Source organism: Geomesophilobacter sediminis, assembly GCF_016458275.1.
Classification (GTDB): domain Bacteria; phylum Desulfobacterota; class Desulfuromonadia; order Geobacterales; family Geobacteraceae; genus Geomesophilobacter; species Geomesophilobacter sediminis.
In genome coordinates this window covers 57,672-173,014 of sequence record NZ_JAEMHM010000009.1, presented here as the reverse complement: position 1 = coordinate 173,014, position 115,343 = coordinate 57,672, and the positions used below count along the sequence as shown (strand labels likewise).

The window sequence follows — 115,343 nt, the reverse complement described above, 5'->3', positions numbered from 1 at the left end:
GAAGTTCGTACGCGCCGTTTCTTTTCAGGGCGGGATTCCAGAACAAAAGTTCGCTCATCTTGTTGACCGTGAGCCGCCCGAAACGGTTCTGCGATTCCGCCCCGGCGAGTTCTTCGAGGAGGCCGTCGTCGAGGGTTCTCCAGCGGCCGAAGCCGGCGCCCAGCTGACGCATCCGGTCAAAAAGCCTCCGGGTCATGAAGGAAGGCTGCACCCGGATCCCTTCCACGCCCCCCTTCCTGATGGTCCCGCGGTAGTCGCACCCCAGCCGGCGGCTGAGCTTTTCGAGGTACGGCACCAGGTTCCGGGTATGGGACCCCTCCGGGAAGCCCGACTGCACCAGGAAGATCAGGATCGGGTGGTTGCCGGCTCCCCGGTACCTGCCCCAGCGCTCGATGAGTTCCTTCACGATGCCGGGCATGGCGTCGGCGTAGAGCGGGAAGCCGAGCAGGACGACATCGGACCCGTCGAAACAGTCGGCAGCCAGGTCCGCTCCCCCCTCGGTTTTGAGGTGGATCAGACGATGGCTGTGGCCGTTGCTCCCGGCAAAGCCGGCCAGGAAGTGCTGCAGCAGGATGGCGGTGTTGCTTTTGGCCCCGCGGGGGGAACCGTTAATCGCGGTCAAGTTCATTCCACACCTCCTCCAGGGGTTGCTCGAGGGAGCGGAAGCAGGCAATCCGGCTGCCGGCGTTACGGGCCAGGCGTTGCCACAGGTTGGCGGCTATCTCGACGTCTTCGGGGTCGGTGTCCGGTTCGGGGGCATAAACGACGGCCAAAAGCGGGGCCTTGCCGTAGCGCAGGAAATGCCGGCATTCGCCGGTCGAGGTGTCGATGAAGGGGAGAAGTACCGGGATGATCCGGTCGGTGCAGCGCTTGAGCAGGGCCGAGGTGAATCCCATGATCAGGGGGGAGGCCATGACCACGAGGTCGGCGGCGACGTAGCCCCGCAGGATGTTCTCCTGGTCGTCCCGGAAGACGCAGATCCCCGGCGTCTTCACCCAGCAGCCGAAGCAGCCGACGCATTGGGCGATGCTGAGCTCCCTCAAGGTGAATTCCTGCACCCGGTCCCCCCGGGCGCGCGCCGACTCGGCCAGCCGGGAAAGCCGCGCGTCGAAGCCCGAATCGGGATCCGGGTTCCCGTTGACGATCATGACGTTCATGTCGTTTTCCCTCCTCCCATCTCCTCCCCGGCGCAGTCCGGCCCGCCGCAGGCCCATCCGGTATCGCCCCCGAAGGCGGCGGTGATGACGGCAAAGCCGATCCTTCCCATCCGGCGGTTGATCGCTGCCTCGCTCACGTCGGCAACCATTCCGGTGACCACGAACATGGCCAGCCCATGGGAGTAGGTCCACATCTCCTCAAGCAGCTCCTGCCGGGCCGCGGCGCCGAGCGGGGCGAAGGTGGGATCTTCGGCTACCGTCGCCGCCATCGCCGCGCAAAACTCCTGGATCACCCCTTTGAAGTGGTGCCGCTCGCCGAACAGGGCGAGGTACAGGTTGGGCTCGTCGCGGGCGAAAAGGACCATCCCGACGCCGGCGTTTCGGAAGGGCATCGCGGTATAGCTGCGGGCGGTGTATCCCGCCAGGAGCTGGCGGATCTTTTCCAGTACTTCGGTGGCGAGCTGCTCCATCGATCCGCAGACGCGGTAGATCGGGGCGACGGAACAGCCGAGCCGGGCGGCGACGGCGCGCGCGGTGAGGGCGGCGTACCCGGCCTCCCGCACGATCTGCAGGGCGGCGTCGAGCACCTTTTCTTTGGTAACGGTGACGGGAGGAGGAGACATGGCGTGAACTCCGAGTCCGCGAGAGACGGCGGATAGAATAAAAGACAGATGTTGTATAACATGTGTTACCTAATCAGTCAACCGACGAGCGTTGGCTTGAGATCCGGGAGAGCGAGCAGGGAACAGCGGAACTTCGAGTCTTTGAGGAAGGAGACGGCAGTCCCTGAAAGGGAAGAGGGGAATGGCGATGCCAAGGAAACGGCAATACCTGTGGGAGCGCCATTCCTGGCGCGAACGGCCGCGGTTGATATTCGCGCCTGGAAAGGCGCTCCCACCGGGTAGGCTGCCAGCGTGCTTATTTATAGGCCGACTCGGGGAAAAGAACTCGATCTGACAGGAATGTCGCTACAGCTGCGGGAAGACGATGCCGCTCGTGTCGATCGCGGCGGTTGCCGAGCGCTCCGTCAGAAAGCGCTCGACCTCGGCAGCCGGCATCGGTTTGGCGTAGAAGTAGCCTTGGGCGTCGTCGCAGCGGTGCCGGACCAGCACCTCTTCCTCGTGGGCGGTCTCGATCCCTTCGGCGATCACCCTGAGCCCCAGCGAATGGCCGATGGCGATGATCGCCTTGATGATCGCGGCGGCGTCGCTGCGGGAGGTGATTTCCCGCACGAAGGAGCGGTCGATCTTGAGCCGGTCCACGGCGAAATCCTTGAGGTAGCTCAGCGAGGAATAGCCGGTGCCGAAATCGTCGATGGCGATCTTTACCCCGAGCGACTTCAGCTCTTTCAGGACCGCGGCAGAGTCGGTGGTGTTCCCCATCAGGCAGCTCTCGGTGAGTTCCAGCTCCAGGTACGCCGGGTCGAGTCCGGCCTCCGCCAGCGTCTTTGCCACCAAGGTGGGAAAGGACGGATCGGCGAGCTGGATGATGGAGACGTTGACGCCGATGGTGATCCGGTGTCCCAGCCGATGCCACTTGATGCATTGGAGGCAGGCGGTCCGCAGCACCCACGCCCCGAGTTCGCGGATCAGGCCGCTTTGCTCGGCTACCGGAATGAACCGGTCCGGTCCGATGTTTCCCCGCTCGGCATGGAACCAGCGCGCCAGCGCCTCGACGCCTACCACTTCCCCGGACTCCAGGGAGACCTGCGGCTGGTAATGGAGGGAGAGTTCCTGCTGGCTGAGCGCCTGGCGCAGCCCTTCTTCCAGGAAGATCCGGTCCTGCGCCTTCTGCTTGAGCTGCCGGGAGAAGAACTCGAAGGCGTTTCTCCCCTTCTCCTTGGCGGCGTACATCGCCATGTCGGCATGCTTGAGAAGCGTCTCGGTATCGGTGCCGTCCTGGGGGTAGATGGCGATCCCGATGCTGGCACTGGTGAACACCTCGCGGTTCTCGATGATGAAGGGGCGCTCCAGGCACTCGATCACCCGGCGGGCGACAATGGCGGCGCCTTCGGCATCGCCGAGGGAGGTGCAGAGGAAGACGAATTCGTCCCCTCCGAAACGGGCCAGGGTGTCGCTGGCACGGACCATCTCGCCCAGGCGCTCCGCGACCTTTTGGAGCAGCTGATCGCCGGCGTGGTGCCCCACGGAATCGTTGAGGTCCTTGAAGTGGTCCAGGTCAAAGAAAAGGAGGGCCAGTTCCCTCGGTTCGCAGCGAGCGGCGCGGGCCAGGGCCTGGTTGCACCGGTCCAGAAACAGGGTCCGGTTCGGCAGACCGGTGAGCGCGTCGAAATAGGCGAGCTGGTGGATCTCTCGCGCGGAGTTCTTGCGCTGGGTAATGTCGTGGCAGATGCAAAGGAAGGTGCCGTCTTCCTGGCCGCAGTAAAGTGCCGATGCCGAGAGCGACACGGCGAGTTCGGCGCCGTCGCTGCCGAGAAACACGGTCTCCGTTTCCACGACCTGCCCGGCCCGGTCCACGCTGAGGATGAATTCGCGGCCGACGCTGCGGTCGGCAAAGAGACGGAGAAAGGGACGGCCGAGCAGTTCTTCCCGTGGATACCCGAGCGTCGCCTGCGCCGCCGGGTTCACGTCGAGGACGGTCCCCTTCGCCGAGATGACGATCAGCGCGTCAGGCATGGTGGCGATGACGCTTTGCAGGTAGCGGTTGGTGGAGGCGAGCTGCTGTTTCGAAGTCCGCAGCGCCTGAACCATGCTGTTGAAGCCGGCAAAGAGCTCGCCGATTTCGTCGGAGGAGGTGATCGGAAGGGTGACGTCGAGTCTCCCCGCGGCAACGGCCTGTGCCCCCTTGCGCAGCTCGGACAGCCGGTTCGAGAGCGAGAAGGAAATGAACCCGGCCACCGCGAGGGAAACCGCAAAGGCGAAGCCGGCGAGGGAGCCGGTGGTGGTGACCGCCCGCCCTACCACCGCAAAGGCGCTCTCTTCCTGCTGGTCCAGTTCGCTGCGCTCGAACTGGATGGCGGTGTTTACCGCATCGAGAAAGGCGCGCTCCGCCGCTTCGAACTGTTCCTTGGCCTCGATAAGCCGCTGTGCCGGGGCGTGCAGGTCGCGCAGGAGGATGAAGTTCTTGCCGACCGCAAGCAGCCGGGTCCCGGCGGCCTCCATCCTGGCGTACAGGACCTTTTCCTGGGGGACCGGGAGCATGTAGCGGCCGCAGGCGGAAAGCTCGCGGCGGTACTCGGAGAAACCTTCGCGCAAAAGCTGCCGCTCTCCCTCCCTTTCGCGCTTCAGGGCGACCGGTTCGGCACCGCCCAGGCTGCTCAGAAAGGAATATTCCATGGTCGAGGAGACGATGCGCAGCCCGGCCGCGCGAAGGTCCTTCAGGTGCAAAAGCAGGGGGACCGACTCCTGGTTGACCTCGTGGAAATGGTCCCTGACCCCCTGGGCGCTCCGGATCCCGAGCACGCAGATCAGCAGCATCCCGCCGATCAAAACGAGATAGCTCACCAGCAATTTCAACCAAACCCGCATTGCATCTCCCCGCGGTCCGCATGAAAAGAAAAAGGAGCCCGCCTGGGTACGTATCGGCGGGCTCCGGAATTTCTTGAGTGATCTTGGAATGTTAAGCTTTGACCAGGGTTAGTAGCTCTCGAAGCCGTCGTCCGGGTCGTGAAGGTTCAGTGCCGTTCCACGCGGTCCGGCATGGTTCACGGCGATCTTGGCCCCGGAAAGCCGCGCCGTCTTTTTCGGGGCCGACCGGGTGAGTTTCGGGGCGGTGGCCGCCGGCACGTGCGACGGGGCCGCCGCTCGGTTTCCGGCGTTCAGCAGGCTGATCGACGTCTGGAGCTGGTCGGCCTGGGTGGAAAGCTCCTCTGCGGTGGTGGACATCTCCTCGGCGGCCGAGGCGTTTTGCTGGATGACCTGGTCCAGCTGCTGGATCGCCTTGTTGATCTGCTCGGCTCCGGCGTCCTGCTCCTTGCAGGCGGCGGTGATCTCCTGCACCAGTTCGGCGGTCTTCTGGATGTTGGGGAGCATCTCGGTCAGCATCCGGCCCGCCTGTTCGGCGACCTCCACGCTGGTGGAGGAGAGCTCCGATATCTCCCCGGCGGCCTTTTGAGAGCGCTCGGCGAGCTTGCGGACCTCGCTGGCAACCACGGCGAAGCCCTTGCCATGCTCGCCGGCCCGGGCGGCCTCGATCGCCGCGTTGAGCGCAAGGAGGTTGGTCTGCCGGGCGATCTCCTCGATGATGGAAATCTTGCCGGCAATCTCGCGCATCGCCAGTACCGTCTGGTTGACCGCCTTGCCGCTCTCATGGGCGTCGGCGGCCGACTTCAGGGCGATCTTCTCGGTCTGCAGGGCGTTGTCCGCATTCTGCCGGATGTTGGACGACATCTCCTCCATCGACGAGGACGCCTCCTCGGCGGCCGCCGCCTGCTCCGTTGCCCCCTGCGAGAGCTCCTCGGCCCCCGAGGCCATCTGCTGGCTCCCGGCGGCGACGTTGTCGGACGCCCTCATGACGTCGGTGACCACGGCGCGGATGGAGCGGATGATGAAGATGGCGACCGCGATCACCGTTGCTATTGCCAGCAGGCTGAAGATGCTCGCCAGGATGAGGGAGTTCCGCTTGGTGGCCGCGGCTTCCTTGCTTCCCTTCTCGGAGAGTTCGATGTTGAACTTCAGGTGGAGGTCGATCGCCTCGTTGACCTTGTGGATGGTGGGGCGGTTGGAGACCAGGAGGGTGTGCGCCTCGCCCGCCTTGCCGCCCCGCACCAGGGCAACGACCCGGTCGAAGAGGGAATCAACCGCAGCCAGGGCGGAGCGGTCGTCGACAAGAAGCTGCTTGTCGCGGTCGTTGGAGATGAGCGCCTCGTAGTCTTTCAGCAATTTGCTCGCCGCTGCCCGATCTTCCTGCATCTGCTTTTCCAGCTCGGCCCGCTTGACCGCGTCGTCATTGAGCAGCAGCAGGTAGGCATGGTTTTCCAGGCTGTGCATCGACTCGGAGGCGTTGCCCAGCACGGTGATGCTCGGCACGCTGTTCGCGTTCCCGAAGTTTGCCGCATCGTACATCCGTTCCATCTGGATTACGTTGAACGCCTCCAAGGCGACCAGCGCCACTACGCACACCGCCAACAAAAGGAACAACCGTTTCGAAATAGACACGACGACACCTCGTTTTAGGATCCGTTTTCGCGAAGGCCGCCTTGGCCCCCGACACTACTCGAGGTATCGGCAGGCCGCGCGATTGCTTTACTGGAAAAGTGATTATATTTGAGTAGTTAGAGGATACTTTTCAAGTTTTCCCTACAGAAAGCCGATACGTTTTCCCAGGTGGAAATGCCACCACGGATGGTTCATTTGTCCCGGGCCGTTGGCCGAAACGGTGGAAACCAATCCACCCGTTTCACCCGGATCGTTTCTCCAAAGGCGCGGGACCAGACGCGTCCCTCCGGACGCTCCTTCAAGGATGGAGGAGGCAGGTATGGTCATAACGGAATCGAGTGTGAGTTTGGCGAGCAGTCACCTTTCCCTGGAAAGTTACCAACGGAAGGAGTCCCTCAAGGCGTGGGTGGGAGACCGTCGTCCCGATTTTGAAGGGGAAACGGCGGGGAAAACGGGCACCGGAGACCGGGTGACCCTCTCCAAAGGACAGCTGGAGAAGGCGGCCGGCTCGGCGGCCCATGACAAAGGGGCCCAGGCAAGCCAGGGAAAAGAGTCCGACGACGGCACCGCCGGTCTGGAAACCAAGTACCGGCTCTTAAAGGAGTTGATCGAGCGCTGGCTGCACGTGAAGATCAAGGGGGTCCAGGCCCCCGAGACGGCGGATCAGAAAGGGGCGGCCCAGCCGCCGACGGCGGGAGCCCAGGGACAGCAGCCCCAGCGGGCCGGTTTCGGGGTCGAATACGACCTGAGCGAGTCGAGCTACCAGATGGAAAGCACCGCGTTTTCGGCCAGCGGGGTGATCAAGACCGCCGACGGCCAGGAGATCAATTTCAACCTCAACGTGAACATGACCCGCGAGTTCGCCAGCCAGACCAGCGTATCGGTGCGCGCCGGCGATGCGGTGATGAAGGACCCGCTGGTCATCAACTTCGGCGGCAGCGCCGCGGAGCTCTCCAGCGTGCGTTTTTCCTTCGACCTCGACAGCGACGGCAGCGCGGAGCAGGTGGCGGGGCTCTCCGGAAACAGTGCCTACCTGGCCCTGGATAAAAACGGCAACGGAACGATCGACAACGGCAGCGAGCTTTTCGGCGCCAAGACCGGCAACGGCTTCGGCGAGCTTTCCGGCTACGATACCGACCACAACGGGTGGATCGACGAAAACGACGCGGTCTACCACGATCTCAAGACCTGGACCGGGGGGGCCGACGGCGCAGCCGGTTTGACGAGCCTGAAGGAGGCCGGGGTGGGGGCCATCTACCTCGGCAGCCAGCATACCGCCTTCCAGCTGAAAGGCGCCGACAACGCGTCCCTCGGGGCGGTCCGCTCCAGCGGGATCTTCGTCGCGGAAAACGGGAGTGTCGGCTCGGTGCAGCAGGTCGATCTCGCGGTATAGGGGGGCGTAGGTCGCGGCGAGGAACCAAACGCGACCCACCACCATCCACTCCTTGGGGCTCCCCCCTTTGGCAAAGGGGGACTTAAAAACCTGGCTTAGAAAAGCGAAGGGGCGCAGCCGTATGCTGCGCCCCTTCTTTGTTGCCGGTCCAAAAGATGTCCTACTCCGGGATCTCCTTGAGGAGCAGCAGCGCCTCGTCGTAGCGGTAGTCGTTGATCATCCGGTCCAGCCGGGTGATCAGCTCGGCGGAACCGGGTTCCCAAAGCCGCGCGGTGAGGAGACGGAGCTCCAGGACCGATGCTTTGGGGTCGCAGCGCCGCAACGCCTGCTCCACCCGTTCCACATCGCCATGACGCAACACCTCGGTCCCCGGGGGAGGCACCGGCCGGGGGCCGGCCGGCTCGGCCACGAGGGCCTCGGCCTCCCGGAGCACCGCAGCCACCTCGCGCGCAAACGGGGCAAGGTCAGAAACCTCCCTCCCTTCCTTCAGCGCGGCTTCCAACGTCTCCGCGGCCCGGCGCAGCGGCTCGGCAGCCAGCACCCCCGCCACCCCCTTCACCGAGTGGGCGAACAGGAGCGCGCCCTTGGTATCGCTGCAGGCGATAAGCCTGCGCATCTTCGCTTCGCTTTCCCGGTAGTCGCGCAAGAAACGCCGCACCAGGTCCCGGTACAAATCCTCGTTGCCGGCCAGCTGCCGGATCCCCTTTTCCGGGGCGAGGGCCGCGGTCTCTATTTCCGGCGCCGGTTCGGTCGGCCCAGCGGCGGAAACCAGCCCGGTCGGAGTCCGGCCCTGCATGGCATGGCCGATGGCGGCGTACAGCTTCTGCGGAGTGAACGGTTTCGGCAGATGCCCGGTCATCCCGGCCTCCTGGCATTCCCGGACTTCATGCTCCATCGCGTCGGCAGTCATGGCGAGGATCGGGAGCTCCGCGATGCCCGGTTTGGGCAGCGCCCGGATCGCGCGGGTGGCGCTGAGACCATCGAGCACCGGCATCTGCACGTCCATAAGGACGAGGTCGAAATCCTGCTCCCGCAGCAGATCGACGGCAATTTGCCCGTTTTCGGCCACCACCGCCTCGACGCCCGCTTTTTTCAGCAGTTCCCGGGCGACCATCTGGTTGATCTCGTTGTCTTCGACCACCAGGACCCGGGTCCCGGCGATGGAGATGAGGTCGCCGCCGGTGCTGCCGACGCTTTCGGCAGCCCCCTGCACCGGGGTGAAAGGAAGCTTGAAGAAGAAGGTGCTTCCTGTACCGGGGGTGCTTTCGCATCCGATGGTCCCCCCCATGAGGGTCGCCAGCTGGCGGCAGATGGCCAGGCCGAGTCCGGTTCCTCCGAAGGTGCGGGTGACCGAACTGTCCAGCTGGTGGAACGGTTGGAAAAGCAGGGCCTGATCGTGCTGGGCGATGCCGGGGCCGGTGTCGACGACCCGGAACAGCAGCTCGACCTCCTCTTCGCACCGGGCGAGGGTACGGACCTCGAGGGTCACCGAGCCGGCGGCGGTGAATTTAACCGCATTGCTGAGCACGTTGTTGAGGATCTGGGAAAGGCGCAGCGGGTCCCCGACCAGAAGTCGGGGAAGCTCCGGGTCCAGAGCCAGGCGCAGGTCGAGCGATTTCTCCAGCGCCTGGCTCTTAAACGGCGCCAGCACCTCGCGCACCAGCTCCTCCGGAGCGAAGTTGAGCTTCTCGATCTCCAGCTTCCCGGCCTCGATCTTGGAAAAGTCGAGGATGTCGTTCACGATCGCCAAAAGGGACTCGGCCGATTTGCCGACGGTCCGGAGGTATTCCGCTTGGCGCTGGGAAAGCGGGGTGTCGAGGAGGAGGTGGTTCATCCCGATGATCGCGTGCAGCGGGGTGCGGACTTCGTGGCTCATGTTGGCCAAAAAGCGGCTCTTCGCCGCGTTGGCGCGCTCCGCCCGGTCCGCGAGCTCACCGGCCCGCTCCATCGCCTGCACCAGCTTGCGGTTGGCCTCCTGCAGAGCATCCGCCCCCTCGCGCAGTTTCGCTTCCGCCTCCTTGCGTTGGGTGATGTCCTGCATGATGCCGACGAAATTGGTGATCTCCCCCTGGTCGTTGCGGACCGGGGTGATGGTGACCTCCTCCGGATAGTGGGTGCCGTCCCGGCGCCGGGTCCGCAGTTCCCCGTGCCAGGGCTCCTGCCGGGCGAGCGTTGCGCCCAGGTCGGCCAGAACCGCCTCCTCCTGTTCGGCCGAAAGAAGCTCCACCGGATCCCAGCCGAGCGCCTCCTCCTTGGAATAGCCGGTGCAGTTGCTGAACGCGTCGTTGACCCAGAGGATCCGGCTTTGGGCGTCGGTGATGAGGATGCTGTTCGCCGCCGCCTCCAGCGCGGCACCCTGCAGGCGCAGCCGGGCTTCCGCCTCGCGGCGTCGGGTGACGTCCCGGAAGGTGACCACCGCGCCGTGCAGCGCGTCGCCGACCCGCACCGCGGTGCAGCTGAAGTCGGCGCGCAACTCGGAGCCGTCCTTGCGCAGCAGGATCTCGTTTTCGCAGCGACGTTCGGTCCCGTCGGTAAGGACCGGGGTGATCAGGCACATCTCCCGGGGACAGTCCGGGCACTTGCCGGCGCGGTGGTGCAGGATCTGGTGCACCTCCTGCCCCAGAAGTTCCTGCGTTTCATAGCCGAGCAGGGCTCCCGCGGCCGGGTTGGCAAATTCGATCATCCCGGACTGGTTGACTCCGATCACCCCTTCGCCGACCGACCCCAACAGCAGTTCGGCGCTCGCCTCGGCCTCGGCCCGCTGGCGCACTTCACGCTTCATCCTCACCCCGATCAAAAGCAGGGCGACCACCGAGCCGACCAGGGTGAAGCCCAAGGCGAGGAAGAGGTTGTTGCGTGCCTGCCGCAGGGGGGCATACGCCTCGGCGACCGGGAAGTTTGCGGCGAGGATCCAGGGGACCGTGCTGAGATGCTGGCAGGAGGAGACTGAGGGGATGCCGCGCGAGTTGATCGTCTCGGCGCTGCCGTCGAAACCGTTGATAGCGCTGTCGAAAAGACCGTTCTTGCCGACGGGGACGTCCCGCTGCAGGATCCGGGACTTCTCCGGGTGGACGATGATGGTGCGGTCGGTGCCGAAGAGGTAGAGGTAGCCGCTTTTGCCGATGCGGGCCTGGGCGATGTTGCTCAAGAAGTTGCCGTGGAGCAGGCTGATGGCGCCGCCGATTACCCCGCGCAGCTCGCCGTTTGCGGTGATCGGGGCACAGAACATCACCACCGGCTCCCCGTCGAAGGGGGAGGGGAGCGGCGGTGAAACGCGGGGGAGACGGGAAGCGGTCACCTCCTGGATGACGGCACGGTAGGCGAGCCATACCCGCTGCGCGGTGGCGGGATCCAGCCGGTGGTCGGTGACCACCTCCCCTTTGGCGCCGAAGAGGAAAAAACCGTGGTCGAAGGTGACCGTGGTCTCCTCGTGCTGTTCCAGGAAACTGCGCCCCTGCTGCGGGTCGGAGAGCCCCCCTTCCGGGACCAGGGAGGCGAAGTGCGCCATCTGCCGCAGGTGGGTCCGGATCTTCTCATCCGTTTCCCGGGCCAGGGTCTGGACCATGCCGAACTGCTGCTTGTCCACGTTCTCCCGGATGGCGGCGCGGAAGTTCCCGATGATGCTGTAGGAAAGCACCCCCTGCAGGATGAGCAGCGTCGCGCTGATGACGAGGGTCGCTTTCAGACTGCGGCTGAGAGAGTGGGACATGGCGTTATCTCATCGTTTCCCGCCGGCATGGGGGCCGGCGCAACCGTTTCGGCGTTTTGCGTCATCTCCGTCAGGATCCCGGGGAGAGCCCGCAAAAAGGCCTGCACCAGGAACGGGTCGAAATGGGTGCCGGAGCCGCGGATGATCTCCGCCACCGCCGCATCGGCGGGCCAGGCATCCTTGTAGGGGCGTTTGCAGGTGAGGGCATCGAAGACATCGGCGATCGCCACCACCCGGGCTACCATCGGGATCTCTACTCCCGCCAGTCCGCGGGGATAACCGGTACCGTTCCAGCGTTCGTGGTGGCTGTAGGCGCAAAGCGCCGCCTCCTGTAAGAGCCGGTCGCCGTGCTCCCCGATGATCTGGCGTCCGATTTCGCAGTGGGCCCGGACCATTTTCCATTCATCGTCGTCAAGAGCCCCCGGCTTGAGCAGAATATGCTCCGGGACCCCGATCTTGCCGACGTCGTGCAGCGGTGCCACGTCGCGGATCAGCCGTGCCTCTTCCTCGGCAAGTCCGGCCGCTTTGGAGATCAGGTAGGCGTAGTTGCTCACCCGGACCACGTGCAGCCCGGTGTCGTTGTCGGAGAACTCCGCGGCCCGTCCCAGCCGGCGGATGATCTCGAACCGGCTCTCTTCCAGTTGCCTTGTCCGTACCCGGATCGAGCGCTCGAGGTGGCGCTGCTGGTTCGCCAGCGCCAGGTGGCTGCGCACCCGCGCCTGGACGATGGCGGGGGAGAACGGTTTGGCTATGTAGTCGACCGCGCCGAGGCCGAGACCGAAAGCCTCGTCCTCGACGTTGATCAGCGCGGAGACGAAGATGACCGGGATGGCGGAGGTCCTGGGATCGGCTTTGAGACGGCTGCAGACCTCGAACCCGTTCAGCTCGGGCATCATCACGTCCAAGAGGATCAGGTCCACCGGCTCCTGTTGCGCCACCTCCAGGGCCCTTGGGCCGTTCAGCGCCACCCGCAGCGAGTACTGCGGCTGAAGGATCTGCACCAGGATGTCGATGTTGGCGGGAAGGTCGTCCACGATCAGTATGGTTTCGGTCTTAAGTTCCGTTTTCATGGCCTAGCCTCCTTCTCGCGGGCCCTCAGGAAAGCCGGAAGCGGCCGACCAGGCTTTGCAGGTCGTCGGCCTGCCGGGCGAGCTGGCCGGCGGCCTCGGCGGTTTCTTCCGCACCCTTCGCGGTGTCGTGCACCACCTCGGTGATCTGCTGGATATTGGTGGTCACCTCGCCGGTGGCTGCGGTCTGCTGCTCCGCCGCGGTGGCGATCTGGCTTACCTGGAGCGATACCTCCTGGATCCGGCCCAGGATTTCTTCGAGCGCCTCGCCCGATTTCTGGGCCGACACCGCACCCTTCTCGACTTCGTTTACCCCTTCTTCCATGGCACGTACCGCGTGCCGGGTTTCCTGCTGGATCCCCTTGATCATCTCGCCGATTTCCTTGGTGGCACGGGTGGTACGTTCGGCCAGCGCGCGGACCTCGTCCGCGACCACGGCAAAACCGCGTCCCTGTTCGCCGGCGCGGGCCGCTTCGATGGCCGCGTTGAGGGCGAGGAGGTTGGTCTGGTCGGCGATGTCCTCGATGGTCCCGACGATGTCGCCGATCTGCTCGGAACGCGCGCCCAGCGCCTCGACCGTCTTCGAGCTCTGGCGCACCCGGTCGGCAATGGCGCCCATGCCGGTGATGGTCTGCTGGACCACGTCGGCCCCGGCGTTGGCCGAGTGAGTGGAGCTTTGCGAGGCCTCGGCGGCGACGGTGCAGTTCTGGGCGATGGAGCTGCTGGTGGCCGCCATCTCTTCGCTGGCGGTGGCGACGGTCCGGGCCTGAGAGGCGACTTCTTCCGCCCCGGTGGCGATCTGCTCCGAGGTTGCCTGGAGCTGGGTCGAGGCCGAGGCGATGGATGCGGAGATGGAAACGGTCTGGGAGACGAGGTCGCGCAGTCCCGCGACCATGTGCTGCATGGAGGCGAGCAGCTGCCCCGGCTCGTCGGTGGTGGTTGCCTCGATTTCCACGGTCAGGTCGCCGGTGGCCAGGCGATCGGCGGCGGAGACCGCCTTGTTTAGCGGAGCCACGATGACGCGGGAGATAAGGATGCCGAGCCCGACGGCAAGGAGGGTGCCGACTACCGCGAGGACGGTCATCAGCCAGGTCGCCGCGTGGGCGATGGCGCTGTTGTTCTCAGAGGTGAGTTTCCCCTGGTGCTCCTTGGCCGCGACCAGTTTCTCGATGAGGGCCTGTTCGGTCATGGCGGCCTTCTTGGCCGGTCCATGCAGGATGGCCAGCGCCTCGCTGCTTCGGTGCGCCTTTTTCAGTTCAACCATCTGGTTCACATACCCGACGTAGGCTTCGCGGGCTTGGGAAAACTCGGCAAAAAGCCGGCGCCCCTCCTCGGTGATGAGGCTCTTCTCGAAGAGCGCCATGTTCTTGGTCATCGAGTCGCGCAGCTCAAGGACATTGGCCAGGCGCGCCTGTTCCTCGGTCGGGTCCGTCGCCTCCAGAGCGTCGCGGACGTTAATCCGGATCCGCTGGAAGGCAACGGCGATGTCCCCGATGGTCCCCAGCGGGACGGTGATTTTCTCATAAAGCCTGGTGTCGGCCGCATCGATCTGCCGGATCTTCAGCACTCCGACGGCGCCGATGACGCCGGCGATCACCGCAACGGAAAGAAATCCGGCGAGAAGTTTCGTTGCTACTTTGAGATTGGCGAACCATTTCATGACATGCCTCCTGGGTCTGTATCGTCCTAACACCGTCTGCGGCCGGTGTTGTCTGCCGGGTTGAGAGGAGTGGCCTCTCGGATCGGGGCCGCGGAAGGTGTTCCTTCCGGATACAGCCGATGCCCCTTTGCCCTATTAGGTAGCAGGGGGGATGCCAAAACGATAATAGACGTAATTACGACTAGTTAGCAAACGGGAAACGAGGAGGAGTGTACCCGATGGGTACAGTTTGGGCGCTGCGGGAACAGAGGGGCTGCGGATGGAGGTGGGGCGTTGCTTTAGAGGGGGCGGCCATAGCCGAGGTGCCGGCCCACCCGGGGAGGGGAGGCGGTTTCGCCGAGGCCCCGTAATGGCGAGTTGATCTCGGAGGAGCGGTTGTCGTTGCCGGTTGGCCGGCCCACCTGGTAGGAGCGCCCTTCCTGCCGCGATTGATCGCGCCCGGAAGGGCGCTCCCACAGAAAAGGGACGGAAGGGAAAGCCGCCGTTACTTGTAGAAGGCTTTGCGACCGATCTTCAGCAGTTGCGCCGCCTTGGACTTGTTGCCGCCGCAGCGCTGCAGGGTCATTTCCAGGATCTGCTGGTCCAGGGCCTCCAGCGAAACCTGGTCCAGCGGCAGCCTGAGATGGTACTCGATCATACCTTCCGCCACGGGAAGGGGGGGCGCGCCCGGATCGGTGCCGGGGCCGGTCGCGATGGCCAGGTGGCGCGGCATGATCATCCCGGCATCGGAGAGGATGGCGGCGCGCTCCAGGCAGTTGCGCAGCTCCCGGACGTTGCCGGGCCAAGGGTAGCGCAGCATCACCTCCATCGCCTCGCGGGAGATGCCGGGGAGCGACTTGCCCAGGTGCTGGCGCAGCTGTTCCAGGGTGTGATCGCAGAGGATCGGGATGTCGTCGCGCCGCTCCCTTAAAGGGGGGATCGCCAGGGGAAAGACGTTGATCCGGTGGTAGAGATCCTCCCGGAAACGCCCCTTCGCCACCTCTTCGGCGAGGTTGCGGTTGGTGGCGACGATCACCCGGCACTCCGCCGGGATCGGAGTGTTGCTGCCGATCTTCTCGAAAACGCGTTCCTGGAGGACCCGCAAAAGTTTTGCCTGCAGAGGGACCGGCATGTCGCCGATCTCATCGAGCAGGATGGTCCCTTTGCGCGCCAGGCTGAATTTCCCCTCGCGGTCGCGGTCGGCGCCGGTGAAAGCGCCCCGGACGTGACCGAAGAGCTCGCTTTCCAAAAGCTGCTCCGGAATGGCGGCGCAGTTCACCGCGACGAAGCTGGAAGGGAGCCCCTTCCCCGCAAAATGGATGGCCCGGGCGAGCACCTCCTTGCCGGCGCCGCTCTCCCCGAAGATGGCGACCGTCGTGCGGGGGACGGCGGCGACCCGCGCCGCCATTTCCAGGACCTGCTTCATCGCGGCATTGGCGGTGACGATGCTTTGGAAGGTAAAGCGCTCCCGGAGGAGTTCCCCGATCTGCTCGTTTTCCTGCCGCATGTGGTGATAATCCAGGGCACGCTGGATCGTCATCCGTAGATCGTCCGGATTGTAAGGTTTCTCCAGGTAGTCGAAGGCGCCGCGCCGCATGGCGTCGACCGCGCTCTCCACGCTGCCGTGGGCGGTGATGACGATGGCGGGGAGGTTCGGGTGGAGCTTGCGGATCCGGTCCAGAAATTCCAGGCCGTCCATCTCCGGCATGATCAGGTCCGAGATCACCAGGTCGACGGGACGCTGCTCCAGGATCTTCAGGGCCTCGGCGCCGCTGGACGCGGTGATGGGGGTGAAGCCCCCTTCCTTGAGGTGGGTCTCCACTAGGAACAAAACGATGGAATCGTCGTCGACGACGAGGATCGTGGGTATCGGCATGCGTCATTGCCTCGCGCTTCGGGGTGGGGATCTGCGCATCGTATCGGCAAAGCGGCCGGAAAAATTGAGGGAAATCGTGAGCGAAAGCAAGGGAGGACGTGGCCGGGAAGGAGAAGGCGGCACGGAATCGGTCTGGGTTCCCAAGGTGGACCTTGGGAACCAGAAGAAAAAAGTCGAAGTGATGTGAGAGCGGCTAAGGGGGAAAGTACCAACTCTGTGGGAGCGCCATTCCTGGCGCGAATGATCGGCAGAAGCTTCACGCCAGGAATGGCCCCCACAGCGGTAAGTTCGGATAGTTACCTTGGAGGGGCACCAGATGTTACTGGTAAGGATCCGCCCCCGGAGCCGCCCCGCTGCCTGGTGATTGGGTGAGTGCCGCGGCTGCCAGCGGCTTTCTCTCCTTCACGGCGAAAACCTCGATCCCCGCCTTTCCTTCCAAGGGGCAGACGTTCTCGCAGATGCCGCAGCCGTTGCAAAGCTCGTCGACCACGTACGGCTTCTGGAGCTCGATCCGCTTCCCCGACGGGTCGATCTCGACCACTTTCTCGGAGCGGATCGCCTTCTGCTGCATCGGGCAATGCTCTTCGCAGACGATGCAGTTGGTCTTCCTGGCGAAAGGAAGGCAGTGGTTCTTGTCGAACACCGCCTTTCCGATCACGGCGCGCTTTTTCTGCGCGACCGGGAGCGCCGGTATGGCCCCGGTCGGACAGACCTGGCCGCAAAGGGTGCAGTTGTATTCGCAGTAGCCCAGGCGCGGCACCACCACCGGGGTGAAGATCCCTTCCAGCCCGGCCTGGGCTACCGCCGGATAGAGGGCTCCCTTGAGGCAGACCTTCATGCATTCGCCGCAGCGGACGCATTTCTTGAGGAAGTCGTCCTCCCCCAGGACGCCGGGGGGGCGGAGCAGGCGGGGTTGCGACTCGGGAGAACGGTAGCGGAACGAGCCGGCGAGGAAAAAGCCTCCCACCACCCCGCCCAAAAGCACGCGCCGTTCCGGAAGATACGGCGTGGGGCCGCGGGAGATCCCGGCCAGCGGGAAGCGGACCCGGTCGAAGCGGCACCCCTTTTGGCATTCCATGCAGAGGATGCATTCCTCCTGCTTGAGCACCCCCTCGTCGAAGGAAGTGGGGCAAAGCGCCCGGCAGGCCTTGCAGTCGCTGCAGAGTGCCGCCGGGGTCCTCTTGAACGGGGTGTAGCGGCTCAAAAGTCCCAGGAGCGTCCCCAAGGGGCAGAGGTTGCGGCACCAGTTGCGGCTCTCGTAGCGTTCCAGGAAGATGATCAGCCCGAACAGGGCGACCGAGATGAAGGCAAGGGGGTAGAAGGTCTCCCGGAACGGGAGGAGGTTGTCCCGCAAAAGTTCGTAGGCCGGGGCGAGGTGATCGCGCCGCTCGCCGAGCAGCCGATAGAGGGAAACCCAACCGCTGCGCGCCGCGTCGCCGATGATCGGATGGACGAAGAAGGTGAGGGCCCGGACCAGGATGCCGAAAGGATCGAGCACCCCGGCGAGGTTGATCCGCACCAGCGCGGCAACGAGCACCGGGAGGAGAAGCCAGTACTTGAGGTTTCCTTTCAGGGCGCGGATCGGAGCGGTCTTGGCGATCTTGCCGGTGACGAGGTCGAGGACGGTCCCCAAGGGGCAGATCCAGCCGCAGAAAAAACGCCCCAAAAGGAGCGTAGCGACTACGGTGACCAGCGCGGGGACGAGCAGCCAGGTAAAGCTCCGGGTGGCGGCGAGGTAGCTTGCCGCCACCAGCGGATCCATCCGGAAGAGGCTGTTCACCGCGGCGGAGATGGTATCGCTGCCGCGGTACTCGGTCCGGACGAACAGGACCAGGAAGGCGAGCAGGAACAGGAGCTGGAACAGCCGGGCGACGGTGATCTTCTTCATGGCATCAGGCCTTCACGATCCGCACCTTTTTCAGGTTCATCTCGCCCAGCCCCCGGCGGTGCGCGGCGACGGTCACCGAGATATCCTCGGGCTTGTGGCCGAAGAGGGTGGTGGCGTAGGCGTCCGCGGCGACGATGTCGGTGGAGGCGATCACCTTGTGCAGGTGCTTCACGTCGGCGAGGTTCCCCCCCTGCGGGCCGTGGGCGGTCAGGACGCGGGTGGCATCGATCACCACCAGGTGGCTCTTCAGCGCCTGGTTCACGTCGGCGAGCGCCTCGTCGATGTTCTTGTGGATGGCGCCGCGGTTGCCCCCCATCATCCCCATCACGTTCTTGAGACCGAGGGTGAGCTTGGTGAGCTGGTGGTGCTTGGCGACCGGGACGTTGATGAAGACGTCGGCGTGCAGCGCCTCGTCGTAGAGCTCCCACTCGCTGAGTGCCTTGCCGCGCAGCGCCACCTTCTTGAATCGCTCGTTCTCGACGAACTTGAGCTCGACGTTCTTCATCCCCTTGAGGGCCGCGGTCATGCCGCTGTTCACGTAGCAGCGCCGCTCGTCGTTGCAGGAGCGGTCGAAGACCTTCACCTTCTTGGCTCCGGCGGCGAGCGCCTCCTCGACGATGGCGCGCACGACGACGGGATTGGTATTGGCCGCCTGGTCCGGGTTGCGGTCCCAGCCGATGTTCGGCTTGACCACCACCACGTCCCCTTTCTTCACGAAGCGGTGCATCCCGCCCAACGCGGCGATGGCGGCGCGGGTCGCCCGGGCGTGGTCTTTGGCTTCGGCGACCGCTACCACCGGCCCTTGGGCGGCGGAAAGGTCCCGCAGCAGCCACTGGTGAAAAAAAGCCGAGAGACCGACCAGTTTCAGAAACGACCTTCTCTGCATGACATTCCCCCCTTAACCTGTAGAACTGCCCACGGCGCCGTACTATGCCACTTGTGCATAGGCAATACAACCCCTTTGGGGCTCGCTGCCGTGCCGCGATGCCGGGCGATCACGAGTATCATCCGATGCAGCCACCGTTTTCAGCCAATGAGGAATAAAAAGGGAAAGGGGGGGCGCCGAGTGGTACCGGCAGGTCGCGTTGAGGTACCAAACGCGGCATTCAAACCGGTTTTCTCAGAGAGAGGGGGACGTCGCATTTCAGGCCTCAACGCGACCTGCGACAAAAAAAGGGCTGCGACGTAACATCACAGCCCTGGGTCCTGCAGGAAAACCCCGAGGCTACCGCCCCAATAGCGCGCGCACTTTCTTCAGGGTGTCCAGATTCTTCTGCAAACCGTTCACGTTTTTCTCCATGTCGCTGATGGTCGAGCCGAGCTGGGCCACGCCCCCCATCGTCCCGCCCCCCTGTTCCGCCCGCTTCAACAGGTCCCCCCCGACGTTCCCCAACTGCGCCTGGGCATCCTGCCTGCTGAGCGACCCGCAAAAGAAACCAAACGAAAAGATTGCCGCCACCGCTGCAACTCTGAGGTACCTCGCTGCGATCAGACGCTCCATAGGTCCTCCCCTGCTACGTTTTGGGTTGGGTACTGCGTTAAATGAAACGATTCTAAGGATAGTCTTCCTGCTGTCAAGAATGAGCATCCAGAAGGTACGGGGGGCAGGGGGCTTTCCTACGCTTTCTTTCGACGCGAGGTGCCGACGTCGACCGCGCCCGGAAGGGCGCTCCCACCGGGTCGGCACCTTCTAATGCGAGGTTATCTGCGGTTTTGGGGCCGGAACTTGAAGTAAACGACCGCGAAGATGATCCCGAACAGGATCAGGAAGAACCCCACCTTGATGCCCAATATGGTGAACCAGACGGCAAGCCGGGTGATGCCGATGAGGATCTTGAACGCCACCCACCCCAGAACAAGGGCGACGATCACCGAGATGATTTTCCATCTGTTTGAGTTTTCCATTGTGCCTCCGATAAGAGAAGAATGTGGCGGCAGTAAGTGGCGCATCGCAAACCGCTGTGCTCGGATGTGCAGCTTTGACATCCTCCCCTTTTGTAGAGCAAGACGCCCCTCAACGCAAGTAGCCATGACTTCAGAAGACAATTCCCCGCGAAACGAACTGAGGAAATCCTCGTTCGTTTTGACGTAATGCTTGACTTAAGACTGTTAAACGGCATGATAACAGAGTGCTCATACACAAAAATTACTGGTGTCACTGACACACCGATCTTGGCGGAGGAGATATGTCGTTAATTGCCTGGGATGACGGATTCTTGCTGGGAGTACCCGAGTTCGATGAGCATCATCGTCACTTGGTGGGCTTGCTGAATCGTACTTATGACTGTTTTATCGAACGGCAAAGTCCGGACAAGGCGGAGACGATCGTCAATGAGCTGATCGACTATGCCACCTATCACTTCAACTGTGAGGAGCGGTGGATGGTGAAGATCGGGTATCCGGGCCGCCTGGACCATGCCAAGGAACATCAGAGGTATATCCGGCGGATCGCCGAGATCCAGCAGGACGTCCTGAGCGGCAAAAAGAGCGTTACTCTGGAGATGCTCGTCTTTCTGAAGAACTGGCTCACCGATCACATTCTTAAAACCGACGTCGACTACCGCGATTTCTATCGGAAAAACGGCGAAGGGAAGGGGATCGATATCGACCTTGGCGAGTAGTCACCCATAGATCCCATGCTGAGGGGGCCGGCAACCTGCCGCGCCCCCTTTTTTATGTCGGTAAGCGGGAAAAAGCAGCCGTGGGGCATATCTCCCCCCAGGATCGGGTCATATCACCCAATCCCATCCGGGCGTATCATCGCGGGCTGCTGCGGGATCGCCGCCGCCGGGCGCTAACTACCCGGTGCTGCCCCTTTTTTTCCAAAGGGCGCGCCGGCCACCCCCATTGGCCCGGCTTTTGCTCCTCAGGAGCGTGATGCCGGGCGGTGGTTGCCGCGGCGCCGACATTTTGGAAGCACCTTCATCGCTGGTGGGTGGCCCGGTCTTCAAAACCGGTGAGGGGGATGAGAAATCTCCCTGGTGGGTTCGATTCCCATGTGCTTCCGCCAAACCTAATCAGGGACCCCTGGTCCCGTTTTCGAACCCGCCGCTCTGGCGGGTTTTTTTTTGTGAAATCCCGCCTTGCCTGCGCCCACCGTCGGGTGGGTTCCCTCACTCAATCCCCTCTGCCATGGGGGCAATTCACCCATCATCTACGGCACCGCCTCCCACCGCAACTTTCCAAAGTCGCAGTAAATCAGCATGGTTATGACGCCAGCGGCCCGCTGGCATCAAGCTTGCTCAGTGCCAGTCGAACCTTGACACCCCTTAATGTTTTGAGCTGCCGCCGGTGCGCCAAGGAAACCAGCTCCACTATCTTCCGCTCTTGCCGCATGGAGTGAGCCAACCGCAGGAGGGGAGTCCCTCCGCGGAGCGACGGGAGCATCCCGCTCCGCCGGGAACGGGGAGGATGGGGTTGATCATGAGTTTGGGAAAGAAATCAACGAAAGGAGGAGCAGAAGTCCCAGCAGTATGCAGTGCCAACTTGCCATCGAGTTGACCGTAAGACATGTGGTGCAATTGCAACTACCAAAAAGGAGAAGAAAACATGAAGCAGCTGACCTTAGCTCTCGCGGTAGCCGGCCTCGCCGCTACCGCCACGGTTGCCTTCGCGGGTCCCCAGGCCGCAACCGGTATCAACGGTTCCTGGCATGACCTCAACGCCGCCGCCGGCTATACCGGGGACTCCCTCGGCCGTACCTGCGTCTTTTGCCACACCCCGCACAACGCCCGTACCACCGATGCTCTCGTTCCGCTGTGGAACCATGCCGACAACGTGCTGAAAAACCTTGCTCCCTACAGCTGGGTCGCCCCGACCAACCAGAAGATCGCAATCAACAGCGACCCGCTGATCGGACCGAGCCGCCTCTGCATGGCTTGCCACGACGGTTCCACCGCCGTTGACTCCCACGGCTCCGCTGGTTCCTTCCCGGCCGGCAACACCAAGATGACTGCCTCTTACACCGACGCCCTCGGCGCAACCGCCAAGCGTTACATCACCGACCTCACCGTGACCCACCCGATCGGGTTCCAGTACGACGAAGCTGCCGCCAAGCGGAACAACATCGCCTCCGCAGGGCAGGCGGTCGCCGAGATCGTAGAAAGCAGCCACGGCTTCATCCTCGGGGACCTTCCGGACGCCGCGGTCTGGAACACCCAGAACCGTACCGGCAATTCCGCGGTTGCCGAAACCGGCAAGAAGATCAAGGACACCCTCTACGGCGGGTTCATGACCTGCGCGACCTGCCACGACGTTCACAACTCCGTCAACCAGGGACCGACCGCCGCCAGCGGCCACAGCTACAACTACTTCCTCTATGCCAAGGAAGAAGGTTCTGCTATCTGCCTCTCCTGCCACATCAAGTAGGACGCACCGGGAGAGCCCGCTTGCCGAGCGGAATGTGATTTCATCCTTTCGACTATCTAATCAAGGAGTTAGGGCATGTTCAAAAAAAGCTTAGCATCTGCCTTGCTGGTATGTACCGTCCCAGCAATGGCAAGTGGCGCGTGGTTTCTAACCACGAAAGTCACTAGTGTCGGCGGTACACTCCGATACGACTATCAAGGCGCGAGCGCCTTCCAGAGCTACAGCTCCGGGGCGAAAACCAAGAGCTTCGACGCCTACAATGCCGCCACCGTGAGCGTCGCCGCCGATACCCACAACACCATCAAGTCGGTCACCATCACCAAGGTGGACAAGGACGGCACCCAGACCGTCAACACCCAGACCGGCAGCAGCGTGAGCATCAACCCGGCCGATGGCGACAACTTCACCGTTTGGGCGAACTTCCAGGTCGATCCCGTGACCGCACGCGCCAGCGTGACCAACGGTTCGGTTTCCCCGAGCTCCATCGGGAACCTCTACTACGGCTACAAGGTCATGAGCGACCTGACCTTCAGCTTCACGCCGAAGGTCGGGTACACCATGGGGGCGATCAGCGGCGCTCCCACCGACTCGCTGGTGGTCGTCTCCAATGCCAGCAAAGCGGACCAGCGCGCCACGGTGACCTTCAAGAAAGGGTATGTCTTCACCGGCCCGGTCGCCCTTTCCGCCGCCGCGGCGGCTCCTGCCAACCGGCCGTCCCTGTCCACCGGCGCGCCGCAGAACGTTGCCGCCGGCAACAGCCAGGGGGTCAGCCTGACCGCGACCACCGCGAACGTCGGTGCCGTCACCTGGTACTACGTCTCCGGCCCGCAAAATGCCGTCGCTTACAATACGGTCGCCGGCAAGGTCATCGCAACGGTGACCCCCGCGCCTTCCGTGAGCGGGTTCACCGACCAGAACGACACCAACAACACCGGCGTTGCGGGTGGAAACATCCAGAAGGTGTTCACCGGCCCGACCGCTTCCTCGGTCACGGTGAGCTTCCCCGCCGGCGCCGCCGCCGGTCAGTACAAGTTCCTCGCCCGGGCAACCGGCACCGACAACAAGATCTATAACTCGATCGCGACCGTCAACGTCCTGGCTCACGCCTCGGATGTCGGCACCCAGTGCCAGAGCTGCCACACGGCGAACAATATCCGCACCGTAGCCGACACGAGCAGCCACGCGAGCTGCCAGGCCTGCCACTTCGTCGACGCCGGGCACCCCGGCGCGGTCAATGCCGGGTCCGTCAACGCGGCCAGCTTTACCGTCAACGTCGACAACGTCGCCAACGGCAACGGCACTGCCGCGGCGCAGGGGACCAATTTCTGCGCCTCGTGCCACAGCGCCGGCAACGCCGCTCAAGCGATTCCGACCCTGACGACGCACCAGAACAAGGTCTGCTCCGCCTGCCACGCCAGCGCCCACGAGACCCATGTCGTTTCCGCCACCTGCCAGGTGTGCCATGCCACGGTGAACGACCACACCGCGGCCACCATGGGAACCAAGGGGTGCACCGACTGCCATGACGGGCACAACCCGACCGTTGCCACCAAGCCGTTCGAGGTTGCGGCGGCGACCCACCCGCCGGTCGTCCTCTACACCTTCGAAGAGATCGGCATGCAGATGGCCGGCGGCCAGAAGGTCCCGGTCCAGGTGGACGCCTCCGGCAAGGGGATGCCCTACTCTCCGAAGCAGACCTGCGGCACCTCCGGCTGCCACGTGATCAACGGCGTGGATTACAGCTACGACAAGATCTCGGACCACGCCTTCCACTCCAACCAGGGCAGAAGCGAATACACCGATACGGCGAACGGCAAATTCGACGCCACCAAAAACAAACCATGGACGCAGTCAACAGCCATGGTTGGCAAGTGGTGAAGCCCCTCGCTTCGCCAGGTGGCGAACTTAATGAACCAGACCTCCGGTACCTCCTCCATTTCGGCCCTTGATTACGTCAACAACCTCACCAACTTCAAATCCGGCAGCAGCAACGTCGTCGTGCCGGGCACTACCAACAACACCGGCAGCCAGTACACCATGGTCGACCTTTCGGCCTGGGATCTTTCCACCACCTGCGGCAGCTGCCACCCCGGCGGCGGCTTCGTGGAGAAAGATCGAAACGGCAAGCGCTTCAGTATGATGAATCCGGCGCTGGACGGCCAAACCCCGTACACCATGACCGTGTTCGACAAGTACGACCAGAACACCGGCCTCCCCAACCACCAGGTGATCTCTTCCCCCTGGTCCTACCCGCTCTACATGAACGGCAGCGCGATCACCGCCCCGGGTGGCTGGGGTCAGGCGATGACCGTCACCATGCCCGACGGCAGCCCGATGCAGGTCCAAAACGGGCAGGTGATGATGCCTAACGTCAAGGAGTTCGACTGCCTGATGTGCCACCAGCAGGGGTACAGCAACCTGATGTCCTCCGTGATGGCTTACAGCGGCGCCCACAACGCGACCCCCTCCTTCGGCGCCGGCTTCATGAACATGTTCACCCAGGCCTACGACTTCTCCACCGGCATGCTGCAAAAGGACGCGAACGGGATCGTCTCGCTCTCCCCGACCTTCCTGAGCCAGATCATGTCGAAAAAGCCGGTGAGCCAGAACTGCCGCAACTGCCACATGCCGTCGGGTCTCAAGGACCTCCCGGACATGTTCCGCGACTTCCTCTCCAGCGCACCGATGGCCTACAACAGCAACTTCACCACGTCGTTCACCGGGCTTTCCATGCCCTCCTACGACTTCAACGCACCGTTTGGCTATACCTGGGATTGGCAGGAGAGCTCCATGCCGACCTCCCCGGTGGTGTTGATGACCCAGACCGGCCTGGCCATGGCCTCCGGTAAAAGCGCCCCGGCAGTTCCGGCCGGCTGGCCCGCCGCCATGGGGATGACCGAGTTCAACCAGTCGGTCGCCATGAGCACCCCGGGCTTCTTGGGCGGCGGCAACCCCTCCGGGTCCCTTACCCAGAGCGGCCCGATCTTCTACCAGGCCACCCTCCCCAACACGGGCGGGATGCAGGACCAAAACGCGCTCAAGAAAGGGGTGGTTCCCTTCCCGCGGGCCGAGTGGTTCAAGCGCGGCGACATGTGGGCCGAGGGGTACGACGTCCACCTGAACCTCGAGTGCTCCGGCTGCCACATGCAGACCAACACCACCAAGGTGGACCAGTTCGTCGATCCCACCGGGACCAACCCCAACACCACCTTCGACGGCAAGTCGCTGTGCGACCCGGGCAAAGGGTACGACAGCGCCGCCGGCGTCGAGGGTAACGCCACCAAGCGGGCCAGCGTCAACAGCCAGGACACCGTCAAGAAGTGCGACAACTGCCACGTGACCGGCAAGAACCAGCAGGGGATCGCCATCGACACCTTCGGCGCACCCAACCCGACCGCCGCGCACCAGGCCGCAGGCCTTCTGAAAAACGTCACCCAGGCAATCAAGACCACGACCGGTTCCAACGAAGTCGCCTTCGTCGGCAGCCACCTCGACGTCATCGACTGCACCGTCTGCCATCTCACCCGCGAGCAGATGGTGGTCCGCGAACTGGACGCCACCTCCGGCAACCGCTATCCCAACATGCTGGGCTTTGCGGCGGAGCGCGGCATGCTCGGCATGTTCTCGGATCCGGCGCCGGGGATGATCCCTGCCAACACCAACCTCAGAAAGTGGGACCCGCTCTACACCTGGCAGAAGGGCGGCACCTACTACAAGACCAAGGATGACGGCAGCGTGAACGCCGATTGGCGCCGCAAGGTCTACGCGGTCAACATCATCACCGCCGGCATCTGGAACAACGTCGATCCTACGGTCGATGCCAACGGCGACGGCGTCACCGGCGCTCCGCCGATGCACCACACCGGCGACTACCCCGGCGCCCTCACCGCCAACTACGATCCCTGGATCGCCCGCGACATGAAGGCCGGCATCAACTTCGGACCTTCCGGCTTCGCTCCGGTCCCGGTCGGCTTCGGCAACGGCCAGTACATGAGCGCGTACGCCCAGGACGGTACCTTCACCGGCGCCTGGTCCTACGTCGGGGTCTACGGCGGGAACATCCTCTTCTCCACTCCGGAGGAGATCACCAACTACAAGAACTACCGCAACGGGATCAAGGACCTGGTCGACGGCAAGAGCTGGAGCGGCACCCAGCTCGCCTTCATCGGCGGCCCCTACAAGGTGACCCACGGGATCCGTCCGGTGGCCACCTACGTCCTGGGCAAGAGCTGCACCGACTGCCACTCCGCAACGCCGAAGGCCCCGATCTTCTCCGGCGCCTTCGACATGCTCGGTACCGCCATCAAGGCAACCGCGGGGGCCAACTTCATGCAGTCCCCGGCCGAGCAGTGGACGGTGGTAGGTGCCAAGGACGACATCGAGACCGGAGCCGAGCTCTCCACCAAGGCGGGGGGCGCCCTCGAGATCAAGTTCGATCAGTTGGGCGACTGGAACCCGGCCACCAAGACCTTTACTCCCAACAGTAACGGTCTGTTCAAGAAGGTTCTGCCCCTGGAGCGCTCCGAGGCGATGTACCCGGTCGACGACGGTACCGTGCTCTTCAAGGACGTCACCGGGACCACGACCTTCGCCAACCGGGCCGCCTGGATCAATTACCTGACCGATCCGGTGGCCATCCAGAACAAGGCGAACGCCTTGCCGTAGCCCCAGACGGCCTTAGGGCCGGACGGGTAACTGGTACATCTGTTATGCAATCTGCCCGGTGGGGGATTTCCCCCACCGGGCATCGTTCCCTTTCCCGCGTTTGGGTTCTTCCGGGAATTCCGGGGGAGCCAGCATGTAGGTTAATGAAGCTGGAGCTTCGTGAGCAAAGAAAGTTGCCATCGCGTCCCCTCTCCTTCAAGGAGAGGGACAGGGTGAGGATGGGGAGCTTCTCGCGGACCAGAGCGGGGACGTCCCGGCCTTTTGGATAGAAGAAGGAAGGCACATGAAGAAGATTGCCAAGCATATTGCGGTAGCCCTGGGTTTCGCCGCCTTCATTGCGACGGGCGCTCCGGCTCATGCTTTCGACGGCATGGAAGTCGCCGGCATCGAGCAGAAGGCCCGGGAAGGAGATGCCGATGCCCAGTCGAAACTCGGGGTGATGTACGCCTCGGGGATCGGAATGAAGCAGGACAAGCAGGAAGCGCTCAAGTGGTACCGCAAATCGGCCGAGCAGGGAAATCCGCTCGGGGAGTGGAACCTCGCCTTCATGTACGTGAAAGGGGAGGGGGGGCTCAAAACCGACTACACCGAGGCGCGCCGGTTGTTCAAGAGGGCGGCCGAGGCCGGGCTTGCCAACGCCCAGTACGATCTGGGGATCATGCTCCTGGACGGACTGGGGGGAGAGTCGGACCGGGCCGAGGCGGAACGGTGGTTCCGCCGGGCGGCCGACCAGGGGAATCGGGAAGCCCGGAAGATACTCAAGGAGTTTCCCGGCAACTAACACCATCGTGGAGGAGTTTCCATGCAGTTTGCACGTTCGTTATCCAAAACACTCGCCGCTTTGAGCCTTTTGCCGCTGCTGGCGGCATGTACGCACTCGCTTCAAACGGCTGCGTCATCCGACGCCGAGCGCGTCGCCGCAGCCCTCAATTCCAAGGTCGTCGCCCGGGTGAACGGCCAGGAGATCACCGCCGCGGAACTCAACCGCGCCGAGAGGATCGTGATGGCCAACAAGCGCGGGCTGCAGATTCCGCCTACGCTGCAGAAAGAGTTCGAACAGCAGGTGCTGAACCAACTGGTGAGCTCCGAGCTCCTCTTCCAGGCCAGCCAGAAGTTGGAGTTCAAGGACTTGGACCAGCAGGCCGAGGCGAAGCTGTCCCAGATCAAGAAGGGATTCGCCAAACCGGAGGACTTTGCCGCGAGTCTGGACCAGATCGGCATGGACGAGCCGGCTTTCGTCAAATCGGTGCGCCGGGACCTGGCCATTGCCCGGCTGGTCAACAGCACCATTGCCGACAAGATCACGGTAAGCGAAGCGGAGATCAAGAAATTCTACGAAGAGAACCCGGCGACGTTCCGTACTCCGGAACAGGTGCGGGCGAGCCACATCCTGATCGGGATCGATCCCAAGGGTGGGATGGAAGCGAAGAAGGCCGCGCACCTGAAGGCGGAGCAGATCCGTGCCGAGCTCGTGAAGGGGGCCGACTTCGCCACCTTAGCCAAGGAAAAGTCGACCTGCTCCAGCAGCAAGCAGGGGGGGGATCTGGGCTTTTTCGGGAAGGGGAGGATGGATCCGGGCTTCGAGAAGGTGGCGTTTGCCCTGAAGCCGGGGGAATTGAGCGAGGTGGTGGAGACTCGCTTCGGCTACCACGTGATCAAGCTCGTGGAACGGAAGCCGTCGGAGACGATACCGTTTGCCGCGGCGCGGCAGAAGATCGAGGATTACCTCAAGGGGCAGAAGACGACCTCCGCCGTGGAGGCCTTTGTTGGGACCGCACGCGGCAAAGCGAAGATCGAGCTGCTGTAGGAGCTAGGGGCTAGGTAGGGGCCAGGGGGGAACCTCCGGCCACCTTGTCCTGGCGGCGGGGCGTGCTCGGCCAGTCCGGATCAGTCCGATCAGTCCGATCAGTCCGGCGCGGGCGGCGCGGCCGTCACTGCGCCCGGCGCAGCACCCGCTTGTCGCCGGTCCTGATGGTGAGCCGCTCCTGGTCGAAGTACTCCAAAAGCGGAATCATGAACTTGCGTGAGATTCCGGTCAGCTCCTTGAAGTCGGGGGGGAAGATCTCGCCATGCTCCTTGAGATGCGCGGTGAGCTTCGCCCGGATCCCGGCGACCGCCCCCGCGGCGTAGTACATGTCGCTTTTCACCTTCACCGCCTTTCCTTCCCGGCAAAGGAGGTGCAGGTGCTCTAAGAGCTGCTTTTCCGTGAGGCAGAGGGCCTCGCCCAGCTGCTTCACGGAAGGGGGCTCCAGGGCAGAGCGCACCAGCTCCTGCTCGAGCTCCTGCTGCAACGCCGCCTGGTCCCGGGTCACCTCGATCCGGCGTCCCGGGAGCCGGACCAGTTCGCGGTCCGAAAGGGCGCGCCCCTCCTTCTCCAGGCTCGCCAGCAACGGACCGAAGAAGCGGGGGTCGCTCCGCTTCGGTATCCGCGACTTGAGCTCCTCCTTGCCGATCCCCTCCTGCATCGGATTCTCCCTGAGGTACCCGTGGAGCTCGTCGACGAGCCTTTGCTTCAGAGCGGTAAAGGCCGTCTTTCCCAGGAAGACGCGCGGCTCCTTTACCGGCTGGAGAAGCGCACCCGAGGAGAGAAGCGTCGCCAAAAGGGCATCGATCCGCTTGGCCGACAGCCCGGTGCGGTTCACCAGTTCCTGCAGCGAAATCCCGGAAAGAAGCGACGACTCCACCAGCAGCCGGATCTGCTCCAGCTCCTCGCCGTTCTCCACGGCGCTCAAAAGGCTCAGTGCATCTTCGCAGCGCCGCCGGCGGCGGGGGGGAGAGGGGTCGAGCACCGTCCCACCCCCGAGCGTTCTTTGGGGAGAGTAGTCGCGCACCACGAAGGGATCCCCCGGCAGCAGGAGCACCGGGCGCTCCAGGCGGAGCTGGAGATAGCAATCCTCGCCGGGGGGCAGTTCAGTCCGGTCGAAGAGGACCACCTCGGCGGGGACCTCGTAGGTGGCGGAATGGAAGCGGAGCGTGGCGCGATGCCTGAGTTCCTTGGGGGCGGACGCGAGGAAGCTGAAGCGGACGTCGACGGCGCGGGTGGTCCGGTAGAGCCCGCGGGGGACCACCACGTCACCCGGCGCTACCTCGGTGTGCTCCACCCCCTGCAGGTTGACCGCGAGCCTTTCCCCCGCCCCCCCGGTGGCCACCTTGGCGCCGAAGGACTGCACCCCCCGCACCCGGCAGGTGATCCCCGCCGGGAGGATCTCCACTTCGTCGCCGACGTTGACGGAGCCGGACAAGAGGGTGCCGGTCACCACGGTGCCGAAGCCGGTCACGGTGAAGACCCGGTCCACCGGGAGCCGGAAGGGCGCATCCTCGCGCTTTTGGGAGGTTTCCTGCGCGAGCTGCGCCAGGACCCCTTTGAGCTTCTCGATGCCGGTGCCGGTCCGGGAAGAAACCTGCACCATCGGCGCCTCCGCCAGAAAGCTGTCGGCCAGATACTCCCGCACCTCCTCGCTCACCAGGTCGAGCCAGTCCGGCTCCACCATGTCGCACTTGGTGAGTACCACCACCCCCTTTTTCACCCCCAGCAGTTGGCAGATCTCCAGGTGCTCCCGGGTCTGGGGCATGACCCCCTCGTCGGCCGCGATAACCAGAAGGACGAGGTCCATCCCCCCCACCCCGGCCACCATGGTGCGCACGAAGCGCTCGTGGCCCGGGACGTCGACGATCCCGAAGCGGAGGTCGCCGGGAAGTTCCAGGTGGGCGAAGCCGAGCTCGATGGTGATCCCCCGCTCCTTCTCCTCCTTGAGCCGGTCGGTGTCGGTTCCGGTGAGGGCCTTGACCAGCGAGGTCTTGCCGTGATCGATGTGGCCGGCGGTGCCGATAATGAGGTGCTTCATCGGGTGCTCCTAGGGGTGAGGTAGGACGAGTCAGGCCCAGCGAGCTTTGGGCGCCTTGGCGTCAGGCTCATCCTTTTCGGATTCTTCCTTGCCGGGGTCGGAAAGGCCGAACTTCTTCATCCGGTAGCGCAGCGTGTCGCGGCTGGTCTTGAGGAAGCGGGCGGCGCGGGTCTGGTTGCCGCCGGACTTGCGCAGGGCGAGCTGGATCAGGAGCTTTTCCAGCTCCTCCAGCGAGATGCCGGTGGGGGGGAGGTAGATGTGCTCTCCCGAAAAGGGGATCCCGACCGGTTCGGTTTCCTTCCCGGAGGGGGCGGGGGCCAGGGGGAGCGCAGCCTGCCGGATTTCGGGGCTGAGGAATTCGGCGGTGAGGATCTTCTCCGGTTCGAGCATCATGAGCCGCTCGATGTTGTTGCGCAGCTCGCGGACGTTGCCGGGCCAGTCGTAACTCAAAAGGTGCTGCATGGTTTCCGGCGAGGCGCCCCGGATGTTCCGGCCGTACTCCTCGTTCAAGGTCTCGATGAAGTACTGCACCAGCGCCTCGATGTCCTCCTTGCGCTCGCGCAGCGGGGGGAGGCAGATGTTCATCACGTTGAGCCGGAAGAAGAGGTCGCCGCGGAACTTGCCGTCGCGCACCATGCCGGGCAGGTTCTGGTGGGTCGCGGTGATCACCCGGACGTTCGCCGCGACGTCCTCCTCGCCCCCGAGGCGCCGGAAGCGCTTGGTCTCGATCACCTTGAGGATCTTCGCCTGCATGGCAAAGGGCATGTCCCCGATCTCGTCCAAAAAGACCGAGCCGCCGTCCGCCATCTCGAAGACCCCCTTGTGCCTTTTCGAGGCATCGGTGTAGGCCCCCTTTTCGTGGCCGAAGAGCTCGTTTTCCAGGAGGTTTTCCGGGATGGCGGCGCAGTTCACCTCGATGAAGGGGGCGTCGGCACGGGCGCTGTGGTAGTGGATCGCCTTGGCGACGAGCTCCTTGCCGGTGCCGCTCTCCCCGGTGATCAGCACCGTCTTGGCGTCGGCGTCGGCGCAGACCTTGATCATCTTGAAGACCTCGATCATCTTCGGGCTGTTGCCGACCAGTTTGTCCTCTTCGGACTTGCGCCGCAGTTCGCCCCGGAAGAACTCCACTTCCTTCTTCAGGCGCCTTTTCTCGAAGGCCTTGTTCACCACGTGCTTTACCGCGTCCACGTTGAAGGGCTTGCCGAAGAAGTCTTCGGCGCCGCTTTGCAGCGCCTGCACTGCGGAGTCGGCGTTGGAGTAGGCGGTGATCATGATGACGTAGAGGTCGTCGTTGCCGGCCTTGAACCGCTTCAACAGGTCGAGCCCGTTCGAGTCGGGAAGACAGATGTCGAGCATCACCAGTTCCGGCTTGAAGACCTCGAACTTCTGCACCGCCTCACTACCGGAACCCGCGGTCTCGACCTCATACCCTTCCTTCTTGAGCATGGCGGCGAGAGACCAGGAGATCAGCTTTTCATCGTCAACGACCAGGACTCGGTTCTTGTTCATCGGACAACCTTCCGTGCAACTTAGGTGGTGCTGCCGGTGCAGCGTTGCGTGGTGCGGCGGACGGCGCGGATCGCAGGCGCGGCGGGAGGGGGGCGGAAGCCGTATTCGACCGTGGCATTATATATATAAAGCAATATTTAAGTCTAGTTAATTTCCGCATTACCCGGACGAGTCCCCGGGGAGGATTTCACGCAGGGGGGGCGGCGGGGGGCTCGCCCCGAAAACCGGGTGGGGGATTTCACCCGATTGGGTGATATGCCCCACTTCCGGTCCCCGAAAAGCCGGCAACCCTGGGTCGCAGGTTAGCCGGGGCAAATGTCGCAGCAGAGGGGAGGTAACTCGGTGATTTGCCCCAACTGGTGCGATCGGCACCGGGAGGAGCCGTCCGGCTCCGTTCAATGCTTCGCGCCCCGGGGACTTCGGAAAACCCTTCTGATTCCAGGCGGCTGGCGTGTCGTGTCCGCGCCAGCCCTGCCGACGGCTACTTTGCCCGCTGGGAACTGGTCGCCCCAGCGCAACCAGTTCCCGTTGACGTCAAAGCATGATGCGTGCCGCCGATCTCAGTGTGCATATATATCGTTTTTATCGATAATACTCCTCCGACGCCATCCCCCGTTGCTGGCAGGATCTGTGCATGACGCCAAACACTACGGGCAGTGGAAAAGAACGGATCGTCAGCCGGATCATCCCGCAAACAAAAGACCGTTCAGTTACCCCCTTTGCGAAGGGGGGGGCAGGGGGGATTTGAATTCGGTGCCCCTCGGGATCAGGTTGCCACAGCGCTAAATCCCCCTTCGCAAAGGGGGACTATCGAGCTTTGCCACTACGCCAGCGGTACCTTTGTCTGGGGGAAAAAAGTAAAGAGCGGGAGCCGCGATGCAAAACACCATAGCGAAGGCCCAGGTGGCCGGAATCGAAACGATAGGCGACGTTGCGGGAGAGCTCGAAGAGAACCGGGAGCGTCTGGCGGCCGTCTTCGCCACTGCCCAGGTGGGGATCTTCATCGTCGACGCGGAGACGCATGTCATCGTCGACGCGAACCCGAAGGCACTGGAATTGATCGGCCATCCCCGGGAGCGGGTGGTCGGTGAACTCTGCCGCAGGTTCGTCTGCCCGGACGACCCGGAGCCGTGCCCCATCATCGACCTGGGACAGACCCTGGACAACGCCGAGCGCAAGCTCCTCAACGCCCGGGGCGAATGCGTCCCCATCGTGAAGACCGTGGCGCGGGCGACTCTTCGGGGGCGGCTGCACCTGGTGGAGAGCTTCGTCGACATCTCGAGGCTCAAGTCGGTGGAGAAATCGCTGCGCGAAAGCCAGGAGCAGTACCGCGATCTGTTGGAAAACGCGAACGACCTGATCCAGAGCGTGGCCCCCGACGGGCGTTATCTCTACGTCAACCGGGCCTGGAAGGAGACCCTCGGGTACTCCGACGCGGAAGTGGTCAAGCTCAAGGTCTTCGACGTGATCAGCGAGGGGTGCCGCAACCGGTGCAGCCTGATGTTCCAGCGCATCCTCTCCGGAGAAAACATCCCGCGCGTCGAGGTGCAGTTCGTGGCCAAGGACGGACGGATCGTCGACCTCGAGGGGAGCATCAACTGTTGCGTCGTGGACGGGGAGCCGCAGGTGACCCGGGGGATCTTCCGGGACATCACCGAGCGCAAGACCATGGAGCGGGAGCTGCAGCAAAGCGAGGAACGCTACCGCAAGCTGGTGGAAAACGCCCCCGAGGCGATCCTGGTGCAAAGCGAAGGAACGTACCGCTACGCCAATACCCAGGCGCTCAAGCTGTTCCGGGCCGGCACCCCGGAGGATCTGATCGGGGTCGAGGTCCTATCGCTGATCCATCCCGATTACCGGGAGCAGGTGGCCCAGCGGATCCGGACCGTGCTGGAAACCAGCTGCGCGTCGCCGCTTCTGGAACAGAAAATCCTCTGCTGCGACGGCACCGTCCTCGACGTCGAGGCGAGCGGAACCAGCATCACCTTCCACGGCAAACCGGCCACGCAGGTCATCATCCGGGACATCACCGAGCGCAAGCGGGTCGAAGCGGAGCGGCGCGAGTGGAACCTGAAGCTTGAGAAGAAGGTGGAGGAGAAGACGCGGCACCTGAAAGAGGCGCAGGCGAAGCTGATCCAGTCCGAGAAGATGACCACCCTGGCCGAGGTCATCGCCGGAGCCTCGCACGAGCTGAACAACCCGATCGCCGGCATCCTCGGCGCGATCCAGATGCTGCGGGGCTCCGCCCTGGCGCAGCCGATCGTCCCGTCGCTCATGGAGGAGGTCGACGTCCTGGAGAGCATGGAGAGCGCGGCCCGGCGCTGCCAGAAGGTGGTGGAGGATTTGAGCCGCTTCACCACCCAGACCCGGTGCAACTTCACTCCCACCGACGTGAACCAGGTGCTCAAGGACACCCTGGAGATCATGGGGGAGCAGTACCGCGAGATGGGGGTCCAGGTGCAGTGGAAGATCGAACCGGAGCTCCCCCCGGTCGAGGCGGATTTCGTGAAGCTTTTGGAGGTGTTCGTGAACCTCTTGCAAAACGCCAAAAACGCCCTTGCGGAAGGGGGCGAGATCGAGATCGCCACCCGGAAGCTGAAGAAATATGCCGACATCCCCCGGATCGCGATCGAGATCCGGGACAACGGCTGCGGCATCCCCGCCCACAACCTGGGCAAGATCTTCGACCCCTTCTTCACCACCAAGCCGGCCGGGAAGGGGCCCGGGCTCGGGCTCACCGTGAGCTACGGCATCATCAAGCGGCACCACGGGGAAATCGACGTGCGCAGCACGGTGGGGAAGGGGACCCGGGTGACGGTCACCCTGCCGGTGCGCCAGCCCGTTTCCGTGAATCAGTAGCCGGTGAACGGTAGTCCGGGTCTCCTGAGGCGGGGGTGAAGTCCCCCTTTGCCAAAGGGGAGATCAAACGTAGGCGGTCATTTCGAAAAGGGCCACGGCAATCACGCCGTGGCCCTTTTGCATTGCCGCGGAGCCTCCCCTAGGCGGTCAGCATCGCCTTCACCTTTTCGCTGAGCTGCTGCATCCCCAGGGGTTTCTGGATGAACTGCGCCCCCTCCTCGGAGATCCCGCGCTGGGCCAGGATGTCGGAGGTGTAGCCGGACATGAACAGGACCCGGATCCCGGGGCGCAGCTCCCGGATCCGGTCCACCATCTCCTTGCCGTTCATCGCCGGCATCACCACGTCGGTCAGCACCAGGTCGATCGGCCGCTCCTCCTGCTGCACCAGGGTGATCGCCACCTGCGGCGACTGGGCCTGGATTACCGTGTAGCCGATCTGTTCGAGCATCTGGGCCGCCATCTGCAGCAGGGCCTCCTCGTCCTCGACCAAAAGGATGGTGCCGGTTCCGGAGACCGGGGCCGGCTGCGGCACCTCTTCCCGCGGCGCGGCCTCGTCGACAAGCCGGGGGAAGTAGATCCGGAAGACGGTGCCGCGGCCGATCTCGCTGTAGCAGTTGATGAACCCGCCGTTTTGGGTCACGGCACCGTACACCGTGGCCAGACCGAGGCCGGTGCCATGGCCGGTCGCCTTGGTGGTGAAAAAGGGTTCGAAGATATGCTCCCGGGTCTCCCGGTCCATGCCGCAGCCGGTATCGCTCACGATCAGCTGCACGTACTCGCCGGGCCGGGCGTCGAGGTGCTGCTGGCTGTAACCTTCGTTGATGGCGACGTTGCCGGTTTCGATGGTGAGGGACCCGCCGTTGGGCATGGCATCCCGGGCGTTCACCGAGAGGTTCATCAGCACCTGGTCGACCTGCGACGGGTCGATCAGAACCGGCCAGAGGTCGTGCCCCGGCTTGAAGGTCAGCTTTACGTCCTCGCCGATCAGCCGCCCCAGGTTCTTCTCCGAATCCTTGATCAAAGAGTTGATGTCGGTGCGTTTCGGGGCAATCGCCTGTTTGCGGGAAAATGCCAGGAGTTGTCGGGTGATCTGGCTGGAGCGTTCCGCCGCCTTGGTGATCTGGTCCAGGTTTTCCCAGACCGGATCGGTGGGCGACACCTTGAGCTTGGCGATTTCGGCGCTGCCGGCGATGACCGTCAGCATGTTGTTGAAATCGTGCGCCACCCCGCCGGCCAGCCGCCCGATCGACTCCATCTTCTGCGACTGGTGCAGCTGTGCCTCGAGGTTTTTCCTTTCGGTGATGTCGGTGTTGGTCCCGCTGACCGTGAGCGGCTGCCCGTTTTCGTCACGCTCCACGACGTTGCCCCGACCCATGATCCAGAGCCAGGCGCCGGATTTGTGGCGCATCCGGAACTCGGCGTGGTAGCCGGTCCCGTCCGGCGTGGCGAGCGTGGCCGCAAGTTTTTCCACGGCGACGTCGAGGTCGTCGGGCTGGCAAAGGGACTTCCAGGTATCAAACTTCATGGGGAGCTCGCCCGGGTCGTAGCCGAGCATCTGGTACCAACGGGGGCTGTAGTAGGTTTCGCCGGTCCGGACGTTCCACTCCCAGATGGCATCGGCGGTGGCGGAAAAGGCGAGCGAAAGCCGCCGCTCGCTGGAGCGCAGCGCCTCCTCCGACCGCCTGAGCTCGGTGATGTCCTCGTTGGCGCCGACGTAGCCGACCACCTCCCCTTGGGCGGAGCGGACCGGAACTCCGTGGGACAGGATGTAGCGGAGCTCTCCCCCGGGCGTGACGAACCGGAACTCGCTGGCGAAGGCGGATCGGCGCTCGACGCAGCCACCCCACTCGGTAAGCACCCGTTCCCGGTCCTCCGGGTGCAAGGCCTTCGCCCATCCGGTACCGAGCGCCTCCTCGCGCGGGAGACCGGCCATCTCGCACCACTTGTCGTTCAGGTAGAGGGCCCGGCCCGCCGCGTCGGTCTCGTAGATCCCGATCGGGGAGGACTCGCTCAGCTTGCGAAACCGCTCTTCGCTCGCCTGCAGGTCAGCGTCGGCCTGACGGCGCGAGGTGCGCAGGCGCAGCGTTGTGATGCCGAAGGCGAGATCGCCGGCGAGCTCCTCCAAAAGGCGCACCTCTTCCGGGTTGAAGGAGTTGGGCTCGGGGGAATAGATGACCAGGACGCCGAAAACCTGCTGTTCCTCACCCTTGAGCGGCAGGGAAACCGAAGCCCGAAAGCCTCGCTGCAGCGCATCTTCCCGCCAAGGGCCCACCCGCGGATCGGAGATGAAATCCTGGACGCATACGCTTTCTCCGGTGCGGATTGCCGTGCCGGTCGGCCCGAGGCCGCGTCCGCTTTCGCCCCAGGTGATCGCGGCGGTGGCGAGATAGCCGTTTCCCCCGCCTCCCGAGGCCACCGGGCGAACCGAGCGCGACTCGTCGTGTTCCGCATAACCGACCCAGGCCATCCGGTACCCGGCCTCGGCGCAGATGATGCGGCAGACCTCGTCGAGCAGGGTCTGTTCGTCCTGGGCCCGCACCAGGACCTGGTTGCAGTCGCTGATCGCGCGCAGCTCCCGGTTCAAGCGCCGCAGCGCATCTTCGGAGCGGGTCAGCTCCTCGAGTCGGCCGGCCAACTCCTCCTTGGCCCCTCGGAGCCTGCGGTTGGTGAACAAAAGCTGCAGGGCGAGCAGGAGGATGACCAGCGCGGCGGCGCCGATCCCGGCGAGCCACCAGGGAAAGCGCGTCCAGATGTCGGCCAGGGTGAAGGAGGGGACCACGTCGTAGGGTGGCTGGCGCAGCTCCCGCAGCAGCCGTTCTACCGGCTCGTAATCGGCGGGGGGGGTGAACCCGTAGATACCGGCGGCGCGCATCCTGGGGAGACCGTGCTCCATCCCGAGCAGGATCGCCGCGACTTTGGCGGCGAGTCGGTCGTCCACGTGGGGCAGGGCGATGAAGGCCCACTCGGGGTAAAGGCGCGTGGAGCACAGATACGGGTACCCGATGAGCTCCTGGCGGTTGAGGACCTTCAGCCGCTTCGGATCGACTTTTCCTTCCCGGGCCATCTGCTCGATGATGCCGGTGCGGACAAAGCCGACCTCCGCGCGTCGGTCCAATACCGCCTGGATCACGCGATCATGCGGTGTCCCGGTGTCCAGCAGCAGTTCACGGGGCGGCGGCTGAAGCCCGGCATGCCGGAGCTCCAAAAGCTGCATCTGGTACCCGCCAAAGGCGGAGGTCCGGCTGTTGACGCAGGCAATCTTCTTGCCGCTGATGTCGGCGAGGCTCTTGATGTCGGTTCGATCAGCGCGGGTGAAGATGACCCCGCCGAAGGATCTTAGCCGCTGGTCTCCCGCTACGGTGATCACCGAGGCAAGTAGCCCGGCAAAACCGAACCGCTCCCGGAAGAAGATGTATTGCGACGGGTTGGTGAGTACGAAATCGAGTTCGTGACGCTGGAGGGCGGTGATCATCTCCTGATGGTCCAATAGGGTCAAACGCACCGCGTATCCCGGGAGTTTTTCGGTGAGGAGGTCGGCCAGCGGCTGCCAGGGTTGCTGTAATCCGGATTTCTCGCGGATGGCGAGCACGCCAAGGGTGAGTTCGTTTGCCGGAGCGGCGCTAGCTTCAGCGATACCTGCCAGCACGAGAAACAGCAGTGCGGCGGCGGTCGACCGGATACGGATCATGGCCACACCTCTTCCGATGGCAGAAAAGCGCTGCTGGCAAGCTGCTGCAGCGGGTCCACAACTTTGAGCAGCCCCGCGGCCAGCATCACCTTCATCATCGACCGTGCCGAGGCCGCCAACAGCGGTTCCTTGCCCGATAGGTACAGGCGGTTCGCCTGCAGACCGGGGAGTTCCAGCCCCTTGAAGCTGGCGAGGAGCTCTTCGGCTGGGAGCTTCAGGTGGCCTGCCATGCGGTAGGCGGCGTCCTGGGGATTGTGCTTCAAGTGGGACTGGGCACGGAAATATCCGACGAGGAGGTGCTTTATTGCGGCGGCTTGGGAGTGCAGCAGGTTACTGCGGACCGCGAGCACGTCCACGATGGCTCCGGGAAGACGGCGGCTGTCGAAAATCCGGTGCATTCCCGCATTCTCAAGCAGGGTGGCTGTAGGTTCGTAGGTAATGACGGCGTCGAACTCGTGGCGTTGCCAAGCGTCCCGATGCGTGTCGCCTGGGCAGGAGATGACGCGAAGCTGCTCCCGGCGCAAACCGGATTGCTGGAGCAGCATCGCCAGGACGTAGGCCCCGAGCGCACCTTCCTCCACCGCGACCCGCCGGCCCGCCAGGTCCTTCAGCTCCCCAATGCCGGGCCCTGCCAGTACCGCGTCTGCCCCGGCCGAGACGTCGAATACCGTAACCGCGGTAAGGGGAATCCCGTAGCCTCTGCCACGGAGCATTTCATCCAGGGTCAGGCAGGCGGCGTCCGCCCGTCCTTCCTTCAACTCCTCAAGCGACATGGTCGCCGAAGCAGTCTCGAGAAATACGACGTCGGCTCGGGACAACCACCCTTCCCGCTGGGCGAGGAAGAGCGGTTCGTAGCCGGGCCAAAGATGAGCGGCGACGCGCAAGGGGGAACGTCGGCTACAGCCGGCAAAGAGCGGCAAAAGGAGGAGGGTGCCGAGCCCGGTAAGGAAGTTGCGGCGGCTACAGCAGGTTGAGGGTCCGTTCCCCGACATGGCGCCTCCTGGGAAGGCAGCAGCTCACGGTGTTTCTCTCTTTCATTCAGGAAGCGTGCATTTCCCGCAGGGTGACATCAGTGAGGCATGGATACATTCATATCATAGCGTCAGGACCGGGGAAGGATTGTTGGTCAGAGACGATCCTCTTCATTATCTCAGAGGGTTTGAAAATTACAATCTGCCGATGGTTGTGCCTTGGTTTCAAGAAGGCAGGTGCTCAGAGTTTAGATGTGGAGCAGGCATAGAATCTTTAAATTAAAAAATACAAACAAGCAGTAGCGTTTTGGTCAATCTAATAAAAAGAAGTTGTCCTACCATCCTTGCCAAGCAGAAGCCGCAAACGGTTAAATCCTGATTGTTTCCTTAAGGTAACGTTCCGGCTTACGTAAACGTTACCATTCCATTACTTTTGGCGGCTTCGCGACGCATGGAATCGGCCAGGATCGTACCTATAGAGAACTCAAATTATAGGTTTTTTATAATTTAAAAATAACAAGAAAATTGAGCGGTTATATTTAAAGCTTCTGTTGCTGGTCGCCGATAACCGTACCAGAACTGTAGAGGCAGAGGGCTGCACAATAACTTGGTACGGGGAGGGATATGGTGCAATGGTTTAAGAATTTGAGAATCAGCGGGAAGATTCTGACGGTGGTCCTGGTCGTTCTCGCGCTCACCGCGTTTCTGGGGGGATTTTCCATCTGGCAACTGGCCCGGGTGAACAACTCGACCGTCGACATCGCCACCAATTGGCTGCCGAGCGTGAAGACCCTGGGGCGGCTCGAGGCGCTGGTGAACGAGTACCGGCGGTTCGAGTTCCAGCACGTCCTCTCCACCAACAGTGCCGACCTGGGCAAGTGGGAAAAGAAGATGGAGGGGCAGATCGACATCGTGAAGCAGACCACCGCCGAGTACGAAAAGATGGTCACCTCCCCGGAGGAGAAGAAGCTCTCCGAACAGTTCGCCGCCAGTTGGGCCGCCTATCTCGAGGTGGCGAAGAAGCAGCATGCCCTGAGCAACGAGGGGAAGCACCAGGAGGCGCTGGTACTTTTGCGCGGCGATTCGAGCAAGGCCTTCGGCGAGGTCATCGATGTGCTGCACAAGGACATCGTCCTGAACGAGAAGGGGGCCGAGGGGGCCTACCAGCACGCCATCGCCACCTATAAGAGTTCCCGTTTGATGATCGGAGCGGTGATCCTGGTGGCCATCCTTTCCGGCACCTTCCTGGCGGTGCTGGTTGCCCGCCTGATCAGCACCGCTCTCGCCCAGGGAGTGGCGGTGGCGGACCAGCTCGCCCGGGGCGACCTGTCGGCCCGGATCGAGGAGAGCTCCAAGGACGAGACCGGGCGGCTTCTCGCGTCGATGCGGGTGATGGCGGAAAGCATCAAGGCGCTGGTTGCCGACAGCACCGTCCTCTCCCACGCGGCGGTGGCCGGAAAGCTCGCCACCCGGGCCGATGCCGGGAAACACCAGGGGGCCTACCGGGAGGTGATCGAGGGGGTCAACGGGACCCTCGACGCGGTGATCGGACCGCTCAACGTCGCGGCCCGCTACGTGCAGCAGATCTCCCGGGGGCAGATGCCGCCACTGATCACCGAGACCTATCCCGGAGATTTCAACGAGATCAAGGACAACCTGAACATGTTGATCCGCTCCACCAACGACATCACCTGCGCCGCCACCAAGGTCGCCCAGGGGGATCTGACGGTGCAGCTGAAAGTCCGCTCCGACGAGGACGACCTGATGCGGTCGCTCTCCAGCATGGTGGAGAAGCTTTCCGAGGTGGTGCAGGAGGTGAAGAGCGCGGCCGACAACGTCGCGGCGGGAAGCCAGCAGATGTCGTCGGGGGCCGAAGAACTCTCCCAGGGAGCGACCGAGCAGGCGGCATCGGCCGAGGAAGCTTCCTCGGCGATGGAAGAGATGTCGGCCAACATCCGGCAGAACGCGGACAACGCCATCCAGACCGAAAAGATCGCGGTACAGGCCGCGACCGACGCCCAGGAAGGGGGCAAGGCGGTCGCCCAGACCGTGCATGCGATGAAGGAGATCGCCGGCAAGATCTCGATCATCGAGGAGATTGCCCGCCAGACCAACCTGCTCGCCCTCAATGCCGCCATCGAGGCGGCGCGGGCCGGGGAGCACGGCAAGGGGTTTGCGGTGGTGGCGAGCGAGGTGAGAAAGCTGGCCGAGCGCTCCCAGAAGGCGGCCGGTGAGATCTCCGAGCTCTCCTCTTCGAGCGTCGAGGTGGCCGAGCAGGCGGGCGAGATGCTCACCCGGATGCTCCCGGACATCCAGCGGACCGCGGAGCTGGTGCAGGAGATTGCGGCGGCGAGCCGCGAGCAGGATACCGGTGCCGAGCAGATCAACAAGGCGATCCAGCAGCTCGACCAGGTGATCCAGCACAACGCCTCGTCTGCCGAGGAGATGTCCTCGACCGCCGAGGAGCTCGCTTCCCAGTCCGAACAGCTCCAGGCGACCATCGGCTTCTTCAGTGTCGGTGAGGAGACCCGGCGGGTGCGACCCGAACCGCGGCGCGCCCTGGCCGCGCCCAAGAAGAGTTCGGCGGCGAAGCAGGCCGCGCCCCAACCGCAGGCAGCAGCCCAGCCGCTTTTGGGCACCCCCATCGACCTGGGGGGGGACGAGGCCTTCGAAAGGTTCTGATGCCGGAAACCTAGCAGGCAGCAGGCCACACACAAAAGGGGCCACCGCACACAGCGGTGGCCCCTTTTTGCGCCGAGGTAGGTCGCAATGTATGAGAGCGGTTAGTGCTCTCCCGAGGCCGGGTTTCCCCTCACAACGTCACCGGTCGCGCCGGCGGTACTTGATGCCGAGCTTGTCCAGGCGCCAGCGCAGGGTGTTCGGGTTCATGTCCAAAAGCTCGGCTGCGCCGCCCGGTCCGTAGATCTTCCCCTTGCTCAATTCCAGCACCCGGCCCAGGTGGGCGGCGATGGCGTCGTCGAGCCTCAGCGGGAGCTCGGACGCCGGCCCGCGCTCGGCGGCCGACACCGCCTGCGCCCCGGCACCGGCCAGCACTGCGTCGAAGGTAAGCGCACCGCCGCGATGGCGGATCAGCTCGCGCTCCACGAGATTCTCCAGTTCGCGCACGTTGCCGGGCCAGTTGTAATCCATCAGGCGCAGCAGGGCCCCGGGCGCGACCGACGGCGGGTTGCCCACCCCGAGCTCGCGGCTTTTCGCGGTGATGAAGTGGCGCACCAGGGCCGGCACGTCCTCCTTGCGCTGCCGCACCGGCGGCACCATGATCGGAAATCCGTTCAGCCGGAACCAGAGGTCCTCCCGAAAGTTGCCGTCCGCGATCATGTTCTGCAGGTTGCGGTGCGTGGCGGCGATCACCCGTATGTTCACCGGTATCGGTCGCTTGCCCCCCACCCGTTCCACCTCGCGGTTTTGCAGCACCCGCAACAGCCGTACCTGGGCGGGGAGCGGGAGTTCCCCGATCTCGTCCAGGAAGATGGTTCCCCCCTCGGCGCGCTCGAAGCGCCCCCTCCGCTCGGTGAGTGCGCCGGTAAAGGCTCCCCGCTCGTGGCCGAAAAGCTCGCTGTCGATGAGGTTCTCCGGGATCGCCCCGCAGTTCACCTTGATGAAGGGGCCGTCCTTGCGCGGCGACGAGAAGTGGATCGCGTTGGCGATCAGCTCTTTCCCGGTCCCCGTCTCGCCCAAAAGGAGCACCGTGTTGTTGAGCGGCGCCACCTGCTGCACCGCCTCCATGACGTTGCGCAGCCCCGTGCTCCCGCCGATGATCTCGTCCACCGACTGCCCGTAGAGCTCACGGTTCAAAAAGCGGTTGTCGTCGAGCAGGATGTCGCGGTAGCGGAGCACCTCCTCGTGCGCCAGCGCGTTCGCCAAGGCGATGGCAAAAGGTTGCGCGACCCTCCCCAGCAGTTCTGCCTGCTCCGCGGTGTATCTCCCTTCCCCCCAGGCCCGCAGCGTCAGCGCGCCGAGCTTCTCGCCATTGATGACCAAGGGGACGATGAGATCGGTGTTCCCCTCCAGTTTGAAGCGTGGCCCCATGGTGCGGACCAGGAAATCGTCGTCTCCGGCGGTCATGATAAACGGGGCCGAGTAATCCCGGCTGTTGATCTCGTCCAGCACCGATTCCGGAAGCGGCACGATCTCATCCGGGGCGGCGATCTCGTCGGGCCCGACGTAGGCGATCCGGCGCACCGCATTGAGGCGGAGGTCGAGAATGCTGAGGAAAAGCTCGTCGAGCGGAAAATGCAGCCGCAGGTAATCAAAAGTGCTGCGCAGCGCTTCCTTAATCTGCAGGCTGCTGCAGATCCTGAAGGTAATCTCCTTGAGGAATTCTTCCTGTTTAAAGTCCATTTTCCTGCCCACCCCTGGCGCCACGCTCGCTGCGCGATGCCCTCAGTAGTTTTCTTGATGCAATGATCCCCGTGAAAGAAGTTGCCCCAGGCAATTGTCTGCCAACCCTGTGGGAGTGCCATTCCTGGCGCGATCCGCCGAAGGCGGCGACAACGGTTGCGGTTAATCACACGAGGAAAGGGACTCCCGCACGACAAGTGAACCGCAATATACCATGATTATTTCAGCAAATCACGGAATATGAGGGTCCTAACCGCAGCATTTTGTGGAATGGTCTGGTCCACCGAGGTAACTACCTGAAAAGACATGATGTTAGCAGCTGGCATGTTCCTAGCTAATTAGTATGCATCGGTGCCTATGCTAAGGAGAAACATCATGGCCAACGTTCTTTACGTCACCTGCAACCTCTCGCCGCAGGGACGCTCCCGTACCCTTTCGCTGGGGTACCAGTTCCTCGAAGAGTACCTGCGCTGGAACCCGCGCGACGAGGTCCGCATCCTGGACCTTTACCGCGACAACATCCAGCGCTTCGACCAGGACGTCTACAGCGCGCTCAAGAAGATCGTGCGCGGCGAAGGCTGCAGCATCCTCACCGACGACGAACGCCGCAAGATGAGCCGCATCTGGCAGCTCGCGGACCAGTTCGGCGGCTGCGACAAGTACATCTTCGTCACCCACAGCCTGAACCTCTGGCTCCCCGCCGAGTTCAAGGTCTACGTCGATACGATCTGCGTCCCGAACCGGACCTACCGGCTGACGCCGTACGGAGCCGAAGGCATGCTCCCGGGGGAGTGGAAGAAATCGCTGCACCTTCATGCCGCCCCCTTCAGCTACGGCAAGGAGGCGGACCAGAGCATCGGCTACCTCCGGTCCCTGCTCAACTTCTTCGGGGTGACCGACCAGGAGTCGGTGCTTCTGGAGGGAGACGATATGGATGGGGGCGACGACGAGAATTACCAGGCGGCCCGACGCCGGCTGATGGACCTGGCGCTCAGGTTCTGACCGTGGAAACGGCAATGAGCATACTCGTCGGCATGACGGTCCTGGTTTGGAGCGCGGTGGTCCTGGTGGCCCTCGTGCAGCGGAAGAAAAACGAGCACGAGGCCGGGGTGGGCCGGACGCGGGACCGGGAGAAGTAGTTGGTTTTTCCTCCCTGAAGAGGGGGAAGCAATGACAAGGAAACGGGAGCACTAATGTTGAAGCAGATCGTAAGTTTGAGCATCGCCCTGGTAGTTGGGCTGGCAACCGCCGCGGGAGCGGAGACGCTCACCCTGCAGCAGAGCCTGGAGAGCGCGGCACGCCGCAACCAGACCTTGAAAACCTACGCCTACCAGAGCCGGATCGCCGCCGAGGACGAGAAGGTCGCGGCGAGCGGTTACCTGCCCCGCATCGATCTTAACGGTGGCTACACCGCCCAGCTGGAACCGCAGTCGATGTCGGTCGGCGGATTTACCGCGCCGACCCAGCAGGCCGACTACGCCTTCTTCTCCGCGGGGATCGATCAGACCCTCTACGATTTCGGCCGGACCGCATCCCGCGTCGACCGGGCCCGTGCCGGGACCGAGGCGGCCCGCCAGGAGTACCGGGCCCGTGAACAGGAGGTCTTCCTGAGGGTGGTCCAGGCCTACTACGGCATCCTGGAAACGGAGCAGCTCCTTGCCGCCGCCGACGAGGAGGTGCGCCAGATGGGGGGGCATCTCACCGACGCACAGAGCAAATACCAGCAGGGGGTAGTCACCCGAAACGACGTCCTGCAGGCCGAGGTCAAGCTCGCCAACAGCAAGCAGCGCCGCCTGGAGATCGCCCGCCAGCTCGACAACACCTGGCTGCTCCTCAACAACCTGACCGGACGCGAGCCGGTCCAGCGTGCCCAATTGCAGGATCTGCCGCCTGCCGAACCGGAGGTAAACGACGCCACGGCGGCCGCCCGCCTTGGCGAGCGACCGGAATTGAAGGCGGCGCGGGCCTCGGTAGCCGCAAGCGAGGCGGCGGTCACCGAGCAAAAGGCGAACTTCCGCCCCGAGTTCTACCTGCGGGCGGGACTCGATTACACCCAGAACCGTTACGTCGAGGAACCCGCCATCCTCGCTGCCACCGTCGGAGTCCGCTTCAACGTCTTCGACGGCAAGGCCAAGGAGGCGCGGCTGCGCCAGGCGGTCCAGGCCCGCTCGCAGCAGGAGGAGAACCTGCGCGACGTCGAGCAATCGGCGCGGCTGGAATACCAGACGGCGGTGCACGACGCCCAGGTGGCCCGGCAGCGGATCGCGACCACGGAAAAGGCGGTGGGGCAGGCCGAGGAAAACCTGCGCCTGAACCGGACCCGCTACGAGGAGCAGATGGGGACATCGACCGACGTGGTCGACGCCCAGACCCTGCTCACCCAGGCCCGGACCGACTACTTCCAGGCGCTCTTCGACCGGCAGGTCGCTCAGGCGAGGATCAAAAAGGCGCTCGGCATCCTGTGAAAATGGAACTATCCCAACAGATGACAGTGATCCCGGCGTCCCCTCCCCTTCAAGGGGGTTGCGCGCGGAAGCGCAAGCTCGCAACACAGCGTGATGATGGGGATCCTCAGGACCAACCTTAAAGGCAAATTCCCCCGGCCCCCCTTTGTCAAGGGGGGGAAACGGGGGCACCGATATGAAACGGAGGCAGCAATGGAAGAGGTAATCGAAGTACCGGGCGAAGTGGAAGATAAGGAAGAGCAGGTGGCGTCGAAGGGACTGGGCCGAAAGATCCTGGTCCGGGCCGTGGCCGGTGCGGTGGCGGTTGCGGCAGCGGTCGGCGGAGGTGCCTGGTGGGTCGAAGGACAGCGGCATATCGGGACCGATGACGCTTTCGTCGAGTCCCACGTTCACTCGGTGGCGGCGCGCGTTCCGGGGACGGTGGAAAAGGTGCTGGTCCAGGACAACCAGTTCGTCCACAAGGGGGATCTCCTGGTGGTGCTGGACAACCGTGACTACGCGGTGCGGGTGGCGACCGCCCAGGCGGATCTGGATGTCACCCGCAACGATACTGCCGGCGACCTTGCCCAGGTAGCGGCCGCCCAGGCCCAGTTGGAACGGGCCGAGGCTCAGCTCGCCCAGGCGCAGCTCGATAGAAAGCGCGCCGAGGCGCTGGTGCAGCGCGAGGTGATGCCGGCCGAGCAGTTGGACCGGCGCCGGACCGACGAGACCGTCGCGGCGGCCCAGGTCCAGGAGGCGAAGGAAGGGGTGCGCCGAGCCCAGGCGTCCGTCGGCCTGGTCGGCAAGGGACGCCCCGGCGCGCGCGAGGCGCAGCGCCGCTCGGCCCTGGAGCAGGAACAGCTGAACCTTTCCTACACGAGAATCTGTGCCCCGGCCGACGGCTACGTCACCCGCAAGGCGGTGGAGCCGGGGAACCGGGTCCAGTCGGGGCAGCCGCTTCTGGCCGTGGTGCCGCTGTCCCAGGCGTGGATCACCGCGAATTACAAGGAAAGCCAGCTGACCCACGTCCGTCCCGGCCAGAAGGTCATCTTCCGCGTCGATGCCTATCCCGGAAGGGAGTTCACCGGCAAGGTGGAAAGCGTCATGGCCGGAACCGGCGCCGCCTTCTCGCTTCTCCCTCCGGAGAACGCCACCGGCAACTACGTGAAGGTGGTGCAGCGGGTGCCGGTGAAGATCGCCATCGACCGTGCCGACCAGCTGCAGAGCGCGTTGCGGGTCGGCATGAGCGTGACCCCCGAGATCCAGGTGGAGCGCTCAACCGGAGCCATCATCCGCGACCTGCTCCACCTTTCCTAGCTGTAATTGCGTGAGACCGTACCTCCCTCTCCCTCTGGGAGAGGGCTGAATCAAAAGGACTTCCCATGTCGGAACAAGAAACCGGAACCAACAAATGGGTGATCGCGCTCGCGGTGATGCTGCCGGCGCTCATGGAGGTGATCGACACCTCGGTCGCCAACGTAGCCCTGCCGAGCATGCAGGGGAGTCTCAACGCAGGGACCGACGAGGTGACCTGGGTGCTCACCTCCTACATGGTAAGCAACGCCGTGGTGCTCCCCATCACCGGCTGGCTCTCCCGCATGTTCGGCAGAAAACGCTTCCTGATGACCTGCACCGTCCTCTTCACCCTCGCCTCGCTTTTGTGCGGCGCGGCACCCAACCTCGCCACCCTCATCTTCTTCCGGGTGGTCCAGGGGGCGGCCGGCGGGGCACTGATCCCGATCAGCCAGGCGATCCTTCTGGAAAGCTTCCCCAAAAACCAGCAGGCGATGGGGAATGCGATCTTCGGCGTCGGGGTGATGTTCGGCCCGATCATCGGCCCCGCGCTGGGGGGGTGGATCACCGACAACCTGAGCTGGCGCTGGATCTTCTACATCAACGTCCCGGTCGGCATCGTGGCGCTTTTAATGGTGGGGACCTTCGTCTTCGATCCCCCCTACCTGAAGCGGGCCCGCGCCCAGGTCGACTACCTGGGACTCCTCTTCTTGACCGTGGGAATCGGTGCGCTCCAGATCGTTTTGGACAAGGGGCAGCAGGACGACTGGTTCAGCTCGCCGTTCATCGTCGGCTGTTCGGTTCTTTCCGTGGTAACCCTGCTCCTCATGGTCTACGTGGAGCTGAAACACCCGCACCCGATCGTCAACCTGCGGCTTTTCAAGGATGTCGGCTTTTCGGCGGGCAACCTGGTCATGTTCATCGCCGGCTTCGGCCTCTACGGGTCGCTCATGCTGATCCCGCTTCTTTTGCAGAGCATGATGGGGTACACCGCGACCCAGGCGGGGATGGTGCTTGCGCCCGGTGGCATGGCGACCTTGCTCTTGATGCCGGCCGCCGCCGTAGCGAGCAGCAAGCTGGACGGAAGGAAAATCGTCGCCGCCGGGCTCATCGTATCGGCGTGGTCCATGTTCATTTATCGCGGCTTCCCCCTCGACGTTGCCTACGCCGACTTCATCGGCCCAAGGGTCCTCGCCGGCGTAGGGATGGCGCTTCTCTTCGTCCCGCTCACCACCCTCACCCTCGGCGGCATCAAGCCGGAGCAGATGGGGGACGCCACCGGGCTCTTCAGCCTCTTGCGCAACATCGGAGGGAGCGTGGGGATCGCGGCGACGGCGACCATGCTGTCCCGCTTTTCCCAGGTGCAGCAGACCCAGATGGTGGGGCAGATCAACCCGTACAACCCGGTTTACCAGCAGAAGGCCCAGTCCCTGGCCCAGGGGTTTGCGGCCCGGGGGCTCGACCCGGTGAGCGCCGACCGGATGGGCCTTGCCATGCTGTACCGGATCGTTCAGCAGCAGGCGGCGATCCTCTCCTGCAACCGGATCTTCTGGGTGCTTGGGATCGCCTTTCTGGTCGTGCTCCCCTTCCTGCTGCTGTTGAAAAGAGGCACTCCCGGCGCCGGAGGGATCGCGGCGCACTGATGCCCGGGATCTGGGCGGAACTTCTTTGGCGACCCGGCAGATGAGTTGCTCACTCTGTGGGAGCGCCTTTTCAGGCGCGCATTAGAACCGGTTTATAGGTACCGCGCTGCGGCAATTTCTATCGGAGATAAAGGATGATCACCCACGATCGAATCAACGATTACTTTGGATCACGGCTTACCATTCCCGGCGGAACCGTCTTCGCCGACCCGGGTTTTACCGCACTGGCGGACTGGAGCGAGCGGCAAGCCTGGTGGCCTGATTTTGCTGAGGTTCACGCGCTGCATCCCGGTTGGCGTTCCACGTCAATGGGCGACACGCACCTCTTCGCAGTGAATCTCTTCGCCTTTCTCAACTTCCGCCTCTGTTACCCGGAGCACGCCGACGAGTCCCCCGGCCTGAAGTGACCGGTCCGGGCGCCGTTTGCATGACGATGGGGCTCTCGATAGCCTCCGCCGCATTGACAAGACGCGACCGGCTTCTATCACAGCGCGGCGCGCTAATGGACCGTTCCGGGAAGGTTATGCTGTCAGGCGTAAGATGATGCAATCCACACCATCGGGGATACACTGTCAGGGCATCCCGATCTTTTGGTCTGACGGTGGATTTCTCTGTGGGGATTCATTTTGTGAGATCTGAGGCGGGATGATCTTTTTTGGGGACCGATTAAAAGCCTTGGCAATGGGCCGACAATAAGGATTTCCTGTGGGAGCGACATTCCGGTCGCGATTGCCCCAGGTTGATCGCGACAAGAATGTCGCTCCTACAAGCCATGAAAAACGCAAGTGTTTTTCTGAGGCATCGCCAGACCCAGTGGTGTCCCTTCTGCCAGGAAGTTAAGGGGTAGTGCCATGACGACGTCTCCCGAACCCGGTGCAGTTGCCAACGTGAACTGGAACCCCGATGCCCGGGTGAGCCGGGAGACGCTCCATGCCCTGTTCGAGTCTTCTCCCCAAGGAATACTGGCGGTCGATACCGAAGGGGTGATTCGGCTGTGGAACAAAGCGGCCGAGGCAATCACCGGATGGCGGGAGGACGAGGTGGTCGGCCGCCCGATCCGGGCCTTTTCCGATAAGGGGTGGCAGATGTACGAGGAGTACCGGGCCCGAGCCCTGCTCCGGGAGGTGTTCCATTCGCTGCCGATGACCGCCATCCGCAAAGACGGCGCCACCATCCATATCAGCTTTTCCACGGCTCCGGTCCTCGACGCGGCCGGTACGGTAATCGGCACCGTTGCCATCATCTATGACATCACGGCAAAGCTGGCCCTCGAGAATGCGCTCCAGGAGAGCTTGGCCAAGATGGTCCGGGTCGTGGACGAGACGGTGCACGCTCTTGCCACCGCCATCGAGAAAAGGGATCCGTACACCGCGGGGCACCAGGCGCGGGTGGCCGAGCTGGCCTGCGCCATTGCCGGGGAGTTGGACTGGTTCGACGCCGACGGGATCAAGGGGATTTGGACCGCGGCGGTGATCCACGACATAGGCAAGCTCTACGTCCCGAGCGAAATCCTGAGCAAACCGGGGGAGCTGTCCGAGCTGGAGCTGGCGCTGGTCCGGACCCATCCCCAGGCGGGGTACGAGATCCTGCGGGAGATCGAATTCCCGTGGCCGGTCGCTGACATCGTTCGGCAACACCATGAACGCCAGGACGGAACCGGTTACCCGCAGGGGTTGCGCGGCGACGAGATCCTGCGCCAGGCGCGGGTGGTGGCGGTTGCCGATGCCGTTGAGTCGATTTCTTCTTTTCGCCCGTACCGTCCGGCCAAGGGGACGGAGGTGGCGCTGCAGCACCTGAAGCAAGCTCGCGGAACCGCCTACGATGCGGCGGTGGCAGATGCCTGCTTCGCGCTGTTTGGAAAGGGATATGCCCGGCATTTTCAGGCGGGGGAGGGGGCTTAACCAGCGCGATTCGCCCGGGCAGGCATCGGAGCGGATCGCTGTGGTAACTGAGTTCTGAGTAGTGGCAGTCGTTGGGACCTCGCGGGGGAATCAAGCCATGACGACGCAACGTAGGAAAGCAGTCATTGCAGTCGCAGCAGTCATCGTGATCGGCATCGCCGGGACCATTGCCTGGGAAAAGTACGCCGGGCGCGGCGACGGCAACGGCCTGGTCAGCGGTAACGGGCGGATCGAGGCGACCGAGATCGAGGTCGCGGCGAAGAGCCCCGGGCGGGTCCGCGAGATCGTCGCCAAGGAGGGCGATTTCGTCGCCGCCGGGCAGATCGTGGCTTCCATGGATACCGAAACCATGGAGGCCCACCTCCGTCAGGCCCAGGCGCAACTGAGACTGGCCCGGCAGGCGGTTGCCACCGCCGAAAGCCAGCTTGCCCAGCGGGTAAGCGAAAAGCGGGCGGTCCTGGCGTTGGTCCGGCAGCGCGAGGCGGAACAGGTCAACGCCCGCCAGCATGCTGCCCGTTCCGCGGCCCTGGCGGAAAAGGGGGCGATGACCCGGCAGGCCGCCGACGACGATGCCACGAGGGTTGCCGGCGTCGCGGCGGCGGTCAGTGCGGCCCGGGCCCAGGTAGCCGCGGCCGAGGCCTCGGTCACCACCGCCAAAAGCCAGATCGCCGGGGCCAAGGCCGAGGTCGAGGCGGCGCAGGCCGTGGTTGCCGGGATCGAGGCGGACCTCAGGGACAGCTCGCTCAAGGCGCCCCGCAGCGGGCGGGTGCAGTACCGGGTGGCCCAGCCGGGCGAGGTGGTCGGCGCGGGAGGGCGGGTGCTGAGCCTGGTCGACCTGACTGACGTCTACATGACCTTCTTTCTCCCCACCAGCGCAGCAGGCCGGGTGCCGCTGGGAAGCGAGGTCCGGCTCATCCTCGATGCCGCCCCCGGCTACGTCATCCCGGCGCAGGTCTCCTTCGTGGCCGACGTCGCCCAGTTCACCCCCAAGACGGTGGAGACCGCCTCGGAGCGCGAAAAGCTCATGTTCCGGGTGCGGGCCCACATCCCCGCCGATCTCCTGCAAAAGCACATCACCCGCGTGAAGACCGGCCTCCCCGGGGTCGCCTACGTCAAGCTCGATCCCGCCGTCCCCTGGCCGGCACGCCTGCAGGTGAGGATCCCGCAATGAGCGCGGAGGCGGCCACAGCGCCGAGGGAAGCACCCCCCCCGGTGGCGCGCCTGGCCGGCGTCTCCCTGCGTTACGGCGCTACCGTCGCCCTCGGCTCGGTCGACCTGGCGATCCCGGCCGGTTGCATGGTCGGCGTCATCGGACCGGACGGGGTGGGCAAATCGAGCCTCTTCTCGCTCATCGCCGGCTCGCGCGCCGGGCAGGGGGGGCGGATCGAGGTCCTGGGCGGGGACATGGCCGACCCCCGGCACCGCCGCGCGGTCTGCCCGCGGGTCGCCTACATGCCGCAGGGGCTGGGGAAGAACCTCTATCCCACCCTTTCCGTCTTCGAAAACGTCGACTTCTTCGGGCGGCTCTTCGGCCACGGGACGCGCGAGCGGCAGCGGCGCATCGCCGAGCTTCTCGCGGCGACCGGGCTCGCCCCCTTCGCCGACCGTCCGGCCGGCAAGCTCTCCGGCGGGATGAAGCAGAAGCTGGGGCTTTGCTGCGCGCTGATCCACGACCCGGACCTCCTGGTTCTGGATGAGCCGACCACCGGGGTCGATCCGCTCTCGCGCCGGCAGTTCTGGGAGCTGGTCGAGCGGATCCGGGGCGGCCGCGCCGGGATGAGCGTCCTCATCGCCACCGCCTACATGGAAGAGGCGGCCCGTTTCGACTGGCTGGTGGCAATGAACGCCGGCGGCATCCTCGCCACCGGGACCCCGCGCGAGCTCCTGGATCAGTCCGGCGCTGCATCTCTGGAAGAAGCCTTCATCGCCCTTTTGCCCCCCGAGCAGCGCGCGGGACACCGTGCCCTCGTCATTCCCCCCCGTCCCGACGATGCCGCCGGCACCACCGTCATCGAGGCCCACGACCTTACCATGCGCTTCGGGGAGTTCGTTGCCGTCGACCACGTCAGCTTCCGGATCGGGCAGGGGGAGATCTTCGGCTTTCTCGGCTCCAACGGCTGCGGCAAGACCACCACCATGAAGATGCTCACCGGCCTTTTGGAGGCAAGCGAAGGAACGGCCTCCCTCTTCGGCCGCCCCGTCGATCCCCGCGACCTCGATACCCGCCGCCGCGTCGGCTACATGTCCCAGTCCTTTTCCCTCTACACCGAGCTCACCGTGCGCCAAAACCTGGTGCTGCACGCCCGCCTGTTCCGGATTCCCGAGGCGCGGATCGCGGCGCGGGTGCGGGAGATGGCCGAGCGCTTCGGCCTGGAAAGCGTGATGGATGCCCTCCCCGAATCGCTCCCTTTGGGGCAGCGCCAGCGCCTCTCCCTCGCCGTGGCGATGATCCACGGCCCGGAGATGCTGATCCTCGACGAGCCGACCTCGGGGGTGGATCCGGTGGCGCGGGACGGCTTCTGGCAGATCATGATCGACCTGGCGCGCCGGGACCGGGTCACCATCTTCATTTCCACCCATTTCATGAACGAGGCCGAGCGCTGCGACCGGATCTCCCTGATGCACGCCGGCCGGGTGCTGGTGAGCGACGCGCCGGGGGCCCTGGTCGCCGCGCGGGGGGCCGATACGCTGGAACAGGCCTTCATCGGGTATCTGGAGGAGGCGAACGCCGCCGCATCAGCCGAAACGGAGCCGGCAGGGGCGGTGACCGGGGCAGGGGGGGGCGTGATCAGGACGGGAGGTGCCGGAGGCGGCACCGGGGAAGAGGCTGCGGGCGGCGCCGGGGGAGCTGCGGCGGCCGTCGCGACCGGGACCCCGGTTCCAGAAACCGCGGCCCAGGCGGCACCGGCACCGGCCGGTTTCAGCCTGCGCCGGCTCTACAGCTATACCCGGCGGGAGTCGCTGGAGCTGCGCCGCGACCCGATCCGGCTCACCCTCGCCCTGGTGGGGAGCATGATCCTGATGCTGGTCATGGGGTTCGGGATCAACCTCGACGTGGAGAAGCTCGCTTTCGCCTACCTCGACCGGGACCAGACCCCGCTCAGTCGCGACTACCTCGACAACATCTCCGGTTCGCGCTACTTCAGCATGCGCCCTCCCCTCAAGGATTACGCCGACCTGGACCGGCGCATGCGCTCCGGCGAGATCAGCCTGGGCATCGAGATCCCCCCCGGCTTCGCCCGCGACCTCGAGCGCGGCACCCCCGTCTCGGTGGGGGCCTGGATCGACGGGGCGATGCCGACCCGGGGCGAGACGGTGCGCGGCTACGTGCTGGGGATGCACGCCCATTGGCTGGCGACCCAGGCGCGGCAGCGCTCCAGCGCCGCCCCGGCGCTGCCGCTGGCGGTCATCGAGACCCGGTTCCGCTACAACCCCGACGTCAAGAGCCTCCCGGCCATGGCGCCGGGGATGATCCCGCTCCTGCTGATGCTGATCCCCGCCATGCTGACCGCGCTGTCGGTGGTGCGGGAAAAGGAGCTCGGCTCCATCGTCAATCTCTACGTGACCCCGGTCACCCGGCTGGAATTTCTGCTCGGCAAGCAGATCCCCTACCTGGTGGTGACCATGCTGAACTTCGCGCTGCTGGTGCTGCTTGCCGTTTCGGTCTTCGAAATCCCGCTCAAGGGGAGCCTCTCCGCCCTCACTGCCGCGGCCTTTTTGTATGCCGTCGTCGCCACCGCCTTCGGCCTCGTCGTCTCCGCCTTCATGCGGACCCAGGTCGCCGCGCTCTTCGGAACCGCGGTCCTGAGCATCCTCCCGGCGATCCAGTTCTCCGGCATGATCGAGCCGGTCTCCTCGCTGGAGGGGATCGGCGCCTTCATCGGCCGGTGGTATCCCACCACGCATTTTCTCGTCGTGGTGCGCGGCGTCTTTTCCAAGGGGCTGGGTTTTTCGGAGCTCAAGGGGGCGTTTCCCCCGCTCCTTTGCGCCGGACCGCTCTTGATTACCCTCGGCGCGGCGCTTTTGAAAAAACAGGAGCGGTGACCATGAGTGCCGCCAACGTCGTACATCTCGGGGTAAAAGAGTTGCGCAGCCTGGCACGCGACCCGATCATGATCGTGCTGGTCGTCTACGTCTTCACCGTGGCGATCTACGCCTTCGCCACGGCGATGCCGGACACCCTGCACAATGCGCCGATCGCCATCGTGGACGAGGACCGCTCCCAGCTTTCCGCCGAGATCGCCGATGCCTTCTATCCGCCGCTGTTCCTCACCCCGCGGCTCACTACCTTCGCCGAGATGGACGCCCGCATGGATGCCGGCGTCGACACCTTCGCGCTCCTCATTCCGCCCGGCTTCCAGCGCGACGTCCTGGCCGGGAGGAGCCCCGGGCTGCTTCTCAACGTGGATGCCACCCGGATGACCCAGGCTTTTGCCGGCAGCGGCTACATCCAGGAGATCGTGAACGGCGAGATCCGCGCCTTCGTGCAGCGGCACCGCTCGGCGGCCTCCTCCCCGGTCGACCTCGCCCTGCGGGTGCGCTTCAACCCGCAGGCGAACAAGTCCTGGTTCAGCGCGGTGATGGAGCTCATCAACAACATCACCATGCTCTCCATCGTGCTGACCGGGGCGGCGCTGATCCGGGAGCGGGAGCACGGGACGGTGGAGCACCTGCTGGTGATGCCGGTGACTCCGTTCGAGATCATGGCGGGTAAGGTGTGGGCGATGGCGCTGGTGGTGCTGGTCGGGTCGGTGTTGTCGCTGGTCTTCGTGGTCCACGGCGTACTCGGCGTGCCGATCGAGGGTTCCGTCCCCCTGTTCGTCGCCGGAACCGCGCTGCACCTTTTCGCCACCACCTCGCTCGGGATCTTCCTCGGCACCGTGGCCCGCTCCATGCCGCAGTTCGGCCTGTTGCTGATGCTGGTCCTCTTGCCGCTGCAGATCCTCTCCGGGAGCGTCACCCCCAGGGAGAGCATGCCCGGGTTCATCCGGTTCATCATGCTCGCGGCGCCCAACACCCACTTCGTGCTCCTGGCCCAGGCGATCCTGTACCGGGGCGCGGGGCTCGAGGTGGTGTGGCCGCAGTTCGTCTCGCTGGCCGTGATCGGCACCGTCCTCTTTTCCCTTTCGCTCGCCCGCTTCAGGAAAACGATCGGGACCATGGTGTGAGGCTTCGGACGGGGTGAGGATGGGGGGCAGGGGGGAAGAGTAAAAAACGGAGCGGTCCTGCGGAGAGACAGGGGCCTGCAGCGTATGCCGCGGGCCCTTGTTTGTTGTGCGCTACGGGCTCCTATGCGTTTGGAGGGATAATGTTCTGTTTTGGTAGTGGCGTAAGGTGCGGGAAATTAAGGAAAATAACGCCATGTCGAACGAGTTGAGAGAAATGTGTTGCAAAAGGGTAGAATACTGTTATAAATGGAACTGTTTCGATACCAATATTTTTTATCCAAAATAAAACACCCGGGTCTTCGGCTCGGGCCACCAGCACCCATTACGGGAGCATCAGCACACGATGCCAAGAAAGATCCTCCTTCCCATTTTGATTTTGGTTCCGGCGTTCTTCCTCGTCATGCTCGGGATGAGGAACCCGGTACTCGACCACACCCCGGGGCCGAAGCAGCGCCCCCGCGCCGTGATCGAGAAGGAGCTCAAGGGGTCGTTCGCCTGCGCGCCCGTGGTCCACGCCGCCGATCTCCCTGCCCCCCTGGTCGTGCCTGCTCGCCAGGCCGAGCCTTACCGCCACCCGATCCCGATGTACACCGGTGTCGCCGCGCCGGCCCGCTGCATCCTCCCTCCCCGGGCTCCGCCCATCTCCCTCGCCGCCTTCTCGTAGCTCGTCCTTTTTCTTTCATCCCAAAAGGCCGTCTCACGCCCCAAAGAGCGCCGGTGCGTCCGTCCGCGCCTGTTTCCAGCGTCGGCAGTTGCTGCGCGCCCGCTCCTGAGGTCCGCGCTGTCGTAGCCGCGCGACGGTTTGGGCAATTCGCACCGTTTGCACCTTCGCCAGGGAAAGGTCCCGGTCCGCTTTCATGAGCCGGATCCACCGGCGAGCTGCATCCTGCGGCGGTGCTGCAAGGAAAGGTCATCTCAATGCAAGAAACGACAGACTATACGGTTCGCAACGTGAAAAAGGCGCTCGAGCTCCTTGAACTGCTGGCCGAGAGCCCGGAGGAGATCACCCTCCCCGTTCTCTCCGCAAGCCTCGGGTTCAGCCCCAACAAAATCTACCGGCTCCTGGCAACCCTGATCGAACGGGGGCTGGTGGAGCGCAACCGGTGTTCCGGCGCCTATCGTCTCGGGGCGGACACGGCAGCCCTGGCGCGCAAGCTCCTGGTCAGCACCAACCTCACCCGGCCGGTTTCCAACGATACCCCTTCTGCTACCGGGGGGGCCGAACTGGTCGGCTATGCCCAGCCGATCCTGGAGCAGCTGGCACGGACCCACGACGAAGCGGTCTACATGACCGTGATCAAGGACAACGAGGTCCTGTTTCTCAACATGGTCGATTCGCTGCAGCCGGTAAAGACCGAGGCCTTGACCGGCAGGAAGTTCCCCTTCTTCACCAATGCCGCGGGGAAGGTCATGAAGGCGGTCGATTCCTGGGACCTTCTGGAAAAGATCTGCAAAAGGGACGAGCGCAAGGGGAAACAGCCGGATCTGGATCAGCTTGCCCGGGAGATGCAGCAGATACGGGCCACCGGGGTCGCCATCGACCACGGGGGGCTGGGGGATGGCGTCATCAGTGTCGCGGTCGCGGTGCGCGATTACGCCGGAATGGTGGTCGGAGCCATCACCATGCTGGGGCCCTCGTTCCGGATGCTCACCGAACGGCTGGAAAAGGAGATCATCCCCTCCCTAAGGGAAGGGGCCGAGCTTTTATCGGAACGCTTCGGTTACGCACGCGCTGAAATTTAAAAAAACGGCAAAGGAGGATGATGCAGTCGCTGGTGATGGAGGCCGGGAGGCCTCGCCGTCGGTCAATCTAAGATCAAAGGAGCTGTTTATGGGACAACAAAAGTACGATTGGAAGGCTATTGCCAAGAATCCTAAGTTCGTGGAGCTTTCCCGCAAGAAAACCGCGTTTCTCCTCGGCTGGTGGGTCTTCTCCACAGTTTATTATTTCTGCCTGCCGCTGGGGGCCGCCTACGCTCCCGGGATCTTCAAGATCAAGGTCGTCGGCCCCATCAACCTGGGGTACCTCTTCGCGCTTTCCCAGTTCTTCGTTTCCTGGGGGATCGCCGGGTACTACGCCTACGTTGCCAACAAGGATTTCGACCGGCTGAACCGGGAACTGATCGACGAGATCGCCAAATAAGGAGACGGGTATGAAATTGAAAAGGATAGTAGTGGCGGCAGCGCTGGCCTTAAGCCTCGCCGCCGTGTGTCATGCCGAAGAGTCCGCCAAGGCGGCCGCAGCTCCGGGAGCCCCGGCGGCAGCGGCGACCGTGGTTCAGGCACCGGGGGCCGCCGTGGCAGCGCCCGCCGCGGCGGTTGAGCCCCCCGCGTCCCACAAGAAAGAGCTCAAGGCCAACAAGACGGTGACCATCTCCATGTTCGCCGTCATCATCGCCATCACGATGGGGGTCGTCATCTGGGCGGCCAAGCAGACCAAGACCGCTTCGGACTTCTACGCGGCGGGGGGCGGGATCACCGGCACCCAGAACGGTTGGGCCATCGCCGGCGACTACATGTCCGCGGCCTCCTTCCTGGGGATCTCGGGACTCATCTCGCTCTACGGCTACGACGGGTTCATGTACTCGGTAGGGTGGCTGGTCGCCTACATCACGGTGCTCCTGATCGTCGCCGAGCCGTGCCGCAACGCCGGCAAGTACACCCTGGGGGACATCCTGTCGTTTAGGACCTCGCCCAAGCCGGTGCGCGCCATCGCGGCGCTCTCCACCGTTGCGGTCTCCACGTTCTACCTGACCGCGCAGATGGTCGGAGCGGGCAAGCTGATGGCACTTCTGGTCGGCATCCCCTACAAGACCTCGATCATCGGCGTCGGTGTGCTCATGGTCGGCTACGTCGTCTTCGGCGGCATGGTCGCCACCACCTGGGTCCAGATCATCAAGGCGGGACTCCTCATGTCCGGGGCGGCCCTTTTGTCGCTTCTGGTCATGGTCAAGGCCGGCTTCAGCCCGCTCGGTTTCTTCGCCACCATCGCCAACAGCCCGGACATCCAGGACCACGTCTCCAAACTCGTGCTCAAGGACGGGATCATCCTCAACGGTGCCGCCGCCGGACAGCGCTTCCTCGAGCCCGGCCTGTACCTGAAAAACCCGCTGGACCAGATCTCCCTCGGCATGGCGCTCGTCCTGGGCACCGCCGGGATGCCGCACATCCTGATGCGCTTCTTCACCGTCCCGACCGCCCAGGCCGCCCGCAAGAGCGTCATCGTGGCGATGTTCATCATCGGCGCCTTCTACATCCTCACCACGCTCCTCGGCTTCGGCGCCGCCATCCACCTCACCCCGCAGGGGATCATGTCGGTCGACAAGGGGGGCAACATGGCGACCCTCATGCTGGCCCAGTATCTCGGCGCGGACATCTCTCCCATCGTCGGCGACCTCTTCCTGGCCTTTCTCTGCGCGGTGGCGTTTGCGACCATCCTCGCGGTGGTCTCCGGCCTGGTGCTCGCCGCATCCGCAGCGATCGCCCATGACATCTACGTGAACGTCTTCAAGGACGGGCACGCCGACCAGCACGAGCAGGTCTACGCCGCCCGGGTCACTTCCTTCGTGGTCGGGGCCTGCGGGATCGTGATCGGGATCGCGGCGGAGAAGCAGAACGTCGCCCACCTGGTGGCGCTTGCCTTCGCGGTCGCCGCCTCGGGGAACCTCCCGGTCGTCGTGCTGTCGCTTTTCTGGCGCAAGTTCAACACGGCCGGGGTCATCAGCGGCCTGGTCGTCGGCACCATCGTCTCGATCGGCCTGGTCATGGTTTCCCCCAACATGACCTATCCCAAGCAGATCGCCGCCGGCGCGAAGAAGATCGTGGTCGCGCTGGAGAAGAAGCAGGCGGAACTGCCGGCCGGCGCAGCACTTCCGGAGAAAGACGCCAAGGCTCTGACCAAGGCCAAGGTCGATGCGCAGCAGGACGGCACCTCGATCATGGGGCTGGACAAGCCGATCTTCACGCTGAAAAACCCGGGCATCGTCTCGATCCCGCTCGGGTTCCTGGCCGCGATCCTCGGCTGCCTCGCCTTCCCGAGCCGCCGTTCCGAAGAGATGTTCGACGAGGTCTACGTCCGCCAGAACACCGGCATCGGCATGGCCAAGGCGGTGGATCACTGATCCCCACGCTCTGACCGGTAACAAAAAAGGGGTAGCCGCTTGCTTGCGGCTACCCCTTTTACTTTCGGAAAATAGGCGCGCCAATCTTTCCCGGCAGCGCTCCATCCATCTGGCAGATGCAGGTTGCGATGACGGCTCGCGCCTAATACTGATCGCCAAATTTATGTAGTCCAAAGGATTAGATCTCCAGCAGGGTCAGTCCATGATAGATGGTAAAGTCACTCGGCATAAGCCCGGGTGCCTTCGTTATTTTGGCTGCCTGAATAATACCTGAAGCTATGTCTTTCGGGTTATGAGAGTAACCTATACAATTTCAACGGTCTTCACCTTGGCACGTCTCACAGGAAAGAGAATATTTGCCGTTAATATGGTGTGCGATATAGTCCTAGGCGATTCCCTATGTCAGTAAATCATCTTCCGAACGTACACGTCCTAGCAATTCTTCGGCCTCTGAAAAGTTGCCATCTCCGAAATCGACACACCGTTCCTTTCCCTGCGGGAGCTTCCCATGTCGAGATTCGCGAAACTGCCCATCAGTATCCAGCTTCTGGCCATAGCCATCCTGCTCACCCTGCCTGCGGCGGGGATCATCCTCTATTCCGGGCTCCGGGAGCGCCATGAGAGCTACCATACCGCCGAAATCGAAACCCAGCGCCTCGCCGACAACATCGCCGCCAAGCAGGAAAGCCTCATCGTCGAAGCGCAGCTTCTGGGAAGCCTGCTCGCCGACCTCCCCGAGGTAAAGCAACGCAACAAGGAAAAGGTCGAATCCCTCCTCACCAGCATCCACAAGAAGAACCAGCAGTACCAAAGCATCCTGGTCGCCGACGAGACGGGGCGCATCTGGGCCTCTTCGATTCCCGGGCTGGAACAGACCTCGATCGCAGAACGGCGCTACTTCAAGGCGGCGCGGGAGACCCTGCGGTTTTCCTCCGGCGAATTCGCCCTGCACAAGGTCCTGCACACGCCCACCGTATCGTTTGGCTACCCCCTTACCCACAACGGGAAAGGGTTCCGCGGCACGGTGATCATGAGCTACGACCTCGAGATCATGCGGTCCATCCTGCAGCGCTCCCAATTGCCCAGGGACACCAATTACGTTCTCATCGACCACCAGGGGGTCGCTTTAAGCAGGGGGAACGGCGCCGGCCAGGTAGGAAAGCCGATTGTCCCCTGGACCTGGACGGCGGTGAAAGACGGCCCCGAGCGGGGCACCGGCGAATTGGTGCGCAGTGACGGCGAAAAGCGGATCAGCTCCTACCGCAAGCTGAGACTGCCAGGTGAAGCGACCCCCTACATGTACGTGATCGCCGGGATGTCCCTCAAGACCGCCGTAGCGCACGAGAACCGGAAACTGGTGCGAAACATCACGATGTTGGCGCCGTTTGCGGCCGGGGGGTTCTTCCTCGCGCTCTTCATCGGCAGGCGTTCCATCTCGGAGCGGATCTACAAACTGCAGACGGCTTCCAAGCAGCTTGCCGCGGGCGATCTCACCACCAGGGTGGGGCACTTGGTCGAAGGGGGGGAACTGGGTGAACTCGGGCGGGTCTTCGACGATATGGCGAGCCGGCTGAACGAAAACATGATCGCCATCAGGCGGTCGGAAGACGCCCTCCGGGAGACGGAACAACGCCTGCGCAACATCCTGGAGTACAGCACCAACCTCTTCTACGTGCAGACCCCCGACCAGCACTTCTCGTACATCAGCCCGCAGTCGCAGCAGTTCTTCGATTGCGCTCCCGACCAGGTGCTGGACCTCTGGACCAAGCTTCTGACGGACAATCCGGTGAACCGGCGGGGCCTCGAGTTGACGCGACGGGCCATCGAGACGGGAGAACGCCAGCCGACCTACCAGATGGAGTGCGTCGGTAAAAGGGGGAGAAAGATCTGGGTTGAGGTCAACGAGGCGCCGATTCTGGAGGAGGGGAAAACGGTGGCCCTGGTGGGGTCGCTCACCGATATCACCGAGCGCAAGGAGGCGGAGGATCGCCTGCAGGTCGCCATGCAGCGGCTGCAGCTCGCCACGACCTCGGGGCGGCTGGGAGTCTGGGACTGGAACCTGGTGGACGATTCGATGGTCTGGGACGACCGGATGCTGGAACTCTACGGCATCTCGCGCGAGACCTTCACCGGGTCGGTGTATTCCTGGCTGGTCGGACTCCACCCCGACGACATGGGGCGGGCCGTCGCCGAATGCAGCGCGGCCGTCGCGGGGGAGAAGCCGTTCGACACCACCTTCCGGGTGCGGGGCAGCGACGGGACGGAGCGGTACCTGAAGGCGGACGGGATCGTCATCCGGGACGCCGAAGGGAAGCCGGTCCGGATGATCGGCATCAACCGGGACATATCCGAGCAGAAGCGGATGGAGGAGGCGCTGCAGCACCGCCTGGTCGCCCTCACCAGCCCGCTCGGGATCCTGGGCGACATCAAGTTTCAGGACCTCTTCAATCTCGACGAAATCCAGCAGATCCAGGACGCCTTTGCCGCCGCGGTTGGGGTGGCGTCGCTCATCACCGACGTCGAGGGTAACCCGATCACCCGTCCGAGCAACTTCAGTCACCTTTGCGAACTTATCATCCGTAACACCCCGAAGGGGTTGGCAAACTGCTACAAATCGGACGCAGCCATCGGGCGGATGAACCCGGACGGGCCAATCATCCAGCCCTGTTTGAGTGGCGGGCTTTTGGACGGTGGGACCAGCATCCAGGTGGGAAACCAGCATGTCGCCAACTGGCTGATCGGTCAGGTCCTGGACGAATCGTGCGACCTGGACGTGATGATGGCCTACGCGAGGGAAATCGAGGCCGACGAGAGGGAGTACCGCCAGGCGCTGAGGAAGGTGACCCGGATGTCCCGGGAGCAGTTCGAAAGGATCGGCCACGCGCTGTACCTGATCGCCAACCAGCTCTCCCGTCAGGCGCTGCAGAACGTGCAGCAGGCGAAGTACATCACCGAACGGATGCGGGCGGAGGCGGCGCTTAGGGAGAGCGAGCAGCTGTTCAAGGTCCTGGCGGCGGCAACGTTCGAGGGGATCGTCATTATCGAAGCCGGCGTGATCACGGAAGTGAACGAACAGTTCGGGCGCATGCTCGGGTACGACCGGAACGAGTTGGTCGGCCTCACCGTGGATGTGCTCATTCCGGTCGATCAGCAGGAAATGGTGCAGGCGATCCTGCTTCAGGGAGCGGAGTTCAAGTTGGAACACGCCCTGATCCGCAGGGACGCATCCCGCATCATCGTGGAGTCGCACGGGTGGCAGAGCACCTATCGAGACCGATCCGTGGTCATCACCGCGGTGCGGGATCTGACCGAGACAAGGCAGGCTGAGGAGGAGCGCCTGAACCTGCAGCGGCAGCTGATGCAGGCCCAGAAAATGGAAAGCCTCGGGGTTCTGGCCGGTGGTATCGCCCACGATTTCAACAACATCCTGACCGCGATCCTCGGCAATACCGAGCTCGCCCTGATGCAGCTCGACGAGGGTGCCCCGATCGAACCGTACCTGAAAAGGGTGAACCTGTCGGCGCAGCGCGCCGCCGACCTCGCCCGGCAGATGCTCGCCTATTCCGGAAAAGGGACCTTCAGCGTCGAGACGATCGATCTCAACCGGGTGGTCGAGGAGATGCAGCGGTTGATCCACTCTTCGATCACGAAAAAGGCCGAGCTCCGTCTGGACTTTACCCGGCCGCTCCCCGCCGTGGAAGGTGATGCCACCCAGCTGCGCCAGGTGATCCTGAACCTGGTCATCAACGCCTCCGAGGCTATCGGCGAAGAGGTCGGCACGATAACCATCCGCACCGGATGGAAGCAGTGCGACCGGTACTACCTGCGGGGCGCCTGGCTCAGCGATGAAATCGCCGAGGGACGTTACGTCTTCCTGGAGGTGCAGGATACCGGCTGCGGCATGGACAAGGAGACCCAGGAGAAGGTATTCGACCCGTTTTTCACCACCAAGTTCACCGGGCGGGGCCTGGGGATGTCGGCGGTACAGGGGATCATCCGCAGCCACCACGGATCCATACAGATCTACAGCGAGCCGGGACAGGGGAGTGTCTTTCGGGTCCTTTTGCCGGCCACCGACGCGGAGGTTGAGTCCGCCCCTGCCAAACAGCAGGATGTGACGCATTACCGGGGATCGGGAACGGTCTTGCTGGTAGACGATGAAGAGCCGGTCCGCGATATCGGCCGTAGTCTCCTGGAGCACCTCGGTTTCTCCGTGATCACCGCCAACGACGGCGCCGAGGCCCTGGCGGAGTACCGCGTACACCCGGAGATTGCCTTCGTCATTCTCGACCTGACCATGCCCCGGATGGACGGAGCGCAGTGCCAACGGGAGTTGGTGGCCCTCGATCCGGAGGTAAAGGTCATCATCTCCAGCGGATTCAGCACCCAGGAGGTCGGCCGGGTCTTCGCCGGCCAGCGGCTTGCCGGGATCATCATGAAGCCGTACACCATGTCGGTGTTATGCGAGGTGTTGGTGAAGTCCGGGATGCTGGTGCCGCCGAGCCCGTAGCTCGCACCGGCGTATTGGGTGCCTCAACGCGACCTGGGAAAAGAAGAAGCGGCTGTTGGGATATCCCGACCGCCGCTTCTTTATTGTCGAACCCGGTTCGCGTCAATTATCAATTGAGCCATTACCTCCCTCTCCTTCAAGGAGAGGGTTGGGGTGAGGATGGGGTTAAGTTGCCAAGCCGCGCTCACGCGCGCACCCCCCTTGAAGAGGGAGGGACGTGTTGCTGAAGATTGACGCGAATCGGTATGTCGAATGGTTTTCTGAGGCCGGAACCTCTCTCGGGCAAGCCGGAGTCTAGCGGTCTTAGGCGTACGTCTCTACCTTGCTCTCGGCAGTGCCGTCCTCAGAGGTCGACTTCTCGGAGGTGGACTTCTCGGAGGTGGACGTTTCAGATTTGGCGGAGCTCGTGGACGCCGAGTCCTTCTCGTCGGGATGCTTCGCCTTGTAATCCAGCTCCTCTTTTATCGAGACCTTGCCGTCCTTGTTGGCGTCCATCTTGTCGTAGGTCTTGGTGAGCGAAGAGCTGCTCGAAGAGCTCGCGGAAGCCGATGCGGACGATTTCGCCTGGCCTCCGGATGCCGCGGCTTTGCCTCCGGATGCGGCGGCCTGGCTCGAAAGGGTCACCGTGTCCCCTTGGGGCTTGGGCATGCTCCCGCCGCTCGGGGCCTTCGCCTGGTTGGACTGGATCTTGGAGTAGGTGTCCTGGGCCGTTTTCAGATCTCCCGAGTTGATCGCGTTACTGAGGGTCTTCATGTCGATCGCCATCGGGTTGTTGCTGTCGGAGGCCTGGGCCGGGGCGTTTTGCTGCAGGGTGGCGAGCGCCTTCTTGGCATCGTCGAGATTGCCGGATTTCAGCGCGGTACCGAGGTCGTCGAAGTTCTGCTTCATCTGGTTCATCTGCGTGGAGCTGGGGAACTGGATGCTTGTTCCCGAAATACCGGATACTGTCATGGTGCTACCTCCTCATGGGTAAGTTAAATGCTGGAAACTCAATGCTAGAGAAAGCAAGATTCTCTCCGTCGAAGTGCCTTCGTGAGTAAAGTTAGGTAAAGAATGGTGAGCGTTCATTTCACTTGTAAGGGCCAACACATCAAAAACGGATCAAACTTTACATTGGCTTCCGTATTACGGGACGGTAGTTGCGCCGGAAACAGTCATCCTTGCGACAAATTAAGCAGTTAGCTTTACTGACGCTCCTTTGACAGACGTCAATATTTGCCAAAAGGCTATAACCATTCCCCCCCCTTTGACAAAGGGGGGATGGGGGGGATTTGCCTTTCCTCACTCCATCCTCACCCCGTGTGGCGAGCTTGCGCCTTGGCGCGCAACCGAAGGGGACGGGACGCCACGGTCAACATCTACCTCGATTTCCGGATGGTCCCTTTTGGGGAGCCGGCGGCGGAAAACCTGCAGCAGGTCGTCCACGTAGGTGAACAGCACCGGGATGACGAAAAGGCTCAAAAGGGTCGAGGTCATCAGCCCTCCGATGACGATGATCGCCATCGGCTGCCGGAAACTCGGGTCCGCTCCCAGCCCGAGCGCGATGGGAAACATCCCCGCCCCCATGGCGATCGTGGTCATCAGGATCGGCCGGGAACGCTTGCGGCAGGCATCGATCAGCGCGTCGAGGCGTCCCATCCCGTGTTCCCGCCGCGCCATGACGGCATACTCCACGAGCAGGATCGAGTTCTTGGTGACCACCCCCATCAGCATGAGGAGCCCGATGACGGCCGGCATGGAAAAGTTGTTGCGGGTCACGATCAGCGCGAGCAGCGCTCCCCCCAAGGAGAGCGGGAGCGCCGCCAGGATGGTGACCGGCTGCAAAAAGTCGTGGAAGAGCAGGACCAGCACCACGTAGATGCAGAGGATGCCGATCGCCATCGCGGTCCCGAAGCTTCCGAATAGCTCGCCCATCCGCTGCAGTTCGCCCTGCTCGACGAGGGAGACCCCCTGGGGGAGGTTGCGCATGGAGGGGAGCGCGCGCACCTCGCGCATCACCTCGCCCAGCGGCCGGCCGTTCAGCTCGACGGAAACGGTGACGTTGCGGTAACGGTCCAGGCGGTCGATCTGCGAGGCTCCGCCCCCCATCCGGATCTCGGCCAGCGACGAGAGCGCCGCCTGTCCCTTGCTCCCGGCCACCCGGATCATCCCGATGCGGTTCAGATCGTTGCGGGTTTCCGGATTCAGCCGGACCCGGACCGGGATTTGGCGCTGCGGGAGGTTGAGCTTGTTCAGCCGCGCGCCGTAGTCGCCGTAGGTCGCCAGCCGCACCGCCTCGCCGAGCGCCTCGACGGTGACGCCGAGCTGCGATGCCCGCGCGTAGTCGGGATAGATCTGGATCTCGGGGCGCTGCAGGGCGTCCCCCGAGGCGACGTTGCCGACCCCCTTCAAGGTGCGCATCTCGCGCTCCAGCGCGGCCGCGGTCGATTTCAAAAGGTTCGGGTCGTCGCTCGCCAAAGTCACTTCGAGCTTCTCGCCGTTGTTCCCCCGCCCCACCGAGATCCGTGCCCCCGGGATCTCCCGCAGCGCCTCGCGGATCTCCTGCTCGATCACCACCTGCTTTCTGCGCTGGTCCCGCGGCTTCATCTGGACACTCAGGGTCGCCGAATTCACCGAGGCGGTGGCCGAGGCCCCCATGCCGCCGCCGGTGCTCGCCGTGCCGACCGACGCAAAGACCTGGGCGATGTCGGGGATCTTCCGGATCAGGGTGCCGCTTCGCAGCGCGGTCCGCGCGGTCTCTTCCAGGGTGCTCCCCGGCGGCAGCTCGACGGAAACCTGGGTCTGCCCGTCGTCGGATGCGGGCATGAACCCGGTGGAGATGAGCGGGATCAGGGCAACGGAGCCGGCCAGGAATAAAAGCGCGGCGATCGCGGTGCGGCGGCGGTTGCCGAGGCAGCTTTTCAGCCACCCGAGGTAGCGCGCCATCAGCCGACTCTCGCTCTCCTGGTGGGACGACTCCTTCATGAAGTAGGCGGCCATCATCGGGGTCAAAAGCCGGGCGACCAAAAGCGAGGCGAGGACTGCCGCCGCGGCCGTGATGCCGAACTGGCGAAAGACGCGCCCGGGAATCCCCCCCATGAAGGCGGTCGGCAGAAAGACCGCTACCAGGGTCAAGGTGGTGGCGATGACCGCGAGCCCGATCTCGTCGGCCGCCTCCATCGCCGCCTGGTACGGGCTTTTCCCCTGGCGCAGGTGGCGGGCGATGTTCTCCACCTCGACGATGGCGTCGTCGACCAGGATCCCGACCACCAGGGCGAGCGCCAAAAGCGAGATCACGTTCAGGCTGAAGCCGCAAAGCTTCATGACCATGAAGGTCGGCACGATGGAAAGGGGGAGCGCCGTCGCCGAAATGACCGTGGCCCGCCAGTCCTTGAGGAACAACCAGACTACGACGACGGCCAGGATGGCCCCTTCGAGGAGCAGATGCATCGAGCCGTGATAGTTCTCCTGGATCGGGTCGACGCTGTTGCTGATTTCCCGGATCCGGACTTCGGGATGGAGCGCTTTGAACCTGGCGAGCGCGGCGCGCACGTCGTCGGCGACACTGACGTCGGAGAACCCCTTGGAGCGGGTGACCTGGAAGCCGATCACCTGTTTGCCGTCCAGGTAGGCGAGGGTGCTCCGCTCCGCGTGGGTGTCGGAGACCTTGGCGATCTGGTCCAGCCGGACCCGGCGCCCGTCGGAAAGCGGGATGGTGAGCGCGGCCACCTCGTCGGCCGTATGCACCGCGCCGAGGGTGCGCAGCGACTGGATGGTCCGCCCCACTTCGCCGCGCCCCCCGGATACGTCCTGCTGCACTGCCTTGAGCTGGGTCGAAACGTCGCTCAGGGCGACCCCCATTCCCGCCATCAGCCCCGGATCGAGGTCCACGTGGACCTCCCGGTCGACCCCCCCGACCCGCGATACCGCGGCCACCCCTTTCACCGACATCAGGGCCTTCGAGACGTTGTTGTCCACGAACCAGGAGAGCTCCTCTTCGCCCAGGTTCGCTGCCTCGACCGTGCAAGTGAGGATCGAGCCTCCCGCGGAGGTCATCTTGGAGACCGTGGGGCTCGTCATGCTGGCGGGGAGATCCCCCTTGGCCCAATCCACCGCGTTGCGCACCTCGTTCAGCGCCTCCTCGGTGTCCTTGTCGATCTCGAAGGTCACGTTGATGGCGACCGAGCCGTCGGTGATGGTGGTGGTGATGTGGTCCAGGCGGGTGAGCGACGCGAGCTTGTCCTCGATCTTTCGGGCCACCTCGGTTTCCAGCTGCGCCGGCGCGGCCCCCTCCAGGGAGGCTGCGATCTGGATGGTGGGAAGATCCATGTCCGGAAAGTTCTGGATGCCGAGCCGGCGCATCCCGAGTACCCCGAAGACGGTCAAAAGGACGAAAAGGAGCAGCGACGGGACCGGGTTGCGGATGGCCCATGCGGAAATGTTCATGACGGTTACTCCTTGGCCAGCCGGACCACGTCCCCATCGGAGAGAAAGGCACCCCCCGAACTGACGATGCGGGCGTGAACGTCGATGCCGCCGACCTGCACCTGGCCGTCCCGGTGCATCCCCGCGGTGACCGTGCGGCGGGTCACCTTGTTCCCCGCACCCACCTCGAAGAGATAGCTTCTGCCGTCGCGCATGACCAGCGCGGTGTCCGGCACGGCGACAACTCCGGTCACGCCGGCCCGGATCAGTCCGCTCGCGAACATCCCGGCCTTGGCACCGGAACCGGCCGGGAGGGTGACCAAAACGTTGGCGCGGCTGGTGGTCGGGGAAAGGGTGGGGGCGGCGAGGCGCACCTTCCCGTGGAGGAGCTCTCCGGAAGGAAGGGTCACCTCCGCCTCGGCCCCCTCCTTGACCTGGGCCAGTTCCCGCGTGTCGACCTCGGCCTGCCACTCCAGCCGCCCCTGGCGCTGCATCCGGAAGAGCTCGGTCCCCGAGGCGACGACCTGCCCGAGCACCGCGCTGCGGGAGGTGATGATCCCGTCGTCGACCGCGACGATCCTGGTCTGGGAGAGGGTGACCCTTTGCATGGCGATCTGCGCCTCGGCCAGATCCACGTTCGCCTGGGCGGTCTTTTCCGCGGCAAGATAGTCGTGCACCTGCTGCTCCGAGATCGCCCCGCTGCCGCGCACCTGGCGCGCCCGGTCCGCATTGGCTTTGGCCTGGGCGAGGCTCGCCTGGGCCGAGGCCAGCGATGCCTGGTACTTGCGGAGCTCCGCCTGCACCGAATCGCGGGCCAGTTCGGCGAGGAGCTGGCCCCGGCGGACCCGGGAGCCGACGTCGGCGTGCAGCGCGGTGATGCGCAGCCCCCCGGTCTCGGCACCGATCACCGCTTCCTGCCAGGCGACGATGCTGCCGCTGGCGGGGAGCTCCTGGGGCCACTGCTTGCGCTCCGGTAGCGTTGTCGCGACGCAGAGGACCGCCTTGGCCGTGCCGGGGTCCGGTTTGGCCCGGGCGGGAGTCCGGTTTATGCCCACCATGCCAAGCGCCCCTGCGATCAGCAGGAGGGCGGGGAGGATGATCTTTGTACCGGGTCGCTTCACTTCAACTCTCCTTCCTTACCGGCCGGGGCGGGGGAAACCGTTTGGGCCATGCGCGTTGCCTCGCCTGACGTCGATTTCCAGCCGCCCCCTACCGCCTTGTAGAGGGCAATCCAGTACTCGAGCCGGGATTGCTGCAGATCCAGCAGGGTGACCTCCGCGCCGATCGCGGAGCGCCGGGCCGTCTCCAGGTCGAGCAGACTCGCCCGACCCACGCGCCAGTTCGCCTCCGTGGCGGATACGTAGGCCCGGTAGCCGGCGGCGCTCTTCTTCGCCTCCTCCTCTTGCCGGGCGACGCTGTCCAACCGCACCAGCGCCTGCTCCACCTCCTTCACCGCGTCGCGCACGACCTGCTGGTAGCCGGCCCGGGCGGCAGCGTAGTCGGCGCGCGCCCCCTTGATATCCGCGGCGATCTTGCCCCCGTCGAAAAGGGGAAGGCTGACCGTCGGGCCGAACGACCAGGGAGCGAGCAGGGAGGTGCCGGTTGCCGCGGAGAGCCCGACCGATCCGCTCAGCGAAAAAGAGGGATATTTCTCTGCCTCGGCGGCTCCGATCAAGGCACTGGTCGAGGCGAGGGTGCGCTCGGCGGAGACGATGTCGGGGCGCTGGCGCAGCAGATCGGCCGGGAGCGCGGTCACCTTCAGCCCGTCCGGTACCGGCAGCGCCCTGATGTCGGCGCCGAGCGTCTGCCGCACCGAAGCCTCCGGGAGACCGGTCAGGGCGACCAGGGACTTCACGAGGAGCTCGCATTCCCCCTGCTGCGCCAGGGCCGTCGACCGGGTGCTGGCCGCCGAGGCCTCGGCAAGCCGGGCGTCGGCCGGCGCGGTGAACCCCGCCTTGGCTGCCAGTGCCGTCAGTTCTGCCGTCTTGGCCTGGGAGTCGGCCTGCTCCTCGTAGTATTTCTGTTTCAGGCGTCCCCCCCGGTAGTCGACGTAGGTGGTCGCCACCTCGGCGCCAAGCGAAACCCGCGCATCGTGCCAGTCCGCTTCCCGGGCCTGGAGCAGAGCTCCCGCCGATTCGACCGTGCGACGGCTCTTGCCGAAGAGGTCGACTTCCCAGGAGGCGTCGAGTCCGGCCGTCGAACTCCGGCTGGTTCCGGTTGTAGCACCGGTAGTCACCCCGGTCCCGGTGCCGTTTTTGAGCGACCCCGACCAGCTGGTGCCGGCGCTGGCCGTGACGCTGGGGAGAAATCCGGACTCCGCCGCGGACCGGCTCGCGCGCGCCTTTTCGATTGCCGCCGCGGCCTTGAGGAGGGTCGGGTTTTCCTGCTGGGCCGCCTCAAGCAGCGTGCTCAGGGCGGGGTCCTGGAAGCGGGACCACCATGCATTCACGTCGGCACTCTTCCCGGCCTGGGGAGCCTGCCACTCCGTCGGCACCTTGAGCTCCGGCGCGCGGTAGTTCGGTCCGACCGCGGCGCAGGCACTCAAGAGCACCGCAGCGGCAATGAGCATGATCGAGCGGATTTCACTGTACACGTTGCACCCACTTTTCAAATGTTGCGTTTTGCAAATATTTGTAAAAATTTTTTAGCCGTTTCCGCTGCGCAGGCCCGCTGCCGCCTTGGTCAGCAGCGCCACCAGGGTCTCGCGCTCCTCAGAAGTCAGGATCTCGAGGATCTTCGCGCTGACGGCAAGCTGCTGTTCCCGGACCGCGTTGTGGAGCGCCTGCCCCTGGTCGCTGGTGGAGACGACCACGATCCGGCGGTCGCGATCCGAGCGGGAGCGTGCGATCATCCCCTTCCGTTCCAGGCGGTCGGCGATCCGGGTAACCGTGCTCAAAGGGGTGCCGACGGCGTCGGCCAGTTCGGTCATCGTCGTCTCCCCCCGGTCCCCCAGATGGATCATGACTTTCACCTCGCGCGGGGTGAGGGCGAGATCCGGAAAGGGGTGCTCCGTCTGCTCCATGGTCGCCTCCATCAGCTCTGCCAGACGCATCATGAGTTCTTTGGCTTGCGATGCCATCGCGTTTCCCTCCGTTTGATTTAGTTGCATGATGCAATAATTTCAAAGTGGAATCAAGTAAAGAATTGCAAAGGGGATCCTGATCGGTGCGGGAGACACAGGCATTCCCTTTTGCCGGAAAACGTGCTAGTAATGGGCCGGCGCAAGCATCAAAACCCTATGATATCGAACCGCTTCCCTCAACACTGCCCGCAGCTCCTGGTGACGTTTCTGGTCGTGCTCAGTCTCCTGTCCGGAGGTATGCACGTTCCCGACATCTCACGCCCCCACCGCCCCAAGCCGACCTGGCGTGCGGTAGAGGTTCAGCAAAAGGGGCCCTTCAAGCAGCCCAAGCAGCTTAAGCCCCTCGACGACTCTGCTCCCCTAGCGACGGAAGTTCTGGTAGCAACCGTTACCGTTTCCTGCCCCGTTTTCACCCCCTCCACGCCACCCTGGCACGTTTCCCCCCGGTCCGCCACGACCTCAGGTCGTGCTCCCCCCGCAGTGAATAACCACGCCTGCTGATGAATGCCGCTTGCCTCCCTACCGGTACCTGGTTTGCCGACTGTGGAGGTGCTGGGCGGACGATGAATCGTTCCGCGCTCTTCGGTCCGGGTTCCCGCCGGGAATTCCGGAGCTGAAGGTGACGCCTGCGGTGCCTTTGCGTCCTGGCGCTCTGCCGCTACCTGAGGGATTCAGCGTCTTTTAGATTCTGTTTTTTTCCCGGATGCCATTTCCGCTTCTCGAGGTGAAATTGGTGCCCTTTTGGAGAGCTTTGCGTGAAAGTTGTTGCCGTTATGGTGCTGACCATCTTGTTGTCAGCCAGCCACACCTGCTGTTATGCCGTGAGTTGTAACTGTGATGATTGGATGCAAAAGGGCGGGTACTGCGTCGATTACATCAAGACGAGAATTCCCATGTTTCCGATCCCGACCAAAGACGACATGCCCGCTCTTAAAAACACGACCGTTCCCAACGTCACGGAAGGAGATGTCGCCGTCTTCCGGATCAAGAATTACTGGCACGTCGCGTATGTGGAGAAGGTGCACCGGAACCTGTTGCGCGAGCCGGTGTCGATAGACGTGAGTGAAATGAATTACGGAGGAGACCTCTCCTATTCCGAGTTCAAGGCAACCTGGAAATCCCGCAGCAAAAGGGAATGGAAAAGAGCCGCCTATTGCTGCGGCATAACGGACAACTACGGCGAAGTGACCCGGCGTGACCATGTCGATCTGGACACCGTTACCCAAGTCTGGAGTCCCGACGACGTCGATTCGGAGGGTTACCAGGAGCGGTTTAAGGACCTGGTCGATCGGGCCAGGAGGGTCATCAACCGGTTCAAGGACTTGACCGAAAGCGAGCTTTAGGAGATGACGTTTCCCCGCTGCGGGGGCCTGGTGCCTCGCCGGGCCCCCGCAGCGGCTCTGACGGAGCGTGAATATTTCGCTTGCAATCCGATATTGTTTCTTTTAGGGTAACAATATGTCAGCAAACAACACCCAATTCTCGATAGCGATTCACCTCATGGCGGGGCTAGGCTATGGCGTCAGGTCCGATATCACCTCGACCGACCTGGCATCGAGCGTTAACGCCTGCCCGAGTTTCGTCCGACGGATTTTGTCCAAGCTGTCCAAGGCGGGGTTGGTTCGCACCATGCGGGGGAAATCGGGTACCTGCCAGTTGGCGCGACCGGCAGACGACATAACGCTTCTCGATATCTACGAGGCGGTCGACGCGCCAAAGGTTTTCGCGGTTCATGCGTACCCGGCCCAAAGTCTCTGCCCGGTCAGTTGCGGCTTCAAGCCCATGATCGATCATGTCCTGGAGAAGGCACAAATCTCCTTCGAAGAGACGCTCACCGAGACAACCCTGGCTGACGTCATCACGGAGATAAAAAAAGGCACCTAAGGGGGCGACAGTTTTTTTTTAGTCAATATTGTTTTTGTAAAAGTAACAAATAGGCTTTTTACCGGATCGATGCTGATGGATCGGAGCGGTCCGGTACCGGCAACAGGAGGCAAGGCTAAGACATGAATATCGTGATCAGCATAGCGGTGCTCTGGTTCATAACCATCGTGGTGGCGTTATGGCCCAGACCAAAAGAGGAACCTAACCTAACTAAAAACCGTAACAAGGAGAAAGATCATGACCAGGAAACTGGAAGGTAAAGTCGCGCTCGTCACAGGCGCGTCGAAAGGGATCGGTGCCGAAATAGCGCTGGAACTGGCCGCTGCCGGCGCCGCGGTGGTGGTCAACTACAGTACCAGCAAGGAAGGGGCGGACCGGGTCGTCGCCGAGATCGAGAAAAACGGCGGGCGGGCCGTCACGGTCCAGGCCAACGTGGCGAAACCCGAGGAGGTGCGGGGACTGGTCGCCGCGGCGAAGGAGGCCTTCGGCCCCCTCGACATTCTCGTCAACAACGCGGGAGTCTATGAATTTGCGCCGCTCGACGGCATCACCCCGGAGCACTTCCACCGGCACTTCGATCTGAACGTCCTGGGCCTCTTGCTGGTGTCGCAGGAGGCGGTGCGCGCCTTCAACGAAAGGGGTGGGAGCATCATCAACATAAGCTCCGGCGTGTCGACCATCGCGCCGGCCAACACGGCGGTCTACACGGCGACCAAGGCGTCGGTCGATGCGATCACCATGGTGCTCGCCAAGGAGCTGGCGCCGCGCAAGATCCGCGTCAATGCAGTCAACCCCGGCATGGTCGTGACCGAAGGGGTGCAAAGCGCCGGTTTTGCCGAGGGAGCCATGCGTGACTGGATAGAGGCGACCACCCCGCTGGGTCGGGTCGGCAAGGTGCAGGAAATTGCGGGACCGGTGGTCTTTCTCGCCTCCGATGACGCAAGCTATATCACCGGCGAGACCCTGCACGTGACCGGCGGGCTGCGCTGAGATGCCTGCAGGGGGATGATCCTGCCGCATCCCTTGCCCCTATCAGTAGAGAGACGAGAGGTTACCGCCCTTTGCGGTAGCCTCTCGTCATTTTGGAGGTACCCTGCCAACGGCAGGTGACATCAAGCCGGAAATCTGGTTGGTCTTGCTGAACAACGATCGGATTCCGGCATGCACCATAGTTGGTCTCCAGATGAAAATAGTTGGTCTTGAGACGGCCATGGTTGGTCTTGAGACCATCATGGTTGGTCTTGAAACGGCTCATGATCGGTCCTGAAACGGGTCATGGTTGGTCTTGAAACAGATCCTGGTTGGGTCATGCGGCGGCCAGGAGTTGTGGCTCCTCTTGGCATCTCTGGTCGAAATACGTCCTTGTCTCCCTTATAGATGGCTCGGTTTGGTCCATTAACGCCGTGTGCTGGCGTGGATTATGCCCATCTTGCTGCCGGTGACGGGACGTTTCTGATTGGTTGCTGTGGCTGCATTCTCTCATGATCGCGCCTTTTGGACGAAAAAGTTCGCATCACGAGACCAACCATACCCATCACGAGACCAACCATGCCCATCTCAAGACTGGTCATGGACGTCACAAGACCAAACATCGGTGCCGCCGGCTAAAACCAGTCTTATTCCACAACCGGTGGTGCACATGGTTGGACCATGGATGCGTTTAATTCGCGGGAGTATGGTTTACCTTCTCAGTGCCAATGGGCATCACCAAGAACAAATACCTGCATGGCAGGACCGGTGACGGCCCCATCTTTCGTCCATCCGAGCTTGCCGTCAGTCGAGACGCGCCTGCCCAAGGGACTGGTGATGGCTGTAGTGGGACCATACCTGGGTGTCACGGCGGGAAACGATCGTTGCGGCCGTCTGGGGGGAAGGGCCCCGGGAGAGGTGCGGCCCTTTGAAGACCGGTTCCCGGGGCAATCAGGAAGCTGGTTGTCTCTATGGGTTGCGGTAGATGGCAAGGTTGCGCAGTCCGTTAAGGTAGCGGTAGGTGTTGCTGAGAAAAACAGCGTCTTTCCCGGTGAGATCAAGCGTCAGATGTATCATGCAGTACCTCCTCCGCAGGTATGAACTCCCAAGGCCGGCCCTGCAGACTTAAAATTTGAGCATTTAAATTTTATCCTACGAGAAGTCTATCTCGGCTGACAGAGTACGATAGGGGGCAAACCGGACGTATGTTTGAGGGTGCTCTTAAGCGTGCTTTTCAGGAAAGTAAAAAGGCTGAAGGCAAGTAGAACTCTGAGCGGAGGAAAGGGGCGAGCGAGTCAGGGCGATAATATTTCGGGAATTCATTCTCCCATACCAGGGGGAACACAAAAATGGGAGAGGATCATGAGGAAGTTTTTGCACAGCTTGGAAAAAGGCGAGGAGTGGAATACCTATTTGGTTTGCGGCCGTGAATGGGAAGGCTTCGGTTATTCCGAGTGGGACAATCTGTATTCCGATGGAGAGTCGGGGAGGATTCGGGTGGGGCTTGACCGTACTGGCCGTTTCTATTGGGAGCTGACGGTGGAACTGGTCGACGACCCGGAGAGACCGGTCTACTGCACTTATCTCGGGCATGCAGCCTCGGTTGAAGAGGCCTGTGAGGCCGCCGTTGCCTACGCACCCGAAACGGTAACACTCGAATACTTCGGCACCTCATTCACCTGTTACGGGAACCCCAGGAAGGACAATTCGAAGCTCTGGACTTTCGTTGTCGATGGCGAAAAGGCGGAGGTCCTCGGACCATTCAAATCCATCAACGGTGAGGGAGAGAATTTCACGTGGTACCACAAGTGGAAACCTGCCGAACTGCTCCTGGAGGGGTTTTGCGATCCGTTCGGCGAGTTGAAAGGCAAAGCGCCGACCATGCGCGAGGCGATGATTGCAGCAGTGGATGCGCCGGATCGATTCAAGCGTGCCTGCGTATGATCGCCACGATAATAGGAGGGGTGTAAACGCCATGATCACATAGGGAAAATCTTCGAGAGGGTCACCCAGACCATCTCTAGCTGTTTGGCCAGGCAGATCGCCGTACTTCAAGTAGTAAAGGACAAGAGGCCGGCAGAAGGGAGATCTGCCGGCCTCAGAGTCCGAAATTTTGGTCAGCACTTGTCCATGCACTCTGCAGCCTTGAGGCTACTGGGAAACTCGTCCAACTCGCCTACGTCCCCCTTGGCTCCGCACACCGCTATTGTCTTACGCGGACGCGAGTCTGGAGGCGAGCTTGAACCTGTGCGTACAACCTGGCGTTCTGGTTAGCCCGGTCACTCAGTGAAACTGCCAGTGCGTACTGTTCGTGGGTTGCTGTAACGTTCGAACCCCAACCGAAGTCATTTCGAGTAACTACAATGAAAAGACGATTGGTTACGAGCTTTGATCTTGTATTAAATTGTTTAAATGTCCAGGTGTCACCCTGCACAGTTCCCTTTGAACGCATTGTAGGGCCAAGACTAGCATTTCCTATTTCAGGAATACTTTGGTAATCTTCTGCACTCGTAGCTCTATTAAACATTGTTGCTACATGATCGAGGTCTGGTGCAGCAACGACCCTGAACTCAACCCTTGTTGCTTTGTAGGCAACACGGGTTGATCTGACTGGAGCCGCATAGGCCAGAGCCACCGTCAATTCACGGTCTCTTTTCCCTTGGCTTAAAAAATCTTCTGGTATAGGTACTTCGTAGAAATGATGTCGCTTATCCTCGAGGGTCCCCTCTACAATCATAGTGACATGGTTATCACGGGACCTGCACAATGCGGCAGCATCAACGGCACCGTAGCCTAGAATGCTCCTAATAGCTTCCTTTTCAGGGAAAAGCCCCTCGCTGCCCTCAGGCACGCGGGCATGAGCAATTAGCAGTGCTCGGAGGAGGTTTTGGCTAGCTGTTGGATTTTCACAAAGAACCTTTCCGGCAAGGTAGGTAATATAAGGCGTTGCAAAGCTGGTCCCGCAGGCCTGCTTGAATAAGCCATCCTCTGTAAATGTTCTGTTAGTTGTAACAACTCCGAGGTGTTGCGCACTGACGTTGTTTCCCCTGGTGTTGAAAGCCCAATTCCCGCCGTACGCAACCAAATCTGGTTTGATTGCGCCACCCACCGATGGCCCTCGACGAGTGAATGGTGAAGGCTGACCATGACGTGCTATCGGCAACTCCCCAGGATCGTCCGGCCAGCGAAGCATTCTCACGTTCTGGTCATAACGGGCAAGGCTTCCCACAGTTAACACATTCAAGGCGGGAGCAGGCTCAATGATGGCCCATTGATCTCGTGTAAGATACGCAGGATATTGCTGCTTCCATGACAGCGCGTCCATTTCGTCAATAGAAACGTTTCCAGTTGAAACGACGAAAAGGACATCCAGCTCCCGTGCAAGTAAATCCAGAATTTGTGAAAAGCTACGTATATGGCCGCCTAAATAGGGCTTGTTTAGGTCACCAATGGAAACGTTATATACTCGACAGTCATACTCGTCGTGGAAATATCGCACTGCATCAATGATCTGGTTCTCAATAAATCCAGCATCCGTTTCACCGTTACCATCCAGAACACGACCACTGCACACCCAGAAGTTTGGGGTAAAGGCGTCATTGGTAATTGCCGCTGCGACATCACCGTAAACGGCGATTCCCGCGACATTAGTTCCGTGGCCATGAGTATCGCTTGGTCCATGTGCATCAATAAATGAGCGCTCGGCACCGACAGCTGGCCCTAAAAGTGGATGGTTGCTAACGATGCCGCTATCAAGAACGGCAACTCTTGGAGAATCTTCTGGAGGGGATGGTGGCGGTGTAAGTTCTTGGATATTAGTCTGAAGAATTTGGATGGAGAGGCGATAGCTTGGGGGGAGATCGACTGTCCTGACATCTCGGTGACGTAGGAGATTTTCCGCTTGCTCTCGATTGCACCGAACCCGATAGACGATTATCCCCGGCTGCCTTACGCTATCAAGACGTCTGATTTCGTTCTCGGTCAGCCAATCGTTGAAAGAGTTGATCAGCAACTCCCGTTCATCGTTGTTGTCTTCGATTGGCCACAACTCGACGTCCAAGGCAAAAGAATCTCCCTCAGGGAAACCGTCGCGTGTCAAAGCCCAACCCGTTCTATCTTCTGGAAGCCAGCCATTAAGGCTATTCAGTGCATAGAGTACATTGACGTAAACCGGTTTCTCCCCTCTTGCTAAGGTTGAGAGCCGGGCCTCAAATGACCTGAGTGCTCCAGCACTTACAAAGGCGACAACGACTTGCTCCCCTTCCTGGCTGACAATCTCGATTTCATTAGAGACCTTCTGCAGGTCATCCGGATCAAAACCTTTCTGTACTTCAAACTTGAAGAGCAACCGATCATCAAATCCACCTAGATCGGTTTCTACTTGAGTAACGGCCTCAGCTAACCGTGCCCTAAGAGCCCTTCCATGGGCTGCTGGATCTGCAGGAGGAGGTCCTGGGAATCCTCGACGAGGTCGTTTCTCCGGGGTAGGAGCTTCACGTTGTAGGGTGAGGTGGGGGTATGGCATCAGTTATATCCTCTTCAACCGACTTGTACGTGCATCCTCTCTGCGAAGAGCTGCTTCAATATGTCGAATTGCAAGAAACTCTTTACCTGATACAATCATATCCTTAATTGCGCGACGTAAGACGCGTTCAATGTCCGCGTAACTAAAGCCCTTAAACATTCCAGCCAAATTTCTCTGATCAATGTCGAAATCTCGTCTGACACCCCTCAGCTTGATTTCTAACAATCGACGTATCTGTTCTAGATTAGGAGGATTAAAAACTAGAACCTCATCGAATCTCCTCCAAATAGCGGAGTCCATAATACCTTCGTGATTGGTCGCTGCAATCAATAGGCTCCTGCCATCGTAAGAATCCAGCATCTGCAAAACAGCATTAACAACGCGTTTAAGTTCACCATGTTCTGCCATGTCGGCACGTTCTTTGGCGAGTGCATCGAATTCATCGAAAAGAACAACCATTGGTGTTCTAGAAATGAAATCAAACACCTTACGTAAATTCGCTGCTGTTTCGCCAAGATACGAGGAAACGACTGAATCAAGCCGGACGATTGCGAGTGGTAAGCCCAGCTCTGAAGCAACAATTTCTGCACTAAGTGTCTTGCCGCACCCAGGCGGGCCACAGAATAGTATCTTATCGGCGGGGTATAATCCGTAACTTGTGAGAAGTTCCCTACGATGATGCTCTTGTAAAATCTCATCAAGTAGCGAACGGTTCTCATCGGATAAGACAATGTCTTCAAGATTTTTGGCAGGCTCTTTAACATGCAGCAGAGCAAGACCCCGTTCCTTATCTTCAGGTACCTTATCTAGTACGCTTCTTGGAATTGTATTACTGTTTGATGCCCTACCGTAGAGCAAACGTTCTAAGTCGTTGGCGAGGAGGTGGTGTTGCTTTGCACGCTCTTCTTGGATAACCTGTTCCGTGGCAGTCTTAAATGCATCAAAGTTGCCTTCTGATCCTGATTTAATGAGTTGCCTTAGCAGCTTAGCTGATGGCATTGGGGCCCCCTCGGCAGGATTTGCCTTGGCTTTTTCAAATATAACTTGAGTATAGGCGTGCGATGCGACAGGAAACGTCGCAACATTCTCTGGGCCTCGCCTGCAAACACATTAAAACAGTCTTTTACACTGCGTGTATTAAGACTGTCAACTGCTTTTAACGTTCAAAATGGTCGGCTGCGCTTAGTCTTCGTGAAACCGTTCCGTGGGACGTTCTAAGTGTATCTTTACGTTGCTGATACGCATTCTCCAACGGTGAGGATGCTCTAGGTTGTTGGAAGTCACAACGAGGTCAGGGCCGAAGGGTTGGGATCGAGGGGTGCGGGAGTGAAAATGGCACCTACGCAAACTAAAAGTTTAACTGGCTACCGTCTGCTACTGCTACATATCTGCTACATAAAACGGCAAAAGGGCCGGTCATGTTGACCGGCCCTTTTGTAAGGTGGCGGAGAGATAGGGATTCGAACCCTAGGTACCTTTCGGTACACCTGATTTCGAGTCAGGCACCATCGACCACTCGGACATCTCTCCGTTTAACTCGCTCTTTTCCGCCTCGCATGAAGATGATATGCGATGGACGTTAATGTATAGCGCATTTTTCAGCGGATTTCAAGCCCTAGGTCGCGCAGGTGCCGAATATCACCTCCGCACCCAAAATAACCGCAGCGGACTTTCCCGCCGCCGCAGGCAAGGAAGCGCTGGTTAATCGCGACAGGAATGTCGCTCCTACATGGGGCGAAAGGACCCCGTGAATCTAATCGCGCCTGGAAAGGCGCTCCCACAGGATAAGCGGCTCCCTTCCTTCATAGGGAGGTGGATCGCGACAGGAAGAATGTCGCTCCAGGTGGAAGCCGTTGCTTGCCGGAAAGGAGAGTCGTGCTTGTGATACGTTCGCTTTCAGAGCCCCGGCGCTTGGGCAAAGGGTGTCTGAAGCTGCACCGCTGGTAACGGAGCTTTCTTCGCAATACCGGACGGTTAGCTCTGTCGTCGGTACCTCCCTGCAATTTATTCGCACCCCTGCACTCAATCCTTCCCATGGCGCATCCTACGTAAAATCGGTCCCTTAACGCGTTGTCGGCCTCTGGCACGTTGCCTGCTACGGTATTCCCGTGTTCCTGGGGATTTCTCTGTCTTAAATCTCAGAACATCTGGTGTCCCCTTCCCGATATCCGAGCCTGACTAATGCCCTGCCGGCCGCGGCCGGCGGCACTGTTGTTTCCCCTGCCATCCGGGGGACCGTAGGAGCTGAAGATGCACCGGGGGTAAGTATGGCGTTTAAGAAGGAAACCTGTTTTTACCGCACCTTCCTCATATCGATCTGCGTGGTCACCATTTTGATCATGTGCGGCATCTTCTGGTTGGACAGCAGCCAGGACGAGGACCTCATCCAGGAGGAGTTCCTGGCCCGGGCTCGCGCTCAGGTCAATACCATGGTCCTTTTGCGGGAGTGGAACGCGCGAAACGGAGGGGTGTTCGTCGAGAGGAGAAAGGACACTCCGACCTATGCCGCGCTCGCCGGAGAGGACGTGGCCCTGCCGGACGGGCGGGTCTTCACCAAGAAGAACCATGCGGCCATGACCCGGGAGATCTCCGAGATTTCCCGGCAAAACGGCGCCTCGCTCATCCGTATTACCAGCCTTAAGCCGCTGGATCCCCACAATGTCCCGGACCCCTTCGAGGAAATGGCGCTGAAGTCGTTCCGGTCGGGCGAGAAAGAACGCTTCATGCTCGAGAAGGTCGGCGAACGGTCCGTATTCCGCTACATGGCGCCGCTGTTCGTGACCGGTGAATGCCTTACCTGCCATGTCGGCAAGGGGTACCGCATCGGGGAACCTCTGGGGGGCATCAGCATCAGCTTCCCGGTCGACGACATGCAGGGGAAGATGAACCGCAACACCCTGCTGGTTTTCGCTTCCTGCGTCCTGGCTACCGGTCTGCTGCTGCTGGTTTTGTGGCGGCTGGCTGCCCGGCTGATCAAAAAGCTCGCCGACGCAAGGTCGGTCATCGAGGAGTTGGCGATCACCGACGGCCTGACCAGGATCTACAACCGCCGTCACGTGACCGAGCGGTTCGAGGAGGAGTTCGAGCGGGGGCGTCGGCTCCACGAGGAGTTGGGGTGCATCATTTTCGATGTCGACCACTTCAAGCAGGTGAACGACGGCCATGGCCACCAGATCGGGGACGTCGTCCTCAAGGCGGTCGCGTCGATCACCACGGAATCGGTCCGCAGCTTCGACATCGTCGGCCGCCTCGGCGGCGACGAATTCATGGTGGTACTGCCGGAAACGGACCTCGAGGAGGCCGTGATCATCGCCGAGCGGTTACGCAGCCAAGTGGAAAGGGAGCATCTGGCCAGCGACGAGGGGGGCGAGCCGATTGCGGTGACGCTGAGTCTCGGGGTGGCGGCGATGCACAGAAACGACCTTTCCGTCGACGACATCATCAAGCGGGCCGACGAGTCGCTCTACGCCGCGAAGCGGGCGGGGAGAAACCGCGTGGGAATACCGGACGGAGTGTCGTTGTCGACCCACGAAGAGCCGATGTTCGGGGCCTGTGGCAGGAGGATGGAGCCGGGGGACAACGTCACGCTCTGCAAGAGCCTGTTCCCGTCGCAAAGGACGGAAGCAAAATGGTCGTCTGAGGGGGCGGGGGAGGGGGATCTCGGTAACGAAGCGGGCTAGGGGGACGCTTCGCCGGCCAGGGGGATGGTGCCGGCAGCAAGTTTTTCCGATTTCTTCCGGGCGCGGAGGTCGGCGAAAAAGCCGGAGAGCATGGCGGAGGTCTCCGCACCGCGGACCCCGGAGGTGACCTCTACGCAGTGATTGAGCCGGCTGTCGTTGGAGAGATCGTAGAGTGAGCCGGCGGCGCCCCCTTTGGGGTCGAAGGAGCCGAAGACGACCCGGTCCAGCCGGGAGAGGATGACGGCGCCCATGCACATGGTGCACGGCTCGAGGGTGACGTAGAGGGTGGCGCCGGTGAGGCGCCAGCTGTTGAGTTTCTTGGCGGCCTTGCGGATGGCGATCATCTCGGCATGGGCGGCCGGGTCCTGCTGGCTTTCCCGGAGGTTGTGGCCGCGGGCGATGACCTCGCCGTCCTTCACGATGACCGCGCCGATGGGGACTTCGCCGATTGCCTCAGCCCGCCGCGCCTGCGCGATCGCCTTACCCATCCAATATGCGTCGTCCCTGATCACCATCCGGGTAATATAGCGAAAACCTTACCTCGGGCTCAAGTTAAAAACCTGAATTAACCGCAGATGAACGCAGATGAACGCAGATTTATTTGGGAAGAAACCCTCAGAAGGTCGTTGTTGAACTGTATTCCTCAGCGCGTTCATAGCCGTTGACTACACGTTTTATCTCAACCTTGGCATTACCGAAATTCAGAAGAAGGCAGACTTTCAGCCCGGTTGCCTTCAGATAGTTCATGCACTGAGCGAGATGGACGGCATCCAGAGCTTTAGAAGCTTTCAGTTCGACAATCACTTGCCCGTTGATAAGTATGTCAGCGTAGTACTCTCCAACAATGACGCCGTCATAAAATACCGGGACCGGTACCTGTTGCTGCACGGTTAGTTCACGTTTGCTCAGTTCGTGGGCCAGCGCGTTCTCGTAAACTTTTTCGAGAAAGCCAGCGCCAAGAGTGTTGGAGACAGTAAAAGCGCAACAGATAATCCGGTCGGTAAGTTTATCCATGGCACTTGCTCCCTTACTGAAACGGCCGCGGATGCAGACAGGTGAACTAGAAGTTTTGCGAAATTGATCCCAAAAAAACATCTGCGTTTATCTGCGTTCATCTGCGGCCAGATTTAGTAATCTGGCTTTTAAGTCCTCTTGAGATATTTCCCGATTCCCTCGGCGAAGTGCTGGGGCTCGAAGGTGAAGGTCTTTTGCCAGCTGCAGTCGCAGACGCTCCCTTTTATCAGCATCCCGAGCTGGTCGGAGGTGATCGGGAAAAAGGGGACCCGCTCCAGGAGCGGCACCACCAGCTTCATAAGGAAGAGCGGACTCTTCACCTTCAGCACGGTTTTCCCCATGGCCCGCCCGATGGTGTCGACGAGCTCGTTGTAGCTCATCCGGTCCGGGCCGCAAAGCTCGTAGGTCTGCCCTACGGTCTCCGGCTTCTCCAGCGCCTCGGCGAAGCAGCGCGCCACGTCGTCGCCGGAAATCGGCTGCATCGGATACTCCCCGTCACCGATGATCGGCATCACCGGGGCGGTCCGGATGATGCCGGCGAGCTGGTTCACGAAGTCGTCTTCGGGCCCGAAGATGATGGAGGGGCGGAAGATGGTGTATCCCAGACCGGACTGGCGCACTTCCTCCTCCGCCTGCCACTTGGTGCGGAAATAGCCGCCCCCCGTTTCCTTGCTCGTTCCCAGCGCCGACATCTGCAGGTGGCGGGTGACCCCCGCCCCCTTGGCGGCGAGGATGACGTTCTTGGTCGCCTCGACATGGAGCCGGTTGAAGGTCATCCCGCGTCCCGGGAATTCCCTGATGATCCCGACCAGGTTGATGGTCGCGTCGCAGCCGCGGACGGCATCGGAGAAGGTGAAGGCATCGCCGACGTCCCCGGAGACCTCTTCCTCGCCCGGTTCCAGGGCGCCGCTTTTCCGGTGAACCAGGAGCTTGATGGTATGTCCGCGGGACAACAAGGCTTTACGGACATGGCGCCCGACAAATCCAGTACCGCCGGTAAGAAAAACCTTCATAGTGAACCTCCTTGCTGTTAATGAGCTGGAGTAGTGTAACAGTCCTCATAAAAAATGCCATCCGGCAGCGATTCTGTATACATAAGCTTGTGCTTAAACGCTTCTTGTGTTAAAAACCTCGTAATCTAAACGGCAGAGGAGAACTACCATGGCTGAGCAAGGTGATGTTTGTTACACGTTTGAAGCCGCGATAGAGATGGCCACCAAGATGGAGGAAGAGGGGTTCAGGAACTATCTTACCGCTCTCCGCACCGTAAAAGACAAGGCGGCGCGCCAGATATTCAAGGAAGCCGCGCTGGATGAACTCGAGCACAAGCATCAACTGGAAAAGACCCTGGTTGAGGGCGAGATGAAAGGTGGCGGTGAGCTGCAAAAGCCGGTTCCGACCATGAATCTCGACTACGTGCTGGCGAAAAAGGAACTCCGTCCGGATTCTGATGCCCGCGAAGCACTGGCTTACGCGATCCACCTGGAAAAGGGCGCCATCGAGTTCTACCAGAAGATGTCCAATGGATGCGAGGGTGCACCGATGGGGGCGCTGTTCCAGAAGATGCTCGCTGACGAGACCCGGCACCTCCAGGCCCTCGAAGACCTCTACGAGGCCCACTTCATGGCGGAAAACTAGGTCGCCCAACGGCGCCACCCCGGCTATGGCAGCCGGCCTTTGCAGATCAAAAGAAAAAAGCCCTTTACCCGACCGCGGGTAAGGGGTTTTTTTCATGCTGCCTTCCTCTCCCCCGAAAAGCGTCAACAATAAACCTCGCCTCAACCAACTGGCTCCTTGTCTCTCCCGCCCCACCGCTATAGCCCCCTGGACCAGTCGAACTCCCCGCCGCACGGCCAGCCCACGATGAGAAACGGGTCGGCTGGACGTCATTACCTCCCTCACGGTATTGTCTGCATATAAAATAGGCAGCAGTCTTGCCTTTGACTGCACAATACTTCAGCTCAATTTACGGTGATGTCGAGCAAATAAGCATAATGCCAAATTTGTAAGCATATCTGTATAAAAACGCGGCATAAACTGCTTGCTAAATGGGCATGAGGTGGGTATAACGTGGGGCTACCAATGTGCTTTTTTGGTTTTTGGGGCGGCAGCGTTGCCCCCTATCTCAACGAGGAGGAAGGTATGTCCCCAGTCATTGACGAAAAGGTTGAGCCGATTTACCAGGAAGTGCTGAAGCGGAACCCGGGAGAGATCGAGTTCCACCAGGCGGTTCGCGAGGTACTGGAGTCTTTGGGACCGGTGCTCGTGAAGCATCCGGAATTCTGCGAACGCAAGATCATCGAAAGGATTTGTGAGCCGGAGCGACAGATCATCTTCCGGGTCCCCTGGCAGGACGACCACGGCGACGTCCAGATCAATCGCGGCTTCCGGGTGGAATTCAACAGCTCCCTGGGGCCGTACAAGGGGGGCCTGCGCTTTCATCCCTCCGTCTACCTCGGGATCATCAAGTTCCTGGGGTTCGAGCAGATCTTCAAGAACTCCCTGACCGGTCTACCCATCGGCGGCGCCAAAGGGGGCTCCGACTTCGATCCCAAGGGTAAGTCCGACAACGAGATCATGCGTTTTTGCCAGAGCTTCATGACCGAGCTCTACCGCCACCTGGGCGAGCACACCGACGTCCCGGCCGGCGACATCGGGGTCGGCGGCAGGGAGATCGGGTACATGTTCGGCCAGTACAAGCGGATCACCAACCGCTACGAGCCGGGGGTCCTGACCGGGAAAGGGCTGGATTGGGGCGGGTCGCTGGTGCGGACCGAGGCGACCGGCTATGGCGCCACCTTCTTTGTCGACGCCATGCTCAAGGTGAAGGGTGACTCCTTCGACGGCAAAGTCTGCACGGTATCCGGCTCGGGCAACGTCGCCATCTACACGATCGAGAAGATCAACCAGCTCGGCGGCAAGTGCGTCGCCTGCTCCGATTCCGACGGCGTCATCTACCACGAGAAGGGGCTGGACCTCGATCTGATCAAGGAGCTGAAAGAGGTGAAGCGCTGCCGGATCAAGGACTACGCGACGTACCACAAGGACGCCCGCTACACGCCGAACGGCAACATCTGGGAGATTCCCTGCAAGGTGGCGATGCCGTCGGCAACCCAGAACGAGATCAACGGCAAGGACGCGATCACCCTGCTGAAAAACGGCTGCATCGCGGTGGGGGAAGGGGCGAACATGCCGACCACCCCGGAGGGGGTCCGCGCGTTCCTGGAGGCAGGGATTGCCTACGGCCCGGGCAAGGCGGCCAACGCCGGCGGGGTTGCCACTTCGGCGCTGGAAATGCAGCAAAACGCCTGCCGCGACACCTGGACCTTCGGTTACACCGAGAAGCGGCTGGCGGAAATCATGAAGAACATCCATGACCTCTGCTACGAAACCGCGGATGAATTCGGCACGCCGGGGAACTACGTAAACGGCGCCAACATCGCGGGCTTTATCAAGGTGGCCAAGGCGATGGTGGCCCACGGACTCATCTGATCCGGTAAAACCTTAAGGGCAAATCCCCCCCCTTCGCCAAAGGGGGACTTCAACCCCGTGCTTAAGCGGGCCGGTGTGGGGGGGATCCCGGACAAAAAAAGGCCCTTGGCGTTGCTGCCAAGGGCCTTTTCTGTAGCTGGGAGGGAAATCCTTAGAGGATCTCCTCCAGTTTGATGTCGAAGTTGAGCGCCTGCCCGGCAAGCGGGTGGTTGGCATCGATGGTGATCGACTCGTCGGTGACCTCGGTGATCAGCACCTGGAATACCTGGCCGTCTTCCTGGGTCACTTCGAGCTGCTGCCCGACTTCCGGAGAGAGCTCGGCGGGGAGATCGCCGCGCGGAACGACGGCAACCATTTCATCGATCCGCTCCCCGTACGCGTCTTCAACCGGGATATGGATCGTCTTGGACTCACCAACCGAAAGACCGACCACGCCGTTCTCGAAGCCGGGAATGACTTCTCCCTGCCCGATGGTGAACTGGAGCGGGCCGTGGCCGCACCCGCACTGATCGTCAGCGCATTCCGAGGAGTCGAAGACGGTGCCGTCGTCGAGCCTGCCTGTGTAATGGACCTTTACCCGGTCCCCTTGTTTTGCCTGTGCCATTTTGCACCGCCTTTTAACCGATTATTTTGGAGCAAATCCGGGAGAGCCTACCAGATTGCTCGTCCACATGCCAGTTTTTATTCGTCTCTGCGTCGGGCAGCCAGTTGCCTGCCGACAACGGGTATTATGGCAGATGGGAGAACGGTGCGGCAAGGGTTCATTCTCCCTTCACATTCCCTTACGAAAATGTTACTAATGAACCTTTGAGGTTCCCATGGAAACGAAAAACAGACAGATGATCTTTCACGGCCTGGTGGTCGACGTCGAGCAGATGGACGTCATGATCGGCAACCAGGGCTGGTACACCTATCAGATAGTCCGGCATCCCGGCGGCGCGGCGGTTCTCCCCGTTCATGAGGATGGTTCGGTCACCTTGATCCGCCAGCTCAGACCGGCTGCGGACGATTTCCTGCTGGAGCTCCCCGCGGGACGGCTGGCCCCCGCAGAAGACCCGAAACTTGCCGCGGCACGGGAGCTGGTCGAGGAGACCGGCCTCACCGCCGGCGCTCTGGTCCCCTTAGGGATCCTGCATTCCTCCCCGGGGGTGTTCGACGAGGTGATTCATCTCTTCCTCGCGAAGGGGCTCACCCAGGGGGAAGCGGACCCTGAGGATTACGAGGACATCGCCTGCGTGAGACTCCCCTATGCCGAGGCTCTCGGCATGGCCATTGACGGAAGAATCACCGACGGCAAGACCATAACCGCCCTGCTGCGGGCACAGAGGCACCTTTCATGATATTGACCGCTCGGGTGGCAGCTGAGCAGGCGGGGATGCGCCTGGACGACGGGGCGAAGGCGATCTTCCCCCAGCTCTCCAAGGGGGAGATCCGCCGCGTCATCGACTGGGGCGGCTGCAACATTAATCAATCCCTGGTGCGGGTCGCCTCGCGGGCCCTCAAGGAAGGGGACGAGATCGCGCTCGGGATCATGGAGCCGGAGCGCTGCATCGAGCTGGTCTACGCCAAGGGGGATCTCCTTTACGAGGATCGCGATTTTTTGGCGGTGCTCAAGGCCTCCGGTTTCAACAGCCAGCGGACCCCGTACCAGTTGAAGGGAACCGTCGAGTACGCCGTCGACTGCTACCTGCGCAGCATTGGCCTCACCGAGCCGGCGCGGGTCGTGCACCGGCTGGACCGCGGCACCAGCGGCGTCATGTTCTGGCCCAAGCACAAAAAGGCGGCGACGCTGATCTCGAACCTCCTCAAGGAGGGGAAGGTGAGCAAGACCTACTGGGCGCTGATTTCCGGCTCTCCGGACCAGGAGCAGTGGGAGGTGGACGCGCCGATCGCCAAGCTGAGCAAGTTCCGTTACGGCGTGGCGCTGCCGGGACGCTCCGCCCGGACGCTCTTCCGCGTATTTGGAGAAGGCAACGGGGTGACCGCCATCGAGGCACGGCCGCTGACCGGCCGCACCCACCAGATCCGGGTCCATCTGACCCATTCCGGTTTTCCCATCGTCGGCGACGAGCCGTACGGCGGGGTTCCGGCCGCCCGGATGATGCTGCACTGCCGCAGCATGAGTTTTACGACCCCCAACGGAAAGTTCATCGAGGCGGTTGCCCCGCCCGATCCATCCTTTGCCGCAGCCGCACCGGCAGATCTCCTTCAATAACACCTGATCCCACCTCATGGGACTTCTTAACAGGAGGGTTACATGAAAAAGAAGCTTTTGGGCGTACTGCTCGTAGTCGTGTTTGCCGTAGTCGGTTCGGTTGCGGTGTGGGCCAATCAGCAGTCGGAGATGCCCTGCGACAAATGCATGAAACAGGGGCAGGTTGCGGCCCAGCCGGGCTGTGACAAGTGCGCCAAGATGAAAGAGGCCGGCAAGCCTTGTCCCAAGGAGTGCGCGGACTGTCCGAAGATGAAAGACGGCAAGCCGTGCCCGAAGGAGTGCGACAAATGCGCGAAGATGAAGCATGGCGCAGGCTGCAAGGAGTGCGCTGGCTGCGTCCACATGAAAAACGGCAAGTGCGACTGCCCGGGGTGTGCGGATTGTCCGAAGATGAAAGACGGCAAGCCGTGTGACTGCTCCACGTGCCCGAAATGCATGAAGATGAAAAAGGGAGCCGGCAAACCCTGCCCGGACGGCAACTGCGACACGATGGGGAAGGACGGCAAGGGCGCCGGGATGGATTGCGACAACTGCCCGAAGATGAAAAAGGCGGCGCCGCAACCCTGCTGTGACAAGGCCGGCAAGCCCGCCGCAGAGAAGCCGGAGCACGTGCACTAGTATCTGGCTTTGACGCTGAAGAAAAGAAAGGAGCGTTTCGACTCGTCGAAACGCTCCTTTTGTTTTGGAGGGACGTAGGACTCGTTCCCAAGGTCCACCTTGGGAACGCAATGATATGCCAAGCTTCAGCTTGTATCTGAGCATGCGAAGCTGGAGCTTCGAGATCGGATGGGCGTTCCCGAGCTGGAGCTTGGGAACAAGAAACGCTGGAGCTTGGGAACGAGAACGAGGAGCTGTTACTTGCTGAGCGTCCGCAGCAGCGCCCGTGCCGGCGCGCCATCGCACCCCTTGATCTTCAGCGGCAGGCAGATCAGCTCGTACTCTCCTTGGGGCACCTCCGAGAGATTCAATCCTTCCAGAATGATTACCCCGTTATCAAGCAGGGCCCGGTGCACATCTCCATTCCCGTGGAACGGTTCCACCGACAGATAGTCGATTCCTACCAGCTTGATCCCCAATTCGACCAGGTACCTGGCTCCGTCCACCGATAGCGCGGCATAGTCGGTCGAAAAAGAGCCGCTCTTCCACAGATCGCTATTTCCCGTTTTCAATAGAACCCTCTGGGCACCCTGTAGCGGGAACTGTCGCAGTTCCTGCGCTCCGATGGCTGCGACCCCGCTGATTTCCACGACGACGGCCGGTCCGAGGAATATCTCCGGCGGCAGGAGGTCAACCGTTATCCCCTGGTCGTTGAAGTGCCGTGGGGCATCGACATGGGTGCCGCTGTGGCTGCAGAGGGTGAGGCGGGTAAGGTTGGCTTCGTCGCCGTTGGCGATGGAGTTCCAGGGGGAAAGGCTGACGGCAACGTCGCCGGGGTAGTAGGGGAGTTCGGAGGAAATTGCCACGGTAATGTCATGGATGGTCATGAGAACCTCTCGCTGGGGGGTGGTGAGATCGCACGATTATAGCGCAGGAAGAACCTTCAACGGTAACGCTTTGGGGGCGACATTAACTGGTTGGAGCCGCAATAAGAAGCCGGAGGTAATGAACTGTGGGAGTGCCCTAGTTTTCTCGGAGTGAATGACCCGAGTAGGTTGCCGCCTTCGGCGGATCGCGCCAGGAATGGCGCTCCCACAGTACGGCGCCTGCTCCTGCACCACGGTGCACTCTGCTCACGCCGTAAAAAGCCTGCTCTTACTCTTTCTCCTCGGCAGAACCCTCGTTGATCAGCCGTTCCATATCGCCTTCGTTGAACAGGTAGTGCTCGCCGCAGAACTCGCAGGTGACCTCGGCACCGTGCTGCTCCTTGCGCATGGAAATCAGTTCCTTTTTCCCCAGGGAGAGCAGGACGCGTTCGATCCGTTCCCTGCTGCAACTGCAGGCAAAGGCGAGGGCGTGCTTTTCGAGGGTGTCGTAGGGAATCTCGGCGAAAAGAAGCTCCAGGATCTGCTCCGGCGTGGTTCCCTTGCGCAGCAATTCGCTCAGCGGAGGAAGCTGCTGGATCCGTTCCATGAGCTTTTCGACGACATCCGGATCGACCGGCGGCACCGCCTGGATCAGGAAACCTCCCGAGGCGGCGATTTCACCCTTTTCGTTGACGTACTCGGCCAGGCCGACCGCGGAGGGAATCTGTTCCGATTCCACCAGGTACAGCGCCACGTCCTCGCCGATCTCGGCGGTGTAGAGCTGGACCATCCCGCGATACGGCTCGTTCATTCCCAGATCCTTGGCCACGGTCAGGAAACCGGCGCGCCCCAGTGCTGAAGGGATGTCGAGCCGCCCGTCCGGGCGAAACATCTGCACCTGCGAATCCCCCACGTAGCCGCGGACGGCGCCGTTGCTGTCGGCTTCGACCACGATCTTCTTCAGCGGCCCGCTCCCCTCGAAGCGGAGCGCGACGCGCTGTCCGGTCTTCAGCATGGCACCCAAAAGGGTTCCCGCGGTCAAGGCCCGCCCCAGCGCGGCCGAAGCCGTGGGGAGCGTGCCATGGCGCTGGCAGATCTCTTCCACGAGATTGGTAGTGGTGCAGGCAAGGCCTCGTACGTTGCCGGACTTCGCCAGAATTCTTACGAGATAATCGTTCACGGTTTTACCTCTCGAACAGGATCTGTGGTAAGCGGATTTCTTTACATAACGTTACAAAACAGCGAACGATGACAGAGTCAATGACATTACTTGAATCAATCATATTCCAACACCACGGAGTTTTGTCATAAACAAGAGGCGGATTCAAAGTTTGATCCGCCTCCGTTGTCAACTGTCCGTGCTCAATTGTCTCTTCAATGCTAGACCAGCTCGGCGGAGTAGTTGAATTCGGATGCCCCGGGAACGGCAACCCCTTTCCGATAGGCTTCCAAAACCTGATCCCGTTCCTCCTGCTGCTGCAGCAGGGAAAGGTCCAAAGTGAAGGAGCCGCAGCCGGCCTGCCGCAGCTCGGACCGGTACTGGGTGAGGGCAAAGGGCGTCTTCGCGCTCACCACGGTGAGGTGGTCCTTCACCTTCACCGTGTACGCCTCGCCGCGGTCGGAGGTGATCGGCACGTCTCCTTTGAGCTCCTTGATGCCGATCTTCGAGGTGATGACCGGGATCGGCGCGTACAGCACGACGCTTTTCTTGATCCGCACGTCGGCGGCGAGCACCCGGGCCAGGTTCTCACGGTCGTCTTCGATGTAGAGGGTCGACCGCACCGCGCCGAGCTCCTGCCAGCTCAACAGCGCCTGCGAGTTGAGGGAAAAGAGCCGGTAGCCGGTGGAAAGCTCGGCGTCGGTCCCTTTGAAAAGCTGGAACTGGGAAAGGTTGGTGAGCTCGAAGCGCTTGAAGCCCGCCCCCAGGATCTGCGTCACCGCCTCCCGGTAGAAGGGAAGGTCCGCCTCGAAGATGATGAAGGGGAGTTGCCAGATGATATGGTCCTCTTTCCCCTTCACCTTCCGGGCGAGTTCACGGACCTGGTGCATGTTTGCCTTGGACACCGGCAGCACCACCGAGTCGACCATGTCGCGGTGCAGCTCGAACCAGTCCTTGGCCTGCTCCACCTGGACCAGCAGCTCCTCCTTGCCGCGCGCCGGAGCGGGGCGGGAGGGGACCAGCGAGGCGAGCGCCTGCTCGCGCCCGAGGCGGCTTTGCTTTTTGAGGGCACCCACCACCTGCTCGGCGAGCCAGGCATAGAAGCCGCGGCGGACCTCCTTGAGCAGCGGACCCGGGATGAGGAGCGCCGGGAAATCGGGAGCGGAGAGCGAACGGAGGTTGAACGAGGTGTCGCCGCATTTGGAGAACTGGCCCCGCAGCACGCTTTCCATGTCGGAGCTGCGCGCCGGCTCCAGCGGCCCAAGCGGGAACTCCTTGACGAATTCCTGCCCGGCAACCCTGGCCGCGATCCGCATCGACTCGCCGGCATGCGAGATGGCGAGCTCGCACGGAATGCAGTCGCCCTTCACCGCGTCCAGCCGCTTGAGACAGGCGTTTTCGCTCATGGTGAAGGCGGTCTCCGAGGAGACCTTGAAGACGGAATCGCCAAGCTTGAACGGGAACGGCGAAGGGGTCGACACCAGGGTGTTTTCCTTCACGTTCTTCACCGGCTTGTCGAAGATGAAGAGTTCCTTGATGGTGAAGGCGCGTCCGGCCATGTCGGTTTTGGGCTGGACCCGGATCCGGTCGCCGACGTGGAGCCGATCGCGCGTCTCAAAGGAGATGCGTCCGCCACGGATGGCGCGGATGTCGCCGAGGTAGCGCCCGGTGGCCCCTTTGATCGAAGGGGTCGAGATGTCGGTCGGGGTGTGGGAGGCAAGGAATCCCTTGGTGGGGACCCGGCCGAAGGAGAGTTTCAGGAGTTCCTTCGCCTGGGCGACGGCGGCGTCGTGTCCCCCTTCCGGGGCGTCCAGGACCATGCGGTAGGCGCCGATCACGCTCGCCACGTACTCCGCTGATTTCATCCTCCCCTCGATCTTGAGCGAGGCAACGCCGGCCTGCGCCAGGTGCGGGATCATCTCGATGCTGGAGAAGTCGTTGGTGGAGAGGTAGTACCCTTCCTTCCCCTTGTATTTATATTGGCGCCGGCAGGGCTGGGCGCAGCGCCCGCGGTTGCCGCTGTGCCCCCCGAGGAAGGAGGAGAAGAAGCACTGGCCGGAAAAGGAGAAGCAGAGCGCACCGTGGATGAAGCATTCGATCTCGGCGTCGCAGGTATCGATGATGGATTTGATCTCGTTGAGGTGCAGCTCGCGGGCAAGCACCACCCGCTCGAAGCCGAGCTCTTCGAGCTGCTTCACCCCCAGCGAATTGTGGATGGTCATCTGGGTTGAGGCGTGCAGCGGGATGCCCGGGAAATGCAGGCGGGCGAGCCGCGCCACGGCGAGGTCCTGCAGGATGACGCCGTCGACCCGCATCACCTCAAGGGCCGCGAGGGTCTCGACGAGCTGGGGGAGTTCCGCTTCCTTGACCAGCGTGTTGAGGGTGACGTAGATCTTGCGCCCCATACTGTGGGCGTAGGTGGTCATCCGCTCCATCTGGGAAAGGGAGAAGTTCTTGGCCTTGGCGCGGGCGGAGAAGTCCTTGAGGCCGGCGTAGACCGCGTCGGCGCCTTTCTCCATGGCGGCGAAAAATGCTTCGAGGGAGCCTGCGGGAGACAGCAGTTCCGGTTTCTTGGGGGTGCTAATGGACTTGGACATCCGGCTAGAGTACCGGAAAATGGGCAGTTGAGTCAATCAGTCATCGGAAAAGCGTAATGGTAAGGCGGGGTTCGGAGGAAATTTAGGATAGATTTGGTCCGAAATGCTCTATGACGGCCCTGATAAACCGGACGCAGGTTGCATGAAAAGGCAGGGTTTTGAAGTCCCCCTTTGAAAAAGGGGGATTTAGGGGATTTGCCTCTGAGGTTTACAGGGTGAGCTAAAAGGCAAATCCCCCCGGCCCCCCTTTGTCAAAGGGGGGAGGTGAGCGGAACTGGCGGGCGCAGCGTGCGGCCCCTTCAGGTGGGAAGTTATTGTGGGAGCGCCATTCCTGGCGCGATCCGCCGCAGGCGGTGATGAAGCGGTTCATTCGCGCCTGGAAAGGCGCTCCCACCGGGTAAAGCGGCTGCAATCGAAGAAGATGCACCGTCGTCTGCCGGCCCGGGAAGAGGTCAGCGGACCGGAACGTACCGGTACCGGGTCCTTTTCTTCACCAGGTTCCCCAGGGCAAAGAGGTCGGTCTGCGAGATCATCCAGACCTCATCTTCTTTTTTCAGCTTGATCCCCTTGGTTACGTACTCGGTCCCGGAGACCCCACCTTCAAATCCCAACCGCGCCTTGACCACCGCGGCGCGCTCTCCCTTGAAACTCACCTTGGCGTTCTGCATCTTTTCCCAGCAGCAGGCCGGCCGGCGCGGAGCCGCGGAGAGCCGGCGCGCGAACTGCTCGCGACTCTCCCTCCCCGGTATCAGGGTCCGCTCGTACAGCTCGGCATACTTGCCGTCCCGCCAGAGGTCGAGGATGCGCTCGAAGTCCTGCAATACTCTGGCTTCGCTGTCGCCTTGGGCGCGGGCGTGGGTTGGATGGAGAGTGAGGACGAGACAAAGGAGGGAAACGAGAATGGGGCGTCGCATGGGGGATACCTCCCTGGTAGGCAACCTCAAGCAGCGGACCGCTCACGCCGCGGCGGCTTCCCCCGTCCCCTCCCGGCCGGGGAGGGGACCTTCTGTTCCTGGGGGGCACACCGTACCGGTTCGCAGTGGCTGTTCTGGGTTGCCGGAAATTGGCATCCGCCAATGATAGCGGATCGGGAGGTTTTGGCGAGGGCTCAGCAGTCGTGGCTGCGGGTGATCCTCAGCATCTTGTTGCCGCCGCGCTGGAACCGGTACGGTACCTCTTCGACGCTCACCTCGTAGCCGCGGGAGCGCATGTAGTCGACGATGGGTGCCGCAAACGGGGAAGGGGTTCCCCGGTAGGTGAGCAGGGGGAAGATGCGCAGTTCCTTCGCCACCCGGCAGAGTTCGTCCACCGCCTTCCGGTGGAAATGCAGCGGCAGGTTGTCCGAGTAGAGAAAAAGGAAGTGGGAGCAGATCGCCAGGTCGAAGGTCCCGTTCTCGAAGGGGAGGGCGGGAAGCTTCCCGGAAACATAGCGACCCTCGGTCCGGCCCTGGTCGTAATCGCTGAGGAAATCCTGCATTGCCTTCATGCGCAGCTCACCCAGGGCATCCGGGGATTCTATCTCGTCCCATTCGAAAAGGTGCTGGTTTGCCGCGGTCTGGGCGAGAACGGAATGGTAGGTCGCCTCGATGCGGTTCCGGATATCGTCGCCGGAACAGTGGTAAAGCGGATCGCACGAGACGACATGGCGTCCCTCCCGTTTCATTACCGCGTTGAAACTGGCCGGGCCGTCGGCGGCGCCGATGATCTTCTTGCCGAGGTCCTCGTCGGTGAGCCGGAACATGCGCCGGTATTCGTCGAAGGACCGCCCCCACGGCACCGCATCTTCGTACCTGATGCTGCTCATCACTACCCTCCACCTGAAACCGATCGTGTCCCCCTTTGCGAAAGGGGGAAGTTCATTACTGCTAGTTACTGCAGGGCCTGCTCCTTCCGATTTTGCATGGGCATCTCCAAGGCTCAGCCAATCAAGTCCCCCTTTGCGAAGGGGCATTAGGGCGATTTGCCTCTAGGGTTTTGTACTGCAAAACCTCAAAAGCAAATCCCCCCGTCCCCCCCTTTGCCAAAGGGGGGGAGCCCAAGGTCTTGCTGACACTGATCATCGTGCAGAATCGCGTGACAGGAATGTCGCTCCTACACGATTACGGCACGCTACAGCGTCCGGTCGGCCGCTTCGGCGAACAGGCGCAGTTTCTCCATCAGGGCCGCGAACTTCTTCGGCTTGAGCGACTGCGGGCCGTCGGAGGAGGCGTGCTCCGGATCGGGATGCACCTCGATGATCAGGCCGTCCGCGCCGGCGGCGACGGCAGCGTAGGACATCGGTGCAATGTAATGGTAGTTGCCGGTCGCGTGGGACGGGTCGATCACCACCGGGAGGTGGGTCTTCGCCTTGAGCACCGGGACCGCCGCAAGGTCGAGGGTGTTCCGGGTCGCCGTCTCGAAGGTCCGGATCCCGCGCTCGCACAGGATGACCGACTGGTTGCCCTCGCTCATGATATATTCGGCACTCATCAGAAATTCCTGAATGGTCATTGACATGCCGCGCTTCAAAAGGATCGGTTTCTTGATCTGGCCGACCTTGCGCAAAAGGGCGAAGTTCTGGGAGTTGCGTGCCCCGATCTGGAGCATGTCGGCGTAGGAGGCGACCAGGTCGACCGACTCCGGGTCAATGACCTCGGTCACAAAGGGAAGGCCGGTAAGATCGCGCGCCTTGGCGAGCAGCTTGAGCCCTTCCTCCTCAAGCCCCTGGAAGGAGTAGGGGGAGGTCCGCGGCTTGAACGCGCCGCCGCGCAGCATCTGGGCGCCGGCCGCCTTGACCGCCAGCGCGCTTTCGATGATCTGTGCCTCGTTTTCCACGGAACAGGGGCCGGCCATGACGACGATCTCTTTGCCGCCGATGGCGACGGTGTCGGAGACCGGCACCACGCTCGATTCCTTCTTTACCTCCTTGGAGGCGAGCTTGTACGGCTGGAGGATGGGGACGACGCTTTCCACCCCGGGCATCGACTCCAGCGTCTGCAGCACGCTCTTGGCCCGCTCGTCGCCTACGGCGCCGATGACGTCGCGGGTGGTCCCGTGAATGATGTGCGGGGTGTAGCCCAGCTCACGGATCCTCTTGGTTACCGCTTCCCGCTCTTTCCTGGCTGCTCCGGATTTCATGACGACGATCATTTTGTTGCCCCCTTTGGATTCCCGAAACGACGAAGGGCCGGAGGATTGCTCCCCCGGCCCTTGCATTTGCTGCTCGCGATTCACTTGGAATCAAAAAAAGCCGGGGGGGATCTCTCTGTCCGCCTCGGCTTTCGGTTTGGTAGTTTAGTTCCTGCTTCCTAAATCAAACCTCAACCCCGGGCAGACGGCCTAAAATAAAAGCCGCACCAAAAGTAAAAGTTAAAAAAGGAAAAATAGCAGGCGTTTTTCATGGTGCGGAATTCTTGCCCCTTTTGCGGATCGATGTCAAGAAAAAACTGCGACCACCGCAAAACAAGATTCTTTTGACAATCGAAAACCTTTCCGTTAATTTGACGGGCAAATGCATGAATGGCTGGCCAATTACGGCTTTTTATCCCTGTTTTTTCTGAGCTTTCTCGCCTCCACTTTGATCCCCCTCGGATCGGAGTGGCTGGTGGTTACCATGCTCCTTTCCCGGAGCGATCCGTTTGCGGTGGTGGCGGTGGCGACCTGCGGCAATTACCTCGGGGCACTGACTACGTACCTGATTGGACTTTACGGCGCCGACTTTCTGAAGACCCGTCTTTTGCGCATGGACCCGAAAACGACGCAGAAGGCGGAGCGGCTCTACGAGCGCTTCGGCTCCTATTCCCTGCTCCTCTCCTGGCTCCCGGTAGTGGGTGACCCCCTCTGCCTGGTCGGGGGGGTGCTCCGGGTCCGCTTCATCCGCTTTTCGCTTCTGGTGGCCACCGGCAAGCTCGCCCGTTACGCGGCGGTTGCCTGGGTGACCCTGAAGGGGGCCGCGGCAATCTGATCCCGGAGGTTTGATGCTGAACTGCAGCAAGAAGGTGCTACCCAACGGCCTGCGACTGGTAGCCGTGGAGATGCCGCACCTGCACAGCGCCGAAATCGCCGTCTACATCCGGGCGGGGGGGCGCAACGATACCTTTGAAAAAGCCGGTATCTCCCATTTCCTCGAGCACATGCTGTTTCGCGGCTCGAGTGAGTTCGCCTCCAACCTGGAGCTGGAGATCGCGTTCGAGGCGATCGGGGGGAGCGTGAATGCTGCCACCGACGAGGAGACCACCTGCTACTTTTCGCGCATCCATCCCGGCGAGATTCCGCGCGGCATCGAGCTCTTCTCCTCGATGCTGCTCCGCCCGACCCTGCCCGGGATCGACATTGAAAAGCGGATCATCACCGAGGAGGCGCTCGAGGACATCAACGAGCGGGGCGACGAGACCAATCCGAACAACCTCTCCAGCCGTCTGCTCTGGCCCGACCACCCCCTGGGGATGCCGACCATCGGCTACCTGAACACCATTGCCGCCATCGAGGAAAAGGACCTGCGCGATCACTTGCGCCGCTACTACATCCCGTCCAACGCCCTGATCGTGGCGGCGGGGAAGGTGGAGCCGGAGCGCTTTTTTACTGCCTGCGCCGATGCCTTTTCCGGCTGGGAAGGGGGGCACCCCCCGGTGGCCGAAGAGCCGAAAAACGCGCAGCGCGAGCCGCAGACGCTCTTCGTCAAGGATTCGGACAGCCAGGTGAACCTGCAGCTTGCTTTTCGCGGCTTTGCCCGGAAGGACCCGCGCATCATGGCGCTTCGGCTGATCCGGCGCATGCTCTGCGGCGGCGGCAGCTCCCGGCTGCACCTGACGCTTAGGGAGAAGCTCGGGATCGTCTACTCGGTCGATGCCTCGCTGGCCGCCTACGAGGAGACCGGCGCCTTTGCCATCGAGCTGGCCACGGCTCCGGAGAACCTCCCCCTGGCGGTCTCCGAGGTGCTGAAAGAAGTGCACAACATCGCGTTCAACCCGGGAACCGCCGAGGAGCTCAAGCGGGTCAAGGAAGGTTATTTCTACGACCTGGAGTACAGCCGGGATTCGACCTACGAGATGCAGGTCCGTTACGGCTGGGGCGAGCTGATGGGGATGGTGCGGACTCTCGAAGAGGACCGGGCCGAGGCCGAGGCGATCGATGCGGCGCAGATCATGGCCACGGCGCGCGACCTGTTCGCCCCGGCGAACCTGAACCTGGTGGCGGTCGGCCCCTGGAAGGCGGCGGCCCGCCGCGAGGTGGAGCGGGCGGTAAAGCAGTACGCCAAATTGTTTTAACACTCCCCGGCGGGTCCGATCGGCCCCCGACGGGCAAACATCACCGAAACAAGGAACACCATGAACACTGCCATTCTTCTTTTGGCTCACGGCAGCCGGATCGCCGAGGCCAACGACGCCGCCCGCATCATCGCGGCACGGGTTAAAGAGATCACCCAGTACGACATCGTGGAAGTCGCTTTCCGCGAGCAGCACCTCCCCAACATCCAGCAGGGGGTCGACAACTGCGTGGCGCAGGGGGCTCGGCGCATCCTCCTGGTCCCCTATTTCCTTTACCTGGGGGCCCACGTCCAGGAGGACCTCCCCGAGGAGCTGGAGGAGGCGAAACAGCGCCATCCGGGGATCGAAATGACCCTCGGTCGGCACCTGGGGCCCCATCCCAAGCTCGCCGAAATCGTGGTGGAGCGGATCGCCGAGAGCCTGACCGACACGGGGTGGCATTGATGTCGGTGCACCTTGCGCCGGAGGAGATCGAAGCACGCTCCTTCCAGATCATCGAAGCAGAGTTGGGCCCCCATAGCTGGTCGGCATGCGACTGGCCGTTGGTGCGCCGCGCCATCCATACCAGCGCGGATTTCGAGTACGCCGTCACCATGCGCATCTCGGCCAACGCCGTAGCCCGCGGGATCGCAGCGCTCAAGGCCGGGCGGGGTATCGTCACCGATACCACCATGGCCCTCTCCGGGATCTCCCAGGCGCGGCTGGCGCAGTTCGGCGTGAAAACGAGCTGTTTCGTCGCCGACCCCGACGTGGCCCGCGAGGCGAAGGCACAGGGTATCACCCGTTCCATCCTGGCCATGCGCAAGGGGGCGCAGGATGCCGCCAACGGGATTTTCGTCATCGGCAACGCGCCGACGGCACTTTTCGAACTGATCCGGCTGGTCCGCGAGGAGGGGGTACGCCCCGCCCTGGTGGTTGGGCTTCCGGTCGGTTTTGTCGGCGCTGCCGAGAGCAAGGAGGCGCTCCTTACGCTTGCCGAGGAGTTGCCGGATTTACCCTTCGTCACCAACCGGGGACGCAAGGGGGGATCCAACGTAGCTGCCGCCATTATCAATGCAATAGTGATCCAGGCCGCTGAGTCGTGAGCCGTTAGTTATGGGCGGGACGTCAGCAGCGCCCCGCGGATGAGTGATCAACCTGGACCAGACGATGACCGACAAGAATCTCAGATACGGCTATACCACCGGCTCCTGTGCGGCGGCTGCGGTTAAGGCTGCCTGCCAGATGTTGCGGGACCAGGTACCGGTGCACGAAGTGGTGCTTCCGCTCCCCTGCGGCCAGACCGCGCGGTTCGCGATCCAGGGGCAGGTGATCGAAGGTAACCGAGCCTCCTGCTTCGTGGTCAAGGATGCGGGGGACGACCCCGACATCACCAACGGCGCCGAGATCCACGCGACCGCCACGGTGGATTTCTTCACCAAGCACCGGATCATCCTGAAAGGCGGGGTGGGGATCGGGAAGGTCACCAAGCCCGGGCTCGCGGTTGCGGTCGGGGAATGGGCGATCAACCCGGTGCCGCGGCGCATGATCCAGGAGGCGGTGAAGGAGGTGTTCGCGGTCCGCTGCGTGCCGGCCACCCTCACCCTGACCATCAGCATCCCCAACGGCGAGGAACTGGCGAAGAAGACCCTGAACGAGCGGCTCGGCATCGTCGGCGGCCTTTCCATTCTGGGGACCTCCGGGATCGTGAAGCCGATCTCGACCAAGGCCTGGACCGACACCATCGACACCTCGGTCGACGTCGCCCTGGCCTGCGGCTGCCGGACCGTCGTGCTTGCCACCGGGAGAAGCTCGGAGCTCGCTGCGCAGAATCACTTCCGCGACAAGGAAAAACTGGCCGACGAGTCCTATGTCATGATGGGCGACCATTTTGGCTATGCCGCCCAGAGTTGCGCCAAAAAGGGGGTTCCCCGGGTGGTGATCGCGGCGCAGTTCGCCAAGCTGGTGAAGATCGCCTGCGGCCACCCCCAGACCCATGTCACCTCTTCGGAGCTCGACCTGGAGGTCCTGGCGGGGTGGCTGAAAGAAGATCCCGGGACCGCGCACCTGGCGGAGAAGGCCCGCGGCTGCAACACGGCGCGGGAACTTTTGATCGCCTCGGATTACGACCGCCGGCTGATCGAGATCGTCTGCGGCCGCGCGGCCATGACCGCCGCCGCCCTGGTCCCCGGGCTTTCCGTCGTTGTCTTTCTCGCCGGCTACCACGGCGAGATGCTGTACTGCGGGACCGGAGCAGAGTTCAGCCGGTAGCTTGGTTGATACAAAACCTGCTTCCTCCCTCTCCTTCAAGGAGAGGGTCGGGGTGAGGATGGGTGCTTGTTGCAAGCCGCGCTCACGCGCGGTCCCCCCCCTTGAAGGGGGAGGGACCTCGTGCGGATCTTTAGCCTGTTATTGAAGTTCTTGTGCAGTTTTTTGAGAGGGGAGAGTCCATGCCGAAACAGAAAATTTGTCTCGTCGGTGCCGGGATAGAAGGTTGGGAAGGGTTCGGGAAACAGGCCCTGGCGGTGATCGACAACGCCGAGGTACTGATCGGCAGCCAGCGCCTTTTGGACATCTTCCCCGACTTCCCGGGGGAAAAACGGCTGCTGGAGGACCTCTCCATCATGCTGGAATACCTGCGCAGCACGGAAAAGATGACCGTGGTGCTCGGCTCCGGCGACCCCAACTTCTTCGGTGTCGGGCGGTTTCTCCTGCGCAACCTCCCCAAGGACCGGGTGGAGATCTACCCGAACGTCACCTCCGTCCAGTACGCCTTTGCCCGGATCAAGGAGCCGTGGGATGACGCGACCTTCGTCTCGGTCCACGGCCGCGGCATCAAGCCGGCCTTGGACCGGATCATCGCCTCCGAGAAGACCGCCGTTCTCACCGACGCCACCAACACCCCTGCCGTGATCGCCCGTGAGCTGATCGCCCGGGGTGCAGAAGGGTACGAAGCCTGGGTCTGCGAGGACCTGGGGCTCACCGGCGAAAAGTTCACCAAGACCGACGTGCGGGGGCTGGCGGAACTTTCCTGCTCGCCGCTCAACATCCTGATCCTCATCAAGACCTGGGAACCGACCCTGCAGAACTACCCGATGATCGGCATCCGGGACGACGAATTCGCCACCGCGAAAAAGCTCATCACCAAGGAAGAGGTCCGGGCGGTAACGCTCGGCAAGCTGCAGCTGCAGGACGACCTGGTGCTGTGGGACATCGGCGCCGGCAGCGGTTCCGTATCCATCGAGGCCGGCAACCTCATGCCCAACGGCCGCATCTACGCGGTGGAGAAGAACCCGCAGTACCTCTCCTTCCTGCGTGAGAACCTCAAGAAGTTCTCCGCGCGCAACGTCCTGATCACCGAATCCTTCGCCCCGGAAGGGCTGGAGGACATGCCGGACCCGGACCGCGTCTTCATCGGCGGCTCCGGCGGGATGCTCGAAGAGATCATCGAGGCGGTCGACAAGCGCCTCAAGCCGGACGGTTTCATTGTTTTGAACGCGGTGACCCTGGACACCCTCACCAAGGCGGTCGAGTTTCTGGAAGACCACGGCTATACCGTCGAGGTCACCTGCGTCAACATCGCGAAGACCCGCACCCTCACTGAATACAAGATGTTCGCCGCTCACAACCCCGTCTACGTGATCACGGCCTGGAAAGGGGAAGAGTAGTGGCAAAGGTTTATGCCGTCGGGGTGGGCCCCGGCGACCCGGAACTCCTGACCCGGAAGGCGGAGCGGGTGATCCGGAATGCGAACGTTATCTGCGCGCCGACCGGCGGTGCGGAAGGGGGGAGCTACGCGCTCTCCATCGTCGAGGAATTCATCGACCGTAGCCGTCAGGAGGTGCTGGTCCAGCTCTTCCCGATGAAGAAGGACCAGCAGGGGCTCGACACCTTCTGGGAGGAGGCCGCCGAGCAGGTCTGCCAGCGGATCGCCCAGGGTAAGTCGGTCGCCTTCATCACCATCGGGGATCCCTTCCTCTACTCCACCTACCTTTACCTGCACCGCATCCTGCAGGCCCGGCACCCCGAGATCGAGATCGAGGTGGTGCCGGGCATTTCCAGTATCCTCGCCGCATCGGCCGCCGCCGGCGTCCCGCTTGGGCTTGGGGGAGAGCGGATCGCGGTCCTTCCCGCCACCTACGAGGACGAGGAGCTGAAGGAAACCCTCAGCCAGTTCGACACCGTCGTCCTCATGAAGGTGAACCGGGTCTTCGACCGGATCTACGGCGTGCTCAAGGAGATGGGGCTGGAGAGAAACGGGGTCTTCGTGCGTCGGGTCGGATCGAGCGAGGAAGAGGTCCGCTTCGACCTGGAAGCCCTGAAGGGCGAGAAGCTCGATTACCTTTCCATGTTGATCGTGAAGAAGTAACGCTCAAGGTTCTGGAAAAGGCAAATCCCCCTAAATCCCCCTTTTGCAAAGGGGGACTTAAGACCCTGTCTTAAGGCATATTTCAACCGTTTGTCTGTCGCCCCGATTGGGGCGTCTGCAATTCTGGAGGAATAACGTTGGCCATCGTTTACTTTGTCGGAGCCGGGCCCGGAGATGCGGAACTGATCACGGTGAAGGGGGCGCGCCTCCTTTCCGAAGCCGATGTCATCGTCTTCGCGGGAAGCCTGGTCGACCGCGAGCTGGTGTTGCGCTATGCGCCGAACGCGGAGGTCTTCGATTCAGCCGGCATGACGCTGGAGGAGACCACCGAGGCACTGGTCCACGCGGCGGTCGCCGGGAAAAAGGTGGTGCGGTTGCACACCGGCGATCCCTCCATATACGGCGCCATTCAGGAACAGATGGCCGAGCTCGACCGGTATGGAGTTGCCTACGAGGTGGTGCCGGGGGTGACCAGTGCCTTTGCCGCCGCGGCGGCGCTCAAGCAGGAGCTGACCCTCCCCGAGGTGAGCCAGACGGTGATCATCACCCGGATCGCCGGACGTACCCCGGTTCCGGAGCGGGAGCGGCTGGGTGAGATCGCGCGCATCGGTGCCACCATGCTGATCTACCTTTCCATCGGGATGATCGAGAAGGTGGTGGCCGAGCTGCTCGAAGGGGCCTACCAACCGGAGACGCCGGTTGCCATCGTGGCGCGCGCCACCTGGCCGGACCAGCAGGTCATCGAAGGAACGCTGGCCGACATCGCGGGAAAAGTACGGGAAGCCGGCATCGGCAAGCAGGCGCTGATCATCGTCGGCGACGTCCTGAACGCCCGCACCGCCGGCCTCGCCGCCAAATCCCAACTCTACGACAAAGACTTCAGCCACGAGTTCAGAGCGTGAAGGCAATGAGCGATGAGCAAAGAGCAATGGGCAGGACTGCTGATCCAGTCACTGCCTCTGCTCATGGTTCGTTGTTCATTGCGCATTGACATATGCGTGTAGCCATCATCGCCATAACCCGAAACGGGGCCCGGCTGGGACAGGTGTTGCTCGAGGGATTCCCCAAGGGGGAACTGTTCGTGACGGAGCGCTTCGCGACCGGGAAGGCGGCCGCGTTCTCCGGTGGGGTGCGCGAACTGGTCGAGCGGTTGTGGCTTGAATACGAAGGTTTCGTCTTCATCATGGCGACCGGGATCGTGGTCCGCACCGTGGCACCCCTGCTGCGATCGAAGGACACCGATCCTGCGGTGGTGGCCATCGACGATGCCGGCCGGTTCGCCATCTCCCTCCTTTCCGGCCATCTCGGCGGAGCCAATGCCCTGGCCCGAAGCTGTGCCGCCCTCACCGGGAGCGTTCCGGTCGTCACCACCGCGACCGACGCCAACGACCTTCCCTCCTTCGACATGCTGGCCAAGGAACACCACTGGGAGATCGACGACCTGGGCCAGGTGAAGTACCTGAATGCGCTGCTTTTGGAAGGGGAGCCGATCGCGGTGGTGGACCCTTCCGGTGCGGTACAGCGCTACTTCGGGGGACGCGGCGAGGTCATCTTCCATGACCGCGTGGATGATGCCTTGGCCGCCGGCGCCGCCGGGTATGTTTTCGTCACCGACGCCGTCGTTCCGGCGGAGCGTGCCGGGGAGCGGATCCTGGTCTTGCGGCCGAGGCGGAAATTCCTCGGCATCGGTTGCAACAAGGGGACTTCTGCGGCGGAGATCGAGGCCGTGGTGCGGGAGAACCTGGAACAGCTGGGGATTTCGCTGCGCGGGGTGCGTTGTGTGGCAACTGCCGCCGCCAAGCGCAGCGAACCGGGGCTGGTGGAATTCGCCGCGCTGGCGCGGTTGCCGCTGGTTTCCTTCGAAAGCGCCGAGTTGAACGAGGTGGAAATTCCCTCTCCCCCCTCCGAACATGCGCTGGCGGCGATCGGGGCGAAAGGCGTCGCCGAGCCCGCGGCCCTGCTCGCCTCCTGCGGGGGCCGGATCATCCTGCGCAAAGTTAAAAGCGGCAACGTCACCTTGGCGGTTGCAGAGGCGTTATCTAACAAGGATGCACAGGATTAACAGGATAAGGAACTTTTTTTCGAATAACAGCTGCTGGATTTGGATGGTGTGTCATGTATAACCTGTTCATCCTTTTTTCTAATGGGAGGTCGAGGTTATGGCACTTCTTCATGAAGACGTTACTGGGAAGATTCTTGAAGCGAGCTTCGAGGTAATAAACGAGCTAGGTGCCGGATTCCTGGAATCTGTCTACGAAAATTCACTTCTATTAGCTTTGAAACAAAAAGGTCTCATTGTTGATAATCAGGTGCCTTTGTCCGTAAAGTTCCGTGGAGAAAATGTAGGAGAATTTAAGGCTGACATTGTGGTCGAAAACCGAGTGATCGTTGAACTGAAGGCGTGTAAAGCAATAGCACCGGAGCACATGGCTCAGACAATAAATTACCTGAGAGCAACAGGTATTCAGGTCGGGCTTTTGATTAACTTTGGAAATCCAAAGCTTGAATTCAAAAGGCTTTTTAGTTCAAGTGCAGATGGATATGCAATACAAGGTCTCAAGATCTAATATCCTGTCTATCCTGTTCATCCTTGTTAAATGAGGTTTGTTTGATGTCCAAATTGAGTGTGGTAGGCATTGGCCCGGGCGGGCTGAATCATATGACCTTCGAGGCCCGCGCCGCCATCGACGGCGCAGATGTCATCGTCGGCTATAAGACCTACCTCGATCTGATCGAGCCGATTTTGGCTCAAAAAGAGGTCGTCTCCTCGGGCATGATGCGCGAGGTGGAACGCTGCCGGCAGGCTATCGACATCGCCGCCACCGGCAAAACGGTGGCCCTCGTCTCCAGCGGTGACGCCGGCGTCTACGGCATGGCCGGACTGGCCTTGGAACTCGCCGATGACATGGATTCCGACCTGGAGATCGTCATCATCCCCGGCGTCTCGGCGGTGCAGGCGGCCGCCTCCGTCCTCGGCGCGCCGCTCATGCACGACTTCGCCGTCATCTCCCTTTCCGACCTGATGACGCCGTGGGAGACCATCCGGCTGCGGCTCAAGGCCGCGGCAGCTGCGGACTTCGTCGTCGCCCTCTACAACCCGCGCAGCAAGGGGCGGGTCACCCAGATCGAAGAGGCTGCCGCGATCCTCATCGAAGCCCGCGGGACGGAAGTTCCCGTCGGCATCGTGAGAAACGCCTGCCGCGACGGGGAAGAGCGGATCATCACGACCCTCGGCGACATGCTGCAGCATCCCATTGACATGTTCTCCATCGTCATCGTCGGCAACAGCGCCACGAGGCTTTTACGTGACGGCCGGATCCTCACTCCCCGCGGCTACACCACCGATGGATCGCACCGCACGCGGTCCCGGAAGGCAGATGTCGACGCCGCCACGATGGCCAGCGCCAACTCGGTGGGAGCGCCATTCCTGGCGCGAACCGACGCAGTTGATCGCGCCGGGAATGGCGCTCCCACAGTGGATGCCACTGCGGCGGCTGAAGGTTTGGAACCGACCTTGACTTCCGGCAGCGCGGATCGCGGCAGGAATGCCGCTCCTACAGGTGTGGCCGCCGCATCGGCCACCGATTCCCCCCGACCCCAGACCCGCGACCCCCGATCCCCGGTTTCTCCCCGTGCGGTGATGTTCTGCGGCACCGGCTCCGATGTCGGCAAATCCGTCCTGGCGGCGGGTTTCTGCCGGGTCCTCAAGCGGCGCGGCATTGCCGTGGCACCGTTCAAATCCCAGAACATGGCGCTCAACTCGGCGGTCACTCCGGAGGGGGGCGAGATCGGCCGTGCCCAGGCGGTCCAGGCGGAAGCCTGCGGCATCGAGCCCCACACCGACATGAACCCGGTCCTGCTCAAGCCGAACTCGGACCTGGGAAGCCAGGTCATCGTCCAGGGACGGGTGGTCGGCAACATGGCGGTGAAGCAGTACCACCAGTACAAGCCGGTCGCCTTCGAAAAGGTGCGGGAAAGCTTCGAGCGCCTGAAGTCCCGCTACTCATTCGTGGTCATGGAAGGGGCGGGGAGTATTGCCGAGGTGAACCTCAAGGCGCACGACATCGCCAACCTCAAGGCCGCCGAGATGGCCGGGGCTCCCGCCATCCTCATCGCCGACATCGACCGCGGCGGAGTCTTCGCCCAGATCGTCGGTACCTTCGAGCTCCTCGAACCGGCCGAACGGGCGCAGGTTAAAGGGATCGTGATCAACAAGTTCCGCGGCGATGCCTCCCTGCTTAAATCGGGCATCGACCTCGTCGAAGCGAAGACCGGCGTCCCCGTTCTGGGCGTGGTCCCCTGGTTTACCGGCTTTGCCGTCCCCGAAGAAGACAGCGTTGCCCTGCGCAAACGGAGCACCCGCCCGGGTGCCTCGGCGGCGCCTTTGAAGATCGGCGTCGTACGGCTGGGGCGTATTTCCAACTACACCGACTTCGCCGCCCTGGAACGCGAGCCGGACGTCGAACTCTGCTATCTCGACGCTCCGGAAGGTCTGGACCGCTTCGACCTGGTGGTTATCCCGGGCACCAAGTCGACCATTGCCGATCTCAATAGCATGCGTGAAGTGGGCTTCTTCGATGCGATCCGCGGCTATCGCGGCATGATCGCCGGGATCTGCGGCGGCTACCAGATCCTCGGCACCTGCGTCGCCGATCCGGAGCGCGTGGAAAGCGACGTCGATGAGGCCACCGGGCTCGGGTTGCTTGACGTTCAAACCACGCTGATCGGGAGCAAGAAAACCCACCGGGTCACCGGGCGGCTGACCGATGCCGGGCTTGCGGTGGCACCGGGATGCGGGCCGGACGTGGCGGGTTACGAGATCCATATGGGTGAAACCACGCTCGGGCCCCACGCCGCTCCGTTTGCCACCCTTGCCGAGCGCTCCGGTGCGGCGGTCACCTTGGGTGACGGTGCCGTCTCGGAGGACGGCCGCGTCTTCGGAACCTACCTGCACGGGATCTTCGACAACCACGGCTTCCGCACGGCATTGTTGAACCGGCTGCGCCGCGCCAGGGGGGTTGCCGAGCGTGAAGCAACGGTTGCCGGGACCGATCCCCTCGATCAGTTGGCCGATCACCTGGAAAAGCACCTGGACCTGGAGCGGATTTTTACTATCTGCGGCGAGCCGGTTGCCGGGTGCCTCGGATGACGCCGGGCTCGCTCACGCAACCGTTGGCGCAGCTCCTGTCGTGAGCCGGGAAGAGATGGACATCGTCCTCGTCGTCGGCGCGGTGCTGCTGGATTTCGCCTTGGGTGATCCGCGCTTCCTGCCGCATCCGGTGGTGGCGATCGGAAAGTTCATATCTTTCTTGGAGCCTAAGCTGCGGCGGCTTTTCGGCAACCAACGGCTGGCTGGCGTGGCCCTTCTGGTAGTCGTGGCAGGGACGACCTATGGGCTTGTTTCCGCGCTGCTCGCGCTGGCTTGGCGCTTCGCGCCGGCGGCAGGAATCGGCGTCGGTCTCTACATCGGCTGGGTTTGTCTGGCGGCGCGTTCCCTCCATGGCGAGTCGCGGAAGGTGGCGGCTGCCCTGGAACAGGGGGATCTCGCCGGTGGCAGGGTGGCGCTTTCCTGGATTGTCGGACGCGAAACCGAGCATCTCGGGGAGGAGGAGCTGATCCGGGGCGCGGTGGAAACGGTTGCCGAGAACACCTCGGACGGGGTCATCGCGCCGCTTTTTTACCTGCTGTTAGGTGGTCCGGCACTTGCCGCCGCGTACAAGGCGGTCAACACGCTCGACTCGATGGTGGGGTACAAGAACGAGCGCTACCTCGAATTCGGCTGGGCCTCGGCCCGGTTCGACGATGTGGCCAACTGGGTACCCGCCCGGCTCACTGCGCTGCTGATGGTCCTGGCGGCGCCCCTTTGCGCGCTGAGCGGGCGGGGTGCCTTCCTCATGGTGCGGCGCGACGGGCGCAACCACTCCTCCCCCAACAGCGGGTTTCCCGAGGCCGCCGCCGCGGGAGCACTCGGGGTTCGGCTGGGTGGGGCGAACACGTATTTCGGAAAGGTAGTCGAGAAGCCGACCATCGGCGATCCGTTGGTTCCCCTGTCACTGGCGGCGTACCGGGGTACGGTGCGGCTCATGTACGCCAGCGAGCTTTTGCTGGTGGGCGTGTGGGTGGCTGGACGGGTGATTGCAGAAGGTTTTTGAGCGCGGGCGGTCGCGGTGGGCGCAGCATCCTGCGCCCCTGCAGGTTGGGGTGGCGGCATCTCCAGGAGCACCCACTCGGACTGATCGGACCGATCGGTCGGATCCGACGGATCGGTCCGAAATTGGCACTGGGACGGAACGAAGGAACATTGCATGTCCAAAGGTCATGAACATGGCGGGAATGTTTTTGCGGTAGCTCGGTCGCTCGGGGTCCCGGCCGAGCGGATCGTCGACTTTTCCGCGAGCATCAACCCGCTCGGCATGGCCCCGGGGGTACGGGAGGTGCTCGCCGACTGCTTCGACCGGCTCTTGCATTACCCGGACAAGCACGCTTTCGAACTGAAGGAGCGCCTGGCCGCGTACCACGGCATCGCATCGGAACAAGTCTGCGTGGCCAATGGCTCCACCGAGCTCATTCATCTCCTCCCGCGGCTGTTGCCGGGAAAGCGGGCGCTGATCGTGGCCCCGGCCTTTGCGGAGTACGAGTCCGCGCTGCGACGGGCCGATTGGGACGTGGAGTACCTCGTTCTCGACAGCCGGAACGATTTCCGCCTACCGCTTTCTGCCTTGCAGGACAAGCTCGAACGGTGCGACCTGCTCTTCCTGTGCAATCCCGCAAACCCCACCGGCGCCTTGGTACCGGAGACGGAGATCGCCGAGATCGTGCAGCTCTGCGCAGCGGCGGGGGCTTTTTTCGTTCTGGATGAGGCGTTCATGGATTTTTGCGAAGGGGACTCGGCGAAAGCGGTGCTCCTTCGGTCCGGGCGCGGCATCGTGCTCCGATCCATGACCAAGTTCTTCGCCATTCCGGGACTCAGGCTCGGTTACGCGATTGCCGACGCCGGTCTGGTGGAGCGGTTGGAGGAGGCCGGCGCACCCTGGAGCGTCAACACCGCAGCGCAGCTTGCCGGGATTGCCTCGTTGCAAGATGGGGAGTACCGCGAGCGGACGCGCCGCTTCATCGCGGCGGAGCGCTCCCGGATGGCCGCGGCTATCGACGCGCTGGGCTGGGCACGGACCTTTTCTTCGGCTGCCAATTATCTTTTGGTTGAGCTTCGCAACGGCATGACCGCGGCGGCGCTCAAGGAACGGCTGCTGCGGCATGGGCTCATGATCAGGGACTGCGCCAATTTCCACGGGCTCGACGCACGGTTTTTTCGGGTGGCGGTGCGCCTGAAGGAAGAAAACGACCGGTTGCTTGTGGCGTTGGCGGAGGAAGGGCGCCTGGACTGATCGCGCGGGTCGTTTGATCTCCCCTTTGACAGGGGGAGATCTGGTTTTGAGGTTCTTTGGGGAGGGGCTCCGCAAAGTCAGAGCCTTTGAGGCAAGTCCCCCTGAAATCCCCCTTTGCTAAAGGGGACTTCAAAGCACTGCCTTAAGCCGGCACGAACAAAAGGGCTTCTCCTTCCGGGGAAGCCCTTTTGCATTGGTAACGGTGATTTTGCGCGGGCCCGATGGGGCCACGTGGTGCTTACAGGCGAAACTGCGCCACGATCCTCTTCAGCTCTTCGGCCATTTCGGCGAGCTGCCCCGCCGAGGTGGCGGTCGCCTGGGCGTTGGTCGAGGTCCGTTCCACCTCTTCGGTGATGCGACGCATGTTGCTGCTGATGTCGTTGGTCGCCGAGGTCTGCTCCTGTGCCGACACCGAGATCTGGTCGATCTGTCCGGTCACCGAACAGACCTGGTTCAGGATGTCTTCGAGCGCCCGTCCCGAGCTTGCCGCATCCTCGGTCCCCATGTTAACCTCGCGCACCCCTTCTTCCATGGCGGTCACCGCCGAGGCGGTCTCGCGCTGGATGGTCTGGATCATTTCGGAGATCTGGCGGGTCGCCGTGGTGGTCCGCTCGGCCAGCGCGCGCACCTCGTCGGCCACCACCGCAAAACCGCGTCCCTGTTCACCGGCCCGGGCCGCCTCGATGGCTGCGTTCAGCGCGAGGAGATTGGTCTGGTCGGCGATGTCCTCGATGGTACCGATGATCTCGCCGATCTGGTCGGAGCGGGAGCCGAGCGACGCGACGGTCTGGGCGCTCTCGCTCACCTTGTCCGCGATGCGCTGAATGCTCTGCACCGCCTTGCCGACGACGACGGCCCCTTCCTTTGCCGTTTCACCGGCGCGGGTCACGTTGGTGACCGCAGCGGCGCAGTTCTGGGAAATTGCCGAAGAGGTCGCCGCCATCTCCTCGCTGGCGATCGCCACCGACCCGGACTCCAGGGCGACTTTCTCGGTCCCGGAGGCGATGTTTGCCGCCGTGTCGTTCAACTTCTTGGCGGCGGAGGCCACCTCGACGGAGTTGTTGGAGATGTGCACCACGATTTCCTTGAGGTTGTCGAGGAACCGGTTGAACGACCGCGCCAGCGATCCGGTCTCGTCTTCACGCTCCACTTCGAGCCGCCGGGTCAGGTCCCCTTTGCCGCTGGCCATCTCGGCAAGGGTCCGATCCACCCGGCCCAGGGTACGGGTGATTCCCCGGCTGACCGAAAAGGCGAGGATGAAGCTGAAGCAGGCGACGAAGGCATTGAGCGCCAGAAAGAGCCACTTTACGTGACTGAGTTCCCGGTTGACGTCATCGATGTAGATGCCGCTCCCCAAAACCCAGCCCCACGGCTGAAACGCCTTCACGTAGGAGAGCTTGGGAATCGGCTCCTTCTCGCCCGGGCGCGGCCACATGTAGTTGACGAACCCGTCTCCCTTTTCCTTGCATACCTTCACGAACTCGCTGAAAATACGCACCCCGTTCGGGTCCTTCATCTCGGACAGGTCTTTGCCGTTCAGCTCGGGCTTGATGGGGTGCATGATGCAAATCGACTTGAGATCGTTGATCCAGATGTATTCCTTCTTCTCGTAGCGGAGCTTGCTGATATGGTCTTGGGCTTCTTTCTGAGCCGTTTCCAGGGACATGTGCCCGGCGCGGACCTCGGCGTCCTGCTGCTCTAGTATCCCCATCGCCAGTTCGACCACATGCCGGGTGGCGTCGCGTTTCTCGTTGATGATCCATTTCTCCAGCATCGGCAGCAGAAACAGGAACATCCCGAGGAGCATGATGGTCACACTCAGCACCGTGATGAACATGATCTTGTTTTGGATCCGCCAATGTCTGAACAGCTTGAATTCCATGGCCCCCTCCTGAAATAATGTCATTGAAGCCGCAGTTGCCGTAGCCGGCTCCAGGGCAACAAAACGGCCTTGGCGGGGACGGGGGTGGGAAATAGTCCTGGCAGGATGCGGTCCCTAATCGAACGCCGTTTGTCTGGTGTATCGGAGGGAAATTTCCTAACTTTAAGGAATTCCAAAATTAATTTCGACAAATGTCACGATTGGTCCGGCGTTTTCGGACCAGATTCCGGCCGGTTCAGGTCCCCATCTGGTAACGGGGACGGGGCATCCGGCCGGCCAGGGAGGAAGGTGATCGATGCGAATCCAAACCCTTTTGTTGTTGCTGTTTCTTGGCGGATGCGCCGTGGGTCCTAACCCAAATGACGTGGCTTTGGGGAACCTGCCGCAGCACTACCGCCACTTCGATGCGGAACTCGCCTGGGGCGTTCGCGATACCCCATCCGGGGCCGTCGTCGATGGGGTCATCAAAAATGTCCGGTATGCCTACCTGACGAACATCGAGGTCTATGTGGCGCTGCTGGACCAGCAGGGGAAGGAGGCTTCCCGGTCGGTGGGGTACGTCGTCCCGGTTCAGCTCCCCATGGACCAGTCCGCTTCGTTTTCGGTCAAGCTCAAGCGTGCGGCGCCCCCGGGATCGCGGCTCCGTTTCACCTATGTCTATTACTTCAACGAGGGTGGCGACACGGAAACCCCTGATCAGCGCTGGCAGGAGAGCTTCGAGTCGGTGGTGCCACCGCGGTGAGCGGCACCGATGCCGTTTATGACCATGTCTACCGCTCCTACGGGGCCGCCCCTGTGGGGGGAG

General features: G+C 62.5%; 86 protein-coding genes and 2 tRNA genes (1 of these 88 only partly in view). 50 read left to right on the top strand and 38 right to left on the bottom strand.

Translation table 11 applies throughout. The features are described 5' to 3' along the window. The 5 genes from JFN93_RS12350 to JFN93_RS12330 all read right to left on the bottom strand — a co-directional run. A protein-coding gene (locus tag JFN93_RS12350; RefSeq protein WP_199384391.1) for a flavodoxin family protein crosses the window boundary here: on the bottom strand, window positions 1–628 show its 5' portion. 38 nt of this gene lie to the left of the window's left edge; 628 of the gene's 666 nt are visible here — the first part of the coding sequence; it begins with the start codon at window positions 626–628; its stop codon lies off the left edge, out of view. Next, window positions 609–1,157, bottom strand: coding sequence for a flavodoxin family protein (locus tag JFN93_RS12345; protein ID WP_199384390.1), 549 nt, complete (start codon window positions 1,155–1,157; stop codon window positions 609–611). Before JFN93_RS12345 ends, JFN93_RS12350 begins: the two co-directional genes overlap by 20 nt. Next, window positions 1,154–1,780, bottom strand: a complete 627-nt coding sequence (locus tag JFN93_RS12340) for a TetR/AcrR family transcriptional regulator (RefSeq protein WP_199384389.1) — start codon at window positions 1,778–1,780, stop codon at window positions 1,154–1,156. The genes JFN93_RS12345 and JFN93_RS12340 overlap by 4 nt, the downstream gene beginning before the upstream one ends. 345 nt (window positions 1,781–2,125) lie before the next feature. After that, the gene (locus JFN93_RS12335) at window positions 2,126–4,645 is read right to left on the bottom strand and encodes a putative bifunctional diguanylate cyclase/phosphodiesterase (RefSeq protein ID WP_199384388.1); all 2,520 of its coding nucleotides are present in this window, start codon (window positions 4,643–4,645) and stop codon (window positions 2,126–2,128) included. 108 nt (window positions 4,646–4,753) lie between these two features. Further along, on the bottom strand, window positions 4,754–6,274 hold the full coding sequence (locus JFN93_RS12330) for a HAMP domain-containing methyl-accepting chemotaxis protein (RefSeq protein WP_199384387.1): 1,521 nt from the start codon (window positions 6,272–6,274) through the stop codon (window positions 4,754–4,756). A gap of 319 nt (window positions 6,275–6,593) precedes the next feature. Between JFN93_RS12330 and JFN93_RS12325 the strand changes: the two genes are divergently transcribed. Then, window positions 6,594–7,667, top strand: coding sequence for a hypothetical protein (locus tag JFN93_RS12325; RefSeq protein ID WP_199384386.1), 1,074 nt, complete (start codon window positions 6,594–6,596; stop codon window positions 7,665–7,667). 160 nt (window positions 7,668–7,827) lie between these two features. Here the strand turns inward: JFN93_RS12325 and JFN93_RS12320 are convergent, their stop codons facing one another. From JFN93_RS12320 to JFN93_RS12305, 4 genes are all read right to left on the bottom strand, one after another. Continuing rightward, entirely contained in the window at window positions 7,828–11,376 is a 3,549-nt protein-coding gene (locus JFN93_RS12320) for a PAS domain S-box protein (RefSeq protein ID WP_199384385.1), read from the bottom strand. After that, window positions 11,349–12,446, bottom strand: a complete 1,098-nt coding sequence (locus JFN93_RS12315; protein ID WP_199384384.1) for an HD-GYP domain-containing protein — start codon at window positions 12,444–12,446, stop codon at window positions 11,349–11,351. Before JFN93_RS12315 ends, JFN93_RS12320 begins: the two co-directional genes overlap by 28 nt. Window positions 12,447–12,471: 25 nt before the next feature. Further along, a complete protein-coding gene (locus JFN93_RS12310) occupies window positions 12,472–14,103 on the bottom strand; it encodes a methyl-accepting chemotaxis protein (RefSeq protein WP_199384383.1) in 1,632 nt (543 codons plus the stop codon). A gap of 484 nt (window positions 14,104–14,587) precedes the next feature. Continuing rightward, on the bottom strand, window positions 14,588–15,958 hold the full coding sequence (locus tag JFN93_RS12305; protein ID WP_199384382.1) for a sigma-54-dependent transcriptional regulator: 1,371 nt from the start codon (window positions 15,956–15,958) through the stop codon (window positions 14,588–14,590). Between JFN93_RS12305 and JFN93_RS12300 the strand changes: the two genes are divergently transcribed. After that, the gene (locus tag JFN93_RS12300; RefSeq protein ID WP_199384381.1) at window positions 15,945–16,145 is read left to right on the top strand and encodes a hypothetical protein; all 201 of its coding nucleotides are present in this window, start codon (window positions 15,945–15,947) and stop codon (window positions 16,143–16,145) included. The genes JFN93_RS12305 and JFN93_RS12300 overlap by 14 nt on opposite strands. 132 nt (window positions 16,146–16,277) lie before the next feature. Here the strand turns inward: JFN93_RS12300 and JFN93_RS12295 are convergent, their stop codons facing one another. From JFN93_RS12295 to JFN93_RS12280, 4 genes are all read right to left on the bottom strand, one after another. Next, window positions 16,278–17,846 carry a 4Fe-4S binding protein gene (locus JFN93_RS12295; RefSeq protein WP_199384380.1) on the bottom strand — a complete coding sequence of 523 codons (1,569 nt, stop codon included), beginning with the start codon at window positions 17,844–17,846 and terminating at the stop codon, window positions 16,278–16,280. Window positions 17,847–17,850: 4 nt separating this feature from the next. Continuing rightward, complete coding sequence (locus tag JFN93_RS12290; RefSeq protein WP_199384379.1) at window positions 17,851–18,732, bottom strand: DUF362 domain-containing protein; 882 nt, start codon at window positions 18,730–18,732, stop codon at window positions 17,851–17,853. A gap of 339 nt (window positions 18,733–19,071) precedes the next feature. Then, complete coding sequence (locus JFN93_RS12285) at window positions 19,072–19,347, bottom strand: hypothetical protein (protein WP_199384378.1); 276 nt, start codon at window positions 19,345–19,347, stop codon at window positions 19,072–19,074. 200 nt (window positions 19,348–19,547) lie between these two features. Continuing rightward, entirely contained in the window at window positions 19,548–19,751 is a 204-nt protein-coding gene (locus JFN93_RS12280; RefSeq protein WP_199384377.1) for a hypothetical protein, read from the bottom strand. Between the two features lie 281 nt (window positions 19,752–20,032). Between JFN93_RS12280 and JFN93_RS12275 the strand changes: the two genes are divergently transcribed. The 7 genes from JFN93_RS12275 (at window position 20,033) to JFN93_RS12245 (ending at window position 28,686) form a co-directional block, all read left to right on the top strand. Further along, the gene (locus tag JFN93_RS12275; RefSeq protein WP_199384376.1) at window positions 20,033–20,467 is read left to right on the top strand and encodes a bacteriohemerythrin; all 435 of its coding nucleotides are present in this window, start codon (window positions 20,033–20,035) and stop codon (window positions 20,465–20,467) included. Window positions 20,468–20,758: 291 nt separating this feature from the next. Next, window positions 20,759–20,856, top strand: a tRNA-Sec gene (locus tag JFN93_RS12270). A 539-nt stretch (window positions 20,857–21,395) separates the two neighbouring features. After that, window positions 21,396–22,214, top strand: coding sequence for a cytochrome c3 family protein (locus JFN93_RS12265; RefSeq protein ID WP_199384375.1), 819 nt, complete (start codon window positions 21,396–21,398; stop codon window positions 22,212–22,214). A gap of 75 nt (window positions 22,215–22,289) precedes the next feature. Continuing rightward, complete coding sequence (locus JFN93_RS12260; RefSeq protein ID WP_199384374.1) at window positions 22,290–24,092, top strand: hypothetical protein; 1,803 nt, start codon at window positions 22,290–22,292, stop codon at window positions 24,090–24,092. A 30-nt stretch (window positions 24,093–24,122) separates the two neighbouring features. Next, window positions 24,123–26,879 carry a cytochrome C gene (locus JFN93_RS12255; protein ID WP_199384373.1) on the top strand — a complete coding sequence of 919 codons (2,757 nt, stop codon included), beginning with the start codon at window positions 24,123–24,125 and terminating at the stop codon, window positions 26,877–26,879. A gap of 283 nt (window positions 26,880–27,162) precedes the next feature. Continuing rightward, window positions 27,163–27,660, top strand: coding sequence for a tetratricopeptide repeat protein (locus JFN93_RS12250; RefSeq protein WP_199384372.1), 498 nt, complete (start codon window positions 27,163–27,165; stop codon window positions 27,658–27,660). Window positions 27,661–27,681: 21 nt separating this feature from the next. Beyond that, the gene (locus JFN93_RS12245) at window positions 27,682–28,686 is read left to right on the top strand and encodes a peptidylprolyl isomerase (RefSeq protein ID WP_199384371.1); all 1,005 of its coding nucleotides are present in this window, start codon (window positions 27,682–27,684) and stop codon (window positions 28,684–28,686) included. Between the two features lie 124 nt (window positions 28,687–28,810). Here the strand turns inward: JFN93_RS12245 and selB are convergent, their stop codons facing one another. Next, a complete protein-coding gene (gene selB, locus JFN93_RS12240) occupies window positions 28,811–30,724 on the bottom strand; it encodes a selenocysteine-specific translation elongation factor (RefSeq protein WP_199384370.1) in 1,914 nt (637 codons plus the stop codon). Window positions 30,725–30,754: 30 nt separating this feature from the next. Beyond that, window positions 30,755–32,233: a sigma-54-dependent transcriptional regulator gene (locus JFN93_RS12235; RefSeq protein ID WP_199384369.1), complete on the bottom strand. Its 1,479-nt coding sequence runs from the start codon at window positions 32,231–32,233 to the stop codon at window positions 30,755–30,757. A gap of 876 nt (window positions 32,234–33,109) precedes the next feature. On the opposite strand from JFN93_RS12235, the gene JFN93_RS12230 reads away from it, so the two are divergent. After that, window positions 33,110–35,092, top strand: a complete 1,983-nt coding sequence (locus JFN93_RS12230) for a PAS domain S-box protein (protein ID WP_199384368.1) — start codon at window positions 33,110–33,112, stop codon at window positions 35,090–35,092. A gap of 139 nt (window positions 35,093–35,231) precedes the next feature. Here the strand turns inward: JFN93_RS12230 and JFN93_RS12225 are convergent, their stop codons facing one another. Together JFN93_RS12225 and JFN93_RS12220 are read right to left on the bottom strand one after the other, a co-directional pair. Continuing rightward, window positions 35,232–38,780, bottom strand: a complete 3,549-nt coding sequence (locus JFN93_RS12225; protein WP_199384367.1) for a PAS domain-containing protein — start codon at window positions 38,778–38,780, stop codon at window positions 35,232–35,234. After that, window positions 38,777–39,772: an ABC transporter substrate-binding protein gene (locus tag JFN93_RS12220; RefSeq protein ID WP_199384366.1), complete on the bottom strand. Its 996-nt coding sequence runs from the start codon at window positions 39,770–39,772 to the stop codon at window positions 38,777–38,779. The genes JFN93_RS12225 and JFN93_RS12220 overlap by 4 nt, the downstream gene beginning before the upstream one ends. 603 nt (window positions 39,773–40,375) lie before the next feature. Here JFN93_RS12220 and JFN93_RS12215 point away from each other — a divergent pair. Beyond that, the gene (locus tag JFN93_RS12215) at window positions 40,376–42,433 is read left to right on the top strand and encodes a HAMP domain-containing methyl-accepting chemotaxis protein (protein ID WP_199384365.1); all 2,058 of its coding nucleotides are present in this window, start codon (window positions 40,376–40,378) and stop codon (window positions 42,431–42,433) included. 138 nt (window positions 42,434–42,571) lie between these two features. Here JFN93_RS12215 and JFN93_RS12210 read toward each other — a convergent pair whose 3' ends face one another. After that, window positions 42,572–44,113, bottom strand: coding sequence for a sigma 54-interacting transcriptional regulator (locus JFN93_RS12210; protein WP_199384364.1), 1,542 nt, complete (start codon window positions 44,111–44,113; stop codon window positions 42,572–42,574). A 375-nt stretch (window positions 44,114–44,488) separates the two neighbouring features. Here JFN93_RS12210 and JFN93_RS12205 point away from each other — a divergent pair, with 375 nt between their 5' ends. The 15 genes from JFN93_RS12205 (at window position 44,489) to JFN93_RS12140 (ending at window position 65,193) form a co-directional block, all read left to right on the top strand. Next, window positions 44,489–45,115 (top strand): NAD(P)H-dependent oxidoreductase, encoded by a 627-nt coding sequence (locus JFN93_RS12205; protein ID WP_199384363.1) that lies wholly within the window; start codon window positions 44,489–44,491, stop codon window positions 45,113–45,115. A gap of 14 nt (window positions 45,116–45,129) precedes the next feature. After that, a complete protein-coding gene (locus JFN93_RS25790) occupies window positions 45,130–45,252 on the top strand; it encodes a hypothetical protein (RefSeq protein ID WP_268898816.1) in 123 nt (40 codons plus the stop codon). Window positions 45,253–45,306: 54 nt separating this feature from the next. Further along, window positions 45,307–46,578: a TolC family protein gene (locus JFN93_RS12200; RefSeq protein ID WP_199384362.1), complete on the top strand. Its 1,272-nt coding sequence runs from the start codon at window positions 45,307–45,309 to the stop codon at window positions 46,576–46,578. A gap of 192 nt (window positions 46,579–46,770) precedes the next feature. Next, window positions 46,771–47,874 carry an HlyD family secretion protein gene (locus JFN93_RS12195; RefSeq protein WP_199384361.1) on the top strand — a complete coding sequence of 368 codons (1,104 nt, stop codon included), beginning with the start codon at window positions 46,771–46,773 and terminating at the stop codon, window positions 47,872–47,874. Window positions 47,875–47,939: 65 nt separating this feature from the next. Next, on the top strand, window positions 47,940–49,493 hold the full coding sequence (locus JFN93_RS12190; protein ID WP_199384360.1) for a DHA2 family efflux MFS transporter permease subunit: 1,554 nt from the start codon (window positions 47,940–47,942) through the stop codon (window positions 49,491–49,493). A 134-nt stretch (window positions 49,494–49,627) separates the two neighbouring features. Next, window positions 49,628–49,900, top strand: a complete 273-nt coding sequence (locus tag JFN93_RS12185) for a hypothetical protein (RefSeq protein ID WP_199384359.1) — start codon at window positions 49,628–49,630, stop codon at window positions 49,898–49,900. A gap of 444 nt (window positions 49,901–50,344) precedes the next feature. Then, window positions 50,345–51,394 carry an HD-GYP domain-containing protein gene (locus JFN93_RS12180; RefSeq protein WP_199384358.1) on the top strand — a complete coding sequence of 350 codons (1,050 nt, stop codon included), beginning with the start codon at window positions 50,345–50,347 and terminating at the stop codon, window positions 51,392–51,394. Window positions 51,395–51,491: 97 nt separating this feature from the next. Then, entirely contained in the window at window positions 51,492–52,565 is a 1,074-nt protein-coding gene (locus JFN93_RS12175) for an HlyD family secretion protein (protein WP_199384357.1), read from the top strand. Then, window positions 52,562–55,438 carry a ribosome-associated ATPase/putative transporter RbbA gene (gene rbbA / locus JFN93_RS12170; protein ID WP_199384356.1) on the top strand — a complete coding sequence of 959 codons (2,877 nt, stop codon included), beginning with the start codon at window positions 52,562–52,564 and terminating at the stop codon, window positions 55,436–55,438. The genes JFN93_RS12175 and rbbA overlap by 4 nt, the downstream gene beginning before the upstream one ends. A 2-nt stretch (window positions 55,439–55,440) precedes the next feature. Further along, a complete protein-coding gene (locus JFN93_RS12165; RefSeq protein WP_199384355.1) occupies window positions 55,441–56,562 on the top strand; it encodes an ABC transporter permease in 1,122 nt (373 codons plus the stop codon). Window positions 56,563–56,905: 343 nt separating this feature from the next. Beyond that, on the top strand, window positions 56,906–57,226 hold the full coding sequence (locus tag JFN93_RS12160; protein WP_199384354.1) for a hypothetical protein: 321 nt from the start codon (window positions 56,906–56,908) through the stop codon (window positions 57,224–57,226). Between the two features lie 254 nt (window positions 57,227–57,480). Continuing rightward, on the top strand, window positions 57,481–58,305 hold the full coding sequence (locus JFN93_RS12155) for an IclR family transcriptional regulator (RefSeq protein ID WP_199384353.1): 825 nt from the start codon (window positions 57,481–57,483) through the stop codon (window positions 58,303–58,305). An 88-nt stretch (window positions 58,306–58,393) separates the two neighbouring features. Further along, window positions 58,394–58,705 (top strand): DUF485 domain-containing protein, encoded by a 312-nt coding sequence (locus JFN93_RS12150; protein WP_199384352.1) that lies wholly within the window; start codon window positions 58,394–58,396, stop codon window positions 58,703–58,705. A gap of 10 nt (window positions 58,706–58,715) precedes the next feature. Beyond that, window positions 58,716–60,683 carry a solute symporter family protein gene (locus JFN93_RS12145; protein WP_199384351.1) on the top strand — a complete coding sequence of 656 codons (1,968 nt, stop codon included), beginning with the start codon at window positions 58,716–58,718 and terminating at the stop codon, window positions 60,681–60,683. Window positions 60,684–61,191: 508 nt separating this feature from the next. Continuing rightward, window positions 61,192–65,193 (top strand): PocR ligand-binding domain-containing protein, encoded by a 4,002-nt coding sequence (locus JFN93_RS12140; protein WP_199384350.1) that lies wholly within the window; start codon window positions 61,192–61,194, stop codon window positions 65,191–65,193. Between the two features lie 303 nt (window positions 65,194–65,496). Here the strand turns inward: JFN93_RS12140 and JFN93_RS12135 are convergent, their stop codons facing one another. The 5 genes from JFN93_RS12135 to JFN93_RS12115 all read right to left on the bottom strand — a co-directional run bounded on the left by JFN93_RS12135 (window position 65,497) and on the right by JFN93_RS12115 (window position 72,676). Then, window positions 65,497–66,144 (bottom strand): hypothetical protein, encoded by a 648-nt coding sequence (locus JFN93_RS12135; protein ID WP_199384349.1) that lies wholly within the window; start codon window positions 66,142–66,144, stop codon window positions 65,497–65,499. 330 nt (window positions 66,145–66,474) lie between these two features. Then, window positions 66,475–69,618 carry an efflux RND transporter permease subunit gene (locus JFN93_RS12130; protein ID WP_199384348.1) on the bottom strand — a complete coding sequence of 1,048 codons (3,144 nt, stop codon included), beginning with the start codon at window positions 69,616–69,618 and terminating at the stop codon, window positions 66,475–66,477. A 5-nt stretch (window positions 69,619–69,623) separates the two neighbouring features. Next, window positions 69,624–70,718: an efflux RND transporter periplasmic adaptor subunit gene (locus JFN93_RS12125; protein ID WP_199384347.1), complete on the bottom strand. Its 1,095-nt coding sequence runs from the start codon at window positions 70,716–70,718 to the stop codon at window positions 69,624–69,626. After that, window positions 70,715–72,190: an efflux transporter outer membrane subunit gene (locus JFN93_RS12120; RefSeq protein ID WP_199384346.1), complete on the bottom strand. Its 1,476-nt coding sequence runs from the start codon at window positions 72,188–72,190 to the stop codon at window positions 70,715–70,717. The genes JFN93_RS12125 and JFN93_RS12120 overlap by 4 nt, the downstream gene beginning before the upstream one ends. A 51-nt stretch (window positions 72,191–72,241) precedes the next feature. Then, window positions 72,242–72,676, bottom strand: coding sequence for a MarR family winged helix-turn-helix transcriptional regulator (locus JFN93_RS12115; RefSeq protein ID WP_199384345.1), 435 nt, complete (start codon window positions 72,674–72,676; stop codon window positions 72,242–72,244). Between the two features lie 896 nt (window positions 72,677–73,572). Here JFN93_RS12115 and JFN93_RS12110 point away from each other — a divergent pair. From JFN93_RS12110 to JFN93_RS12100, 3 genes are all read left to right on the top strand, one after another. After that, a complete protein-coding gene (locus tag JFN93_RS12110) occupies window positions 73,573–74,022 on the top strand; it encodes a hypothetical protein (RefSeq protein ID WP_236021691.1) in 450 nt (149 codons plus the stop codon). 115 nt (window positions 74,023–74,137) lie between these two features. Beyond that, a complete protein-coding gene (locus tag JFN93_RS12105) occupies window positions 74,138–74,563 on the top strand; it encodes an Rrf2 family transcriptional regulator (protein ID WP_199384344.1) in 426 nt (141 codons plus the stop codon). A 237-nt stretch (window positions 74,564–74,800) separates the two neighbouring features. Beyond that, window positions 74,801–75,553: an SDR family NAD(P)-dependent oxidoreductase gene (locus JFN93_RS12100; protein ID WP_199384343.1), complete on the top strand. Its 753-nt coding sequence runs from the start codon at window positions 74,801–74,803 to the stop codon at window positions 75,551–75,553. 61 nt (window positions 75,554–75,614) lie between these two features. On the opposite strand, the gene JFN93_RS12095 is transcribed toward JFN93_RS12100, so the two are convergent. Further along, window positions 75,615–75,818 carry a hypothetical protein gene (locus JFN93_RS12095; RefSeq protein ID WP_199384342.1) on the bottom strand — a complete coding sequence of 68 codons (204 nt, stop codon included), beginning with the start codon at window positions 75,816–75,818 and terminating at the stop codon, window positions 75,615–75,617. A 1,076-nt stretch (window positions 75,819–76,894) separates the two neighbouring features. Here JFN93_RS12095 and JFN93_RS12090 point away from each other — a divergent pair. After that, complete coding sequence (locus JFN93_RS12090; RefSeq protein WP_199384341.1) at window positions 76,895–77,476, top strand: hypothetical protein; 582 nt, start codon at window positions 76,895–76,897, stop codon at window positions 77,474–77,476. A 259-nt stretch (window positions 77,477–77,735) separates the two neighbouring features. On the opposite strand, the gene JFN93_RS12085 is transcribed toward JFN93_RS12090, so the two are convergent. The 3 genes from JFN93_RS12085 to JFN93_RS12075 all read right to left on the bottom strand — a co-directional run bounded on the left by JFN93_RS12085 (window position 77,736) and on the right by JFN93_RS12075 (window position 81,587). Next, window positions 77,736–80,057: a S8 family peptidase gene (locus JFN93_RS12085; RefSeq protein ID WP_199384340.1), complete on the bottom strand. Its 2,322-nt coding sequence runs from the start codon at window positions 80,055–80,057 to the stop codon at window positions 77,736–77,738. A gap of 3 nt (window positions 80,058–80,060) precedes the next feature. After that, window positions 80,061–81,056, bottom strand: coding sequence for an AAA family ATPase (locus JFN93_RS12080; protein WP_199384339.1), 996 nt, complete (start codon window positions 81,054–81,056; stop codon window positions 80,061–80,063). A 443-nt stretch (window positions 81,057–81,499) separates the two neighbouring features. Then, window positions 81,500–81,587: transfer RNA gene (locus tag JFN93_RS12075), tRNA-Ser, on the bottom strand. A 737-nt stretch (window positions 81,588–82,324) separates the two neighbouring features. Between JFN93_RS12075 and JFN93_RS12070 the strand changes: the two genes are divergently transcribed. Next, complete coding sequence (locus tag JFN93_RS12070; protein WP_199384338.1) at window positions 82,325–83,737, top strand: sensor domain-containing diguanylate cyclase; 1,413 nt, start codon at window positions 82,325–82,327, stop codon at window positions 83,735–83,737. On the opposite strand, the gene tadA is transcribed toward JFN93_RS12070, so the two are convergent. The 3 genes from tadA to JFN93_RS12055 all read right to left on the bottom strand — a co-directional run bounded on the left by tadA (window position 83,734) and on the right by JFN93_RS12055 (window position 85,764). After that, entirely contained in the window at window positions 83,734–84,252 is a 519-nt protein-coding gene (tadA, locus tag JFN93_RS12065) for a tRNA adenosine(34) deaminase TadA (protein WP_199384337.1), read from the bottom strand. The genes JFN93_RS12070 and tadA overlap by 4 nt on opposite strands. A 100-nt stretch (window positions 84,253–84,352) precedes the next feature. Next, entirely contained in the window at window positions 84,353–84,751 is a 399-nt protein-coding gene (locus JFN93_RS12060) for a GxxExxY protein (RefSeq protein ID WP_199384336.1), read from the bottom strand. 128 nt (window positions 84,752–84,879) lie between these two features. Beyond that, window positions 84,880–85,764, bottom strand: a complete 885-nt coding sequence (locus tag JFN93_RS12055; RefSeq protein WP_199384335.1) for a complex I NDUFA9 subunit family protein — start codon at window positions 85,762–85,764, stop codon at window positions 84,880–84,882. A gap of 148 nt (window positions 85,765–85,912) precedes the next feature. Between JFN93_RS12055 and JFN93_RS12050 the strand changes: the two genes are divergently transcribed. Both JFN93_RS12050 and gdhA read left to right on the top strand, forming a co-directional pair. Further along, window positions 85,913–86,389 (top strand): ferritin family protein, encoded by a 477-nt coding sequence (locus tag JFN93_RS12050; protein ID WP_199384334.1) that lies wholly within the window; start codon window positions 85,913–85,915, stop codon window positions 86,387–86,389. Window positions 86,390–86,893: 504 nt separating this feature from the next. Next, on the top strand, window positions 86,894–88,243 hold the full coding sequence (gdhA, locus tag JFN93_RS12045; RefSeq protein ID WP_199384333.1) for an NADP-specific glutamate dehydrogenase: 1,350 nt from the start codon (window positions 86,894–86,896) through the stop codon (window positions 88,241–88,243). 151 nt (window positions 88,244–88,394) lie between these two features. Here the strand turns inward: gdhA and JFN93_RS12040 are convergent, their stop codons facing one another. Beyond that, window positions 88,395–88,847 carry an FKBP-type peptidyl-prolyl cis-trans isomerase gene (locus JFN93_RS12040; RefSeq protein WP_199384332.1) on the bottom strand — a complete coding sequence of 151 codons (453 nt, stop codon included), beginning with the start codon at window positions 88,845–88,847 and terminating at the stop codon, window positions 88,395–88,397. A gap of 214 nt (window positions 88,848–89,061) precedes the next feature. Between JFN93_RS12040 and JFN93_RS12035 the strand changes: the two genes are divergently transcribed. Genes JFN93_RS12035 through JFN93_RS12025 form a run of 3 tightly spaced genes read left to right on the top strand, consistent with a single transcriptional unit; the run spans window position 89,062 to window position 91,076 of the window. Further along, a complete protein-coding gene (locus JFN93_RS12035; RefSeq protein ID WP_199384331.1) occupies window positions 89,062–89,583 on the top strand; it encodes an NUDIX hydrolase in 522 nt (173 codons plus the stop codon). Then, the gene (locus JFN93_RS12030; protein ID WP_199384330.1) at window positions 89,580–90,458 is read left to right on the top strand and encodes an RluA family pseudouridine synthase; all 879 of its coding nucleotides are present in this window, start codon (window positions 89,580–89,582) and stop codon (window positions 90,456–90,458) included. Before JFN93_RS12035 ends, JFN93_RS12030 begins: the two co-directional genes overlap by 4 nt. A 42-nt stretch (window positions 90,459–90,500) precedes the next feature. Next, window positions 90,501–91,076, top strand: a complete 576-nt coding sequence (locus tag JFN93_RS12025) for a hypothetical protein (RefSeq protein WP_199384329.1) — start codon at window positions 90,501–90,503, stop codon at window positions 91,074–91,076. Between the two features lie 236 nt (window positions 91,077–91,312). Here JFN93_RS12025 and JFN93_RS12020 read toward each other — a convergent pair whose 3' ends face one another. The 6 genes from JFN93_RS12020 to aroF form a co-directional block, all read right to left on the bottom strand. After that, complete coding sequence (locus JFN93_RS12020) at window positions 91,313–91,942, bottom strand: cyclase family protein (protein ID WP_199384328.1); 630 nt, start codon at window positions 91,940–91,942, stop codon at window positions 91,313–91,315. A 268-nt stretch (window positions 91,943–92,210) separates the two neighbouring features. Further along, window positions 92,211–93,101: an Hsp33 family molecular chaperone HslO gene (gene hslO, locus JFN93_RS12015; protein WP_199384327.1), complete on the bottom strand. Its 891-nt coding sequence runs from the start codon at window positions 93,099–93,101 to the stop codon at window positions 92,211–92,213. Window positions 93,102–93,301: 200 nt separating this feature from the next. After that, the gene (locus JFN93_RS12010; RefSeq protein WP_199384326.1) at window positions 93,302–95,677 is read right to left on the bottom strand and encodes a peptidase U32 family protein; all 2,376 of its coding nucleotides are present in this window, start codon (window positions 95,675–95,677) and stop codon (window positions 93,302–93,304) included. Between the two features lie 452 nt (window positions 95,678–96,129). Then, window positions 96,130–96,591 carry a hypothetical protein gene (locus JFN93_RS12005; RefSeq protein ID WP_199384325.1) on the bottom strand — a complete coding sequence of 154 codons (462 nt, stop codon included), beginning with the start codon at window positions 96,589–96,591 and terminating at the stop codon, window positions 96,130–96,132. A gap of 194 nt (window positions 96,592–96,785) precedes the next feature. Then, entirely contained in the window at window positions 96,786–97,481 is a 696-nt protein-coding gene (locus tag JFN93_RS12000; RefSeq protein WP_199384324.1) for a class I SAM-dependent methyltransferase, read from the bottom strand. Between the two features lie 305 nt (window positions 97,482–97,786). Next, a complete protein-coding gene (aroF, locus tag JFN93_RS11995; RefSeq protein ID WP_199384323.1) occupies window positions 97,787–98,806 on the bottom strand; it encodes a 3-deoxy-7-phosphoheptulonate synthase in 1,020 nt (339 codons plus the stop codon). Window positions 98,807–99,167: 361 nt separating this feature from the next. Between aroF and JFN93_RS11990 the strand changes: the two genes are divergently transcribed. The 13 genes from JFN93_RS11990 to cobD all read left to right on the top strand — a co-directional run bounded on the left by JFN93_RS11990 (window position 99,168) and on the right by cobD (window position 112,656). Continuing rightward, window positions 99,168–99,620 (top strand): YqaA family protein, encoded by a 453-nt coding sequence (locus JFN93_RS11990; protein WP_199384322.1) that lies wholly within the window; start codon window positions 99,168–99,170, stop codon window positions 99,618–99,620. Between the two features lie 13 nt (window positions 99,621–99,633). Beyond that, window positions 99,634–100,923 (top strand): M16 family metallopeptidase, encoded by a 1,290-nt coding sequence (locus JFN93_RS11985; RefSeq protein WP_199384321.1) that lies wholly within the window; start codon window positions 99,634–99,636, stop codon window positions 100,921–100,923. Window positions 100,924–100,983: 60 nt separating this feature from the next. Next, window positions 100,984–101,367: a sirohydrochlorin chelatase gene (locus JFN93_RS11980; RefSeq protein WP_199384320.1), complete on the top strand. Its 384-nt coding sequence runs from the start codon at window positions 100,984–100,986 to the stop codon at window positions 101,365–101,367. Next, complete coding sequence (locus JFN93_RS11975; RefSeq protein ID WP_199384319.1) at window positions 101,367–102,008, top strand: precorrin-8X methylmutase; 642 nt, start codon at window positions 101,367–101,369, stop codon at window positions 102,006–102,008. The genes JFN93_RS11980 and JFN93_RS11975 overlap by 1 nt, the downstream gene beginning before the upstream one ends. A 64-nt stretch (window positions 102,009–102,072) precedes the next feature. Then, window positions 102,073–103,173, top strand: a complete 1,101-nt coding sequence (cbiD, locus tag JFN93_RS11970; RefSeq protein WP_199384491.1) for a cobalt-precorrin-5B (C(1))-methyltransferase CbiD — start codon at window positions 102,073–102,075, stop codon at window positions 103,171–103,173. Window positions 103,174–103,352: 179 nt separating this feature from the next. Next, a complete protein-coding gene (gene cbiE, locus JFN93_RS11965) occupies window positions 103,353–104,570 on the top strand; it encodes a precorrin-6y C5,15-methyltransferase (decarboxylating) subunit CbiE (RefSeq protein ID WP_199384318.1) in 1,218 nt (405 codons plus the stop codon). After that, window positions 104,570–105,271: a precorrin-2 C(20)-methyltransferase gene (gene cobI, locus JFN93_RS11960; protein ID WP_199384317.1), complete on the top strand. Its 702-nt coding sequence runs from the start codon at window positions 104,570–104,572 to the stop codon at window positions 105,269–105,271. The genes cbiE and cobI overlap by 1 nt, the downstream gene beginning before the upstream one ends. 137 nt (window positions 105,272–105,408) lie before the next feature. Then, entirely contained in the window at window positions 105,409–106,173 is a 765-nt protein-coding gene (gene cobM / locus JFN93_RS11955) for a precorrin-4 C(11)-methyltransferase (protein WP_199384316.1), read from the top strand. Window positions 106,174–106,265: 92 nt separating this feature from the next. Further along, on the top strand, window positions 106,266–107,333 hold the full coding sequence (locus JFN93_RS11950; protein ID WP_199384315.1) for a cobalt-precorrin 5A hydrolase: 1,068 nt from the start codon (window positions 106,266–106,268) through the stop codon (window positions 107,331–107,333). A gap of 97 nt (window positions 107,334–107,430) precedes the next feature. Beyond that, a complete protein-coding gene (locus JFN93_RS11945) occupies window positions 107,431–107,838 on the top strand; it encodes a GxxExxY protein (protein WP_199384314.1) in 408 nt (135 codons plus the stop codon). Between the two features lie 44 nt (window positions 107,839–107,882). Then, window positions 107,883–110,420: a cobyric acid synthase gene (locus JFN93_RS11940; protein ID WP_236021686.1), complete on the top strand. Its 2,538-nt coding sequence runs from the start codon at window positions 107,883–107,885 to the stop codon at window positions 110,418–110,420. A 55-nt stretch (window positions 110,421–110,475) separates the two neighbouring features. Further along, entirely contained in the window at window positions 110,476–111,423 is a 948-nt protein-coding gene (cbiB, locus tag JFN93_RS11935; protein WP_199384489.1) for an adenosylcobinamide-phosphate synthase CbiB, read from the top strand. A gap of 153 nt (window positions 111,424–111,576) precedes the next feature. Next, window positions 111,577–112,656, top strand: a complete 1,080-nt coding sequence (cobD, locus tag JFN93_RS11930; RefSeq protein WP_199384313.1) for a threonine-phosphate decarboxylase CobD — start codon at window positions 111,577–111,579, stop codon at window positions 112,654–112,656. A gap of 238 nt (window positions 112,657–112,894) precedes the next feature. Here the strand turns inward: cobD and JFN93_RS11925 are convergent, their stop codons facing one another. Next, a complete protein-coding gene (locus JFN93_RS11925; protein WP_199384312.1) occupies window positions 112,895–114,538 on the bottom strand; it encodes a methyl-accepting chemotaxis protein in 1,644 nt (547 codons plus the stop codon). A gap of 295 nt (window positions 114,539–114,833) precedes the next feature. Here JFN93_RS11925 and JFN93_RS11920 point away from each other — a divergent pair, with 295 nt between their 5' ends. Then, window positions 114,834–115,280: an FxLYD domain-containing protein gene (locus JFN93_RS11920; protein WP_199384311.1), complete on the top strand. Its 447-nt coding sequence runs from the start codon at window positions 114,834–114,836 to the stop codon at window positions 115,278–115,280. Window positions 115,281–115,343: the final 63 nt, after the last annotated feature.

Bases quoted from the DNA above. Each gene is read 5' to 3' on its own strand.
- JFN93_RS12345 (WP_199384390.1), bottom strand. From the start codon at position 1,157: ATGAACGTCATGATCGTCAACGGGAACCCGGATCCCGATTCGGGCTTC.
- JFN93_RS12280 (WP_199384377.1), bottom strand. From the start codon at position 19,751: ATGGAAAACTCAAACAGATGGAAAATCATCTCGGTGATCGTCGCCCTT.
- JFN93_RS12025 (WP_199384329.1), top strand. From the start codon at position 90,501: ATGAAAAAGAAGCTTTTGGGCGTACTGCTCGTAGTCGTGTTTGCCGTA.
- JFN93_RS12095 (WP_199384342.1), bottom strand. From the start codon at position 75,818: ATGAGCCGTTTCAAGACCAACCATGATGGTCTCAAGACCAACCATGGC.
- JFN93_RS12275 (WP_199384376.1), top strand. From the start codon at position 20,033: ATGTCGTTAATTGCCTGGGATGACGGATTCTTGCTGGGAGTACCCGAG.
- JFN93_RS12140 (WP_199384350.1), top strand. From the start codon at position 61,192: ATGTCGAGATTCGCGAAACTGCCCATCAGTATCCAGCTTCTGGCCATA.
- gdhA (WP_199384333.1), top strand. From the start codon at position 86,894: ATGTCCCCAGTCATTGACGAAAAGGTTGAGCCGATTTACCAGGAAGTG.
- JFN93_RS12085 (WP_199384340.1), bottom strand. From the start codon at position 80,057: ATGCCATACCCCCACCTCACCCTACAACGTGAAGCTCCTACCCCGGAG.
- tadA (WP_199384337.1), bottom strand. From the start codon at position 84,252: ATGGTGATCAGGGACGACGCATATTGGATGGGTAAGGCGATCGCGCAG.
- JFN93_RS12175 (WP_199384357.1), top strand. From the start codon at position 51,492: ATGACGACGCAACGTAGGAAAGCAGTCATTGCAGTCGCAGCAGTCATC.
- JFN93_RS11940 (WP_236021686.1), top strand. From the start codon at position 107,883: ATGTCCAAATTGAGTGTGGTAGGCATTGGCCCGGGCGGGCTGAATCAT.
- JFN93_RS12070 (WP_199384338.1), top strand. From the start codon at position 82,325: ATGGCGTTTAAGAAGGAAACCTGTTTTTACCGCACCTTCCTCATATCG.
- JFN93_RS12035 (WP_199384331.1), top strand. From the start codon at position 89,062: ATGGAAACGAAAAACAGACAGATGATCTTTCACGGCCTGGTGGTCGAC.
- JFN93_RS12150 (WP_199384352.1), top strand. From the start codon at position 58,394: ATGGGACAACAAAAGTACGATTGGAAGGCTATTGCCAAGAATCCTAAG.
- JFN93_RS12220 (WP_199384366.1), bottom strand. From the start codon at position 39,772: ATGTCGGGGAACGGACCCTCAACCTGCTGTAGCCGCCGCAACTTCCTT.
- JFN93_RS12205 (WP_199384363.1), top strand. From the start codon at position 44,489: ATGGCCAACGTTCTTTACGTCACCTGCAACCTCTCGCCGCAGGGACGC.
- JFN93_RS12310 (WP_199384383.1), bottom strand. From the start codon at position 14,103: ATGAAATGGTTCGCCAATCTCAAAGTAGCAACGAAACTTCTCGCCGGA.
- JFN93_RS12100 (WP_199384343.1), top strand. From the start codon at position 74,801: ATGACCAGGAAACTGGAAGGTAAAGTCGCGCTCGTCACAGGCGCGTCG.
- JFN93_RS12005 (WP_199384325.1), bottom strand. From the start codon at position 96,591: ATGCGACGCCCCATTCTCGTTTCCCTCCTTTGTCTCGTCCTCACTCTC.
- JFN93_RS12080 (WP_199384339.1), bottom strand. From the start codon at position 81,056: ATGCCATCAGCTAAGCTGCTAAGGCAACTCATTAAATCAGGATCAGAA.
- JFN93_RS12090 (WP_199384341.1), top strand. From the start codon at position 76,895: ATGAGGAAGTTTTTGCACAGCTTGGAAAAAGGCGAGGAGTGGAATACC.
- JFN93_RS12315 (WP_199384384.1), bottom strand. From the start codon at position 12,446: ATGAAAACGGAACTTAAGACCGAAACCATACTGATCGTGGACGACCTT.
- JFN93_RS12195 (WP_199384361.1), top strand. From the start codon at position 46,771: ATGGAAGAGGTAATCGAAGTACCGGGCGAAGTGGAAGATAAGGAAGAG.
- JFN93_RS12250 (WP_199384372.1), top strand. From the start codon at position 27,163: ATGAAGAAGATTGCCAAGCATATTGCGGTAGCCCTGGGTTTCGCCGCC.
- selB (WP_199384370.1), bottom strand. From the start codon at position 30,724: ATGAAGCACCTCATTATCGGCACCGCCGGCCACATCGATCACGGCAAG.
- JFN93_RS12110 (WP_236021691.1), top strand. From the start codon at position 73,573: ATGTTTCCGATCCCGACCAAAGACGACATGCCCGCTCTTAAAAACACG.
- JFN93_RS12050 (WP_199384334.1), top strand. From the start codon at position 85,913: ATGGCTGAGCAAGGTGATGTTTGTTACACGTTTGAAGCCGCGATAGAG.
- JFN93_RS12335 (WP_199384388.1), bottom strand. From the start codon at position 4,645: ATGCGGGTTTGGTTGAAATTGCTGGTGAGCTATCTCGTTTTGATCGGC.
- JFN93_RS12290 (WP_199384379.1), bottom strand. From the start codon at position 18,732: ATGCAGAGAAGGTCGTTTCTGAAACTGGTCGGTCTCTCGGCTTTTTTT.
- JFN93_RS12295 (WP_199384380.1), bottom strand. From the start codon at position 17,846: ATGAAGAAGATCACCGTCGCCCGGCTGTTCCAGCTCCTGTTCCTGCTC.
- JFN93_RS12235 (WP_199384369.1), bottom strand. From the start codon at position 32,233: ATGAACAAGAACCGAGTCCTGGTCGTTGACGATGAAAAGCTGATCTCC.
- JFN93_RS12135 (WP_199384349.1), bottom strand. From the start codon at position 66,144: ATGACAGTATCCGGTATTTCGGGAACAAGCATCCAGTTCCCCAGCTCC.
- JFN93_RS11950 (WP_199384315.1), top strand. From the start codon at position 106,266: ATGCGTGTAGCCATCATCGCCATAACCCGAAACGGGGCCCGGCTGGGA.
- JFN93_RS12020 (WP_199384328.1), bottom strand. From the start codon at position 91,942: ATGACCATCCATGACATTACCGTGGCAATTTCCTCCGAACTCCCCTAC.
- cbiD (WP_199384491.1), top strand. From the start codon at position 102,073: ATGACCGACAAGAATCTCAGATACGGCTATACCACCGGCTCCTGTGCG.
- JFN93_RS12260 (WP_199384374.1), top strand. From the start codon at position 22,290: ATGTTCAAAAAAAGCTTAGCATCTGCCTTGCTGGTATGTACCGTCCCA.
- JFN93_RS12245 (WP_199384371.1), top strand. From the start codon at position 27,682: ATGCAGTTTGCACGTTCGTTATCCAAAACACTCGCCGCTTTGAGCCTT.
- JFN93_RS12145 (WP_199384351.1), top strand. From the start codon at position 58,716: ATGAAATTGAAAAGGATAGTAGTGGCGGCAGCGCTGGCCTTAAGCCTC.
- JFN93_RS12255 (WP_199384373.1), top strand. From the start codon at position 24,123: ATGAACCAGACCTCCGGTACCTCCTCCATTTCGGCCCTTGATTACGTC.
- JFN93_RS12000 (WP_199384324.1), bottom strand. From the start codon at position 97,481: ATGAGCAGCATCAGGTACGAAGATGCGGTGCCGTGGGGGCGGTCCTTC.
- JFN93_RS11920 (WP_199384311.1), top strand. From the start codon at position 114,834: ATGCGAATCCAAACCCTTTTGTTGTTGCTGTTTCTTGGCGGATGCGCC.
- JFN93_RS12320 (WP_199384385.1), bottom strand. From the start codon at position 11,376: ATGTCCCACTCTCTCAGCCGCAGTCTGAAAGCGACCCTCGTCATCAGC.
- JFN93_RS12160 (WP_199384354.1), top strand. From the start codon at position 56,906: ATGCCAAGAAAGATCCTCCTTCCCATTTTGATTTTGGTTCCGGCGTTC.
- JFN93_RS12115 (WP_199384345.1), bottom strand. From the start codon at position 72,676: ATGGCATCGCAAGCCAAAGAACTCATGATGCGTCTGGCAGAGCTGATG.
- JFN93_RS12185 (WP_199384359.1), top strand. From the start codon at position 49,628: ATGATCACCCACGATCGAATCAACGATTACTTTGGATCACGGCTTACC.
- JFN93_RS12230 (WP_199384368.1), top strand. From the start codon at position 33,110: ATGCAAAACACCATAGCGAAGGCCCAGGTGGCCGGAATCGAAACGATA.
- JFN93_RS11985 (WP_199384321.1), top strand. From the start codon at position 99,634: ATGCTGAACTGCAGCAAGAAGGTGCTACCCAACGGCCTGCGACTGGTA.
- JFN93_RS12130 (WP_199384348.1), bottom strand. From the start codon at position 69,618: ATGAACATTTCCGCATGGGCCATCCGCAACCCGGTCCCGTCGCTGCTC.
- JFN93_RS11975 (WP_199384319.1), top strand. From the start codon at position 101,367: ATGTCGGTGCACCTTGCGCCGGAGGAGATCGAAGCACGCTCCTTCCAG.
- rbbA (WP_199384356.1), top strand. From the start codon at position 52,562: ATGAGCGCGGAGGCGGCCACAGCGCCGAGGGAAGCACCCCCCCCGGTG.
- JFN93_RS12215 (WP_199384365.1), top strand. From the start codon at position 40,376: ATGGTGCAATGGTTTAAGAATTTGAGAATCAGCGGGAAGATTCTGACG.
- JFN93_RS12180 (WP_199384358.1), top strand. From the start codon at position 50,345: ATGACGACGTCTCCCGAACCCGGTGCAGTTGCCAACGTGAACTGGAAC.
- JFN93_RS12155 (WP_199384353.1), top strand. From the start codon at position 57,481: ATGCAAGAAACGACAGACTATACGGTTCGCAACGTGAAAAAGGCGCTC.
- JFN93_RS12040 (WP_199384332.1), bottom strand. From the start codon at position 88,847: ATGGCACAGGCAAAACAAGGGGACCGGGTAAAGGTCCATTACACAGGC.
- JFN93_RS12165 (WP_199384355.1), top strand. From the start codon at position 55,441: ATGAGTGCCGCCAACGTCGTACATCTCGGGGTAAAAGAGTTGCGCAGC.
- aroF (WP_199384323.1), bottom strand. From the start codon at position 98,806: ATGATCGTCGTCATGAAATCCGGAGCAGCCAGGAAAGAGCGGGAAGCG.
- JFN93_RS11990 (WP_199384322.1), top strand. From the start codon at position 99,168: ATGCATGAATGGCTGGCCAATTACGGCTTTTTATCCCTGTTTTTTCTG.
- JFN93_RS12010 (WP_199384326.1), bottom strand. From the start codon at position 95,677: ATGTCCAAGTCCATTAGCACCCCCAAGAAACCGGAACTGCTGTCTCCC.
- JFN93_RS12190 (WP_199384360.1), top strand. From the start codon at position 47,940: ATGTCGGAACAAGAAACCGGAACCAACAAATGGGTGATCGCGCTCGCG.
- JFN93_RS12060 (WP_199384336.1), bottom strand. From the start codon at position 84,751: ATGGATAAACTTACCGACCGGATTATCTGTTGCGCTTTTACTGTCTCC.
- JFN93_RS12325 (WP_199384386.1), top strand. From the start codon at position 6,594: ATGGTCATAACGGAATCGAGTGTGAGTTTGGCGAGCAGTCACCTTTCC.
- JFN93_RS12055 (WP_199384335.1), bottom strand. From the start codon at position 85,764: ATGAAGGTTTTTCTTACCGGCGGTACTGGATTTGTCGGGCGCCATGTC.
- JFN93_RS11980 (WP_199384320.1), top strand. From the start codon at position 100,984: ATGAACACTGCCATTCTTCTTTTGGCTCACGGCAGCCGGATCGCCGAG.
- JFN93_RS12105 (WP_199384344.1), top strand. From the start codon at position 74,138: ATGTCAGCAAACAACACCCAATTCTCGATAGCGATTCACCTCATGGCG.
- JFN93_RS11925 (WP_199384312.1), bottom strand. From the start codon at position 114,538: ATGGAATTCAAGCTGTTCAGACATTGGCGGATCCAAAACAAGATCATG.
- JFN93_RS12340 (WP_199384389.1), bottom strand. From the start codon at position 1,780: ATGTCTCCTCCTCCCGTCACCGTTACCAAAGAAAAGGTGCTCGACGCC.
- JFN93_RS12200 (WP_199384362.1), top strand. From the start codon at position 45,307: ATGTTGAAGCAGATCGTAAGTTTGAGCATCGCCCTGGTAGTTGGGCTG.
- JFN93_RS11945 (WP_199384314.1), top strand. From the start codon at position 107,431: ATGGCACTTCTTCATGAAGACGTTACTGGGAAGATTCTTGAAGCGAGC.
- cbiE (WP_199384318.1), top strand. From the start codon at position 103,353: ATGCCGAAACAGAAAATTTGTCTCGTCGGTGCCGGGATAGAAGGTTGG.
- JFN93_RS12265 (WP_199384375.1), top strand. From the start codon at position 21,396: ATGAAGCAGCTGACCTTAGCTCTCGCGGTAGCCGGCCTCGCCGCTACC.
- JFN93_RS12210 (WP_199384364.1), bottom strand. From the start codon at position 44,113: ATGGACTTTAAACAGGAAGAATTCCTCAAGGAGATTACCTTCAGGATC.
- JFN93_RS12305 (WP_199384382.1), bottom strand. From the start codon at position 15,958: ATGCCGATACCCACGATCCTCGTCGTCGACGACGATTCCATCGTTTTG.
- JFN93_RS12285 (WP_199384378.1), bottom strand. From the start codon at position 19,347: ATGGAGCGTCTGATCGCAGCGAGGTACCTCAGAGTTGCAGCGGTGGCG.
- JFN93_RS12225 (WP_199384367.1), bottom strand. From the start codon at position 38,780: ATGATCCGTATCCGGTCGACCGCCGCCGCACTGCTGTTTCTCGTGCTG.
- cobD (WP_199384313.1), top strand. From the start codon at position 111,577: ATGTCCAAAGGTCATGAACATGGCGGGAATGTTTTTGCGGTAGCTCGG.
- JFN93_RS25790 (WP_268898816.1), top strand. From the start codon at position 45,130: ATGAGCATACTCGTCGGCATGACGGTCCTGGTTTGGAGCGCGGTGGTC.
- cbiB (WP_199384489.1), top strand. From the start codon at position 110,476: ATGGACATCGTCCTCGTCGTCGGCGCGGTGCTGCTGGATTTCGCCTTG.
- JFN93_RS12030 (WP_199384330.1), top strand. From the start codon at position 89,580: ATGATATTGACCGCTCGGGTGGCAGCTGAGCAGGCGGGGATGCGCCTG.